This is a genomic window from Flaviaestuariibacter flavus (assembly GCF_004337505.1).
Taxonomy (GTDB): domain Bacteria; phylum Bacteroidota; class Bacteroidia; order Chitinophagales; family Chitinophagaceae; genus Flavisolibacter; species Flavisolibacter flavus.
Map to the genome: position 1 here is coordinate 777,038 of NZ_SJZI01000042.1, position 87,930 is coordinate 864,967.

74 protein-coding genes and 2 tRNA genes (1 of these 76 running past the window's edge) are annotated in these 87,930 nt (G+C 56.4%); 33 read left to right on the forward strand and 43 right to left on the reverse strand.

What is annotated here, in order from left to right; translation table 11 throughout:
• The 10 genes from EPD60_RS11180 to EPD60_RS11225 form a co-directional block, all read right to left on the reverse strand.
• On the reverse strand, window positions 1–811 hold the 5' end (the start) of the coding sequence (locus tag EPD60_RS11180; protein ID WP_131449528.1) for an FG-GAP-like repeat-containing protein. The gene continues 3,239 nt to the left of window position 1, outside the view; only the first 811 of its 4,050 coding nucleotides appear in the window; it begins with the start codon at window positions 809–811; its stop codon lies beyond the left edge, outside the window.
• Window positions 812–1,047: 236 nt separating this feature from the next.
• Window positions 1,048–4,113, reverse strand: coding sequence for an efflux RND transporter permease subunit (locus EPD60_RS11185; RefSeq protein WP_131449529.1), 3,066 nt, complete (start codon window positions 4,111–4,113; stop codon window positions 1,048–1,050).
• Window positions 4,110–5,036 (reverse strand): efflux RND transporter periplasmic adaptor subunit, encoded by a 927-nt coding sequence (locus EPD60_RS11190; RefSeq protein ID WP_131449530.1) that lies wholly within the window; start codon window positions 5,034–5,036, stop codon window positions 4,110–4,112. Before EPD60_RS11190 ends, EPD60_RS11185 begins: the two co-directional genes overlap by 4 nt.
• Window positions 5,037–5,039: 3 nt before the next feature.
• Window positions 5,040–6,335, reverse strand: a complete 1,296-nt coding sequence (locus EPD60_RS11195) for a TolC family protein (RefSeq protein ID WP_165871510.1) — start codon at window positions 6,333–6,335, stop codon at window positions 5,040–5,042.
• Window positions 6,336–6,473: 138 nt separating this feature from the next.
• Window positions 6,474–7,070 (reverse strand): HD domain-containing protein, encoded by a 597-nt coding sequence (locus EPD60_RS11200; protein ID WP_131449532.1) that lies wholly within the window; start codon window positions 7,068–7,070, stop codon window positions 6,474–6,476.
• 72 nt (window positions 7,071–7,142) lie between these two features.
• Complete coding sequence (locus EPD60_RS11205; protein WP_165871511.1) at window positions 7,143–8,411, reverse strand: sensor histidine kinase; 1,269 nt, start codon at window positions 8,409–8,411, stop codon at window positions 7,143–7,145.
• The gene (locus EPD60_RS11210; protein ID WP_131449534.1) at window positions 8,408–9,085 is read right to left on the reverse strand and encodes a response regulator transcription factor; all 678 of its coding nucleotides are present in this window, start codon (window positions 9,083–9,085) and stop codon (window positions 8,408–8,410) included. Before EPD60_RS11210 ends, EPD60_RS11205 begins: the two co-directional genes overlap by 4 nt.
• Window positions 9,085–9,501: an EamA family transporter gene (locus tag EPD60_RS11215; RefSeq protein WP_131449535.1), complete on the reverse strand. Its 417-nt coding sequence runs from the start codon at window positions 9,499–9,501 to the stop codon at window positions 9,085–9,087. The genes EPD60_RS11210 and EPD60_RS11215 overlap by 1 nt, the downstream gene beginning before the upstream one ends.
• A gap of 9 nt (window positions 9,502–9,510) precedes the next feature.
• Complete coding sequence (locus EPD60_RS11220) at window positions 9,511–10,209, reverse strand: phosphatase PAP2 family protein (RefSeq protein ID WP_131449536.1); 699 nt, start codon at window positions 10,207–10,209, stop codon at window positions 9,511–9,513.
• Complete coding sequence (locus EPD60_RS11225) at window positions 10,209–11,177, reverse strand: phosphatase PAP2 family protein (RefSeq protein ID WP_131449537.1); 969 nt, start codon at window positions 11,175–11,177, stop codon at window positions 10,209–10,211. The genes EPD60_RS11220 and EPD60_RS11225 overlap by 1 nt, the downstream gene beginning before the upstream one ends.
• 222 nt (window positions 11,178–11,399) lie before the next feature.
• On the opposite strand from EPD60_RS11225, the gene EPD60_RS11230 reads away from it, so the two are divergent.
• Together EPD60_RS11230 and EPD60_RS11235 are read left to right on the forward strand one after the other, a co-directional pair.
• A complete protein-coding gene (locus tag EPD60_RS11230; protein WP_131449538.1) occupies window positions 11,400–13,862 on the forward strand; it encodes a TonB-dependent receptor in 2,463 nt (820 codons plus the stop codon).
• An 83-nt stretch (window positions 13,863–13,945) separates the two neighbouring features.
• Complete coding sequence (locus EPD60_RS11235; RefSeq protein WP_131449539.1) at window positions 13,946–14,371, forward strand: hypothetical protein; 426 nt, start codon at window positions 13,946–13,948, stop codon at window positions 14,369–14,371.
• A gap of 259 nt (window positions 14,372–14,630) precedes the next feature.
• Here the strand turns inward: EPD60_RS11235 and EPD60_RS11240 are convergent, their stop codons facing one another.
• Window positions 14,631–15,191: a hypothetical protein gene (locus tag EPD60_RS11240; RefSeq protein ID WP_131449540.1), complete on the reverse strand. Its 561-nt coding sequence runs from the start codon at window positions 15,189–15,191 to the stop codon at window positions 14,631–14,633.
• Between the two features lie 138 nt (window positions 15,192–15,329).
• On the opposite strand from EPD60_RS11240, the gene EPD60_RS17310 reads away from it, so the two are divergent.
• Window positions 15,330–15,455, forward strand: coding sequence for a hypothetical protein (locus tag EPD60_RS17310; protein ID WP_262708839.1), 126 nt, complete (start codon window positions 15,330–15,332; stop codon window positions 15,453–15,455).
• A 92-nt stretch (window positions 15,456–15,547) separates the two neighbouring features.
• Here the strand turns inward: EPD60_RS17310 and EPD60_RS17400 are convergent, their stop codons facing one another.
• From EPD60_RS17400 to EPD60_RS11275, 7 genes are all read right to left on the reverse strand, one after another.
• Window positions 15,548–15,979 carry an HNH endonuclease gene (locus EPD60_RS17400; protein ID WP_394346037.1) on the reverse strand — a complete coding sequence of 144 codons (432 nt, stop codon included), beginning with the start codon at window positions 15,977–15,979 and terminating at the stop codon, window positions 15,548–15,550.
• A complete protein-coding gene (locus EPD60_RS11250; protein WP_131449541.1) occupies window positions 15,961–17,787 on the reverse strand; it encodes a chloride channel protein in 1,827 nt (608 codons plus the stop codon). The genes EPD60_RS17400 and EPD60_RS11250 overlap by 19 nt, the downstream gene beginning before the upstream one ends.
• A gap of 12 nt (window positions 17,788–17,799) precedes the next feature.
• Window positions 17,800–18,483: a Crp/Fnr family transcriptional regulator gene (locus EPD60_RS11255; RefSeq protein WP_131449542.1), complete on the reverse strand. Its 684-nt coding sequence runs from the start codon at window positions 18,481–18,483 to the stop codon at window positions 17,800–17,802.
• Between the two features lie 118 nt (window positions 18,484–18,601).
• A complete protein-coding gene (locus EPD60_RS11260) occupies window positions 18,602–19,666 on the reverse strand; it encodes an adenylate/guanylate cyclase domain-containing protein (protein WP_165871512.1) in 1,065 nt (354 codons plus the stop codon).
• Between the two features lie 238 nt (window positions 19,667–19,904).
• Window positions 19,905–22,280 carry a 3-hydroxyacyl-CoA dehydrogenase/enoyl-CoA hydratase family protein gene (locus EPD60_RS11265; RefSeq protein ID WP_131449544.1) on the reverse strand — a complete coding sequence of 792 codons (2,376 nt, stop codon included), beginning with the start codon at window positions 22,278–22,280 and terminating at the stop codon, window positions 19,905–19,907.
• A gap of 283 nt (window positions 22,281–22,563) precedes the next feature.
• Entirely contained in the window at window positions 22,564–24,777 is a 2,214-nt protein-coding gene (gene metG, locus EPD60_RS11270; protein ID WP_131449545.1) for a methionine--tRNA ligase, read from the reverse strand.
• 88 nt (window positions 24,778–24,865) lie between these two features.
• Window positions 24,866–25,630 carry a zinc metalloprotease gene (locus EPD60_RS11275; protein WP_131449546.1) on the reverse strand — a complete coding sequence of 255 codons (765 nt, stop codon included), beginning with the start codon at window positions 25,628–25,630 and terminating at the stop codon, window positions 24,866–24,868.
• Window positions 25,631–25,765: 135 nt separating this feature from the next.
• On the opposite strand from EPD60_RS11275, the gene EPD60_RS11280 reads away from it, so the two are divergent.
• Together EPD60_RS11280 and EPD60_RS11285 are read left to right on the forward strand one after the other, a co-directional pair.
• On the forward strand, window positions 25,766–26,788 hold the full coding sequence (locus tag EPD60_RS11280) for a S66 peptidase family protein (protein WP_131449547.1): 1,023 nt from the start codon (window positions 25,766–25,768) through the stop codon (window positions 26,786–26,788).
• Window positions 26,785–27,696, forward strand: a complete 912-nt coding sequence (locus tag EPD60_RS11285) for a S66 peptidase family protein (protein WP_131449548.1) — start codon at window positions 26,785–26,787, stop codon at window positions 27,694–27,696. The genes EPD60_RS11280 and EPD60_RS11285 overlap by 4 nt, the downstream gene beginning before the upstream one ends.
• 243 nt (window positions 27,697–27,939) lie before the next feature.
• On the opposite strand, the gene EPD60_RS11290 is transcribed toward EPD60_RS11285, so the two are convergent.
• Window positions 27,940–29,946 carry a KUP/HAK/KT family potassium transporter gene (locus tag EPD60_RS11290; protein ID WP_131449549.1) on the reverse strand — a complete coding sequence of 669 codons (2,007 nt, stop codon included), beginning with the start codon at window positions 29,944–29,946 and terminating at the stop codon, window positions 27,940–27,942.
• Window positions 29,947–30,129: 183 nt separating this feature from the next.
• Here EPD60_RS11290 and EPD60_RS11295 point away from each other — a divergent pair, with 183 nt between their 5' ends.
• The 5 genes from EPD60_RS11295 (at window position 30,130) to EPD60_RS11315 (ending at window position 36,011) form a co-directional block, all read left to right on the forward strand.
• Entirely contained in the window at window positions 30,130–31,647 is a 1,518-nt protein-coding gene (locus tag EPD60_RS11295) for a hypothetical protein (RefSeq protein WP_131449550.1), read from the forward strand.
• 3 nt (window positions 31,648–31,650) lie between these two features.
• Complete coding sequence (locus tag EPD60_RS11300; protein ID WP_131449551.1) at window positions 31,651–32,634, forward strand: DUF6427 family protein; 984 nt, start codon at window positions 31,651–31,653, stop codon at window positions 32,632–32,634.
• 129 nt (window positions 32,635–32,763) lie between these two features.
• Window positions 32,764–33,444, forward strand: coding sequence for a phosphoribosylformylglycinamidine synthase subunit PurQ (purQ, locus tag EPD60_RS11305; protein ID WP_131449552.1), 681 nt, complete (start codon window positions 32,764–32,766; stop codon window positions 33,442–33,444).
• A gap of 90 nt (window positions 33,445–33,534) precedes the next feature.
• On the forward strand, window positions 33,535–33,981 hold the full coding sequence (locus EPD60_RS11310; RefSeq protein ID WP_131449553.1) for a protein-disulfide reductase DsbD domain-containing protein: 447 nt from the start codon (window positions 33,535–33,537) through the stop codon (window positions 33,979–33,981).
• Between the two features lie 95 nt (window positions 33,982–34,076).
• Window positions 34,077–36,011 (forward strand): protein-disulfide reductase DsbD family protein, encoded by a 1,935-nt coding sequence (locus EPD60_RS11315; protein WP_131449554.1) that lies wholly within the window; start codon window positions 34,077–34,079, stop codon window positions 36,009–36,011.
• A gap of 56 nt (window positions 36,012–36,067) precedes the next feature.
• On the opposite strand, the gene EPD60_RS11320 is transcribed toward EPD60_RS11315, so the two are convergent.
• Window positions 36,068–36,376, reverse strand: a complete 309-nt coding sequence (locus EPD60_RS11320) for a hypothetical protein (protein WP_131449555.1) — start codon at window positions 36,374–36,376, stop codon at window positions 36,068–36,070.
• Between the two features lie 238 nt (window positions 36,377–36,614).
• Between EPD60_RS11320 and EPD60_RS11325 the strand changes: the two genes are divergently transcribed.
• The 3 genes from EPD60_RS11325 (at window position 36,615) to EPD60_RS11335 (ending at window position 41,605) form a co-directional block, all read left to right on the forward strand.
• The gene (locus EPD60_RS11325; RefSeq protein ID WP_131449556.1) at window positions 36,615–36,977 is read left to right on the forward strand and encodes a BlaI/MecI/CopY family transcriptional regulator; all 363 of its coding nucleotides are present in this window, start codon (window positions 36,615–36,617) and stop codon (window positions 36,975–36,977) included.
• A complete protein-coding gene (locus EPD60_RS11330; RefSeq protein WP_131449557.1) occupies window positions 36,974–39,259 on the forward strand; it encodes a M56 family metallopeptidase in 2,286 nt (761 codons plus the stop codon). Before EPD60_RS11325 ends, EPD60_RS11330 begins: the two co-directional genes overlap by 4 nt.
• A gap of 153 nt (window positions 39,260–39,412) precedes the next feature.
• Entirely contained in the window at window positions 39,413–41,605 is a 2,193-nt protein-coding gene (locus EPD60_RS11335; RefSeq protein ID WP_131449558.1) for a TonB-dependent receptor domain-containing protein, read from the forward strand.
• Window positions 41,606–41,731: 126 nt separating this feature from the next.
• Here the strand turns inward: EPD60_RS11335 and EPD60_RS11340 are convergent, their stop codons facing one another.
• On the reverse strand, window positions 41,732–42,724 hold the full coding sequence (locus EPD60_RS11340) for a sugar phosphate nucleotidyltransferase (RefSeq protein ID WP_131449559.1): 993 nt from the start codon (window positions 42,722–42,724) through the stop codon (window positions 41,732–41,734).
• A gap of 196 nt (window positions 42,725–42,920) precedes the next feature.
• Between EPD60_RS11340 and EPD60_RS11345 the strand changes: the two genes are divergently transcribed.
• The 4 genes from EPD60_RS11345 to EPD60_RS11360 all read left to right on the forward strand — a co-directional run bounded on the left by EPD60_RS11345 (window position 42,921) and on the right by EPD60_RS11360 (window position 46,189).
• Window positions 42,921–44,198, forward strand: a complete 1,278-nt coding sequence (locus tag EPD60_RS11345; protein ID WP_131449560.1) for a serine hydroxymethyltransferase — start codon at window positions 42,921–42,923, stop codon at window positions 44,196–44,198.
• Window positions 44,199–44,254: 56 nt separating this feature from the next.
• Window positions 44,255–44,686 (forward strand): DUF4293 domain-containing protein, encoded by a 432-nt coding sequence (locus EPD60_RS11350; RefSeq protein ID WP_131449561.1) that lies wholly within the window; start codon window positions 44,255–44,257, stop codon window positions 44,684–44,686.
• Window positions 44,687–44,792: 106 nt separating this feature from the next.
• Complete coding sequence (locus tag EPD60_RS11355) at window positions 44,793–45,740, forward strand: NAD(P)H-dependent flavin oxidoreductase (RefSeq protein WP_131449562.1); 948 nt, start codon at window positions 44,793–44,795, stop codon at window positions 45,738–45,740.
• Between the two features lie 38 nt (window positions 45,741–45,778).
• On the forward strand, window positions 45,779–46,189 hold the full coding sequence (locus tag EPD60_RS11360) for a carboxypeptidase-like regulatory domain-containing protein (protein ID WP_131449563.1): 411 nt from the start codon (window positions 45,779–45,781) through the stop codon (window positions 46,187–46,189).
• A gap of 103 nt (window positions 46,190–46,292) precedes the next feature.
• Here EPD60_RS11360 and EPD60_RS11365 read toward each other — a convergent pair whose 3' ends face one another.
• From EPD60_RS11365 to EPD60_RS11380, 4 genes are all read right to left on the reverse strand, one after another.
• Window positions 46,293–46,847, reverse strand: coding sequence for a 2'-5' RNA ligase family protein (locus EPD60_RS11365; protein ID WP_131449564.1), 555 nt, complete (start codon window positions 46,845–46,847; stop codon window positions 46,293–46,295).
• Window positions 46,848–46,913: 66 nt separating this feature from the next.
• Entirely contained in the window at window positions 46,914–47,591 is a 678-nt protein-coding gene (locus tag EPD60_RS11370; protein ID WP_131449565.1) for a hypothetical protein, read from the reverse strand.
• 361 nt (window positions 47,592–47,952) lie between these two features.
• Window positions 47,953–49,269 (reverse strand): ABC transporter permease, encoded by a 1,317-nt coding sequence (locus tag EPD60_RS11375; protein WP_131449566.1) that lies wholly within the window; start codon window positions 49,267–49,269, stop codon window positions 47,953–47,955.
• A gap of 9 nt (window positions 49,270–49,278) precedes the next feature.
• Window positions 49,279–50,214, reverse strand: coding sequence for an ABC transporter ATP-binding protein (locus EPD60_RS11380; RefSeq protein WP_131449567.1), 936 nt, complete (start codon window positions 50,212–50,214; stop codon window positions 49,279–49,281).
• Window positions 50,215–50,364: 150 nt separating this feature from the next.
• Between EPD60_RS11380 and EPD60_RS11385 the strand changes: the two genes are divergently transcribed.
• Complete coding sequence (locus tag EPD60_RS11385; RefSeq protein WP_131449568.1) at window positions 50,365–51,369, forward strand: zinc dependent phospholipase C family protein; 1,005 nt, start codon at window positions 50,365–50,367, stop codon at window positions 51,367–51,369.
• Between the two features lie 270 nt (window positions 51,370–51,639).
• Here EPD60_RS11385 and EPD60_RS11390 read toward each other — a convergent pair whose 3' ends face one another.
• Window positions 51,640–53,199 (reverse strand): NAD(P)/FAD-dependent oxidoreductase, encoded by a 1,560-nt coding sequence (locus EPD60_RS11390; protein ID WP_131449569.1) that lies wholly within the window; start codon window positions 53,197–53,199, stop codon window positions 51,640–51,642.
• A gap of 185 nt (window positions 53,200–53,384) precedes the next feature.
• Between EPD60_RS11390 and EPD60_RS11395 the strand changes: the two genes are divergently transcribed.
• The 3 genes from EPD60_RS11395 (at window position 53,385) to dnaA (ending at window position 56,629) form a co-directional block, all read left to right on the forward strand.
• Complete coding sequence (locus EPD60_RS11395) at window positions 53,385–54,134, forward strand: 5'-nucleotidase C-terminal domain-containing protein (protein ID WP_165871513.1); 750 nt, start codon at window positions 53,385–53,387, stop codon at window positions 54,132–54,134.
• The gene (locus EPD60_RS11400; protein ID WP_131449571.1) at window positions 54,124–55,065 is read left to right on the forward strand and encodes a bifunctional metallophosphatase/5'-nucleotidase; all 942 of its coding nucleotides are present in this window, start codon (window positions 54,124–54,126) and stop codon (window positions 55,063–55,065) included. The genes EPD60_RS11395 and EPD60_RS11400 overlap by 11 nt, the downstream gene beginning before the upstream one ends.
• A gap of 130 nt (window positions 55,066–55,195) precedes the next feature.
• Window positions 55,196–56,629, forward strand: a complete 1,434-nt coding sequence (gene dnaA / locus EPD60_RS11405) for a chromosomal replication initiator protein DnaA (RefSeq protein WP_131449572.1) — start codon at window positions 55,196–55,198, stop codon at window positions 56,627–56,629.
• 93 nt (window positions 56,630–56,722) lie between these two features.
• Here the strand turns inward: dnaA and EPD60_RS11410 are convergent, their stop codons facing one another.
• Window positions 56,723–56,920: a hypothetical protein gene (locus tag EPD60_RS11410; protein WP_131449573.1), complete on the reverse strand. Its 198-nt coding sequence runs from the start codon at window positions 56,918–56,920 to the stop codon at window positions 56,723–56,725.
• 134 nt (window positions 56,921–57,054) lie between these two features.
• Here EPD60_RS11410 and EPD60_RS11415 point away from each other — a divergent pair.
• The 7 genes from EPD60_RS11415 (at window position 57,055) to EPD60_RS11445 (ending at window position 65,954) form a co-directional block, all read left to right on the forward strand.
• Window positions 57,055–57,143, forward strand: a tRNA-Ser gene (locus EPD60_RS11415).
• Window positions 57,144–57,273: 130 nt separating this feature from the next.
• Window positions 57,274–58,194 (forward strand): hypothetical protein, encoded by a 921-nt coding sequence (locus EPD60_RS11420; protein ID WP_131449574.1) that lies wholly within the window; start codon window positions 57,274–57,276, stop codon window positions 58,192–58,194.
• A gap of 76 nt (window positions 58,195–58,270) precedes the next feature.
• Window positions 58,271–58,344, forward strand: a tRNA-Pro gene (locus EPD60_RS11425).
• Window positions 58,345–59,072: 728 nt separating this feature from the next.
• Complete coding sequence (galB, locus tag EPD60_RS11430; protein ID WP_131449575.1) at window positions 59,073–61,517, forward strand: beta-galactosidase GalB; 2,445 nt, start codon at window positions 59,073–59,075, stop codon at window positions 61,515–61,517.
• Between the two features lie 246 nt (window positions 61,518–61,763).
• Entirely contained in the window at window positions 61,764–63,155 is a 1,392-nt protein-coding gene (locus EPD60_RS11435) for an alpha-L-fucosidase (RefSeq protein ID WP_243647816.1), read from the forward strand.
• A gap of 7 nt (window positions 63,156–63,162) precedes the next feature.
• Window positions 63,163–64,653: an alpha-L-fucosidase gene (locus EPD60_RS11440; protein ID WP_131449577.1), complete on the forward strand. Its 1,491-nt coding sequence runs from the start codon at window positions 63,163–63,165 to the stop codon at window positions 64,651–64,653.
• An 80-nt stretch (window positions 64,654–64,733) separates the two neighbouring features.
• Window positions 64,734–65,954, forward strand: coding sequence for a hypothetical protein (locus EPD60_RS11445; RefSeq protein ID WP_131449578.1), 1,221 nt, complete (start codon window positions 64,734–64,736; stop codon window positions 65,952–65,954).
• A gap of 125 nt (window positions 65,955–66,079) precedes the next feature.
• Here EPD60_RS11445 and EPD60_RS11450 read toward each other — a convergent pair whose 3' ends face one another.
• Together EPD60_RS11450 and EPD60_RS11455 are read right to left on the reverse strand one after the other, a co-directional pair.
• On the reverse strand, window positions 66,080–66,703 hold the full coding sequence (locus EPD60_RS11450) for a TMEM175 family protein (RefSeq protein ID WP_131449579.1): 624 nt from the start codon (window positions 66,701–66,703) through the stop codon (window positions 66,080–66,082).
• A gap of 133 nt (window positions 66,704–66,836) precedes the next feature.
• The gene (locus EPD60_RS11455) at window positions 66,837–67,265 is read right to left on the reverse strand and encodes a hypothetical protein (RefSeq protein ID WP_131449580.1); all 429 of its coding nucleotides are present in this window, start codon (window positions 67,263–67,265) and stop codon (window positions 66,837–66,839) included.
• A 493-nt stretch (window positions 67,266–67,758) separates the two neighbouring features.
• On the opposite strand from EPD60_RS11455, the gene EPD60_RS11460 reads away from it, so the two are divergent.
• Window positions 67,759–68,769: a PAS domain-containing sensor histidine kinase gene (locus tag EPD60_RS11460; protein WP_131449581.1), complete on the forward strand. Its 1,011-nt coding sequence runs from the start codon at window positions 67,759–67,761 to the stop codon at window positions 68,767–68,769.
• 115 nt (window positions 68,770–68,884) lie between these two features.
• On the opposite strand, the gene EPD60_RS11465 is transcribed toward EPD60_RS11460, so the two are convergent.
• The 5 genes from EPD60_RS11465 to EPD60_RS11485 form a co-directional block, all read right to left on the reverse strand.
• Window positions 68,885–69,187 carry a chaperone modulator CbpM gene (locus EPD60_RS11465; RefSeq protein ID WP_131449582.1) on the reverse strand — a complete coding sequence of 101 codons (303 nt, stop codon included), beginning with the start codon at window positions 69,185–69,187 and terminating at the stop codon, window positions 68,885–68,887.
• 5 nt (window positions 69,188–69,192) lie between these two features.
• Entirely contained in the window at window positions 69,193–70,089 is an 897-nt protein-coding gene (locus tag EPD60_RS11470; RefSeq protein WP_131449583.1) for a DnaJ C-terminal domain-containing protein, read from the reverse strand.
• A gap of 39 nt (window positions 70,090–70,128) precedes the next feature.
• Window positions 70,129–71,310, reverse strand: coding sequence for a class-III pyridoxal-phosphate-dependent aminotransferase (locus EPD60_RS11475; RefSeq protein WP_131449584.1), 1,182 nt, complete (start codon window positions 71,308–71,310; stop codon window positions 70,129–70,131).
• A gap of 105 nt (window positions 71,311–71,415) precedes the next feature.
• Window positions 71,416–71,961 carry a hypothetical protein gene (locus tag EPD60_RS11480; protein WP_131449585.1) on the reverse strand — a complete coding sequence of 182 codons (546 nt, stop codon included), beginning with the start codon at window positions 71,959–71,961 and terminating at the stop codon, window positions 71,416–71,418.
• Window positions 71,962–71,971: 10 nt separating this feature from the next.
• Window positions 71,972–73,132, reverse strand: a complete 1,161-nt coding sequence (locus EPD60_RS11485; RefSeq protein ID WP_131449586.1) for a zinc-dependent alcohol dehydrogenase — start codon at window positions 73,130–73,132, stop codon at window positions 71,972–71,974.
• A 638-nt stretch (window positions 73,133–73,770) separates the two neighbouring features.
• On the opposite strand from EPD60_RS11485, the gene EPD60_RS11490 reads away from it, so the two are divergent.
• Window positions 73,771–75,969, forward strand: coding sequence for a PAS domain-containing sensor histidine kinase (locus EPD60_RS11490; RefSeq protein ID WP_131449587.1), 2,199 nt, complete (start codon window positions 73,771–73,773; stop codon window positions 75,967–75,969).
• 107 nt (window positions 75,970–76,076) lie between these two features.
• On the opposite strand, the gene EPD60_RS11495 is transcribed toward EPD60_RS11490, so the two are convergent.
• The 6 genes from EPD60_RS11495 to EPD60_RS11520 form a co-directional block, all read right to left on the reverse strand.
• Complete coding sequence (locus EPD60_RS11495) at window positions 76,077–77,063, reverse strand: MlaD family protein (protein ID WP_131449588.1); 987 nt, start codon at window positions 77,061–77,063, stop codon at window positions 76,077–76,079.
• Between the two features lie 2 nt (window positions 77,064–77,065).
• The gene (locus EPD60_RS11500) at window positions 77,066–77,845 is read right to left on the reverse strand and encodes an ABC transporter ATP-binding protein (protein WP_131449589.1); all 780 of its coding nucleotides are present in this window, start codon (window positions 77,843–77,845) and stop codon (window positions 77,066–77,068) included.
• Complete coding sequence (locus tag EPD60_RS11505; protein ID WP_131449590.1) at window positions 77,838–78,626, reverse strand: MlaE family ABC transporter permease; 789 nt, start codon at window positions 78,624–78,626, stop codon at window positions 77,838–77,840. The genes EPD60_RS11500 and EPD60_RS11505 overlap by 8 nt, the downstream gene beginning before the upstream one ends.
• Before the next feature lie 446 nt (window positions 78,627–79,072).
• Entirely contained in the window at window positions 79,073–80,140 is a 1,068-nt protein-coding gene (locus EPD60_RS11510; RefSeq protein WP_131449591.1) for a PAS domain-containing sensor histidine kinase, read from the reverse strand.
• A 242-nt stretch (window positions 80,141–80,382) separates the two neighbouring features.
• Window positions 80,383–81,015: a peptidoglycan recognition protein family protein gene (locus EPD60_RS11515; RefSeq protein ID WP_131449592.1), complete on the reverse strand. Its 633-nt coding sequence runs from the start codon at window positions 81,013–81,015 to the stop codon at window positions 80,383–80,385.
• Window positions 81,016–81,026: 11 nt separating this feature from the next.
• Window positions 81,027–82,556, reverse strand: a complete 1,530-nt coding sequence (locus EPD60_RS11520) for a glycoside hydrolase family 10-like protein (RefSeq protein ID WP_131449593.1) — start codon at window positions 82,554–82,556, stop codon at window positions 81,027–81,029.
• Window positions 82,557–82,800: 244 nt separating this feature from the next.
• On the opposite strand from EPD60_RS11520, the gene EPD60_RS11525 reads away from it, so the two are divergent.
• From EPD60_RS11525 to EPD60_RS11535, 3 genes are all read left to right on the forward strand, one after another.
• Window positions 82,801–83,472: a sigma-70 family RNA polymerase sigma factor gene (locus EPD60_RS11525; RefSeq protein ID WP_131449594.1), complete on the forward strand. Its 672-nt coding sequence runs from the start codon at window positions 82,801–82,803 to the stop codon at window positions 83,470–83,472.
• A gap of 122 nt (window positions 83,473–83,594) precedes the next feature.
• A complete protein-coding gene (gene folE, locus EPD60_RS11530) occupies window positions 83,595–84,254 on the forward strand; it encodes a GTP cyclohydrolase I FolE (protein ID WP_131449595.1) in 660 nt (219 codons plus the stop codon).
• An 11-nt stretch (window positions 84,255–84,265) separates the two neighbouring features.
• Window positions 84,266–84,931: an FAD-binding oxidoreductase gene (locus EPD60_RS11535; protein WP_131449596.1), complete on the forward strand. Its 666-nt coding sequence runs from the start codon at window positions 84,266–84,268 to the stop codon at window positions 84,929–84,931.
• A 7-nt stretch (window positions 84,932–84,938) separates the two neighbouring features.
• Here EPD60_RS11535 and EPD60_RS11540 read toward each other — a convergent pair whose 3' ends face one another.
• The 3 genes from EPD60_RS11540 to EPD60_RS16990 form a co-directional block, all read right to left on the reverse strand.
• Entirely contained in the window at window positions 84,939–85,955 is a 1,017-nt protein-coding gene (locus EPD60_RS11540; RefSeq protein WP_131449597.1) for a PorP/SprF family type IX secretion system membrane protein, read from the reverse strand.
• Between the two features lie 24 nt (window positions 85,956–85,979).
• Window positions 85,980–87,587, reverse strand: a complete 1,608-nt coding sequence (locus EPD60_RS11545; protein WP_131449598.1) for a T9SS type B sorting domain-containing protein — start codon at window positions 87,585–87,587, stop codon at window positions 85,980–85,982.
• A gap of 19 nt (window positions 87,588–87,606) precedes the next feature.
• Window positions 87,607–87,930: hypothetical protein (locus EPD60_RS16990; RefSeq protein ID WP_165871515.1), on the reverse strand; the 324-nt coding region annotated here is incomplete at its 5' end.

Here is an 87,930-nt window from a genome sequence, read left to right on the forward strand (position 1 = left end):
TTTGTAGCGACCAGCTAAGGGCCCCGTTGGAGGTATAGTAGACAAGCCCGTGTCCCGATGCGTCGTAGAGACTAAGCCATCCCTTCTGCCCGCTGATGAAGTGAACGTAGTTAAGCGAGGACTGCGAATTGTAGTTCGGGATGGTCATAGCCGCCCAGGAAGTGCCGCCGTTGGTGCTGCGCATGAGCCGACTCAATCCATACTGCTGGTTGAATGCGAAAATGGTTACCGCATCCGGAGACTCCACGTATGTGTATTTGTAACCCGGCGTTGTAGCGATCACCGACCAGGTCTTTCCGCGGTCAGTAGACCGAAGTATGCGGTCGGCGTCCACCGCAAAGCCGGTAGACCCGTTGTTGGGGAACGTCATGTCCATGATGCCGGTACTCAGCTGCAAACTGTTGTATTGCGAGTGAAATACCAGCTTGAAGGTGCTTCCCCCGTCAGTAGAGTAAAGGATGGCAGGCACCAAGCCATAATCCCCGTAAGCCAGCACCGTATCCTGGCTAAAGGCTTGCACGCCGCTTACCGTAAAGCCAAACGTAAGATTCACCGGGTAGCCATTATAGTTAACATTGCCTGAAGTGATCGGCCGGCGCGTGATGGTGTGACCGCTATCCGACGTATAGCCGATCCAGTCGTCGGGATAGCCCGTTGACGCTACATATCCCTGGCTGGAATTAAAAAACGAAACCTTTTGAATGTCGTTGTCGATGTTGGCAATATCAACATAGACCTTTCGTAACTGGCCTTGTGCATTAAGCGTCATGGTCAGCACAAGGGCCACGAGGAAGGATCGGATCGTAAGCATGCAGAGCTGTTTTGGTCTTCGGTATGAGGTAAATAAAGATAGACGAAAACACTGCAATTCAGTTATGCCAGGAAATACAATACCGCCACACAAATGGCTGCCGTTGCCACCAGTGCACGCGGGAAACCGTCGACGAGGAAGCCGGAGACCGGCTGCACCGAGGGCAGCTTCCCGTGTGCCCCCGGCCGGGCAGGCGGTATTAGGTTCCGGCTGGAATTCGGGCTTGACGTCTTCGGTCAGGCGGCTTCTTGTTCCGGGCTTCTTTTCCCACGCCGCTTCACCCGCATCAGCAGGGTCGGAAGCACTACCAGCAGCAGGGGCAGCGCCGCGAGGAAGCCGCCGATGACGGCGATGGCCAGGGGCTGGTGCAGCTCGGCGCCCGTGCCCAGGCCGAGGGCCAGCGGCAGCAGGGCGATGATGGCGCCCAGCGCCGTCATCAGCTTGGGGCGCAGGCGGGTGGAGATGGAATAAACGATGGCCTCCTCCTTGTCGGCGCTGGCCTTGTAGGCTTCGCGGTATTGGAGTACGGTGAAGATGGCATTCTCGCCAATGATGCCCACGATCATGATGATGCCGGTGTAGCTGCCTACGTTCAGCGCCGTGCCCGTGAGCAACAGGGCCAGGTAAGAGCCCGCCATGCCCATCACGGCGATCAGTAAAATGAGCAGCGCCACCAGGATGTCCTGGAACAGGAACAGGATGACGCCGAAAACGAGCAGGCTTGCGGTGATGAGGATGAGGCGCAGCTCGGCGAAAGAGCGTTGCTGCTCGGCAAATGCCCCGCCGTATTCGATGTGATATCCTTGCGGCAGCCTGACCTGTGCCGCTACTTTTTGCTGAATGTCGCGTATGGTGCTCCCCAGGTCGCGGCCTTCGAGCCGGCCGGTGACCACACCCATCGATTGCAGGTTTTCCCTGTGGATCTCGGCGGAGCCCGGGTTGACTGTAACGGTGGCCAGCGACGTGATCGGCATCAGGCGCCCCGAGGGAAGAAAGACCTGTAGCTGCCGGATCTTTTCCACGCTCTGGCTGCTGCCGCCGGGGTAAACGATCCGGATGGGCGTCAGCTGTTCGCGCTCGGGGATGCTCCCTACTTCGATGCCTTGTAATGCGAGCTGCAGTTGCGCCTGCAGGCCTTGCGGCGTGAGTCCGTATTGTCCCAGCTGCCGGTTGTCGGGCGTTACCGTTACCGTTGGCCCGGAAATGACGATACCATTGAAAACATCCGCGGCGCCTTCCACGCTTTCGGCGATGGTGCCCACCTGCCGGGCCAGGGCCTGGAGGCGCTGGATATCGTCGCCGTAGATCTTGATCTCAATGGGTTGCACCGACTCCATCAGGTCGCCGAGCATGTCGCCGATCACCTGTCCGAAGTCGACCTGGAGCGCGGGCTGGCTTGCCTCGATACGTGCCCGTATGTCGGCGATCACTTCATCGGTGGAGCGGTTGCGTTCCTTCTTCAGCTGGATCAGGTAGTCGCCGTCGTTGGGTTCGGTGATGAAGAAGCCCATTTGCGTGCCGGTGCGCCGGGAATAGGCCTGTACTTCCGGCACTTTGCCGATGAGCGTTTCCACCTGCCGCAGCATCCGGTCGGTTTCTTCAAGCGAGGTGCCGGGAGGGGATTTGTAGTCGAGCACGATGCTGCCTTCATCCATCTCCGGAAGGAAGCCCGTTTCGAGGTGGGGCAGTACGAGCCAGATGGCGGTGGCGAAGCCGGCCAACAGCAGCACGCTGATCCAGGGCTTGTGGATGAACCAGGAAACCCAGGTCTGCTTCTTTACAACCTGCGGCTTTTCGGCAACCTGACGGCGCAGGCGCTCGCGGCGCTCGTTGGTGAGCAGCAGGTAGATCACCGGCAGCGCGATCCAGGTAACGAAGAAAGAGCAGGCCAGGGTGAGGATCATCGTGTGGGTCATCACCTTGAAGTAGGCGCCCGCCACGCCCGACATGAGCTCGAAGGGAATGAAGATGACGATGGTGCTCAGCGAGGAGCCAACCATCGCGGGCAGCAGGTAGTGAATCGCCTTCTGCACCACCACGCGCGCCGGCTCGCCGGGATGCTCTTCGTGGCTCCGGTGGATCTGCTCCATCACCACGATGGCGTCGTCGATGATGAGGCCGATGGCGGCGGCGATGGCGCCGAGGGTCATGATGTTGAGCGTATAGCCAACGGCGTAGATGCCGATAAGGGTAAGGCAGATGGTTACCGGGATCGTGATCAGGATGGTGGCACTGGCCTTCAGCGAGCGGAGAAAGATGATGGCCACGATGATGGCGAGCACAAGGCCGATCCAGAGGCTGTCGGAGACGCTGTGAACGGCGTCGCGCACGAAGTCGGCCTGGACATAATAGGGGCGGATGCTTACGCCGCTGGGCAGTATCTTTTGCAGGGCGGCGACGCGCTCCTTCATGTCGTCGCTCAGGGCCACGAGGTTGGCGTTGGGTTGCTTCACCACCGCCACCAGCACGCCTTCGTGCCCGTTGGCGTTGATCTTGGTGTATTCCACGCCGGGCCGCACCTGCACGGTGGCGATATCGCGCAGCTGCACCGCGCGCCGGCCATTGCTCGACACCACCAGGTTTTGCAGATCATCGAGCGAATGCACGGTGGCGTCGGTCACGGTGAGGTACAGCATCCGGTAGTCGGAGAGGTAGCCGTTGGCCTGCACGAAGTTGGTCTGCGCGAGGGCGTTGGCGAGCGCGTCGGGGGTGATGCCCAGGGTGCTCATCTTCTGTGGGTCTAGCGTGAGCCAGTATTCTTTTTGCTTGCCCCCGCTGATGCGTACTTCGGCCACGCCCGGCACCTGCGAGAGAAAGGGCTTGATGGTATAGAGCGCCAGCTGCTTCAGGTCGATGGGTGTATGCGCGCCGCTGTTGGTTTCTAGGGTGTAGCCGATCACCGGCAGGATGGAAGGGTTCATCTTCTCCACCGTGATCTGGAGGTTGGGCGGCAGCTGGTTGCGGATCTGCGCGATCCGCGATTCGATGCGCTGCTGGGACAGGTCGACGTCGGCGTTCCAGTTCATGAAGGCGGAGATCTCGCAGGAGCCGCGGCTGGTGACGCTGCGCACGTCCTCGAGGTCGGGCACGAGCTTGACGGCGCTTTCGAGCGGCTTGGTAACGGTGACCATCATTTTGTCTACCGGCTGCAGGCCGGCGTCGGCGATGATCTTGATCTTCGGAAAAGTGATCTCGGGGAAAAGTGCCGTCGGCAGTTTTCCGTATACATACAGGCCGCCCATGATCACCAGCGCGATCAGTACGGCCAGGGGATTCTTATAGTGGATGAAGAATGATTTCATTGCGTGCCTTTCTGGATGATCACTTTTGCGGTATCGGGAAGCCCGTAGTTGCCGGTCAATATTATCCTGTCGCCGGCCGCGAATTGCGGGCGGACGATCTCTACGCGGTCGCTCGTTTCCATACCCCGGACCACGGGCACCTTCACAGCAGTAATGGAGTCGATCATTTTCATCACCCAGAAGTTTTCCTGTGCTTCATCCGACAGCACGGCGGCCTTGGGCAGTGACTGCGCACCCTGCTTTTGCGATCGGGTGATGCGGACGCGGCCAATAAGATTTTGCGGCAGCATGCCGGCATTGTCTACCCGCAGCAGCACCTGCTGTGTTTGCGCCACGGAGTCGACGCCCGGCAGCACGCGCGCCACCTTGCCGGGAAGCCGGCGCCCGTCGGGGAGGGTTACGTCGAGTGCCGTTCCGGGCGCGGCGTATGTACGGAGCTCATAGGGAATGTTCAGTATGAACCCGAAGCTGTTGGCATCGGTGAGCACGGCCAGTTGCTCGCCGTCCTGCACGTAATCGCCGGGCTGGTGGTGGAGTTCCTGGATATAGCCGGCCGCCGTCACCCTGATCGGAATGATGCCCGTGAAATGGAAGGAGGGATCGAGGCGGTTGACGGTGTTGCCGAGCGCTTCCGCTTCCTTGGTGCGGATCACGAAAGCCGTCTGGCCGGGCGCTACCCGCTGGCCCAGTTTTACATGCACCTGCTTGATATAGCCATTAGCCGTTGCCTTGATGAAGTTGCTTTGCAGGAAGGCCGATGTGGCGTTCAGATCCACATAGGTTTGCAGCGTCGTCGTCGCCACCTCGGTCACGGTCACCGGCGTCCGCACGTCGTCGGCTGCAGGTGCTTCCGCCTCCGTCTTTTTCGGGTGCTGGCAGGCAACAAGGAAGAAAAGCCCGCCGGAAAGCAAGCATCGCATCATGATTTAAGGTTTTAGATTCCAGTAATTCAGCTGGCTGAGCACTTTCAGGCGGCTGACGGTATTCTGGTTCATCAGGTTTTGCGCATTGAGGTAATTGGTGATGGCGGTCACGTAGTCTTTCATGGTGATGTCGCCCACCTGCAACAGCTTGCCGTTCGCTTCGATCAGGGTGCGGGCGAATTCGATCTGTTGCCGGAGGCGACCCGTGAGTTCGTCGATGGCGCGGAGCTGCCGCCGCAGCGCGCTCGTTTGCATCACGTATTGTCGTGTGTAGAAGTCGCGGTTGTAGGTGCGGTTGCGTTCGCGGATATCGAGTTGCTGCTCGCGGAGGCTGCGCTGGCGCCCGTCGTAAATGGGAATGGTGAGGCTGATGCCGGCGCTGAAGCCGAAGTTGCGTCCCGGCGTCACCTGGAGCGACGATAAGTAGCCCGCGTCGGTATAGGCACCGATCCTGGGCTGGTATTGAAAGCGCAGCAGGCGCCGTTCGTTTGCCAGGCGCAGGCTGTCGGTGATGAAGCGGGTATAGAACACGGAATGGAGAAAGTCGGGAAGACTGTCGGCGAGCGCCGGCGGTGACAGGCGCCCCACGGTAGTGTCGGCGATCCCCGACAGGTAATTCAGGGTGAGGTAGTCGGCGCCGAACTGGATCTGTGCCTGCAGCGCGGTGAGCTCCTGCTGCTGCATGGTGATGTAGAAACCCAGGTAGTCCACCTGCTTGTATACGCCTTTTTCGGTGAGCTTTTTCAGGGCTTCCTCTTCGCGTTGCATCAGCAGGAAAAGGTCGTGGCTGAAGTCGTAGGTGATTTGGTCGGCATAAGCGGTGATGTATTGATCGGTGATGGTGCGCACGAGGTCTTGCCGCGAGAGCATCATGGTGTCGATGAGGGCGCGGCGTTGCAGGGCGATGGTCTGTAGCTGCGCCGCCACGTTGCGCGCGGTGACGAAGTTTTTGTTTGCCTGTACCTGGGCCGATACGTTGGCGATATTAGTGATGGCTTCGTCGTAGCCGACACCGTTGATAACGGGAGCATAGCTGTTGGTGCTGATGAAAGCGACCTGGGGCCGCAGGGAGGCGCGCAGTAGCAGGGAGTCGATGCGGGCCGACAGGAACTGGTTCTGCAGGTCGCGCAGGGCCGGACTGTTGGACGCGGCCTGACTGATAAAATAGGGCAGGTCGCGGGGCTGGGCGCGGACGCGTAGCCCGGCTGCCAGCCCCGCCACCAGGCAAAGAAAGCAAAGCAGCGGGCCGCGGGCGTAGCCGCCCCGGTGTTTCCGTTGCTTTCCTGGTAAGTGTTTCATTTGCATCAAATAAATTGTCCTGTTCCGGCTTTGTGCTGTAAAGTTATTCTTTCATTGAAGGAAGGAAGCCTCTGGACGAATGAATTACGGAGTTTCAATAATCGTTCCCCGGCCGCACAACGCTGCTTGACAGTCAACCTAGCGGCTGATCCGCATACGCGCCTGCACCAGTTCAATGTTTTTTTGCAAACCTGCGGCTAACATCCGCTGGCAGTACTCTGTAAAATACCGGTGGGATTGAAGCAGCCGCAAGGCCTTGTCGTCCCAGTCGGCTATCCGGCCGGTTCGCAACTGCATTTCTTCTTTCAGTGCTGCGTCCGTTTGCTCAAATTCACCCGTGCCCAGGTTAAACGTATCCGCGTCGCAAATGATCGCTTCCGGCAAACTACCGGGGTCATGGGCGCGGCGTGTGGCCATGATGCAATCCCGTACCCGGGCAGCGAAAAAGTCATCAACGTGCTGCTGTGCGCAAAAATTATTGAACTCCGTCACGCTGCGCGCCTCATGTCCTTCGGGCAAACCGGTGAGGTGCCCCACATCATGAAACCAGCAGGCAACGATCAGAGTTGCATCTTCTTCCTTGCCGAGCGCATAGTATGCGGCGATCTCTTTTGCGTGACCGGTCATGCGCTCCGTGTGGGCGAGGTTGTGGTACAACAGGCGCGGGTCAAATTGTGAAGCGTAGAGCCCCCGGACATACTGTGCCGCGAACGTAACCAGGTCAGAATTAATCATGTGGAAACAGTATGGTCTGGGAAATACAATAATTGAACCCAAGCGTCTTCAATTCTGGAGCAAATCTGAAGCTTACAATATTTGGGTTCTTTTTAATTGAATGGTAAACCAATGGTTGTTTTCAGCGTACTGGTAGCCGGCCGTGAATCCGGACACCCGGCAGATTTCCTGTACCAGGGCCAGGCCCAAACCGGTGCTCGCAGCGTCGGACGTGGCGGCATGAAACCGGCGGAACAAGGCACTTTCTTCGAGTGCACCACTATTGGAACCGTTTCCGATTTTTAAAAGGTCGTCGGACAGGAAAATACGGACGGTGCCGCCCGGGATGCCGTGGCGCAGGGCATTACTCAGCAAATTATTGAGCAGCACATGACACAGCGGCAGATTCATGGTTATCCGCACGGGGGCCAGTTCGGTGACGAAGCGCATTTCCTGCTGCGAAAACAACTCCTGGAACTCCGCAAGCTTTTCTTCCAGCAGGAACGTGAGATCGATGACTTCGGTGTCGGCGAACTGCTTGTTTTCAATACGGGCGAGCAGCAACAAAGACTGGTTGAGCCGGTCGAGGCGTTGCAGCGAGTTAAAGGCAGCTTGCAGCGCCTGCACGCCGGGCTCGCTCAGTTGATGTTCCTGTTGCAGCAGGTCTAGCTTTGACCGGATGACGGCGATCGGCGTTTGCAGTTCGTGTGTGGCGTTTTCACTGAAGGTTTTCAGCGACAGGTATTCAAGCCGCGCATGGCTGGCGAATGCCTGCAGGCTCTCGTTCAGCATCCGGAACTCTTCAATCTGTGTTGCGGGCAACTGCAGCGGGGCGCCTTCACTGAGCTTGTGCTCCCTCACCGAACGGATGGCGGTGTAAAATGGTCGCCAAAGCCGCTTTACGGCCCAGCGGTTAATCAGCATGGAAACAAAAAGGATCGCTACGATGGTAACGAGGCCAATGGTAAACATGGAGCCGATAAGGTCATTGGTTTGCTCAATGGACTTTGATACCGTTACCTGGTACCATCCTTTCCGGTCTTTGACAAAGAAAACCAGGCACCGGGAAGGCTCGGGTTCCGACGCTCCCGGCTCTGGAATATCCCGCGTTTCAAAATGGCGTCTTCCCGGTGCGGCGACCGCTGAAAAAGCAATAAGCTGGTCTTCCACCGAAATGGTTTCCGGCAGGCGACCGTGCTTCTCAACATAGATCTGGATTTCCTTCTCCTCGATACGCAGGTCGTCGTCGATTTGCTGCAGCAGTATGAAGTGCAGGCTGATGTACAGTGCAACCGATGCCACCAGGAAAATGCCGATGGTAACACCGACGGTGACCCGGCGCCATTTTTCAAGAAGCTTCATGGCAGGCTGCATTTATAACCGATACCGTATACCGATTTCACATAATCCGGCGCCCCGGCGGCTTCGAGTTTCCGGCGCAGGTTCTTGATGTGGGTGTATATGTAATCATAGGAGCCGACGAGGTCGGCCTGGTCGCCCCAGAGGTGGATCGCCAGGGCGTTCTTGTTGATGACGCGGTTCTTATTGCTGATCAGGTAGAGGAGCAACTCGTACTCTTTCCGCGTGAGGTCCACCTTTTTTTCTCCCACCATTACCAGGTGCGCGTCGAGGTCAATCTGAAGCATCCCAAACTCCAGTTGCTTCTGGCCGTCGTGGGCTTTCCGGCGAATGATCGCTTCCACGCGGGCCGCCATTTCCGCCAGGTGGAACGGTTTTACGAGGTAGTCGTCCGCGCCCAGTTTCAAGCCTTGCAAACGGTCCTGCAGCAGGCCTTTGGCAGAGATCACGAGTACGCCATCGGAGCGCTTTTCGGCCTTCAGGTGCTGCAGCACGGCAAGGCCGCTTCCGCCCGGGAGGGAAACGTCCAGCAAAACGCAATCAAAGGTCCGCTCCTCCAGGCGCTGCAGCGCGGCGGGGTAGTCGTAGGCCTGCACACAGGCAAACCGCTCCTGTGTCAGGTAGTCGCAAATACTGCGGGAGAGCTCCTGCTCATCTTCTACGATCAATACATTCATCAGCGAACAATTAGTACCAAAGTTCCGGCTATTATTAATCCGGCACCAAGGCCCGTTTTCAGGGTAAGCGTCTCCCCGAGAAAAATTACCGAAAGAATAATGGCAAGGGCGACGCTCAATTTATCGATCGGGGCCACCTGCGAAACTTTTCCCAGCTGCAAGGCTTTGAAGTAAAAGATCCAGGAAAGCCCCGTGGCAAGGCCCGACAGGCAAAGAAAAACCAGGTTCTGCCGGTTCAGGGTGAACAGGCCGGGAGCCAGTCCCCGGAAGCCGACGATCAGCCAGGCGATTACGGTGATCACGATCGTGCGTACGGCCGTCGCCAGGTCTGAATCAACTCCCTTGACGCCCATCTTGGCAAATACCGCTGTCAGGGCCGCGAAAAATGCGGACAGCAAAGCAAAGGTCCACCACATACGTATTCTTTAGGTCACCCGAAGTTCTGGTTTTGCCGGACGCAGCTTTTGGTCAATTACCCGCATCATCCGGAACGACAGGATGAGCCAGACGATGCAAAGCAGAAATCCTGCGCAAACGTCGCTGGCGTAATGTACCTGCAGGTATACCCTGCTGAATGCAATAGCGCCCGCAAATAAGAAAAGCAGGATGGAGAGTATCCAGCATACAGGACGCGGGGCTACGATTTTCCAGAGCAGGTAAATGAGCAGGCCGTAAAATGCAAAGGAAGAAAAGGAATGCCCGCTCGGGAAAGAGAAGCCCAGGACATTCTGAATGAGCGGATGCGGCGGGCGCGGCCGGTGGAAAATCGATTTGAGCGAAAACAGGATGACGGTACCGGTGATTCCGACAGCCGCGCTGTCGAGCGACAGCCGCCGGTACTTTTTCGAAAAGAGGAGGACGCCGATCACCACCAGGTAGGCCGGCAACAGAAACTGCGCCGACCCGAAAAAAGTAATGATGGTCAGGGCGTGTGTCAGTGCCGGGGTCTGCAACGGCTGCAAGGCCGCGAACACCGCCTGGTCAAGCTGCGCCTCCTGCTCCACGACCATTTCATTGGCAATCAGAGAAAACAGGAACAGCGATCCGAAAAACAGGGCGGCCACGGCCAGGACCCGGATCGAAAGATGGCGCGCCGTTGTCTTTCGCTGTGTGTCTTTGGTCATTATCGGAATGTATAAACGACACCCGGCATCAGCCTGCCAAAGTTGTATTGAACATTTAATGCAACAGACGCTTTGCGGGTTCCCGGTGTTTTCAGCTGGGCATACCGGTGGTAATTGTTTACCGTCAGCCGGCCGGTGAGGTAACCGAGGGCCGCGCCACAAAGAACGTCGGTTGCCCAGTGCTTGTTTTCGGTGATCCGGCTAAGCCCGATCAGGCCCGCGGCCGAATAGGCAAGGATCGGCACCCAGATGCGGTCCTTGTATTCCAGTGCGTACACCGTTGCCGCGGCAAAAGCCACCGTTGTATGCCCCGAAGGGAAAGCGCTGTTGGTACTGCCTCCGTTCGGATCATTCGGCGTTTTGTAAAAAGGACCGTGAAACCGCGGCACGGCTTCCAGCGTTCCGGCGTCCAGGATATAAGGGCGTTGGCGCCCGGTAAGCAGCTTCAGGGTACTTTCCAGTAAAGCGCCCGTGATATACGACTGGGAAGCCAGCAGGGTAGTGGTCTGCATCTTTTTGTTCCTGAAAACGTATCCCGCCAGGCCAAGGCCGCCCAACACGTACACTTCATAGGTGCCGCCGAAGTTGGTGATGTAGTTGCTGGTCTTTTGCAAACCCGGTGAGCTGTTGCGCCATTTCAGTGCCGCTCTTTGAATGGGTTCGTCCAGAAGCGCCATCCCGCCCGCCGCCAGCGCAAACTCACCGGCCACGCGCCAGTCGCGGCCTTTCATATGGAACGGCTTCGTATAGGCCTGCTTGATGTCGCTCCACAACAGGATAAAGTAACTGCCCGGTGTGATCCGGGTAGCCTGCGTGTAGGCGCTCCGGTCGATGTCGTTGATCTGTTGGTCGGCGCTGTCCGTCTTGTGGCTGAGGCTGTCGAGTTTCCGCACCAGCGTGTCGGTTTGCTGCCCATACGACGGCAGCGTCATCACCACGAGCATCAATCCTGTCAGGTACCTCATCATGAATCGGAAATTTTTATTGCTCCGAATCGAAAACCGTACCTCTTGCCGCCGGTGCCCAAAATCTGCAAGGAAGCAATGTTCCTGACGGACAAAATGTGGTGGAATTCTGTAGTCATTCTGAAGTGAGGCTCTTTTGCTGCACAACTGCAGCAATGTTCCGGCGAATTTGCCACCCTGGTAATTCAGATTTACACCAGAATCGCTCGCTAATTTTACCGCTTTATGAATCCTGCTCCCCGGACACTACTCGTCTTCCTGCTTTCTCTTAGCGCCAGCATCACCTTTGCACAAAACAAAACCATCCGGGGCACCGTGTCCGACGCGGGCACCAAACGACCGCTGGAATATGCCACCCTGTCCTTGTTTCGCAATCCGGATTCGCTTAAAGTGATCGATGGCACCACCAGCGACTCACTGGGCCATTTCCAGTTACAGGTGATCAACCCGGGAGATTACCTGTTGCTGGTAGAGGCCATCGGCTATGAGCGACGCAGAGAGCCGGTCAGCATCAGGCCGGAAGGCCCAAAGGAATTGGCCCTCTCCTGTAGCCTGAAGCCGCGCAGCGGCGAACTGCAGAACGTGGTCATCGCTTCGCGCAGCAGCCTTATTGATAACCGGATCGATAAGCTCGTTTTCAACGCGGAAAAAGACCTCACTTCGCAGAGCGGCTCGGCCACCGACGTTTTGAAGAAAGTGCCCCAGGTGGGCGTGGACGCCGACGGGAACGTATCGCTTGCCGGCAACTCCGGCATCCGCTTCCTGATCGACGGGAAGCCTTCCTCCGCCTTCGGCAGCAACGTTGCCGACGTGCTGGCGGCCTTGCCGGCAAGCCAGATCAAATCCATTGAAGTAATCACCAACCCCGGCGCGCGCTACGACGCGCAGGGCATGGGCGGCATCATCAATATCATCCTCAGGAAATCGAATGTGCGCGGGATGAACGGAACGGTAAATATTTCAGGAGGCACCCGGATGGAAAACGGCTCCCTGAACCTCAACTTCCGGAGTGGCAGCTTCGGCCTCAACGCATTTGCCAGCGGCAACACGAGGCCACGGGTGAACACTCCTTACCGCCTGGCGCGAAGCTCCCGGGACGGGGCCGGCTCGCAACTGCTCCTGCAGGACGGCGATGGCAGCCTCGGGCGCAAGGGCCTGCAGACCGGCCTCGGGTTCGACTGGACGCTGCCTTCCAGATCCGCGCTGAGCGGCAATGTGTCGTTCAACAAATTCGCCTCTGAATCTACCGGGCAATTTCACCAGGAGCAATCCACCTACAACAGGTCCGGCGCCCTGGTGACCAACAGCGGGTCGGATACGCGGAACCGCTCTTCGTTCAGCTTTCAGGATGTGGATGCGAGCCTGCAGTTCACAAAAAAGTACGCACGGGAAGACGAAGAGCTGGAAATTGAAGCCTCCACGAGCCTCGGCAAGCGCAGCGCCGCGAGCAGCAGTGCCGAGTATAACGGCGGAGGCGGGGCCCAAAAGGCAGGAACGGCCGGCAATAATCCGGGCAATGAAAATGAATCGCAGGTGCAGGCCAACTTCACCTACCCGCTGAAGGAGCATACACTGCTGTCGGTTGGCGGGAAAGCCGGCTTTACCGGTATTCACAGCAGCTCATTGGTGTCGGTGTTCCGGACTGCCAGCGCGGAGTACCTGCCGGACGCCGGCCTTTCAACGGAGCTGCGCTTTCGCCAGCAGGTTTATGCTGCCTATTCGGAGCTCTCGTTTCCCGTCGGAAATTATTTCGACGTAAAAGCCGGCGCCCGCTATGAGCGTACGGAGCGCCAGGCTGCATTTTCGGCAACACAGAAGCCGGGCAGCCTGGCGGGCTATAACACCCTGGTGCCCTCCCTGTTCCTGATGCGAAAAACCGGCGAGGGACAGCAGGTCAGGCTTAGCTATGCGCGCCGCATCGAGCGCCCCGATTACCGCGACCTCAATCCTTTCATCAATACCAGCGACCCGAAAAACATCAGCGCCGGCAACCCGATGCTGGTGCCCGAAGTCGGTAACCGGGTTGAGCTGAGCTACAGCCGCGATTTCGCGAAGCTGGGCACCATGGCGGCCACGCTATTTTTTCGTACCAACAACCACGACATCCAGCCCTACGTGGCCGTCTTCGACGAATACCGCGTTGGCGACACCGTTTACCACAATGTATCGGTCAGCACGCGGGAAAATATCGGAACAGAACGCAACATCGGTATGAACCTGTTCCTGGAAACAAAATCCCTTGCCGGGGTCAGCCTGCGCAGCAATCTCTTTCTTTTTTACCGCCATATCCGCAACACGATCGACGCCGCCTACAGCCCGGAGAGCTTCAACTACCGGGTCAACCTGAATGCAAGCTGGCAGATGGCACCTTCGTGGACCAGCGAGTTGTTCGGCAACTTCAACTCGGCCCGCAACGAGGTGCAGGGCCGCTATCCCTCCTTCACGACCTATACGTTTGCGGTACGGAAGCAATTGTGGAATAAAAAAGGCAGCCTCGCCCTGACCGCCACCAACCCCTTTGCCCGGTACACCGCGCAAACCACAGCGCTCGCGGGCACTTCGTTTACCTCGACCAGCACCCGCTTTATTCCCATCCGTTCTTTTGGTTTGAATTTTACCTGGAAGTTTGGAAAGCTCGAGTTTAAGAAAGAAAACACGGAAAACGCCGCTACGGAGATCGCTCCCTGATGGCGGGGAAAAGCAGCTTTTGGGAAAAGGGGCGTTCAGAATGAAGACAGATTCGGGTTTTAGGTTTGTAGTAAATCTTATTTATGAAACGACTACTTGTTTTTGCCGCGCTCGCATTGGGCATCCCCGCTCTGGCCCAGAAAAAAGGAAAGTCAATTCAGCCTCCGGCTGCTGCCGCAACTGCGTTCCGGAAGGCACATCCCGGTATCAAGGGAACCTGGGAGAAAGAAGGCGCGAACTACGAAGTGAATTTCAAGGAGAGGGGACAAACCATGTCCAGCGTCATCGACAGCCACGGAACCATTATTGAAACGGAGACCGAGATCCGCGTGAGCGACTTACCTCAATCGGCCCGGACCTACCTGAAGGAACACTACGCTAATCAGAAGATCAAAGATGCCGCCCGCATTCAAAAGGCAGACGGAACCGTTGCGTATGAAGCCGGTATCGGGAAGAAGGACATTCTGTTTGATGAAAGCGGCAAATTCGTCAAGGAAGTAAAAGACTAAGGGGGCGGCCGCCGCAGTGGCCGCGCTACCGACACGGCTTATCGCCATATCAAGTTTGGCAGCTAGCGCATGCCTTGTGGCGTTATACGTTTGGAAGCCGCTGCAGCCCCTGCTACTCCCGGCTTCCCAGCCACCTCCTGGCCTTGCCGCCCCGCCTGGCCCTTCGCAATGACGGTTTATCCGGGAGGCACAAAAAGGCCGGGATAAAAATCCCGGCCTGTACCATTTTTTATTTATCAGCTAAACCGAAAGGCGAAGATCAGGCGCCCGCTTCGCCGGCCGCGCCGGCGCGTGTGGCCTTGCGATCCGTTTTGCGGCGGGCGATAAAGTAGGTTTCGATGAATTGCTGGTCTTCGATGAGGCCTTCTACTTCGGCGTCGAGCACCACGTAGACGCCACGCACTTTCTTTCCCAGGGCTTCGATCAGGGCGGTGCTGTAAATGCGATGAGCCTGCTTTTCATCGCGGGTGCCGCGGAGGATTTCGAAGGTGGCTATGGCGCGCTTCAGGTCTTCGATGGCGGCGTCGCCCACTTTGTAGGCGGCCAGTTCCCGCTTGTTTTCCTCGGCATGCTTCAGCACCAGCGCGAAGCGGTTGAGAAGGGTTTCTTCGGCGCCGTGGCTCAGCTCGGTTTCGCTGAAGTTGATTGCTTCGGCAATGCTGCTACGGCCGTTTTTCATGGCCCAGGCAAAGGTGCGGCGGCCCATCACGTAGGTCAGATCGCCACACAGTTCGAGGGCCAGGTTCTTGGCATTGGTGTCGGGCGAGGTGCCGTCCGCTTTGCCCGTGGATGCAAACAAATTGCACCTTTCAGAAGGCATTAATTTGTGTTTGATTTTGGCGCTGCCGTTACTATCCATTTGGAATGCAAATGGATAGTAACGCTTTTTGCCGACGCTTTGCCCGGCGCGCATCTTCACGTAAATCCAATGCCCGGATTATTGCGGAAAAGTGTAAAAATGTACCGAATTGAAGCACCGTTCTGCAAGCCATCAATGACGATCGAGGAGCAGTTGGATGTTTTCGCCGAACTGCTGATCGAATTCCTGCTGCAGGATGTCAACGTTGCTGCATCGCCTGCCTAAATGCTGAAGCAAACGTTGGTATTGGCGATGAACCCCGGAGCGCGGTGCCACAACGTTGGCAACAGGCTGGCAACATTTGGCGTAGGTTGCTTTCACCTGAAATACGTTCGGGTGCGCCGTAAGCGCTTGCCACTAACCTGGACAAAGTGATTCCAATATGCGATGTTTTCCAGCTTATGCTCCAATTCGTAGCGGAGAACCGGGTCCTTCGTTGTGGCGAACTGCGCACTCAGTTCCGCGTGCCACTTTTCATAGCTTTTGTTGGCCCGCTCCAGGTTGCACCGTACGCAGCAGGGCTGCTTGTTCTCCGGCCGGTTGCTCCCGCGCCGCGAACGCGGTACGAGGTGTTCCACGTTCGAAGGCAATGGCCGGCTCGCAGAATTCAGCTGCGCACCGCAGTAACAGCAATATTGACGTCGATGATCCAGGAAATAAAGATAGGAAAACCGGTGTCCACGGGCGGAGCTGCCGGGGATGGGCTTGACAAATGCCACTATAGGGTTCTTCAGCGTCTTCCCAGCCACTTCCCGGCCTTGCCCCGCAGCGATATCGTCACCACTTCTTCCTGCTCTTCGAGGCTGTGGCGGTAGGCCGCCAGTACGTCCAGGTAGGAGAGGATGCCGGTTACGCGGCGGGTGTCGGGAGTGACCACCGGCACCACGTCGATGTTTTCGCGGGCCATCGCTTCCACGGCGGTGCGCAGGCTGTCGTCGGCGGTAACGGCCACAGGCCTGCGCTTTACGAGGCTCGCGGTGGTTTGCCCGGGCTGGTGGTGCAGGCTCAGGATGTTGGAGCGGCTCACGATGCCATCGAAATGTCCTTCCTTGCCCACCAGGATATAGTAGTTGTGGTCTTTGCTTTCGCGTTGCAGTTGCGCCCGCGCTTCCTCGAGCGACCAGTCGCTTTGCAGGATGCCGCCGCCGCTTTGCGCCACGGTGGCCACGCTGAGCTTTTCCAGCAGGTCGGGGTGGTACGACTGCGGCGTGCGCACGCCGCGCCGCGCGATCTTTTCGGTCATGATGGTGTTCTTCATCAGGAAGAAGGACACCAGGTAGGCGCCGAGGCAGGCGGCCAGCAGGGGCAGGAGGGCGCCGCCCTGGCCGGTGGTTTCGAGGGCAAAAAGGATGGAGGTGAGCAGGGCGCGCGAGGCGCCGGCAAACATGGCCGACATGCCAATGAGGGCCGCCAGCGGCAGCAGCACGCCGGCCGAAGGAAACAGCGATTGCAGCGCCATGCCGAGCAGCACACCGGTGGCGCCGCCGATCGTCAGCAGGGGTGCCAGCGTGCCGCCGGAGGTGCCGCTGCCCAGCGCCACAGACCAGGAAATGAGTTTCATCACGCACAGGTTGATCACCACCGCCAGCGCCATATGCCCCGAGAGGAGGTTCTGGATATTGTCGTAACCCACGCCCAGGGTGTGCGGCGCAAAATAGCCAACAACACCCACCGCCAGTCCGCCGATGGCGGGCCACAGGGCCCAGTGAACGGGGAGGTGCTCAAAGGCGTCTTCGATAAAATAAACCAGCTTGGTGATGGCGGCCGCCGCCACGCCGATGACCAAGCCGATGGCGCTGTAGGCCGCAATGGCCTCGTTGGAAGGTGCGCTCACCGCCGTCATGGCAAACACGGGACCGGCTTCGAAGAAGAGATGATGCCCGGCGGCGCCGGTGATGCAGGCCAGCGCCACGGGAATGATGGAGCGCGGCGAAAATTCAAAGAGCAACAATTCGATGGCTAGGAAGATGGCGGCCACGGGGCTGCCGAAGATGGCCGACATGCCCGCGGTGGCGCCGGCGGCCAGCAGCGTCTTGCGCTCCAGCGAGCTGATCTTTAAGATCTGCCCGAGGGTGGAGCCCAGCGCGCCGCCCGTGGCGATGATGGGGCCTTCGGCGCCAAAGGGGCCGCCGGTGCCGATGGACACGGCCGACGACAGCGGCTTCAGGTAGGTGATGGACGGACGGATGCGGCTCTTGTTGGTGAGCACCTGCTCCATGGCTTCGGGGATGCCGTGGCCGCGGATGGCCCTGGAGCCGTAGCGCGCCATGAGGCCTACGATGAGTCCGCCGACGACCGGTACCACAACAACCCAGCCGCCATAGTGGTGTTCCGCGGGGCTCGCGGGGTGGAGCGACAGGCGGCCGAAAAAGGCAAGGTTGGTAATGAGGTCAATCAGCAGCACCAGCACCTTGGCAATAAGACTCACGCAGGCGCCGAGGAAGACGGCGAGTGCCGAAACATAGAGCAGGCGCTTTTTGTCGGGCGAAAAGAGAGCGGGGCCGGGCGCATTTTCTTCAAGCGCGGGCGAAAGGGGAATGCTGAGATCGGAGTGCATGGTTGATTGGTGTTACAGGTCGTTTACGATAAAGCGTTGCAGGGCGGCGCGGTCGTCTACACGGAAGCGTTTGCCGGCCGTAGTGATATGGCCCGTGGCGGCCAGCCCGGTGAGGAATTTGAAAACCGTTTCGTAGGTAGTGCCGGCGTAAGAGGCGATGTCCTGCCGGGTGATGTCGATGGGGATGAAGCCGTCTTCGCCCCTGCCGTACACCTCGGCAATCTGGAGCAGGGCGTCGGCTATGCGGCCCTTTACTTCCATATGGGCGAGGTTGCGCATGCGTTTTTCGGCCCGCTGCAGCTCCGACACATAAAACTGCAGCAGCTCGTAGGTAAAGCCGGCGTTGACGCGGAGCGTTGCCTCGAGAAATTCAGCGGGGATAAAACAAAGCACGGTGTCTTCGAGGGCCGTGGCGCTGATGGGGTAGCGGGCGTCGCCGAGGCCGCGGTGGCCCACGATATCGCCCTTGCGGGCAAAGCGGAGGATGAGCTCCTTACCGGCTGTCCACTGCTTGTGGATCTTGACGGAGCCGGAATAAACGAAGAAGATGCCTTGCACGGGATCGCCTTCCCGGAAGATGGTCCTGCCCTTCTTGAAGGCGCGGTTTTCCTTATGAACGGCGAGCGCCGCCTTCCATTCCGGGAGACAGGTACGGCAGAGAAAGCAATCCGACAGATTGCACGGTGTTGCCTGCATCGTGCAAAAGTAGGTGGGGAAGGTGTTAATACGTCCTTAGAATATTGTTTATATCAGGTTTCTGACATATTCTGGTGCGGATTATCTGAAAAAACGTGGCTTCGGCAATAGAGTTCAATTACTCAAACCGCATCGAATACACCTTGACCCATTCCACCTTGCCCTTGAGTTCCACACGGCCAATGGCCTTGATGCGGTAGCCGTGTGGCCGCTCAAACTGGTTCATGAAGTCGCCCGACAGCACGAAGTCCTCGTTTACGTCGTGGCACACTCCGCGGATGCGGGCGGTGGTGTTGACGGTATCGCCGGTGTAGAGGAGCTCTTTTTTCACCACGCCCACGAAGCCGGCCGTCACCTCGCCGGCATGTACCCCGGCCTTGAAGCGCGGCACGTGCCCGAAGCGGCGCTCGTATTCGGCGGCCTTCCGCTCCATCATAAACCAGGCATGGCGTAGAAACTTGAGGGCCCGCAGCTTGTTCTCGGGTGTGTTGGGCCAGCTGAGCACCACCTCGTCGCCCACGTACTGGTAGATCTCGCCCTCCGAGGCGAGCACGGGCATGGTGATGTCGGCAAAGAAGGAGCGGAGCATGCGGAAGTAGCGCTCGTGCCCCAGGGTTTCGGCCATGGAGGTAGCCTCGTTGATGTCGAGGAAGATGAAGATGCGGTTTTCCACCGTCGGCTTCACATACTGCCCGGTGAGCATGCTCCAGAACATGCCGGGGCCGTATTTGTCTTTCACCTCCAGGATGCAGATCGACACCACGGTCATGAGGCCCATATCAATGATGAAGATGCCGAAGGTGCGCGTCTTCATGATCTTGGTGAAAAACGAATGCAGGAAGTGCCCGAAGTGAAAGGCCTTCTTGTAGAGAAACACATAGTAGAGCAGCAGCAGGACGAAAGCGATAATGAAGAAGAGGACGAGCGTAAAGAGGAGTTTATAAACCGAGGCCTTCCACACCGGGTGGTGGCTGAAGGAGGGCTTCAGGTAAAAGATCATGGTGCCGGTGATGATGGCGCCGATAATGCCGAATACCACCGCAAACTGGTAGAGGTTGACCCGTACGCCGAGGTCGTTGCAGGCACGGATGAGGTTTTCGAAAAAAACCACCCCGAAGATCACCCAGATGAGGGAGATCATCACCAGGGAACGGAGATGGAGATACAAGAGGCGACGGGGCATACAGGCCGGGGTATGCAAAAGGTGTGCAAGGGGCGGAGCCGGTGAAATGTGAGGCGGGCAGGAGGAGTTGAAGGAAGAGCAAATGATTACATGATTACATGAATACATGAGTACATGAGCCGGAGAAAGACTTTTTTGATCTCTGATGTCTGATTTAGTTCAGGATCCGGGATCGCCAGCTGTCCTTCTGCCCTCATGTATTCATTTGCTCATGTACTCATGTAATCTTCCCTCTGTATTAATTCCGGACGGGCTTCCCCGTCTTTAAAACTCCTTGTATCCGCTCCAGTGTTTTCCGCTCGCCGCAGAGGCTGAGAAATGCTTCGCGCTCGAGGTCGAGGAGATACTGCTCCGATACGAGGCTCTGTTCGGAGAGGTCGCCGCCGCACATCACGTAGGCGAGCTTGCGGGCCACGGTGGCGTCGTGCTCGGTGGCATAGCGGCCCTGCACCATCCCGTGGATGCCGGCATAGAGCGAGCCAAGGCCGGAGCGTCCCAGCACCCGTACGTCGGTGCGGGGCACGGGCTGCACATAGCCGGCCTCGTAGAGCTCGGTCACCGACTGGCGGGCGGCGGCGATGCGGCGGCCGGGGTTCATCACTACCTCATCGAGTCCTTTGCGGTACACACCGATGTTGAAGCCCTCGAGGGCCGAGGTGGCCACCTTGGCGGTGGCTATGGTAAGAAAGCGGTTTTTGAGGGTGATGGTCTCGGGCTCGTCCTCGTGCATTTCGTCGGAGGCGCGGAGCACGAATTCCTTGGTGCCGCCGCCGCCGGGGATAAGGCCGACGCCGAGCTCCACCAGGCCGGTGTAGGTTTCGGCCGCGGGGCAGCATTTGTCGGCATGGAGGCTCATCTCGCAGGCACCGCCGAGGGCAAGCGCATGGGGCGCCACCACCACGGGCACCGAACTGTAGCGCACGCGCATCATGGTGTTCTGAAAGAAGCGGATGGCGAAGTCGAGCTCGTCCCATTCCTGCTCCACGGCCAGCATGAAGATCATCCCCACGTTGGCGCCCGCCGAGAAGTTGGGGCCTTCGTTGGCGATGACGAGCCCTTTGTAGTCTTTTTCCGCGAGCTCGATGGCTTTATTGATGCCGGCCAGCACGTCGCCGCCGATGGAGTTCATCTTGCTTTGCCATTGCAGGCCCAGCACGCCGTCGCCGATGTCGAATACCTGGGCGGCGCTGTTTTTCCAGACCTCCTTGTTGTGGCGGAGCACGATGAAATCGCCACCACCGGGAATGGGCTTGTAGGTTTTCGTGGCGGGGTCATAGGCGAGGCGCTGGCCGCCTTCCACTTTATAGAAGCTTTTGTTGCCCGCGGCGATCATTTCTTCCACCCAGGGGGCTACGGTGTAACCGGCTTCCTTCATCTTCTTCACCGAGCGCTCCACGCCAAGCACATCCCAGCTTTCAAAGGCGCCGATCTCCCAGCCAAAGCCGGCCATCATGGCGTCGTCGATGCGATAGAGCTCGTCGGAGATTTCGGGGATGCGGTGCGAGATGTAAGAGAAGAGGCCGTAATGGAAGTGGCGGAGAAACTCACCGGCGCGGTCGGGCGCGGCGGTCAGCATCTGGAGGCGCTGCTTGAGGTCTTCCACGGCTTTGGCGGCGTCTACCGAAGCGAACTTCGGCTTTACCCGCGGGCCGTATTCCAATGTCTTCAGGTCGAGGGTAAGAATTTCTTTTTCACCACCCGCGCCTTTCGTTTTCTTGAAGAAACCTTGGCCGCTCTTGTCGCCGAGCCAGTTGTTTTCCGTGACCTTATTCAGCCAGGAAGGGATCTGGAAGGTGTCGCGCTGTTCGTCCTGCGGGCAGTTGTCGTAAACGCCTTTGGCCACTTTCACGAGGGTGTCGATGCCCACCACGTCGGCGGTGCGGAAGGTGGCCGATTTGGGGCGGCCGATAAGCGGACCGGTGAGGGCATCCACCTCGTCGATGGTCATGCCCATTTTATCAATGAGGCCGAAGATGGCCATCATGCCCCATACGCCGATGCGGTTGGCGATGAAGGCGGGTGTGTCTTTGGCCAGCACGGTGGTCTTGCCCAGGTAGCGGTCGCCGTAGTCCATCAGGAAGTCGACGACGGATGCATCCGTATCGGGTGTGGGGATGATCTCGAGGAGGCGCAGGTAGCGCGGCGGGTTGAAGAAGTGGGTGCCGCAGAAATGCTTTTTGAAGTCGGCCGAACGTCCTTGGGAGAGCATGCCGATGGGGATGCCCGAAGTGTTGGAGGTGATGAGCGTGCCGGGCTTCCGGTATTGCTCTACCCGCTCGTAGAGCGACTGCTTGATGTCGAGGCGCTCCACCACCACTTCGATCACCCAATCGCAGGAAGCGATGTCTTTGAGGTTGTCGTCGAAGTTGCCGGTGCTGATCTTCTTCACCACGTCTTTGGTGTAGATGGGCGAGGGGTTACTCTTCACGGCCGTCGCCAGCGCGTCGTTGACGATCTTGTTGCGGGCCGCTTTGTTGTCGCTCTCCTTCGCCTCGTTGGGTACGATGTCGAGCAGGAGCACAGGCAGGCCGATGCCGGCAAAGTGACAGGCGATGCGGGAGCCCATGACCCCCGAGCCGAGTACGGCTACTTTCTTTATGATGCGCTTGGCCATAAATTAGTTAGTTATGCAACTATTAGGCTTAAAAGTAAGGGAAAAACGTTTACGGGCACGTTGCTGCCGGAGGTGCGCGCAAAGGCAGGCCACCGGCCTGCCTTTGCCATGCTGAACGAAGTGAAGCATCTGAAGTTACGACAAGAAGGACTATGCGCAACGTTCGGAGAGCGTGTACCTGGCGAACCTTTCTTTCAGATCCTGAGCTCAGATCCTTCGCTTCGCTCAGGATGACAAAAGCCCCGCGGAGCGGGGCTTTTGTGCAGACGCGTGCGCGCTTTGGCTATCGGACTCCTGAACCGTTATCAACGCTCTCATTCGGCCCCACTAGTATCAGCTTTCCATCGGGCTGTTCCGCCGTCAGGATCATGCCCTGGCTTTCGATGCCGCGCATCTTGCGGGGCGCGAGGTTGGCCACCACCATCACCTGTTTGCCCACCATCGACTCGGGGCTGAAGTGCTGGGCGATGCCCGATACAATAGTGCGTACCTCGTTGCCCATATCCACCGTTAGCTGCAGGAGCTTGTCGGCCTTGGGAACTTTTTCGCAGGCCGTTACCGTGCCGATGCGGAGGTCAAGTTTTGCGAAATCATCGTACTGGATTTCACTTTTGATGTCTGATGTCTGATGTGCGATGTCTGACTTATTTACGCTGCCCGCTGCGTTCACGGCTGACGGTTCACCCGCCAACCCTGTTGAAGGCACCGGGTTCACGTTATTTTCTGCTTCCATAGCTGCCTTTGCTTTTTCGAGTCCTGCTTTTAGTTTTTCCACCTGGTATTGCACTTCCTCGTCCTCGATCTTGCGGAAGAGGAGCTCGGGCGGACGGAGCGAATAGCCCACCGACAGGAGCTTCAGCGAGCCGGCGTTCTTCCATTCCAGCATGCCGTCCACCACCTTCATCAGGTAGCACATCTTCTTCGCCGTGTTGGGCAGGAAGGGGTTGATGAGGATGGCAAGGTTGGCGCACAGTTGCAGGGAAAGGTGGAGCGAGTTGTCGATTAATTTCTGTGCTTCTTCTGCTGCCGAGCCGCCTTCGGCCAGCTTCTTGGCGGCGAGCCAGGGCGCGGTTTCCTGCAGGTATACATTGCCCAGCGAGGAAAGCGCGATGACTTCACCGAGCGCATCGCGGAAGCGGTATTCTTCGAGGAGGTTTTCAATCTTCGCTTTCGCGTTCTGAATCTCCCTGATCAGGTTGTTGTCGCGCTCCGTAACGGTATCGGCATGCCACTTCGGAACTTTTCCGCCCGTGAGCTTGTGCATCAGCACCATCGTGCGGTTTATGAAGTTGCCGAATTTGTTGAGCAGCTCGCCGTTCACCGCATCCTGGAAGCCTTTCCAGGTAAAGTCGCTGTCCTTGGTTTCGGGTGCGATCGAGGTGAGGTAATAACGCAGGCAGTCGGCCAGCGCGGGGCCGCCGTTTTCTTTTTTGATAAAGTCGTCGATATAGTCCTGCATATCGAGCTTCCAGTTGCGGCTGGTGCTCATTTTGTCGCCCTCCAGGTTGAGGAACTCGTTTGCAGGAACATTATCGGGTACGATATAATCATGCAGCTTCAGCATCAGCGGGAAGATGATGCAGTGGAATACGATATTGTCCTTGCCGATAAAGTGCACCAGCTTGGTTTCCTTATCGAGCCAGTACGGACGCCAGTCTTTGCCTTCGCGCTGCGCCCAGGTTTTGGTGGCCGAGATATAACCAATGGGCGCGTCGAACCACACGTAGAGCACCTTGCCGGCCGCGTCGGGTGTGTTGAGCGGCACCTTCACGCCCCAGTCGAGGTCGCGGGTAACGGCGCGGGGCTGCAGGCCGCCGTCGATCCAGCTTTTGCACTGGCCCACCACGTTGGCACGCCAGTCGTCTTTATGACCTTCGAGAATGTATTCGCGCAGCCAGGCTTCGTGCTGGTCGAGCGGAAGGTACCAGTGCTTGGTGGCCCGCTTCACCGGCGGGTTGCCGCTGAGGGTACTTACGGGGTTGATCAGTTCGTCGGGTGAAAGCGCGGTGCCGCATTTCTCGCACTGGTCGCCGAAGGCACCGTTGAAGCCGCAGTTGGGGCAGGTGCCCTTGATGTAGCGGTCGGCGAGGAAGGTGTTGGCCGCCTCGTCGAAATACTGCTCGCTCTCTTTGGTGACAAGAAGGTTGCGGTCATTGAGGTAGGTAAAGAACTCCTGCGCCGTCTCGTGGTGCACGGGCGCAGAGGTGCGGTCGTATACGTCGAAGGACACCGACAGGTCGTCGAAGTTCTCCTTCATGATCGTGTGGTACTTGTCGATGATGGCCTGCGGCGTGGTGCCTTCCTTCATGGCCTGGATGGGGATGGCGGTGCCGTGCTCGTCGGAGCCGCATACGAACACCACGTCGCGGCCCTGCGCGCGCAGGTAGCGCACGTAGATGTCTGCCGGGATGTAAGCGCCCGCCAGGTGGCCAATATGCTTGTGGCCGTTGGCATAGGGGAGGGCCGAGGTAATGAGATAGCGTTTGGGGGTTGTCATCGGGACAAAAATAGGCCGAAGTAATGTGCTAATGGGTTAAACCCGCTTTGGCGGGACAAGTCGTGCTGATGTGCTGGTGGGAGCCTTTCTACTTTCCGCCATGGGCGCGCAGGTCGGCGCGGCAGTCAGCGCAGAGCGTGGGCAGCGGCTTGCGGGCATACACGAGGTTCGGTGACTCCTCGGTGTCGGTAATGTAATACATGAGGCATTTGCGGTTGAGGCAGTGCTTACCGTGGCTGTTGTCCTTATGATCGCTTTGCAACGGAGTGCCCACATTTACCAGTCCCATCAGGTGGGCGATCTCGTGTTCCGCCACTTTTGTCTCCAGGTTGGTGCGCGAAGGGCGGGTGACGGCATTGGAGTTTTCAATCACGTTTTTTCCAAATATGGCGGCCGACGTTGCGCTGTACGCGTGGCCGAGCATTTCGGTCTGAACGAATACCCCGTTGGTATAAAGCAGGTACAGCGCCAGCTGGCTGCCCTCGTTGTAAAATTTACGGTGTTGTTTTTCCAGCGCCATCACCTCCTCAAGGCTGTAGAGCGTGTCGGCGGCGGAAGGGATCACCTGTTGCACAACCCGCACGCCGTCCGGCTTATGGGCAAACCGTTCAATGAAGCGAATCAGGTTGCTCACCGCTTTCGGGTCGGGTTCGAATCTTTCCATATACTGGATTTCCACCAGCACGGAAGTAAAGGGCGAGTCGGTGAGCAGGTGCCGCGCGGCACTGCCGACACGGCCGGTATTGAGGGCCTGGCCGGCAGGCGCGCGCACCGGGAGCGGCGGCCGGGAGCAGCTGTAAGCGAGGCTGGCCAGCACAAGGAGAAGCATCAGGAAGGAACTGCTACGGATCATAGCGCACGGCCGTTAAGGTTAGTGGCCTCCGTATTAAAGATGACACCCGTACACCGAACGGGTGCTTTGCCTTTTGTTAAAGTCCGGTAATGCTTCGTTGTCCCATCGGCCGCATTTCGCCTAAATTGTACCCGCATGCAACGCAAACATTTTCTCGGAACCCTCGGTACCCTTTTCGCCGGCAGCCTGCTGCCGGCGCGGGCCGCCACGGAGCCGGAGCCGGAACGGAAGATCCTGTTCCCGCCCTGGCTGAAGCCCGGCGCCCTCATCGGCATCACCTCACCCGCCGGCACCATCAGGGAAGAAGAGCTGAAGCCCGCCCTGCTGCAGCTCGAGGCCTGGGGCTTCCGGGCGCGCATCGGCAGCAGCATCGGCAAGAAAGATTTTACCCTCGGCGGCACCGACGCGGAGCGCTGCGCCGACCTGCAGGCCATGCTCGACGACCCGGCACTCGGTGCCATCCTCTGCGCCCGCGGCGGCTACGGGTCGGTGCGGATCGTGGACCGGCTCGATTTCAAAGCTTTCCGCAGGCATCCCAAGTGGATAATCGGCTTCAGCGATATCACCGTGCTGCACAGTCATATTCACCGGCAATGCGGGGTGGCCACGATCCACTCCAAGATGTGCAACTCCTTCCCGGACGACTGGGAGAAGGCCGAGCCGATCCAGCGCGACACGATCCTTTCGATCCGCGACGCGCTCACCGGCCAGAAGATGCGGTACACGGCCCCGCCGTCGGCGGCCAACTGCGCCGGCACCGCCGACGGGCAGCTCGTGGGCGGCAACCTCAAGATGCTTGAAACGCTGGCGGGAACGCCGTCGGACATCGAAACAAAGGGCAAGATCCTCTTTGTGGAAGACACCGGCGAGTATGCCTACAGCATCGACCGCGCCTTTGAGAACCTGCGGCGGAGCGGCAAGCTGGAAAAGCTCGCCGGGCTTATCGTGGGCGGCTTCAGGCTGAAGCCCGACGACCCCGGTGAGGAGTTCGGCCGCGGCGTTGCCGACATCGTGCTGGAAAAGACGACGGGCAAAAGCTACCCGGTTTGTTTTGATTTTCCCGTTGGCCACCAGCGGGCTAACTTCGCCCTTCGTTGCGGGCAGCGCCATCGCCTTACGGTGACGGAGAGCGGCAGCACGCTAACAGACCTTTCATGATCAAGATTCCACCTTACCTGCGAAAAGGAGCCACCATCGGCATCACGGCGCCCGCCGGCTTCATGGCCCTTGAAAAGATCAGCGCCTGCATCGACGCCCTGCAGGAGTGGGGCTACGTGGTGAAGCTGGGCGATACCACCCATCATATCTCCGACTCCTATTTTTCGGCGCCCGACGAAGACCGCCGCATCGACCTGCAGCGCCTACTCGACGACCCGGACGTGGATGCCATTCTTTGCGCCCGCGGCGGCTACGGGGTCAGCCGCATCATCGACCGGCTCGACTTCAAGAGCTTCCGCAAGCACCCCAAGTGGATCATCGGCTTCAGCGACATCACGGTGCTGCACAGCCACCTGTATATGCAGTACGATATCGCCTCGCTGCACGGCCCGATGGCCGGCGCCTTCCAGCCCGGCGGCCCCGGCAGCGCCTCGCTCGAAACGCTCCGCGAAGCGCTCGAAGGAAGGAGTGCCGAATATTCGATTGCCACAAACCCGCTCAACCGCACCGGCGTCGCCCGTGGCGAGCTGGTGGGCGGCAACCTCACCCTGCTGGCGCACCTGATCGGCTCGGAGTCGGAGCTCAAGACAAAACGCACCCTCCTGTTTCTCGAAGACCTCGGCGAGACCATCTACAACATCGACCGCATGCTGGTGCAGCTGAAGCGAAGCGGCAAGCTGGCCCGCCTCTCGGGCCTCATCGTAGGCGGCTTTACCGGCATCAGAGACACCGAACGTCCCTTTGGCCGCGATGCTTACGAGCTGATCCGCGAACATGTGTCTGACTACGATTACCCGGTGTGCTACGGCTTCCCGGTGAGCCATGACAAAGAAAACGTGGCCCTGAAGCATGGAATCGAACACGAGCTGAAGGTGGAGCGGGAGGAGGTGGTGCTCCGGGAGCGATGACCCGGCCCCCAGACCTCACCCCCGGCCCCTCTCCGGAACGGAGAGGGGTGCCTCTGTCGGACATTCATTATGGTTTGATGCCTTATGCTGACTGAACTTCAAAACAAAGAGCGGATGCCTTAGGCATCCGCTCTTTCGTTATTAGTGTCACACAGAATACTGATTCAAACAATCGGAACAACTGCGGGGAGTCACCCCTCTCCCCCAGGGAGAGGGGCCGGGGGTGAGGTTTGGGGCAGCGTCTTATTCCACCCGCCTCAGCTTCAAATTCGTTACCGGCGCCACTATGAGCGGGAACTTCTCCACCGTCACGTTGCTCACGTCGAGACCGAAGCCGCGTTCCTCGGAGAGGCTCGCTTCCTTCAGCCAGAAGTGGAACTTCATGATCACGCGCTCGAAGAAGGGCAGCTCGTTGTCCTGGCTCAGGTATTTTTCCATCACGATGAACTGGAAGTCGCCCACCACCTTGTTGCGCTCGAGGCTCTCGTAGCGCGAGGTGATGTTCACTTCGCGGTTTTTTACCAGGTCTTCCACCACCTTGCGGAACATCAGGTTGAGGCGCGGTTCCACACGGAATCCGAGGCGGAACTCTACCCGGATGATGTCGTTGGGAATGATGTGATCGACCTTGTACTCGGTGGTGTACGGGTCGTCAAGCGTATCCACGTGCACGAACCAGTAGATGTCGGCACGCTTGGGTTTGCGGTTGAGGATGGAGTAGATGATTTTGTGCTCGATCTCGCGCGGGTTGTCGGCCGAGGTGAGATACACCAGGTGGGTGGAGAACTTGGGCACCGAACGGTCGTTGCTCAACTCCTGGATCTTGGGGATGTAGTGCTCGAGGCGGACGAATTCCACGTAGCGGTTCTTGATCTTGCGGGCCCGGAACCAGTCGAACATTACAAAGAACAGGAAGCCGGCCACGATCACCGTTACAAAGCCGCCGTGCGGAAACTTGTCGACGTTGCCCAGCAGAAAGGCGCCTTCGATGGTCAGGTAGATGGTGAGGTAGAGGTAGATAAAGACCGGCTTGATGCGCCGCAGCACCAGGAAGTTGGCAAACAGGATCGAGGTGGCGATCATGCAGAGGGTGATGGCCAGGCCATAAGCCGCTTCCATGGAAGACGCCTTTTTGAAATAAAGCACGATACCGACGCAGCCCGTAAAAAGCATCAGGTTCACGCCGCCGATGTACACCTGGCCGCGTTCCTCGGTGGGGTACTTGATCTGGAGCTTGGGCCACAGGTTGAGGCGCATGGCTTCGGAGATGAGCGTATAGGACCCCGAGATAAGGGCCTGCGAGGCGATGATGGCCGCTGCCGTGGCGATGGTGATGCCGAAGTAGAGAAACCACTCGGGCATGACGCCGTAGAAGGGGTTGAAGCCCTTTTCGATCATTTCAGGCGTGACTACAGCGCCCAGGATGCGCTTCATGCTGCCCGTTGCCGGATCCTTGTAGAACCCGCTGAGCAGGTAAGCGCCCTGTCCCAGATAATTCAGGATCAGGCAGGTTTTTACGAAGATCCAGGAGTAGCGGATGTTCCATTTGCCACAGTGGCCGAGGTCGGAGTAAAGGGCTTCGGCACCCGTCGTACAGAGGAACACACCGCCCAGGATATAAAATCCCTTAGGTGTGCTGATCAGCAGCTTGATGCCATACCAGGGATTGAAGGCTTTGAAGATGTGCAGGTAGTCGGACAGGTGGTAAACGCCCAGCACCGCCAGGGTAAGGAACCATACCGTCATGATCGGGCCGAAGAAGCGGCCGATAAAGGCGGAGCCGAACTGCTGCAGGAAGAAAAGTACCCCGAGGATGGCCAGCACGATGTAGATGACCGTCCACTGGTTGATATCGTGCAGCGCCGGAACCTGTTTGAGACCTTCGATGGCCGACGTAACCGAGATGGGCGGGGTGATCATGCCGTCGGCGAGCAGGGCCGCGCCCCCGATCATGGCCGGCACCACCAGCCAGCGCTTGCGCCGCCGCACCAGGGCGAAGAGCGAGAAGATGCCCCCTTCCCCCCGGTTGTCGGCGCGGAGCGTGAGGATGACATATTTAATGGTGGTTTGCAGGGTCAGTGTCCAGATGATGAGGGAGAGCGCCCCCACAATCAGTTCTTCAGTGATGACCCGGCCGCTGGTGATGGCATTGAGTACGTAAAGCGGAGAGGTGCCGATGTCGCCATAAATAATACCGAGAGCAATGAGCAAGCCCCCGAGGGTTGCCCGGCTGTTGTGAGTTGAAGGCATTGTTCCTTACGATTGGATTGAATCGTTTACTGCGGTAAAGGTAGCGGAAAGCAATGTTCAGCGGCTAAAAAGCAGCGCCGCCCGGGCCGCCTCCCGGAAAGGGCTTTGGCGGGCTCAACTTTAACTGCTTTTATCGGGTCCGAAACGCTAATTTTAAAGCGATTAAATTCCTTTTGCATGCGCATGACCCGTCTTCTGCTGCTGTTGCCCCTGTTGTGCTTCCTGGGTGCCGGGGCCCAGAAAATCGTCTACTCCGAGCCCGACCGCGACGAAACCCGCCGCACCACCTTCGAGGTGATCGGTAAGGTCGGCCCTAACGTTCTTGTATATAAGAATATCCGGGCCCAGAGTTTTATTTCGGCCTACGACAACGATATGAAGCCGGTAGGGAAGGAGCGGCAGGATTACCTCCCCGAAGACCGGCTCATCAACGTCGACTTCTTTCCCTACACCGACCACGCCTGGGTGATCTACGAATACCAGAAAAAGAACGTGGTGTATTGCGAGGCGGTGAAGGTGGATGCTCTCGGTAAGAAAGTATCCGATGTGCGCCTTGTGGATACGGCCCATATCTCGATCACCACCAACAACAAGATCTACTCGGTTATTTCTTCGGAAGACAAGAACCGCCTGATGGTGTTCAAGATCAACTCGCGTAACAAGAACCGCTACGTGCTCAGCACGCTGCTGCTCGACCGCGACCTGGGCGAGCTGGGCCGCAGCCGCCACACCATCCCGATGGAAGACCGCGACGATAACCTCGGTGAGTTCCGCCTCGACAACGATGGCGGCCTCGTGTTTGCCCGCTTTACCCGCGTCAACAACGACAATATCAGCCAGGCAAGCCTCCTGTGGAAGCCCGCCGGCTCCGACTCGCTTTACACCACCGAAATCAGGATCGACAAGGACAAGATGTTCCTCGACGAGCTGCACATCAAGGTGGATAACCCCAACAAGCGTTACTTCCTGACCTCTTTCTATTACACGAAGCGCCGCGGCAATATTGAAGGCTTTTACTTCTACGTGTGGGACGGCACCACGCAGAAAGTGGCCCTCGAGCGGGCGGTGGCTTTGGGCGACGAGCTGCGCCGCGATGCGCGCGGCGATGCTTCTCCGAAGATGGCCTTCAACGATTATTTCATCCGCAACATCATCGTGAAGAAGGATGGCGGCTTTATCATCGGCTCGGAAGCCTACTATACCACCTCGCGCCTCAACAACTGGAACCGCTGGGATTACCTCTATGGCCCTCCGTACGGCGGCGGCTATGGTTATTACAGCTATTCGCCCTATAATAACTGGTACTGGCGCAACCGCGCCAACACGGCCGCCGTGCGTTACCACGCCGATAACATCACCATCCTCAGCTTCGACCCCGCCGGCGGGCTGCAGTGGAGCAACGTGATTCACAAGGAGCAGTTTGACGACGATTCGGACGACGCCCTTTCCTACCAGGTGATGAACACCGGCGGCGCCCTGCACTTCCTCTTCAACCAGGACGAAAAGCGGGTGCAGCTGCTCAACGACTATGTGCTTTCGCCCGACGGCGCCATGAACCGCAACCCCACCCTGAAGAACCTTGACCGCAACTTCGACTTCCTGCCGCGGTATGGCAAACAGGTGGCGGCGCGGACATTCATCGTGCCTTGTTACTATCGCAACTATATTTGCTTTGCGAAAGTTGAATACCCCAATCCATAATCCTTGATCGCCCTATTTAAACAAAAAGCGCCCGGAACGATCGCCATCCTGTTCATCGCCGGGCTCCTGCTGAAGCTGCCGCTGTTTACCCAAACGGCCCTGCTGACGGCTCCCACCGATGGCCCGATGTTCCGCCCCCTTGCCGACTGGATCGGGCGTGGCTATGCGGCGGCACCCGGCGCGCTCGCCTTTGTGCTGCTGTTTGCCGGTGCACTGATACTGAATTCCGCGGTGAATCAATACCGCATGACGAGCCGGCAGACCTTTCTGCCCGCGCTGTCGTACCTGCTCATCACCTCGCTGGTGCCGGAGTGGAGCTTCCTGTCGGCGCCGCTTTGCGCTGCGCTGCTCCTGGAGCTCGCCTTTGTGCTCACCCTGCGGCTTTACGGGGCGCAGAACGCGAGCGGGCGCATCTTCAACATCGGGCTGCTCACCGGGCTTGCAGGTTTCTTTTACCCGCCGGCACTGCTATTCGGGGGCATCGCCCTGCTCGGGCTGATGGTGCTGCGCCCGCTGCGCGTTAATGAATTGTTTCTCCTGCTGCTCGGCGTGCTCACACCTACCTATTTCTATGCGATCGTTCTCTTTCTGTACGATCGCCTCCAATGGAAAATGCTGGTTCCGCAACTGCACTTCGAGGTGATCGAGCGGCCTGCATCCTATACGGTGCTTGGCGCCATCGTGCTCCTGGTAATGCCCTTCCTGCTGGGATCGTACTATGTGCAGGCAAGCCTGCGCAAGATGCTCATCCAAGCCCGCAAAAACTGGAGCCTCGTGCTCTTCTGGCTGCTGCTGGCGGTGGGTATTCCCTTTCTTGGCAATAGCGGGCAATACACACCCTGGCTGCTGGTGGCCGCGCCGCTGGCGGCGTTCCACGCCTGCGCCTTTCTTTACCCATCGCGCAACTGGGTGTCGCTGCTGCTGTTCTTCGTGATCCTTATGTATATCCTCGCACTCCAGTATGGGATTGCGATGGTGCGGAAATGAACTTCCGGGTTCTGGGGTTTTAGGGTTCTGAGGTTGGTTCTGTAGCCGCACCTTTAAACCATAGAACTCCAGAACCCTAGAACCTCCGCCCCTTCCTTCGTATCTTTGCGGCTCAAACAACCCTTATCTATGAAATTCGGTGTCGTTGTCTTCCCCGGCTCCAACTGCGATCGCGATATGTATGATGCCCTGGTGCATGACCTTGGCCAGGAGTGCGTTATGCTCTGGCACAAGGACAGCGACCTTTCGGCCTTCGGTCCCGACGATTGCATCGTTCTCCCCGGTGGCTTTTCATACGGCGATTATCTCCGGACCGGTGCCATCGCCCGCTTCAGCCCCATCATGGCCAGCGTGATGGAGCACGCGAAGCGCGGAGGCAAGGTGCTGGGCGTATGCAACGGCTTCCAGATCCTCTGCGAAAGCCACCTGCTGCCCGGCGCCCTGCTGCGCAACAACAACCAGCAATACGTTTGCCGCAACCTTCATATAAAGAATGCCGCCGGCTCGGTGTACCAGATTCCCATCGCGCATGGTGAGGGCCGCTACTATGCCGACGAGGCCACACTCGACGCCCTCGAAGCAAACGGCCAGGTGCTGTTCCGCTATTGCGATGCGGAAGGCAACCTCACCCCGGAGGCCAACCCGAACGGCTCGATGCGCAACATCGCGGGCATCTGCAACGAAGGCCGCAACGTGTTCGGCATGATGCCGCACCCCGAGCGGGCCTGCTCATTTGCGCTGGGCAACACCGATGGACGTAAGATCTTCGGTGAGTTGTTTTCGGCTTTGCAGGAAGCGGTTACCGTCTAAAGCTTTATTGACGGGACCTCGTTCGTGCGCTGCAAGTCTTAACAAATCGAAATTCATTTATCACCGAATTTTGATGTTCAACAACCCGGTATGAAAAATCTTTTACTCGCACTGGCCCTCCTTGTGGGCGTTGCCGCATCGGCGCAAAACCCGGTGAGCTGGACCTTTACCACCAAAAAGCTCAACGACAAAACCTACGAGGTTCATATGACGGCCACGATTCAGAAAGGCTGGCACCTCTACGCACAAGCGCAGCCGAAGGATGCCATTGCGCAACCGACGTCATTCAGTTTCAACAAGAACCCGCTGCTCAACTTCGAAGGCAAAGTGAAGGAAGTGGGCAAACTGGAAAAATTCCGCGATAAGGTGCTGGATGTTTCTGCCAACCAGTTCAGCAACCGCGTCGACTTCGTGCAGGTGGTGAAGCTGAAGGCGAAGGCGAAGACCGCGGTCACGGGCAGCCTCGAGTTCCAGACCTGTAACGACGAGAAGTGCCTGCCGCCGAAAAACGTTCCGTTTACCATCAACCTGAATTAAGCCGGCTAACGGACCAACACGCACGCTAACTGGATTTATACTTGTTTTGCAAACGGATTTCTGATGAAGTCCGTTTGTCTTTTTAACTACCGTGTATGCCGCACCTGCGCCGCCTTCTTTTTGTACTGATAACGCTCTTTTCTGTATCCGTTGCACTGGGCCAGACCGCGCCCTTCAAGTGGGAGGCCAGCGCCCGCCGTACCGCGCCCAATGCCTACGAGCTGCAGTTTAAAACGGCAGGCGCCAACGGCTGGGAGCTGTACCAGCCCGAACAGGCCAACGTGCGGGATGTGGTCTTTGCCGAACTGGTGTTGAACGACAGCTCCATCAAAGCCTCCCCGGTTATCGCGGCGGGGCCGTCCGGCAGCTTTGTGAAAAGCCCGGTTTTCGATGGCGCCCAGGTGGCCGTCAGCCGCGGGCCGGCGCAATGGCGGGCAACCATCCAATTCAGCGGTGCGGTGCCCGCCCGCCTTGCCGGGAAGCTGCTCTATACGTACGGTCGCAACGACGAACTTTACCCGGGCACGGAAGCCGCTTTCTCGGTGGCGCTCGAAGGCGGCGTGTCGGCTGCCAACCGCATCCTGATCCCCTCTATCGACATCAATAAGCCCGTATCGCCCTGCGGCGATGAAAGCACCGCCAATCAAAGCGCCTGGAGCATTTTCTTCATCGGCCTGGGCGCCGGCTTGCTGGCCCTGCTTTTTCCCTGCATCTTCCCGCTGATCCCGCTGACGGTTTCTTTCTTCACCAAGCGGGCGCCCACGCGGCGCAAAGGCGTGCGCAACGCTTTTTTCTACGGCTTCTCCATTTTTATCATCTATACCGCGCTGAGCCTGCCCTTCCATCTTTTCCAGGTCCGGCCCGAGGTGCTCAATAATATCTCCACCAATGTGCCGCTGAACCTGGCGTTTTTCGTGGTGTTCGTCGTGTTTGCCATTTCCTTTTTCGGTGCCTTTGAGATCACCCTGCCCAGCGGGCTTGCCAACCGCGTTGATTCCAAGTCGGGGGCAAGCGATATCTGGGGTATCTTTTTCATGGCGCTCACGCTCACCATCGTTTCATTCTCCTGCACCAGCGGTATCCTGGGCGCGCTCATCGCCGGCTCGCTCAGCGGCTCCAACGCTGCCTGGCAGCTCACCGCAGGAATGGCGGGTTTCGGCCTTGGCCTCGGCCTTCCATTTGTATTGTTCGCGCTCTTCCCGGGCTGGCTGCAATCGATGCCGCGCAGCGGTGGCTGGATGACCGAGCTCAAGGTGGTGTTCGGATTCATCGAGCTCGCCATGGCCATCAAGTTCTTATCGAATGCCGACCTGGTGAAGCACTGGGGCCTGTTGCCGCGCGAGGTGTTCCTCGCCTCCTGGGCACTGATCGGTATCTGCATCGTGGTGTACCTGCTCGGCCTCCTGCGCAAAACCCCGCGGCCGAAAATGGGGCCGGTGCGGCTGGTCTTTGTCACCATCTTCGCGGCCATCACCGTGTATATCATCCCGGGCCTGTTCAACGTGCCAAGCGCCGGGCTGACGCTGATCAGCGGATTTCCGCCGCCGCTTACCTATAGCATCTACAAGCCACACGCGGCGCTGGCCCATGCGGTAAAGCCGCTGCACAACGATTACGAAGGCGCCCTGCGTCGTGCCCGCGCCGAAGGCAAGCCGGTGCTCATCGACTTCACGGGCTGGGCCTGCGTCAACTGCCGGCGCATGGAGGAGCGCGTGTGGACCGACCCCGCCGTTGCCGCATATATGAAGGATAGCTTTGTGGTGGTGTCGCTGTATGTAGACGAGCGCCGCACGCTGCCCGCCGCCGAGCAGCAGGAATATACCGCCCGCCGCGGCGATAAGCGCGATATCACCACCGTCGGCGATAAATGGGCCACCTTCCAGTCGGAGAACTTCTTCGCCGTATCGCAGCCGCAGTACGCCATTATCAGCCCCGACGAGCGTGCGCTTACCCGGCCCAAGACCTACACGCAGGATCCGAAGGACTTCCTCGGGTGGCTTCGCTGCGGCCTGGAAGCGTTCCGTAAATAGCGATACCGTCCTGCATATAAAAAGGCCTCCCCATCGGGAGGCCTTTTTATATGCGGTTATCTGGGTTCTTTTTCTTTCGTAAACCAGGTTTCGGCAAGTGCCGGATCGTTGGTGCGTAACAGGTAGCGGCCGGGTGGGAGGGTGCTGATGGAAAAGCGCAGGAGGCTGCCGGGTGCCGTGGAAATGGTGCGTACCGTAGATCCATCGCCATCGATGATGCGCACGATCGTGACGCGGTGGCTTTCCGGTGCTTCGATGCTGAGGACCTGGCGGGCCGTGTTGACGTGCGCGGCTGTAGTCACCGCCTGGCCCTGCGCTGCCGTTACCAAGAGGAAAGCGAGGAATAAAAGTAGAATCGTTCTCATACGGTTGGATTTACTGGTTAAAACTAGTGAAGGCTGCCGGCTTGCCACAGCGGGAAACTACCCGTTTTTGCCGCGTAGCTTTCCGGCCACCCCCTTCAAATGCAGCAAAAAAGTGACCAATCCGGAGCGCCTGCCGCCCGTCACCGCCATTTGTCCGCTCGTGGAGCCCGGTCGCCGCTACTAATTCATTAGTTGAACTCCTAATCGATTAGTAGTAGGTTTATCAAAACGTTTACTGATGATCAAGCTGGCGAAACGCGAAGAACAGATCATGCAGGCTTTCTGGGAGCTCGGGAAGGCCTTTATCCGCGACATCATCCCGCTGCTGCCGGACCCGAAGCCGCACTACAACAGTGTAGCGACGATGGTGAAGATCCTCGAGGAAAAGGGCTTCCTGCGCCGCGAAGCCGTAGGCAACATGAATGCTTATATACCCGTCGTCGGCCGCGACGCGTATCAGAGCCATGCGCTCAAGGACATCGTGAGCCAGTATTTCGACAACTCCTATCCCCGCATGCTGGCCTTCTTCGCCAAAGAGCAGAACCTGGGCGAGCAGGAGCTGAAGGAAATTCTTGAACTCATCAAAAACCAGAAACCATGATCCCCTACACCCTTCATGTGGCCCTGCTGGTGGCGGGTTGCCTGGCCTTTTACAAAGTGTTTTTGCAGCGCGAGACCTTTTTCCGCCTCAACCGCTGGGTGTTGCTGGCTTGCCTGGTACTGGCCTTCGCCCTGCCGCTGGCCCATGTGCCGGCACAGTGGTCGCTGCGCAAGGCTGCCCCGGCCGAGACGTCGGTCCCGGCAACCGCGCCGCTGATCCCTGATGCGGTGGATAACCTGGCGGGACGCGAAGGCTCGCTCAGCGCCGCGCAGCCTTCGGAAGGGCCGGATGCAAAGGCCGCCAGGCCAGTCGTCGTAAAGCCGGCGGCCGCAACGGTCGACGCGGGCCGCGTGCTGCAATGGGTGGGCTGGCTCTACTGGTTCGGGGTGATCGCCTTCGGGATCAACTTCCTGCTCCAGGTGGGCCTGCTGCTCTACCGCGCTTACACCAACCCGGTGATCCGCGACGGGCGCTACCGCATCGTGGAGCTGAGCGGCGACGTGGCGCCCTGCTCTTTTGCCAACAACATTTTCATCAATCCGGAGAAGTACGACTGGGATACCTACCAGCAGGTGCTCGAGCACGAGAAGGTGCACTGCAGCGGCCGTCACTCCTGGGACATCCTGCTGGCGGAGATCGTACTCGTATTTCAGTGGTTCAATCCCTTTGCCTGGATCTATCGCAAGACCCTGGAGAACAACCTCGAATTTCTTACCGACGAAGAGCTGCTGGAGCGCCGCTCCTTCGACCCGTCGAGCTACCAGATGAGCCTGCTGCGCGTTTCATCGCCGCATCTGCCCCTGGGCCTCACCACCAATTACAATCAATCCCTTCTTAAAAAACGAATTCTCATGATGCAAGCAAAAAAATCCAACTGGCATACAAGCTGGAAGTACCTCTTCCTGCTGCCGCTGATGGCACTGATGATGTGCCTGCTCAACGAGCCTGCCGTGCAGGCGCAGCAGCCCGCGGCTAAAACAAAGACCAAGGCGCGTACGCACAAACCGATCGACACCGAGGGCAACTGGTTTGCCACCATCAAGGGCGATAAGGTCCAGATGCAGTTCCGTGGCGATGATGACGGCGAGCGCTCGATGAACGGCAACTCCTTCGCGCTGTCCGACTTCGGCAACCTGCCGCGCAACGGCTCCGGCACTTTTACCCTGAAGCGCGATGCCGGCACCATGGAATTCACCGGCCGCTTCGACGGCGACCAGGGCATGGGCCGCTACAAGTTTGTACCGGATGAATCCTACGCCGCCTTCCTGAAGCAGCAGGGCCTGGAGCCGGGCGATGCCGGCGACCGCATGGTGCTGTTCTTCGTGGATGCCAGCCGCGCTTATGTCAGCGAGCTCAAGTCGCTTGGCTATAAGGATTTCGATCGCGACGAGCTGATTCCGCTCGCGGCCCTCAGGGTAAACGGCGCCTATATCCGCTCCCTGCGCGAGGCCGGGCTGAACGATGTGCCGCTCAGCGAGCTCATTCCGCTGCGCTCGCTCGGCGTTGACAAAGCCTACGTGGAGGACATCCGCAAAGTATACCCGAACGTAACCGCCAGTCGCCTTATCCCGCTGAAGGCACAGGGTATCGACAGCAAATACATCCAGGCGATGCGCAGCTCAAACAAAAGCTGGCAGCCGCGCGACACCAGTTATCGTAGCCGGCGCGACAACGGTGACGATGATAATAATGTTAATACGAATGTCAATGTGAATACAGACGCAAGCACAAAAGCTGACAAGCGCAAGCGCGACGATATGAACGAGCAGGTGCGTGAGCGTGTGCGCGAGCGCGGCGGTAACGACGAGCTCAACGACATCGTAGGCATGAAAGCCGTTGGTGTAGACGATGCCTATATCCAGTCGATCCGGGATGCCGGCTTCCCGGATATCTCTATCAAAAAGATTACGGGCTTCAAGGCGCTGGGCATTACTCCCGACTATATTAAAAGCCTGCGCTCGCTTGGATTTTCCAGTCTTTCGGAGTCGGACGTTTCGGGCGCGAAGGCGACGGGTGTTGATGCGGCGTTTATCCGCAGCTTCGAGCCGGTTGGCTACAAAGGACTGCGTCTCAACCAATATGTCAGCCTGAAAGCTACCGGCGTTACGCCGCAGCTTGTGAAGGAATACCAGGACTTTGGCTTCACCGACGTGCGTCCCAACGACGTGATCGGTGCCAAGTCGGTTGGTGTTACGCCCGCCTTTCTTCGTGAGATGAAGGCCAAGGGTTATGAATTCAAGAGCCTCAACAAGGCCATCGGCCAGAAGGCTTCGGTAGATTGATACCGCGGGGCGACGGTGCTCCCCGCCGGCGTCCCTTTTTTCCCTTTCGCTTTACCGCTTGTCCGTAATTCTACGGCTCCTTGATGAACGGCGCACAGCGCCGGAGGGAAAGCCGTTTCTTTAAAATACGAAACAATTCGTAAAACTGCACACATGAAGACATTATTGACAACCCTCGTTCTTTTCTGCGCAGCGGTCGTGCAGGCGCAGGATAGCACCCGTGCTTCGTCCGACACCTCGAAGCTTTCCAAAAACAAGGATCTCCAGGAAGTAAGGATCGAGTCCATGCGCCCGGCGATCGAGCAAAAGGCCGATAAGATCGTGGTAAATGTGGAGAATACGGCACTTGCCGCCGGCAATACGGCTTACGCTGTGCTGAGCCGGACGCCGGGTGTGCTGATCGATGCCGAAGGCAATATCCAGCTCAACGGGCGGAGCGGTGTGCTGGTGCAGATCGACGGGCGTCCGACCTTCCTCTCGGCCCGCGACCTCCGCACCCTGCTGGAAGGCATGCCGGCCGAAAACCTGAAGAATATCGAGATCATCACCAACCCCTCGGCGAAGTACGAGGCGGAAGGCACCTCGGGCATTCTCAACATCAACCTGAAAAAACAGGTGAAGCAGGGCGTGAACGGCTCCCTGTACGCGGGTTACAATACCAACTTTCACAACAGCGGCTGGTCAATCGGCGGCTCGCTCAATTACCGCAAGGGTGGCTGGAGCTTTTTCATCAACACCGACCTCATGCGCCGCGTGGGTGGCCGCGACGCCACCTTCACGCGCGTGTTCCAGTCGGGCGGCAAGACCACCTACTTCGACCAGGTGGCCACGGCCAGCCACTACAACGAAGGCCCCCCGACCTTCCGGGTCGGCTCGGAGCTGGAGCTCGGCAAACGCCACAGCATCGGCATCACCACTTATTTCAACCAGAACACCCTGCGGCAGGAGTTTCTCTCCGGCACCAGCATCGGCAGCGCTCCGATGGTTCCGGAACTTCGTGTTGACGCGCGCAATTACATGATGAATGTGTGGCAGGGCTGGACGGGCAACGTGCACTATGTTTACAAGCTCGACTCCGCGGGCAGCACGCTTTCCAGCGATTTTGACTTTGCGCGGATCCGTAACCGCGGCGATGCCGACTTCCTCAACTTCTACGACAGCGTGGGGCGCGGTCCGTATACCGACTTCCTGTACCAGGAGTCGCCCAACGGTTACAACATCATCTCGGGCCGCCTCGATGCCACCGTGATGGCGGGCAACGGCCGCCGCGTGGAGACGGGTCTGCGCGCCTCCGATGTGTTGTCTGACAACGACGCACGTTTTTATTTTCACAATACGCCCGAACTGGTGGTTGATCCGCACCGTACCAACCACTTCCGCTACCGCGAGAACATCTACGCGGCTTATGTCAACGGTGTGATCCCTGTGGGCAAGCGCCTGACGGTGCAGGCCGGGCTGCGCCTGGAGCAGACAATCTCACGCGGCATGCAGCTCACCACCGGGCAGGTGACCAACCGCCAGTACACGAACCTGTTTCCCAGTGTGTTTCTCCAGCAGAAGGTGAGCGAGAACTATAGTGTAACGCTTAATTACAGCCGCCGCCTGCAGCGCCCCAACTACGGCAACCTAAATCCCTTCCGGCTGTACCGCGATCCATACACCTGGTTTGAAGGCAACCCCGGCCTGCAGCCGCAATATGCGCATTCCTTTGCGCTGACGCAGTCGATCAAAAAAACCTATCTCATTACGCTCAGCTATTTATATACGAGCGACATTATGGCCGAATTGCCGCGCCTCGTGCCCGACAGCGCCTATACTATTTACTACCCCGGCAACGTAAGCAGCGAGCGGGAGTGCGGTGTCACGGCGGTTATTCCGGTCAAGATCCGCCGCTGGTGGGATGTGCAGAACACGCTCACCATGCTGGCTGACCGCATTGACGCAAACAGCAAAAGCGGCGGGCAGGTGAACGATAATGTGTTCGTGATGTTCCAGTCGAACCACACTCTGCAGCTGCCGCGCGGCATCCGGCTGGAGCTGAACGGGCGCTACGTGGGAGAGGGGCTCAGCGGCCTTTATGTGATGCAGCCTTATTTCCGGCTCGACGCCGGTCTCCGCAAAAGCTTTCCCATGGCGCACCTCGACCTGAGCGTAAGTGCCAGTGATGTCTTCCAGAGCCACCGCCTGCGCTTCGATACCCGCATCGGCGACAATATCAACAATTTCGACCAGTACCTGCGTTTCCAGGGGCTGAACATCCAGCTGCGTTACAACTTCAGCAAGGGGCAGCGCGTGGATGAGCAGCGGAGAAGGACCGTGGAGGAGATGGGACGGGCGGGCGCGTAGGAAGGCAACAGAAGAACAAGGAACAAGGAACCGCAGAATATTTAAGTAAGTAGAAATAAAGAAGGGAAGTCAGATCCGACTTCCCTTCTTTATTGAACATTCCTTGTTCCTTGTTCTGCGGTTGCCCTAACCCAAATCGATATCCGTATTATCCCCGATGTTCAGCGTCCGGGTTTCGCCGCGGATGCCGGTATCGGAGCCGATGATGGAGTAGTCGAGCACGATGTCGAAGAGGTTGGAGTAGGACCCTATGATGGAATTCTTGATAATGGAGGAGTCGACCGTGGTTTGGTCGCCGATGGTGACATTGGGGCCGATGATGGAGTTGCGGATATCGCAGCCCTTGCCGATGCGTACGGGCTGGATAATGACCGTGTTCTCATAGGCCTGGCTCGACATCATGGAGCCGCCGAATTTTTTAAGCAGGGTGGCATTCGACTCCAGCAGGGTTTCGCGCTTTCCGGCGTCGAACCAGCTGTCTACCTTAAAGGCGCGGAAGGTGGCACCCTTGCGGATCATGCAGTCGATGGCATCGGTGATGCTGTATTCGCCGTGGGTACGGAGATCCTGGGCCATATTGGCGAGGATGCATTCGAACAGCATCCGGGTTTCCCGGATCTTGTAAATGCCCACCAGGGCCATGTTCGACTTGGGGATCTGCGGCTTTTCCACCACGTGGGTCACCTCGCCCTCCGCGTTGATCTCGGCCACGCCGAAGGAGCGCGGGTCGTCTACCTTTTTCACGCCGAGCATGGAGGTTTCGCTCTTGAGCACCGTGTCGATGTCGTATTCGCAAAGCGTATCGCCCAGAACCACCAGCACTTCGTCGCCGCCTACGATCTCGGCGCACAGCTGCAACGCGTGGCCGATGCCCTGGCGGTCGCTCTGGTGCACAAAGTGCGATTTGATATTGAGGTAATTGTAGCGGACATAATCCTGGATCTTGTCGCCCAGGTAGCCCACCACAAAGATGAACTCGTTGATACCGGCATTACGCAACTGGTCAACGATGATGCTCAGAACCGTCTTCCCGGCAAGCGGAATGAGGGCCTTGGGCTGTGTATAAGTATGCGGTCGAAGCTTTGTGCCGGCTCCGGCCACGGGTATGATCGCTTTCATTCAGTACTTTTTAGATGGTCCTTGCGCACCTTCCTTTCACTTCACCATCCGGATACTCAAAACGCCGGGGCGTTGGCTAAATTATGAATGGGCCGGCAAAATTAGTGCTTTTTAAAAAGCGCAGTTTCGTGCGGCAATGGCGCTTATTTTTGCCGGGCCGGGCGCGACTCCTGCCCGCTTACTTATAATACCGCTTATGCAACAAGATTCCGCCGTATTCGACATTATCGCCAAGGAACTCCAGCGCCAGCGCCAGGGCATCGAGCTGATCGCCTCCGAAAACTTCACCTCCCACGCGGTGATGCAGGCCATGGGCTCCGTGCTGACCAACAAGTACGCCGAGGGTTATCCCGGCCGCCGCTATTATGGTGGCTGCGAGTTTGTCGACGAAGTGGAGCAGCTGGCCATCGACCGCATCAAGCAGGTGTTTGGCTGCAACTACGCCAACGTGCAGCCCCACAGCGGCGCGCAGGCTAATGCCGCCGTTATGCTGGCGGTGCTGAAGCCGGGCGACAAGATCCTCGGTCTCGACCTGAGCATGGGCGGTCACCTCACGCACGGCTCGCCGGTCAACTTCAGCGGAAAGCTGTACGAGCCGCATTTCTACACCGTGGTGAAAGAAACCGGTCTTGTCAACTACGAGGAGCTCGAGCAAAAAGCGCGTACCGAGAAGCCGAAGATGATCATCTGCGGCGCGTCGGCCTATAGCCGCGACTGGGATTATGCCCGCATCCGCGCCGTGGCCGACGAGATCGGCGCCTTTGTGATGGCCGATATCGCGCACCCCGCCGGCCTCATCGCCAAGGGGCTGCTGGCTTCGCCCTTCGAGCACTGCCACTTTGTTACTTCTACCACCCACAAGACCCTGCGCGGTCCGCGCGGCGGCGTAATCCTGATGGGTAAGGATTTTGAAAACCCCTTCGGCCTGAAAGACCCGAAAGGCAATATCCGCATGATGAGCCACGTGCTCGACATGGCGGTGTTTCCCGGCTCGCAGGGTGGCCCGCTGGAGCATGTGATCGCCGGCAAGGCCGTTGCCTTCGGCGAGATACTCGACGGCTCCTTTACAGCCTATGCGCAGCAGGTGCAGCGCAATGCCCAGGCAATGGCGGCCGCGCTCGTAGCCCGCGATTACCAGATCATCTCCGGCGGCACCGATAACCACCTGATGCTGATCGACCTGCGCAACAAGAACATCACGGGCAAGAAAGCCCAGGAAACCCTCGACCGCGCCCACATCACCCTGAACAAAAACGCCGTTCCCTACGACGACAAAAGCCCCTTCGTTACCTCCGGCATCCGCATCGGCGTACCCGCCATTACCACGCGCGGACTGAAGGAAGCGCATATGGAAACCGTGGTGGAGCTCATCGACCGCGTGCTGATGAATATCGACGAAGCGGCAACGATCAGCAAGGTTGCCGGCGATGTGAAAGACCTGATGGGCGGCTTCGCGCTTTACCCGCAGATCTGATCCCGGAAGTTTTCATTAGCTAATTAGCACATTATCCATCAGCACATTCCTGAACTATGTTGCAACGAATTCAAAGCGTCTGGCTCCTGCTCGGAGCCGCCTTCGCCGCTACTACATTCCGCTTTCCGTTTTACTCGGGAACCCTGAAGCCCGGCGCCACGACGTTTGCCGATCCTGCCCCAGGTCCCGAACTCAACGCCCTGGCAACGATCTGGCTGACGATCCTCACCGCGGTCATCTGCGGCCTTGCGTTGGTGACCATCTTCCTGTACGGCAACCGGAAGATGCAGCTGCGTTTTTCCATTATCGGGCTTTTTCTTTCGATCGGCCTGCTGGCGCTTTATTTCCTGCAGCTGGGCAACTTCGCCACGGGTGTCATGGCGCTTTCCTGCATCTTCTATTTCGCCATACCGGTATGCTGGTTCCTGGCGATCCGTGGTATTATCCGGGATGATAAACTAATCCGGTCGATGGATCGTCTGCGTTAAATCAGTGAAATCATGGAATTATAAGGGCTCTTCGTTTAAGCGATGAGCCCTTAATTTTTTCTTTGGCCTTCCGTGGTTTCTGCGTTTTCTGCGTGAGATTTGCCGCATGTTTCGCAACCGCATCACTGAACTTTTTGGTATCGACTATCCTCTTGTCCAGGCCGGCATGATCTGGACCTCGGGCTGGAGGCTGGCGGCGGCTGTTTCCAATGCCGGCGGCCTCGGCGTCATCGGCGCCGGCAGCATGTACCCCGATATTCTCCGGGAACATATCCGCAAGTGCCGCGCGGCCACCGGCAGGCCCTTTGCCGTAAACCTGCCGCTGCTTTATCCCGACCTCGACCAGCATATTGCCATCATCATCGAGGAAAAGGTACCGGTCGTTTTTACGTCGGCGGGCAACCCGAAAACCTGGACGGCCCATTTCAAGCAACAGGGCATCAAGGTGGTGCATGTGGTCAGCAGCAGCAAGTTCGCACTCAAATCGCAGGAGGCGGGTTGTGATGCCGTGGTGGCCGAAGGCTTTGAGGCCGGCGGTCATAACGGTCGCGAGGAAACGACCACCATGGTGCTGATCCCCGCGGTAGCGGAGGCCGTGCGCATCCCCGTGATCGCGGCGGGTGGTATCGCTACCGGCCGGCAGATGTTTGCGGCCATGGCCCTTGGTGCCGAGGGCGTACAGATGGGCTCCCGCTTCGTGGCTTCCGAGGAAGCGTCCGCGCACCCGGCTTTTAAAAAGGCCGTGATCGATGCAGCGGAAGGCGATACCCGCTTGTCTTTAAAGGCACTGACCCCGGTGCGCCTCCTGCGCAACCATTTTGCGGAAGCGGTGCGGGCGGCCGAAGACCGTGGTGCCAACAAAGATGAGCTGACCGCATTGCTGGGCCGGGCGCGGGCAAAGAAGGGAATGTTCGATGGCGACCTGGAAGAGGGAGAGCTGGAGATCGGGCAGGTGAGCGCCCTCTTACATGAGGTGCAGCCCGCCGGGGCCATCGTGGAAAGGGTCTGGAAGGATTTTTTGGCGGCATTGGAAAATCCGCTGCAAAAAATATAACTTTACGATAGTATTCGTTGACCAGTAAAAACAAGATTATGAAACTTCGTCTTCTCATGATGGTTGGATTCATTGCCGGTGGCAGCTATGCAGCAAATGCTGCCAACACCACACCGGGTGCCGGTGACGAGAATGCCCGCAAGAGCGATGTCGCCGGCGGCGTATTTCATCATGAGTCGCACAAGCCCTTGTCGAACGTGACGGTCACCGCGTACAGCGCCAACAAAAAAGAAAAGGTAGTCACTACAACAGCTGCCGGCTCATTCTCTTTCGACGACCTGAAGCCCGGTACCTACACTTTTGTATTTGAAAAAGCAGGTTACCGCAAGGTGGTGCGCGAAAAGACCATCCAGCGCGTCGATCAGGCCTCGGAGCTCAACGTACTGCTTGAAGAACATTCTACCTACGACTTTACTCCCGGCCCGGCGCACTTTTTCGAATTCCAGTGAGATCGTTAGCCGTTAGCCGTGAGCCGTCAGCCCGCAATGCGCGGTAAAGAAGAAAGGATGCCATCGGCATCCTTTCTTCGTAATCAGGCATCAGCGCTCACGGCTAACGACGTGCATCGACGCTACCGAACGCTACCCGGTGCCACACATCCCACCCCTGCCCGTTGTGCTTCAGGATGCTGATATCGGTCGCCGTCCAGCACTCGTGGAATGACTGCTGCCCGAAATGTGCCCAGGCTGCGGCGAAGGCCGCTTTGTGCAGGTCGCGGGTGGCGATGGTAATATGCGGGTGAAAAGGGCGGCTCTCGATCTTGATGCCATATTGATCGCGCGGGCGAAACCAATTGTCGCAGGAGCTCTTCAGGGCTTTCAGCGCTTCATCTGCCACTACGTCGATAAACAGCGTGCGGGGCCGGAAAGCCGAAAAGCCCGACGTGCAAATCTCCAGGGACGGCTGCGTGGCAGCAAAGCTGTTCATGTCGGTGCGCAGGTCTTCTTCGAGCGAAGGGTTCATCCAGAAGGGAGGAAGCAGGGTGATGTGCGCGGGCGATTTGAGCCCGACCTTGCAGCCGTGCTGTTCCCGCATCCATTGCTTCATCGGGAGGATGCGGGCATCGAGTTCGGGAGGCAGCACCAGCGCTGCGTAATATATATGCATAAAAAACGTCCCGCACCAAAGGTACGGGACGAGGCTTCCGCCGGAACCGGCTCCATATCGGGATGCTCAGATGCGATCGTCGCCATTCTGGATGTTCAGGCCTTCGTCGGCGCTCTTCCTCCAGTTGAAGCGCTTGTGCTTGTCGAGGAAGTAGCGGTACTTGTTGTAGATTTCATCGGACTGCTTCTTGCCGTTGAGGTACAGCCCGCCGTCGCGGTGCTCGATCCTGTAGTTGTCTTTATCGATCAGTCCGTCTTTGATCAGGGTCTGCTCAAAAGCCTCGTATTCCTTCATCTCCGCGCGGGCCTTGACGATCTCGACCTTTGCCTTGTCGATCTCAACGCGGGCGCGTTTCATTTCTTCCTGCATGCGGGGCAGCTCGCTCTCGCGCACCCGGGCCATTTCGGTGCGTGCGCGGGCCATCTCGCGGCGGGTGGCAGCGAGTTCTTTCCGCGTGATGTGTTCATTGGCCGCCAGTTCCCGCTCAGCCCGGGCCATCTCGCGCTCGGCGCGGTCAATTTCCGCCCGCGGGGCCTCGGGTGCTGCCGGTGGCGTCGGCAGCTCGATATGGTTGAGCGACTTTTCTGCCCGATCCAGCTCGGCTTCAACGTCGTCGAAGTTGCGGACTTTCTTCTCGGTGCGGGGCGCGGCGGGTGCTTTCGGGGCCTTAGGTGCTTTCGGGGCATCCTGTGCAAAACTTCCCGTTGCGATTAATACAGCTAAAGCGAAGGCAAGGGTCTTCATAATAATGGTTTTGTTGACGAAATGTTTCGTACAATATTACGACTGTTTTCGTAATAAGAAAACGCGGAATCCGGATTTGGAATTTTTTAACAGGCACGCGGAAAACGCGGAAACCACGGAAACAGGGAGGAACGCGCGAAGCGCATTCCTCCCTGTCATTGCGAGCGGAGCGAAGCAAACTCCCCGACCTTAAGACTGACCAAAGCTACCAAGAGCTTCAGTCGCAGAGTTTCCTGGCTCCGGACATCCTGCGTAATTGAGGAGTTTGCTTCGCTCCACTCGCAATGACGCCGAAGGCGTCGCGCAAGCGACGCCTTCGTATAGAGGTAACATCTAACATCTAACATCAGACACCTGACATTTACTTCCGGATCCACTTCACCATCTCCTTCCAGGTCGGCTTTTTGCCGTACAGCAGGATGCCGGTGCGGTAGATTCTTCCGGCAAACCAGGTAGTAAGGAGGAAGCCACCGATAAGGAGGAGCATCGAAAGTCCCAGCTGCCAGTAGGGAACCGTGGAGCCGACGCCGAAGGGAATGCGCGACATCATTACGATGGGCGAAGTGAAGGGAATGAGGCTTGCCCAGGTAGCCAGCGGACTGCTGGGGTCGTTTATTGAGTTGACCATGATAATGATACCAACGATGATCGGCATCGTGATGGGAATGGTCAGGCTTTGCACGTCCTGCGGGTCTTCGTTGACGGCGCTGCCGACGGCCGCGAAGAGCGCCGCGTAAAACAGGTAGCCGCCGAGGAAGTAGAAAAGGAAACAACTGATGACCACCCCCCAGTTAATGGTTGCCATATGGGCCGTAATGGCGCGCATCGCTTCCATCGCCTCGCGGTTCTGGCCGCTCATCGGCATCCCACCTCCCTGCTGCATGCCTTCCGCAACTTCGGGCGACACCATCCCGGTCATGACGGTACCGATAACCGTCAGCAGCACGATCCACATCAGGAACTGCGTAAGGCCCACCGCGCCGATGCCCACGATCTTACCAAGCATCAGCTCGAAGGGGCGCACCGAGGAAACGATGACTTCGGCAATGCGGTTCGTTTTTTCTTCCATCACGCCGCGCATCACCATCATGCCATATACAAACAGCATGATATAAATGAGAAAGGCGGTTATGTAGCCGATGCCGCTCTGCACGTTGAAAGAGCCCTGGTTGGCCTGGCCGATGTCTTCGCGCTTCACCTGGTCGACCGTTACTTTTTCAGCTACCTTCTTGATGGAGTCGATGCGGGCCGGGTCTACCTTCAGCTGCTCGGAGATCATATTGTTCTCCATGGTGCGGGTGATGTCGTTTTCGATACGGTCGTTGGCAAAGCGGCTCAGGCTGTTTTCCGAAATCACCTTGAAGTGATCGGTGTTGTTGATACCCACGCGCGGAGCCAGCAGCAGTGCCGTGTAGCCTTTCTTTACATAGTTGCCGGTATCGGCGCCGGGCTCGAAGCCGTAGGTAACCATCTTGCCGGACTCGAGTCCTTTCTTCAGTACGGAGTTCGGGTCGACGACGGCCACTTTTTCATTGCGCACGTTCTTCATGGTGAAGAAGGTCGTGGTGCCGATCAGCAGCACGAAAACGAGGGGCGTGAGCAGTGTAGAGAGAATAAACGATTTCTTGCGTACCCGGGTAAGGTATTCGCGCTTTATGATGATGGCGATCTTGTTCATGGTTTTGGTTTATGCGTTGAAGGCCTGGAACTGACGGGCGGCAGGCGTGCCTTCCACCAGGCGGATAAAGATGTCGTTGAGCGAAGGCAGCAGCTCGTTGAAGGAGCGTATCGTGCAGCCCTGCTGCATGAAGAACTGCAGCACGGTGTTGGGTGATGCGTCTTCATCCATCCGCACGGTGAGGATCGGCTCGCGCGGCACGGCGCCTACAACGGCGAAGCCGGGTCCTTCGAGGATAGAAGGCAGGCTTTCAAAGCCGATCTGGAAGAGATTTTCTTTGAAGTGTTGCTTTACCTCCCTGATACTGCCGTCAAGGATCTTGCGGCCCTGGTTGACCAGGATGATGTTGTTACAGATTTCTTCCACCTGCTCCATACGGTGGGTGCTGAAGATCACCGTGGCGCCGTCCTGTGCCAGGCGGAAGATCTCTTCCTTGATCACGTTGCTGTTTACGGGGTCGAGGCCGCTGAAGGGTTCGTCGAGGATGATGAGGCGCGGCTTGTGGGCGATGGTGGTGACGAACTGCAGCTTCTGCGACATGCCTTTCGACAGGTCTTCCACTTTTTTATTCCACCAGCTTTGCATCTCCAGGCGCTCAAACCACTCGCGGGTGTGCTTGTAAGCCGCGTCGGAGCTGAGGCCGCGGAGGCGCGCCAGGTAGATCGCCTGCTCGCCTACTTTCATCTTTTTATAAAGTCCGCGCTCCTCGGGCATATAGCCGATGCGGGCGATGTCGCGGATGGGATCGAAGGGCTTGCCTTCGAAGATCACCTCGCCGTGGTCGGGAAGGATGATGCCGGTGATCATGCGGATGAGGGTGGTCTTACCGGCACCGTTGGGGCCAAGCAGTCCGAAGATGCTGCCCGCTTCCACGGAGAAGGAGATGTCGTCGACCGCCTTCTGGGTGGCATAGTGCTTTACGAGGTGACGCAATTCGAGGATCATAGCAGGTTGAAGTTTTAGAGGATGTGAAACTACCCTTAAGTTAAGGCCTCGTGTAAAAATTTTGACAAAAGCCGGGTTCGGGAGGACGAAATGGGCCCGCCCGCTTGGGCATCCCGCCGGAATGGAAGAACTTCGCGCCAAACTTTCTTCATGAAATCTACCCGCCTTTTCGGCTTACTCGCGCTGGCAGTTGTCGCCCTCAGCAGCTGGGGCTTCCTGGTGCACCGCACCACCACGCAGCTTGCCGTTTACCAGCTTCCCGAAAACCTGCAATACTTTTTCCACGAAAACCTCGATTACCTGGTGCGTTATTCGGTGCGTCCCGATCAGCGCCGCAACAGCGATCCGACGGAGGGCCCCAAGCACTTTATCGATATCGAGCGTTTTGGAGCCGATGCGATCAACACGATGCCGCACGACTGGAAGGGCGCCGTGGCGAAGTACGGCGAAGACAGTCTGAAGAAGAACGGCATTGTGCCCTATTGGGTCATCGACCAGAAGAACAAGCTTACGGAGGCTTTCCGTAACGGCAACCGCGACAGCATTCTTTACTATGCGGCCGACCTGGCGCACTATATCGAAGACGCCCATGTTCCCCTTCATACCACCGAGAACCACGACGGGCAGCTGAGCGGACAGAAAGGCATGCATTCGCTCTGGGAAAGCACCATCCCGGAGATCGAGCTCGCCAACTATAACCTTTACGAAGAGCACAAGGCGACCTATATCAAAAAGCCGGAAGAAGCGATCTGGAAAGCGGTGCGTGAATCAAATGCCCTGCTTCCGCAGATGTTCTCACTGGAGAAGGAAGTGACGAAAGAGTTCACCGACTCCACGAAGTACCGCGTACAGATGCGGAACGGCCGCGAGTCGCGCAGCTATTCTTCTGCATTTGCAAAGGCGTATGCCGCACGACTGGGCAACAGCATCAACACCCAGTTGCTGAAAAGCGCGCACCTCGTTTCCGATTTCTGGTACACGGCGTGGGTGGATGCCGGCAAGCCTTCACTGGAAGGTTTGATGAAGGCGCCCCATTCGGCAGAGCAGCGTGCTGCCTGGGCAAAGGAGCTGATCTCTTACAAAACCGGCCAGCTGCTGAAGGATGGACTGTTGCGCGCACGGCAGAACCAGAAAGAAGGCGGAAGTGGTGACTGATTGATTTTAGTTTTAGCTTGATACGACAAAAGCCTCGCAGAGCGAGGCTTTTGTCGTCATTGCGAGCGCAGCGAAGCAACCTCCTAAGTTACGCAGGGTGTTCGAAAAGGAAAGCGTTTACAAGGCGAGTCTCTTACTGCTGCGTTCCGTCTTCAGGTGGGGAGTTTGCTTCGCTGCGCTCGCAATGACAGCTACGCTGTCGCTTCGCTACTTACCAGCGGCTTCACAAACCAACCCCAGAACCTTAGAACCCCAAAACCTCAGAACCTTCTACGCCAAAACCGCCGCTATCTGCGTCGCCACCCGCTCTCCGTCCATCGCGGCGCTAACGATGCCGCCCGCATAGCCGGCGCCCTCGGCGCAGGGGTAGAGGTTGCTTGCCTGGGGATGGGCCAGCGTGTCGTTGTCGCGCGGGATGCGCACCGGTGAAGAGGTGCGCGATTCGGTAGCGACCACCACGGCGTCGTTGGTGAGATAGCCGCGGATCTTGCGACCGAACTCTTTAAAGGCCTGCTGCAGCGAGGCATGAACGAAGCCCGGAAGCACCGAGCGCAGGTCAACGGAATGAATGCCGGGCAGGTAACTGCAGTCGGGCAGGGCAGGGGAGTGGATGCCCTTGGTGAAATCCACCAGGCGCTGCGCCGGCGCTACGAGCTTTCCGCCTCCGGCTGCAAAAGCCTTTTGTTCCACCTCGCTCTGAAAGCCGACGCCGGCCAGCGGTCCCATCTTGCTGTAGGCCTGGATATCGGCTTCGGTGATGTTTACTACGATCCCGCTGTTGGCGTAGGGGTTGTTTCGTTTAGACGGCGACCAGCCGTTAACCACCACCTCGCCGGGCGCCGTGGCGGCGGGGGCGATGATGCCGCCCGGGCACATGCAAAACGAGAAAACCCCACGGCCTTCCACTTGCTGCACGAGGCTGTAAGCCGCCGGCGGCAGCCATTCAGGACGGATATCGCAGTGGTACTGTCCCTGGTCGATGAGTGATTGCGGGTGCTCGATGCGCACGCCGAGGGCAAATGGTTTGAATTCGATTTGCAGCCCTTTTTGCTGCAGCAGCGAAAAGATATCGCGCGCGGAGTGGCCCGTTGCCAGCAGCACCGCGTCGGCAGGCAGCGTGTCGCCGTCGGCGGTGTGCACTTCGGTAACGCGGTCTTTTTCTATTTTGAAACCGGTGAGTTTTTTTTCAAACAGCACCTGTCCGCCGCGGGCGATGATGGCATCGCGGATGGCGGTGATGATGTGCGGCAGCTTGTTGGTGCCGATATGCGGGTGCGCCTCGTAGCGGATGCGGTCGTCGGCGCCGTACTGCACCAGCAGGTCGAGGATGCGCTGCACGTCGCCGCGCTTGGTGCTGCGGGTGTAGAGCTTGCCGTCGCTATAGGTGCCGGCGCCGCCTTCGCCGAAGCAATAGTTGCTTTCGGGGTTCACGACGCCTTCCTTGTTCATCGCCGCCAGGTCGCGGCGGCGGGCGCGTACGTCCTTGCCCCGCTCGAGCACGATGGGACGGATGCCGAGCTCCATAAGACGCAGGGCGGCGAAAAGGCCGGCCGGGCCCGCGCCCACTACGATCACCTGCTTCGGTGCTTTCGAAACGTCGGGAAGTTCCAGTTGAAAGGGTGTCAGCGGAACAAAGGGTTCATCGATAAATACCAGCGCCCTGATCTGGAGCCAGGCCTGGCGGCCGCGGGCGTCGAGCGACTGGCGGAGGCGCTGTACGCCGCTTACCTGGTCGGGTTTGAGTGCAAGTGCTTCCGCAGCATGGCGGCGCACCGACGTTTCATCGGCCGCCTCGGAAGGGCGGATGCGGAGGAGGATCTCTTTGGGCATAGGTCAGGTTTTTATCCTGAAAAATTGTTGCTGCAAAGTTGCGGTTTTCCGGCCAGCCGGAGCTACCAGGCCCTGTTAAAACCGCCGGCAGCAGCAATGGTGCCGGAAGCAGCGAAAACAACACTTTATTATGTTGAAAACTTGTGTACTTTGACCCCGCAAGTTTCCCTTTTTACCCCATGAGTATGTTGACAAAAAGATATCGCGGAGCGCTCTTCCCGGCCCTCCTGCTTTTCGCCTTTTCCTGCCGCTCCGTACAGAAGCCGGTGCGTACGGAATGGGACGGCTACCGCATCACCACGCAGCGGCCGGTCGACAGCGGCCTTGTGCGCCTGCTGCAGCCTTACCGCGACAGCGTAGACCGGAGCATGAATGAAGTGGTGGGCACTGCTGAAAAAGCACTCGATAAAAAACAACCCGAGGGAGCGCTCGGCAATTTCATGGTCGACGCCTTTTTTTATGGTGCTGAAAAATCTTTCGGTATAAAGCCCGACGCTGGTATCCTCAATTATGGTGGCATCCGCCTCACCCAGCTTGCCGCCGGCCCGGTAACGCGCGGCAAGATCTTCGAGCTGATGCCTTTCGACAACCTGCTGGTGCTGCAAAAGGTGCCCGGCTCGGTGTTGCAGGAGTTGCTTGACCTTACCGCGAAAGGCAAGGGCTGGCCGGTGCACGGGATTACCATGGAGATCCGCGACGGCAAGGCTGTCAACGTGATGATCAACGGTGCCCCGCTGGACCCGAACCGCACCTATACCCTGGTAAACTCCGACTATGTAGCCAACGGCGGCGACCAGGCGGCCATGCTCAAGTCGATCCCGCAGCAAAGCGTCGGCTACCTGCAGCGCGATGCGCTGTTCGATTACATCAAATACCTGAAGAGCCAGGGAAAGAATATTACTGCCAACGAAGAAAAACGTGTGTATGTACCCTAGAAGAAAATTCCTGAAGCAGTCTGCACTTGCCGCCGGCGCCTTGTTGCTCGGTCCTTCGATCGCCCGTGCGGCCGAAGAAGCGGATGCGGCCCCGAAGCGCCTCACCATTTTGCATACGAACGATACGCATAGCCGCATCGACCCCTTCCCGATGGATGGCGGCAAGAACCAGGGCCTCGGCGGTGTGGCCGCGCGCAGCGAGCTGATCAAAAAGATCCGCGCCGAGGAGGCAAACGTGCTGCTGCTCGATGCCGGCGATATCTTCCAGGGAACGCCTTACTTCAATATATATAAAGGCGAGCCGGAGATCCGCGCAATGAGCTCCATGGGCTATGATGCCACCACCATCGGTAACCACGACTTCGACGCCGGGCTGGAAGACCTGGCCACGCAGCTTTCCAACCATGCATCTTTCCCGATGATCGTTTCGAACTACGACTTTACGGGAACGCCCATGGAAAACCGCTATGTGCCCTACAGGATCTTCCGCAAGGGCGGCCTCAGGATCGGTGTGCTCGGCGTGGGCATCAACGGCGATGGGCTGATACCGGCAAATCTCTGGGCCAATACAAAGTACCTCGACCCGGTAGAAAAGGCCAACGAAACCGCCGCGAAACTGAAGGCCGAAGGCTGCGACCTGGTGATCTGCCTGTCGCACCTCGGTTATAAATACGATAGCGACAACCGCATCTCCGACCGCAGACTGGCACCGGCAACCGAAAACATCGATCTTATCATCGGCGGGCACACGCACACGTTCATGGAGCAGCCCGAGGTGATGAAAAATAAAAGGGGTGATGATATCCTGATCAACCAGGTAGGCTGGGCGGGCATCCAGCTCGGTCGGCTTGACTTTGTTTTTGAAAAAAAGAAAGGGAAAAATTTGGCAGGTTCGCAGTCGATTTTAGTTACGAAAAAAACAGGATCATAAAAATTTTTTTCTGACTTTCTTTTGGGTCAATTTCGTTCTCCCGACTAAAAAAAATTTAGTTATCCACGGGTTGTGAATTGTGGGCATTGCGTTGATAAAGTCCTAACTCAATATAAACTGCTTGAACTGCATGGAGAAGAATGCTGAACTTGTTTGGAACAATTGCTTGACGATCATCAAAGACATCGTGGAGTGGCAGCATTTCAAAACCTGGTTCGAACCCATCAAGCCGGTTGCGCTGAAGGAGAATGTATTGATCATCCAGGTTCCGAGCCAGTTCTTTTTCGAATACCTCGAGGAGCACTACGTGAACCTGCTGGCCAAGACGCTGAAGCGTGAGCTGGGCAAGGATGCGCAGCTCGAGTACCGCATCATGGTCGATGGCGGCAACAACTACAACAAGCCGGTAACGGTTGATATGGCTGGCCAGGGCTTCAAGTCTTTTGCTGGCAACGAAATGGATTTTCCCCTCGTGATCAACACGCCGGTGAAAAACCCGTTTGTGATTCCCGGTCTGAAGAAGATGCAGATCGACCCGCAGCTCAACCCGAATTACACATTCGATGCTTATATCGAGGGCGACTGCAACCGCGTGGCGCGCCGCGCCGGCAAGACCGTTGCGGAAAAGCCCGGTGCCAACTCCTTCAACCCGCTGGTGATCTATGGTAATGTTGGTCTTGGTAAGACGCACCTCGCACAGGCCATCGGCAACGAGGTAAAGCGCAACCAGCCCAACAAGGTGGTGCTGTATGTTTCTTCCGAGAAATTCATCAACCAGTTCATCGATCACAGCCGCAACCAGGCCATCAACGATTTCATTCACTTCTACCAGATGATCGACGTACTGATCATCGACGACGTGCAGTTCTTCAATAAGGCCGAGAAGTCGCAGGATGCGTTCTTCTCCATCTTCAACCACCTGCACCAGAGCGGCAAGCAGCTCGTGCTCACCTCCGACAAGGCACCCAAAGACCTGGAAGGTGTGCAGGAGCGACTTCTGAGCCGTTTCCGCTGGGGCCTCAGCGCCGACATCCAGGTGCCGGATTACGAGACCCGCATCGAGATCCTCGAACGTAAGATGAAGAACGACGGGCTCGAGATGCCACCGGAAGTGGTGAAATACATCGCTTATAATATCAACAACAACGTGCGTGAGCTCGAAGGCGCGCTCATTTCGCTGCTGGCGCAGAGTTCGCTCAACCGCAAGGAGATCGACCTCGAACTGGCCAAGAAGGTGTTGCGCAACTTCGTGAAGTCGTCGAGCAAGGAGATCACGATCGATACCATCCAGAAGATGGTGTGCGACTACTTCGAGGTGCCCTACGAAAAGCTGCTTCAGAAGACGCGCAAGCGCGAGATCGTACAGGCGCGCCAGATCACGATGTACCTGGCCAAGGCCTTTACGAAAAACTCGCTCAAGAGCATCGGCGAGCACTTCGGCGGCCGCGACCACACTACGGTGATCCACTCCTGCCAGACAGTAAAAGACCTGATGGATACTGATTCGGGTTTCCGGGAACACGTGGTGGAGCTGCAGCAAAAAGTACAGCTGGCCGCACTCTAAAATGCTTTTAAACGGCTTTAATACAAAATGCCTCGCTTACGCGGGGCATTTTTATCGCCGGGTGTGTCCCGGCACTCCTAAGACAGGTATTGCTTAGCCGGTTACTTCCGACTCATCGATCCCGAGTCCGGAAGAAAGGATGACATAGTCCTTGCCTTCAACGCCTCTTACCTTACCGTTGCTCGATTCGCGGCCGTCATCAGTCAGGTGGCGCTCCTGCCTTTTGTTCTTCTTTTCGCCGCGGCCCTCGTTGCTGACGGGGACCTTCGGCTCTTGCTGCTTGTTCTTCATAGTCATGCCGTTTCCTAAAGAGCTACAACAATGGTACCGACCGGCCGAAAAAGAGGCGCATCGTACTTTTTTTAAAGGATTTTTTATTGCGTGTTTTCCTGAAATCCCTATTTTTGCCACCCTGCAAACGGATTGGTGAGGTGGATGAGTGGCTGAAATCAGTAGTTTGCTAAACTGCCGTACGGGTTAAACTGTACCGCGGGTTCGAATCCCGCCCTCACCGCAGTTGAAGAACTGGCCCCGACAACCGTCGGGGCTTTTTCGTGTCCGCAACCGCGCATTGACGCACCCATTGCCGCCGTTTCCGCGCATCTCGCCCGAGTTCCTTAATTTTAGGGTCTATCTACATGCTTATGAGAAGCTTCCTTTTGGCGGCCCTGGTGCTGCTGGCCGCGGTCTCCTGCCGCCGTCTGACCGATTCCACCTCGCCCGCCGTTTATGCAGCACCACAACTGGCTTACGTATATACGGTTGACTCCACCAGTGGCCGTTCCGATACCGTTAACCGGCAATCCATCACTTACGACGCCCAGGGGCGTACCCTTGAGATTGTTGACCTGGGCCTGAACCGTGCCGGCGACACCGCTCATTTTGTTCGCCGCCATTTCGAATACGGCACCGATACGCTCGCGGCCCGCAGCATCGTCTACTGGCACTATTACGGAAGCGGCGGCTACCAGCGTTTCGATACGATCACCTATCGCCACGAGAACGGTGTGCTGGTTTATGACTCGTCGCGCCTGCACCGGGATAACGGCGACGTGGAAACCCGCGTTCGCCGCCGTACCTACCATAGCAGCTATATTGCCGATACCGTCCTGCTGGTTGCGGAAAGCGGGGGCGTGGCGGATACGACGCACCAGGAGTCGCGCAGCTGGCTGACCCGTGTGGGTCTTTATACCCTGCGCCAGCTCGATTCCGTACAGGAATGGCACAATACACCCGATCTTTTCTATCACCGCTACGACCTGAACATTACCCCGAGCGTGGTCCCGAACCCCTTCTATGGCGTGTACAAAATGGTGGGCGACGAGCTGGCAGATCATTACCTGTCGGTCTATTCTTCTGTCGAGTTTTCAGGACCAACGCTTCCGGCACAGACCAGCTCCGATTACCATTATTGGGCAGCCGGTCAGGTTCCCGTGAGCGGGGGAACAGAAACCGTGCAGTACCGGCCCTATGTGCGTGCCGACGGCTTCCCGGTGCGGATAACCGAGATCCGTGGCGGCGGCGGTGTGTCGCAAACGGTGCACCACCTGCTCGTTTACAATTAAGTGCCGAAACACTTTTGATTTATCCTCGCGAAAGGACTAGCTTTGCAGCCCCTTGCCGCTGTTGCGATAGTGGTTTCGGGAAGTAGCGCAGCCCGGTAGCGCACCTGGTTTGGGACCAGGGGGTCGCAGGTTCGAATCCTGTCTTCCCGACAAAAAGAGCGTCTTTGTGACGCTCTTTTTTTATGCCCACTAGCGCATCCCGCCTTGGGCGGGAGGGTCGCAGGTTCGAATCCTGTCTTCCCGACAAAAAGAGCGTCTTTGTGAGGCTCTTTTTTTATGCCCACTAGCGCATCCCGCCTTGGGCGGGAGGGTCGCAGGTTCGAATCCTGTCTTCCAGACAAAAAGAGAGTCATTACGGCTCTCTTTTTTTGCGCCCTGTAGCGCATCCCGCCTTGGGCGGGAGGGTCGCAGGTTCGAATCCTGTCTTCCCGACAATTAAGAACGAAGGAGCTGCAGAAATGTAGCTCCTTTAAATTTTTTACCCGGGCATCATATCGGACAGGGATCATCAATAGGAATCGATTTGCTGCGAAATAACTGGTGTTGAGCGACCCGGCACGGGCGGATCAGGGGCCTCGGCTCCCGCGTAGACGGGCGGGCAGGCGGCAGCTTTGATCCGTTGCGGTAAAAGTCCTGTATCCATATTTAAAGGAGACCATGATGGCGCCATTTTCTTTTAATTCACCCGGTGTAAGATGCCAGAAAAGCTGAACAGAATGATAAACCGGCCATAAGTTGCTACCCGTGTGGGCGTGTATTTTGAGAAAGGTATGCGTTCAGTGCGGCTGTAGGAAAATCTACGACTCATACAACCGACTGGATGGGCTGCGTTAGACGTTGCCGAATGTCGTTGGTGCTTGCGCCACTAAATCAGAATAATGAGAAGAAAAGTTTGTTGCCTGTTGTCATTCCTCGTGATAATCAGTTTTGCATCCAAGGCACAACGTGAAGTTGTTTTACTGGATAAAGACTGGAGATTTATTAAAGCCGATGTGCCTAAGGCAGCAGCCGTCGGATTTGACGATGCACAAGGGGAAAGGGTTTCGGTTCCGCACGACTGGGCCATCAAAGGTCCTTTTGATAAAAACAACGACGCGCAGATTGTAACTGTTACCGAAGACGGTGAAAAGAAGCCTGCCCTGAGAACCGGCAGGACAGGAGGATTACCCTGGACAGGTGTTGGCTGGTACCGGAAAGTATTACCCATACCGGCAAAACAAAAAGGCAGAAGATGTTTTATAGAATTCGACGGCGCCATGAGCCATGCGGTTGTTTACCTGAACGGCGATAGCATTGCTACATGGCCCTATGGTTATGCCTCGTTCTCTTTTGAGTTGACCGATAAAATAAAGCCCGGTCAGAAAAATGTTTTAGCCGTCCGGCTGGAAAACCAGGAAGAGTCCTCGCGCTGGTATCCCGGTGCGGGCATCTACCGCAACGTGCGCCTGGTGTTTACCAACCCGGTGCATGTGCAGCATTGGGGAACTTATATTACCACTCCGGAGGTCAATAATAAACAGGCAACTGTTCATATCAGGACCGGGATACAAAATCAATCGGGCATTGAAAAGCCGGTGACAGTGGTAACAACAATCTTCAATTCCTCCGGAAAACAGGTTGCAGCCAATAAAGTAACGCTTGCTGTCGGCAAGGAAGGAGTGGCGGAACAAAATCTCGCTGTTGGCAATCCTTCACTATGGGATATAGAAACACCTTATTTATACAGAGCTGCCTGCACCTTGGTGGTCGATAATAAGCCGGTTGATGTATTCGAAACTTCGTTTGGCATCCGGACCATTGCGTTCGATAGCAACAATGGATTTTTTTTGAATGGCAGGCAAACAAAAATTAACGGTGTTTGTAATCACCACGACCTTGGGCCTTTGGGTGCAGCCGTTAATTACCGTGCCATTGAAAGGCAATTGCAGTTGCTGAAAGAGATGGGTTGCAATGGCATCCGTACCAGCCACAACCCACCGGCGCCTGAACTGTTGGAGCTATGCGATAAAATGGGTTTTGTGGTGATGGACGAGGCTTTTGACGAATGGAAAATGGCCAAATGCAAAAACGGGTACAACAAGCTTTTCGACCAATGGGCGGAGAAAGACCTGCGGGCGATGATAAAACGCGATCGCAATCATCCGTCTGTCATTCTGTGGAGCATCGGCAATGAAATTGCCGAGCAGAAAAGTCCAAACGGTGCAGCAACCGCAAAGTTCCTGGTTGATATCGCACACGACGAAGACCCGACGCGGCTAACCACGGCAGCTTTCAATAGTTTGGACAACGCTATCAAAAACGGTTTGGCTGATGGGGTGGATGTGGTGGGTTTGAATTACTGGAATTATCGCTTTGCCGAAATTCATAAAGCACATCCCCGGTGGAAATTAATCGGAAGTGAAACGCAGTCAACGGTGAGCAGCCGTGGCGAATACATGTTCCCGGCGGTTGAAAGAAAGAGCGCCAAATACACGAACAGGCAAAGCAGTTCGTACGGCATGGAGGCGCCGGGCTGGGGCAATTCGCCGGATGTTGAATTTGCATGGCTGGACGCGAATGAATATGTGCCCGGCGAATTTGTGTGGACCGGCTTTGATTATTTAGGCGAACCCACCCCTTATAACAACAATTGGCCGTCACATAGCTCTTACTTTGGCATCATTGATCTGGCAGGAATTCCCAAAGACCTTTATTATTTGTATCAAAGTCATTGGGCCGGAGGAAAAGTGTTGCACGTACTTCCACACTGGAACTGGAAGGGTAGGGAAGGAGCGCTTACCCCTGTGCATTGTTATACTTCCTTTCCTTCAGTAGAATTGTTTGTGAATGGCAAAAGCCAGGGAATGCAACGGAAGGATACCACCCGGTATGGCCGTTATCGATTGCGGTGGGATAGTGTTCGGTATGAGCCCGGGGAAATCAAGGTGGTGGCCTACGATGACAATGGAAAGATCGCAGCGACAGAGACCAGAAAGACCGCCGGTGCGCCTTATCAAATCAAGCTCATAGCCGACAGGGCCACTATTCATGCAGGCCAAAAAGACCTTTCTTTTGTTACGGTGAAGCTTTTGGACAAAGAAGGAAATCTATGCCCGGTTGCTTCAAATAACATATCGTTTCAGCTATCCGGGGCCGGCACGATCCGCGGTGTTGCCAACGGCGACGCGACCAATACGCGAGTCCTGTCGGGCACGGAAATACAGCTTTTCAACGGACAATGCATTGTGGTTATTCAATCCGCCGAAAGGGCAGGAAGCGTTCATCTGGTGGCTTCTTCACCGGGATTAGCCCATGCAAAGCTCGATTTAAAAGTAGTACCATAATTGACTGCCATTACTTTTTGCCTCCTGGGTTAAAATGGTTGAATAACCGGCTAATCTGTTGCATCCCGAATTTTCAATTAGTTGCACCTTCAATGTCTTCTGTTCTAATAAAAATAATTATCCTACCCACCACCCATCATTAGTTAAATGAAATATTGCGCGCGAATACTATTCAGCTGTTTTCTTTTGAATGCTTCGGTTACCCATGCACAGAGCGCAGATAACCAGGCTAAAGACGAGCATTCCATGATCAATGTGAAAGAGGAAAAGAATGCAGGGCATTCTACCCATCCCGATGCACAATGGTATCCGAATGCAGGCCTTGGATTGTTCATTCACTGGGGCTTGTCGTCTGTCAAAGATCTGGATGCTTCCTGGCCGATGATACCCGGTCGTGCACTGGCCAATAAAGTATTGGATACAATGGAACTGCTCCGGGTAATCCGGGAAAAGGATTATAACCTTAAAGGCAAGCAGCCGGACATTACACCCAACGAATACTGGGCGATGGCCAAAGAATTCAATCCCGGGAGTTACGATCCCGATAAATGGATCAAGGCAGCTAAAGACGCGGGTTTTACCTATGCCGTTCTCACGACCAAGCATCACGAAGGCTTTGCCATGTGGCCGAGTAATTTTGGAAATTTCAGTACAAAGAACTTCATGGGTGGCCGTGACCTGGTCAAGCCCTTCATTGATGCCTGCCGCAAGTATGGATTAAAAGTCGGCTTGTATTATTCGCCACCCGATTGGTATTTCGATAAAGATTACATGAATTTTTTGTACTACCGCGGACCTCAAAAAAATCCCGGTCTGCCGGTTGTTGATGCGGATTTGAATCCAAGAACCACAAAAAAAACAGCGGAAGAAATTCAACAGCACCAGGCTGAGTTTGCTACCTATGTACGCGGGCAGATAGAAGAAATATTAACCCGCTGGGGCAAGATCGATTTGCTTTGGTTTGATGGAAAAGCACCTATTCCTGACGGCGGCAACCTGATCACACAGGATGAGATCCGCAGGCTGCAGCCTGGCATAGTGATCAACCCTCGTATGCATGGTAAGGGCGATTTTATTACGTTTGAAAGAAATCCTCCCAAAGAAGATCCGGGTGAAGTCTGGGCGGAATTCTGCAATCCGTGGACGGGCAGCTGGGCCAACAGCAATACACGTCCTTTCCGTTCCAATGGCTTTATTCTGGGACAGTTGGTGGCGTGCAAAGCCTGGGGCGTAAATTATCTTTTAGGTGTTGGTCCGAAAGCCGATGGATCTATGCCGGATGCAGTTTACAAAAACATGAAAGTGGTGGAGGAGTGGATGAAGGTAAATGGTGCCGCCTTGCAAAACGCCAAGCAGTTGCCGGTTGGGGAATCGGCTTCCGTTCCCGCTACTGCAAAGGGAAACATCCGATACTTATTTGCCATTCCACAATTCAGGGAGAAAGGCACAAGTGATGAAGATATGTTGCCCGCGACTGATACAACACTGGTTTTAAAAACTACCATGAAGCCGAAAGCGGTGAAATTGTTAGGCGCTGCCAAGGCCCTGAATTTCGCTTTCAATAATAACGAGATCTCGATTGAGTTGCCTGCTTCCCTTCGTACCAGGCTGGTAGATGTTGTGCAGGTAGAATTATGATTAAGCCATGAAGTTTAATAACTATATCCTGACGTCTTCTTTGTCAATTCTTGCCTTCGCTGCCCATGCACAGGTGAAAGAAAATGCTGCTGCCCGGGTTGAACACAGCATGATAAGTGTGGATGAGCAGAAATCAGGTGTTTCGCATACCACGCATCCGGATGCGCAGTGGTATCCCACTGCGGGCCTGGGTTTGTTCATTCATTGGGGATTGTCGTCGGTGAAAGATCTTGATGCATCGTGGCCGATGATTACAGGCTGGGGACTTGCATCCATTAAACTGGATAGTGCAGAGATGGCACGGGTTATCCGGGAGCGTCAGTACAACATCAACGATTCGCGCCCGGTGCTGACGCCCAATGAATACTGGGCGATGGCGAAAGAGTTCAATCCCGGGAATTATGATCCTGATAAATGGATGAAAGCGGCTAAAGCAGCAGGCTTTACGTATGCTGTATTGACCACCAAACACCACGAAGGCTTTGCGATGTGGCCCAGCAAGTTTGGAAACTTTAATACCAAAAACTTCATGGGCGGGCGTGACCTTGTAAAACCCTTTATTGAAGCTTGTCGCAAATACCGTATCAAAGTCGGTTTGTATTTTTCACCACCCGATTGGTATTTTGAAAAGGAGTACAAGAGCTTTCGCCGGCCATCACCCAACAATCCTGATTTCCCCGAACTGGATGCCGACCTGAATCCCCGCACCGCAAAACCCGATCCTGAAAAGTTAATGAGACACAAAGCGGCCTATGCGGCCATGGTGCGGGGGCAGATCCTGGAATTGCTGACCAACTATGGCAAGATCGATTTACTGTGGTTTGATGGCAAGGCTCCAATTGATGATCCCACCACCGTTGTGACCCTGGAAGAGATCAGGAAACTGCAGCCCGGGATTGTCATCAATCCCCGCATGCACGGAACGGGCGATTTCAAAACATTTGAGAGAACACCGCCGTCAAAGGATCCGGGTGATATCTGGGCGGAGTTCTGCAATCCGTGGACAGGTAGCTGGGCCAACAGCAACACGCTTCCTTTTCGTTCCAATGCATTTATGCTCGGGCAGTTTGTTACCATGCGTTCGTGGGGCGTGAACTACCTGCCAAGTGTTGGTCCCAAAGCCGATGGCTCCTTGCCGGAGGCTGTTTACCAGAACATGAAGGTGGTAGCGGATTGGATGAAGACAAATGGCAAAGCGGTGAAGCATGTTACCCAGTTGCCTGCTGATGAATGGTCTTCCGTTCCTGCCACGGCAAGTGACAATCTTCGTTTTTTGTTTGCCATTCCCGCGTTTAAAGACAAGGGCATGTATGAGAAAGACCGGCTTGCGGCTGCGGATACTTCACTCGTTTTCAAAACATCCAGCAAACCGCGATCCGTTTTGCTGTTAGGCAGCGGAAAGAAATTAAAATACACTTACGCCGGTAACCAGATGGTGATTGATTTACCTGCAGCGTTACGGAGCAATTTGGTAGATGTGGTACAGGTAACGTTTTAATCCTGTTCAGGCAGAACGAAGAAAAAAATTTTGTGATGGTCTGATGCTGCGCTTAGTTGAAAAATGATTACTGAATGAATATGAAAAGAATCTTCATCATGCTGTCTTGTTGCTGGATGGGAACAAATCTTTCCGCACAGAATATGTTGGTTGAAGAACTTCATGGTCCTGTCAGCAGCAATGAAGTTGCTTCTTTCAAAGCATTTGTCGGGCATACGCAACCTTCCCTGGATAATATTGGTAACGATTGGGTGTATGGCGGCAGCGGAAGCACAATGGAAGCGTTGGGGATGATGTATGAGACAACGAACGATACTTCCATTCTGAATAAAATGATCCGGTTTGCGGATGTTGCCTTGCACATTCGCAACGACGCCGATACCGGCCGGGTTTTATGGACAGGCAAAAGGGAGTTGTGCTGGCCGAACAAAGCTGTTAACGCAGAAGATGCGGGCTATTCCGGCTCTGAAAACGGTGATGTCATCGCTCACATCGCGTATTGTGCACAGCTGGTTATCCGGAATAAAAAGCTATGGAATCACCCGGTCTCAATCGGCGACGCCTACCAATTCGGCGGTACCTATTTAGCGAGAGCTAAAAAATACATCGCGGAATTAAACAGGACGATCGACCGTTACATTCTCCCCAACTTTATTCAAAAAAACAGTTATCGTTTTTATTGGCCGCAGAATGAAAAATGGCAGGCATTGGGAGCACGCTATAAAAAGGATGCCGGCAAGCCCATCCCGTGGAATCAGCAGGCAATGCTGGCGGGCGGGTTTCAGCGCCTGGCTGAATGTCATGAACTTTTAAAGGAACAGGTTCAACGGGTAGCTTTATACGACAGGATCGTGAAAGCTTATTCGGATTGGTTTATCAGTCAGCTGGTGCCCTATGAAGCAGGAGGCCATACCTGTTATAAATGGAGTTATGCGGTGAATGATACAGCCTTGAAATACATGGAGGATCAGGGTCATGGTGGTTATGATGTTTGGGGTATCTGCCGGGCTTATTACAGGAAAGCCTACGGTGTCGGGAATGATGTGATGCAGCGATTGGCCAACACCGTGCACTATGTTATGTACCAGGGCAACGGTCTTTTTTCGAAAAGGGTGGATGGGAAGAACGGTACGCAAAAGTATTTGGGTGCTTCGTATTTGTGTCTTGCCGGGTTTCAACCGGAACTCTACGACATCCTTGCTTCAGCCGATCTGGAACAAGCAAAGACAAAAGCAAACTACTTCGCACAGATAATTTTCAGCAGACAGCAACTGGCTTTAAATGCAAAGCTGGAAAAATAACATAGACGCGTCTGAGGCAGGTGGCTGGTGTTGTCTGAAAACACCCCTTTCCATTCGCTACTGCCCGCATTCACGAAGGGCAGGCAAAGTGCTTGGATTAAACAGGCTTCTTTCCGTGGCTATTCTTAGCCGGAAGATCCCGCTCCTTTAGCTTTTTTTTCGCTCACCCGGGGTAAGGCAAAATAGATATATAACAATATGATGGGTATGATGCTGAAAGGAACGCTCCACAGGCAAATGATCAGGGCCGCCAGGTGCAGCGCCGGGGCAATTGCATACTCCTTAGTAAGCGAGCGAAGGAGTCGCCTATCTGCATCGTCTTCTATCAGTTCTTCATGCCTGTTTGCGTACCACCAGGTCAGATTGTAAAACAGGGTCATCAGCACCAGGGTTGCATGGTAGATCAAGGCGGCCGTTCGCTCGTCGGGCTTGCCCACATGACGTGCCAATAACCCGGTGGTAAACGACTGCAGGGTGACAAACATCAGAAAAAAAGTGTTCAGGATCAGCAGGTACTGGTCGGTTTGCCTGATATAGATAAACATGTTGTGATGGTTGGACCACGCGATGCATATAAACAGGAAGGATGCGGCGAAGGCAGCATAATGCGGCCATTGGTCGGCGATGGCCTTCAGCAGGCTTGTTTCGGTTTCTGGCTTGGGCAACTCGGTAGCCAGCAATGTTGCCGCGATGGCCAGAACGGCGTCGCTGAAATACTCGAGCCGGTCTGTTGGCCGATGATTGTGCATAGGAACCGTTTAAGATTCAACAATTGTATTACCATAACAGATTCGCAACTCCACCTGCATTTTGACAGGCCTGTTTCAAAACTGCCTCGCTATTGCTCCTTGCAGCGAAATGACATTTAGCCACCACTTCAGTTCACCTTCTGTTGGTATCAGGTGGTGGGATTTTATGTTCTAAGGTTTTAAGCAACTTTTGCTTAAGCTGCCTGAAGGCCCCGATAAAAGCATAAATATTATCCTCCAGCACATTGTGCTCTTCCCTGAAAAGGCCGTCATCTTTGTTATCGGCATTCCGGACCATTTTTCCTACATGGTCCAGGTGTGTATCGGCCTGGTCCCTGAGCGTGCGTATTTGCTGGCGGGTATCGTTCAGCATTTGTCTCAACGCTTCACCTTGCTGATCCCTGCCTTCGTACCGTGTGATCAGGTTGTCAAAGAACCGTAGCTCTTCTTCATAGAAAGCCAGTTCCTCTTTCCAGTATTCGGTTAGTGAGTACAACTCCTGCCAGGGCGCTCCCGTCAGGTAGTCTCGATTAGGGCGTAGCCGGTATTCAAGTAATTTCATTATTGCTCCAATTTTAAGTGAAAGGATGTTGTTTGCGTTTGGGATTATACTGTAGACAAGCCAGGAGTCAATTGGCGATGATAATCGGTCATACTCCAGCTCATAACCTGCCATTCCTGTAAATGGCCGAAAATTCAGTGCCAGACAATCATTTGCCGTAAAAAATCATTTTGTTTTACTGGAAAGGTTGCGCCCTTTTCGGGCAAAGGGCTAAACGATTATTCAGCAGGATACCTGTTTGTGGGAGGATGAGTTATATTGAATCAGGCGATCGAAAGACAAAGAGTCTGAGCAAGGGGTGTGAGGTGTAGAACATTAAAGAGGGGTGAAAACCTCGAACAGATGGGCCGCGATAATCATGGAAACATTTAAAAAGCAATATCCAGGTGCTGTGGATTTCTTTTTGAGTGCATGAAGAAACACAGCTAACTTCATTAACCCTTCTCGTTTAGAATGGGATGCAATTTTCTGCTTTAGTTTTTGATCAGCTAATATGGAAGATAAAGTACCGTCAACTCAGGATCAAAATCTCTCTGAGGTTCTTGACCGGATTACCGATGGCTTCTACGCGATCGACCCGGATGGAACGGTGCTTTACTGGAACAAAGCTGCCGAAGAAATGCTTGGAAAAAAGAAGGATGAGGTGATTGGTAGATCGCTTTGGAACTGTTTTCCGGAGGCCCAGGCGCTTAACTTTTACACGCTTTATCATCAGGCATTCCAGGAACAAAGAACCATTCACTTTGAAGGCTACTACCCCCCACGGGACATTTGGGCGGAAGTAAGCGTGTATCCTTCTGCAAACGGGCTTTCCGTATATTTTAAAAACATCAATGAACGCAAGCGGCTCGAAAGGGAGTTGCTCGAGCACCAGCACGGACTGACCGCTGCGATTATTGCGGCGCAGGAACAAGAGCGCTCGCTCATCAGTCAGGAACTACACGACAACGTCAACCAGTTGCTTACCTCGGCAAAACTTTATGCCGGTTTAGCCCGTGACGGCGTTGGCGCTGCTGTAGAAATGATCGCAAAGTCCGTCGCCTTGATCCAGGCGGCCATCGATGAAATCCGCAAACTTTCCGGTCAGCTCTCCGCCTCGTTTGTCAGCTCGGAAGAATTGGAAGATACCCTGGCAGAATTGATAGATACCGTGGCGACCGGCAACCAGCTGGAAATCACATTCCATTCAGAGCTTTCCAATCCATTTCCTGAAAATGAAAATATTAAGCTTGCCGTGTACCGTATTTTACAGGAACAGCTGACCAACGTGGTCAAACATGCAGATGCGAAGCATGTGGAGGTCACCTTGCGTCAAAGTCAGGACAAGCTGACCCTTGTAGTTGCGGATGACGGCAAAGGGTTCGATACCGCACAAAAGTCAGCGGGAATCGGGCTCCGGAACATGCGCACGCGGGCGGAGAGTTTAATGGGCCTTTTCTCCATTGCCAGTCAGCCCGGTAAAGGAAGCACCTTGTTTGTGCAGTTGCCATTACAAGCTCTATAGCGCAAGGGCTCTATAGGCCGGCGGAAGAACTATAATAGTTGGTCTCCGCCTGCTTCGATAAAGAATCCCTGTTTCCCCGGGGCGCCTCATCTCCAATGCATTTCTGTCCGCTACTTTATTCATCTGTATCGCCGTAAAACCGGAGCCTGTTTTTTAATCGGTATATTCTTTCCTGTGCCTCCTCGAGCCTTTTTAGTATATGCCGGATGACATCTATCCCTTCTATATTTACATTAAGGTCATAATGTAAACGGATCATTTGTTCCACTTCAACAAGTTGCGAAAGGGGAAGCAATATATCCTCTTCAACAGTGGTCAGTTCGATCAAACCCTGGTCATAAAGCGAGCGGATGAAAGCCTTCTCAATATTGAGATGCGTACAAAACTCCTCCACCGAAATGTAATGCTCGTCCTGCATATGCCTTATCTTAAATTAGACAGTTCTGTAAATAGTTCTGTTTCTCTTTCACTTAGGTTTGTCGGGATCTTTACCTTGTACGTCACATACAGGTCTCCAAATTTGTCCTCCTGCTTGTATAGCGGAAACCCTTTTCCTTTAATTCTGACCTTTGTGTCGTTCTGCGTACCGGCAGGGACTTTGAGCTTTATCTTGCCGCTCATCGTGTCTACTGTTGTTTCACCACCCAGCACGGCGGTATATAAATCAATTTCTGCTGTCGTATACAAGTCGTTGCCGTGGCGCTTGAACCGCGGGTCTTCATCGATATGAAAAGTGATGTAGAGGTCGCCGTTTGGCCCGCCATTCGCGCCCGGTCCGCCATGTCCTTTTAATTTTATCTTTTGGCCGTCCTCAATGCCGGCCGGAATGGTGATGCGGATATTTCTGCCATCTACGGTTAAGGTCTGCTGGTGTGTGGTATAGGCTTCCCGAAGTGGCACGTGCAGTTCCGCCTGGTAGTCGGCGCCTCTGAATTTTTGTTCCTGCCTCCTGCTTCCGCCCATTCCTCCAAAAAGCGATTCAAAGAACTCGGAAAAATCTCCCTCCGCAAATTGCCCACCAAAGTGGCCAGCCCTGCCTTCAGAGTTGTGCTGGCTGTACGGTCGCTGCTGCCTGGCTTTTTCAAACCCTTCGGCATGCTTCCAGTCCTTACCATACTGGTCGTATTTTTTTCGCTTTTCAGGATCGCTGAGCACTTCATTGGCTTCATTGATCTGCTGGAACTTCCGCTTTGCTTCGGTATTGTCGGGATTCACATCCGGATGGTACTGCCGGGCCAGCTTGCGATAGGCTTTCCGGATGTCGCCGGGAGAGGCGTTTTTGTTGACTCCCAATGCCTGGTAATAATCTATAAAGTCCATGGTCTCGTTTAATAGCTGATCACGGGAACCCCTGTTCACTTATAAGCAACCTGCCAGTATTTCCAATCCTTCTTCCGCTATCGCCTGCTTCATGGTCAGGGGAGGAAAGAGCGTGAGCGTCTTTTCCTGGGTAGCAAACAACAGTCCCTTTTTCAGGCATTTCTGCTGGATGCGTTCGGCATATTTCGCATCGCTGACCTCGATGCCGATCGCGAGCCCCAGGATGCGCAGGGTAGCACCCTTCCTGAATTTCATTTGACTGAGCCTGTCTGTAAAGAGCTGGCTCAGGGCCGTAACGTTGCCGAGTATTTTTTTCTCATTTTCTTTCCAGTAGCGGATGTTGGCCATCGCGGCTTCCACGGCCAGGGGATGCCAGCCATACGTAGAGTAAAACCGGAAGCCGTTCTTCAGCACTTTGTTGGCGATCTTTGCCGTAGTCATACAGGCGCCCATCGGAACGGCGCCCGCCGTAATGGCTTTGGCGAGGCAAAGGATATCCGGCTCTATTCCAAAATGCTCGCAGGCAAACAGCTTTCCCGTTCTTCCGAAGCCACAGGCTACTTCGTCCATCACCAGCAGCGTTCCATAGCGCCGGCACAAGGCGCTGACCTTTTTCATAAAGGCATGCTCCGGTATCATCACCCCCAGGTTGCAGATGATCGGCTCCATGATCAGGGCGGCAATATTCCTGTTCTTCAAACGGGCTTCTACCTTGCCGGCAGCTTCATCGTCCAGCGGGGTCCTGATCTTGATGCAGTTCGGCAAAAGGTTTTTGAACTGCTCCCTGTTTTCCGAACTGCCGATACTTAAGGTGCCGATGGAGTTGCCGTGGTAACTTCCTTCCACCGAAAGAAATTTTGCCCTCCCCGTATACAACATGGCTATCTGCATCGCTGCTTCCACCGCTTCGGTACCGCCCGTGGCACGGACACTTTTCTGCAGCCCGGCCGGGGCAATGGAGGCCAGCAATTCTGCAAGGTCCACCCAGCCCTTGTAGTGGTAGCCCGGCGCGATATAGTCGGGTATTTTCGCAGGGTTGACTCGGGATTGTATTTCTTTTCTTTTCCAGCCCAGGTTTCCCACGCACCAGCCCGCATTAAAATCAATGTAGCGCTTGCCGTGCTGATCGTAAATGAGATCGCCTGTTGAGCGCGCTACCTGGATATCCTCTGGCTCCTCGGTGGAGACAAAGAACTGCTCTTCTCTTGATTGCCGCTTCATGATCGATTGTAAAAAGGGAGATGACGAAAAAGGGTATCAACCCGAAAGCGCTCTTCCGCAGAACGCTTTCGGGTTGATCCCTGTATGCTGGCTTTTTCCCAACGATTACCCGACCCTGCCTTTTCTTTTCAGCAGCAGGATGCCGGCTGTGATCAGCAGGGCGGTAGTCGCCATCCTTGTGACAAAAGCCGTGCGGTTGTGTTTCCATTCGGCCCGCCAGCCCCTTTCGATCCAGGGGTTGGGAAGAATGCCGTGCCTTAGGTCATTGATCTTTTCCTGGATGACGTCTATGCGGTCGGCAAGTAGGAGCGTCATCCAGTGCGTGGCCGTTGCCTCGCTGTACTTGTAGGCATAGCGGCGAACGGCGCCGCTGAGGCCCGCCGGCGGCGTGGAGGTGCCGAAGACGCGGGTCACACCGGGGCGCTCAATCGAATGTAGGACCTCCATGTCAATAGGCTGCTGGGGCGCCTTTTCATAATTGAAGCGGTCGTGGTCCGCGCCGTTCGTATGCTTCATCGGGTACTGCGGGTCGTTTTCCGGATCCGCATCGATGCCCCAGCCAGGGATGTCTTTGGAGCGGCCGTCCATATTCCGGGCTGCTATTTTCCGGTCCTGGAACTCATGTATTGTTTTTTCTAATGCATCTTTCATAACAAAGGGTTTAAGCCGCGTTGGCGCGGGGAGGGATTAATAAGGGTTTGATGATGTTGTCCAGCTTTTTGGAGAACATGCGGTAGGCGTCGGGTATTTCTTCCAGGGGGAAGCGGTGTGTGATAATTTCCTTGGGATTGATCCGGCCGCTCATGACGTGATCGATCAGCCGGGGCAGCAGCCGTTTTACCGAGGCCTGGTTGGCCCGTATGGTCAACCCTTTGTTCATGATACTGCCGAGGGGGGCGAGGTTCCACGGCGGGCCGTATACACCAATGATCGATACGATACCGCCTTTTTTAACGGAATTAACAGCCCAATGGAAGGCAGTGGCGGTGCCGGCCTGCATCAGGAGCGATTTGCCGGAAATAGTTTGCCATGGATGGCCGGTAGCCTCGCAGCCCACCGCATCAATACACACGTCGGCACCATAGTAATCGGTGGCTTTTTTCAGGAATACCACGGGGTCTTTCATCTCCCTGAAGTTGTACGCCTCCGCAAAGGCCCACTTGCGGGCAAACTCCAGGCGGTAGTCCAATTCATCAATGACAATAACGCGTCCGGCACCAAAGAACCAGGCAAAGCGGGCCGTCATCAGCCCGATCGGGCCGGCTCCGAACACCACAACGGTATCGCCTTTCTGGATGCCGCCCTGCTCGGCAGCCTGGTAGCCGGTGGGCACCACGTCGGTCAGCAGCACCGCGTTTTCCTCGTCCATACCATCCGGGATCTTGGTGGGACTCACATCGGCATACGGAACCCGAACATACTCGGCCTGTCCTCCATCGTAGCCGCCCCCAGTATGGGCATAGCCGAAAAAGCCGCCGACGGCGGTGGCTTCGGAGTTTGCCTCGTGGCAGTTACCAAAGAGTTCCTGTTTGCAAAAAGGACAGCTGCCGCAGGCAATGTTAAACGGTACCAGTACGCGGTCGCCCACTTTCAGTTTTTGTACACCCGGGCCTACGTCTACCACCACACCGGTAAACTCATGGCCAAAGGTCATGCCTACTCGCGTATCGGGCACCATCCCATGATACAGGTGCAGGTCGGAGCCGCAAATAAGGGACCGGGTAACCCGGACAATGGCATCATTGGGATGCTTGATCTCCGGCATTGGCCGGTTACGGTCGGCCCTTATCTGGAAGGGCCCGCGAAAGTTCATCGCTAACATAAACCTGTTGATTTAAGAATGAAACAAAAAGGAGAACGGAATCAAGCGCTGTGGGGGGTCGATCGAACCGGTGGAATGTCACAATAGGCGTACCCGTTTTGTTTGATGAGCCTGGATTTTTTGAACAGAAAAATCAAACATAACAGTGATGTATAGTGGCTTTTTACTGTGCATATCGACGACCCGGGTTCCACCGGGTTGGTTTTCAAAGTGTCGCCGCTCAGCAAGCGTCGTCACCGAATTGCTGACGTCAGGCGCCCCTCCCCAAAATGCCTGTTGCCGCGAATGCCGGACGAAAGCTGTGCATCGGACAATTATTCCGCACGGATGCAACCCAGGTTGCCCGGTAATATGTTCCCCGGCCAGCCATTGCAGGAATTTGCAGCCCTGCGGTTTTTATCCCATCGGCGGCACGGGCGGCAGCGCGTTCCGAAAGGAAGGATGCGCCGATTTTGCTGGACCGACGGAAAAAATTCAATTGCCGCCTCGATGAGGAATGCGGGTTCTTTTTGCTAAGAATATCTACCTAGGTTGTTGAAAAAATCCAGGCTTTTCCGCCGCAATATTCAAACAGATGCTAATTTGACCGGACGTTCAATCGCTTGTAAAGACTACAAGCCAAAACTATCTCCCGTCCTATGAGAAAACCGGTATTACCTGACGCCGAATGTCAAGGTCCTGTGTCCTGTAGTTGCGCATCTGACCAGCCTTTATTCGAAGCACTTCTCGACACTTCCCTGGATATCATCTGTTCGGTTGACCGGAACGGGAGGTTTACTTATGTTTCAGCCGCTGCCAGGCGGGTATGGGGCTATGAACCCGAAGAACTGGTGGGGAGGGCATACATGGAGCTGGTGGTTCCATCAGACCATAAACTGACCACCGCCGTCGCCGCTTCACTTACATCGGGAACAGAGGTGACCGGCTTTGAAAACAACTACATCCGGAAAGACGGAAGCCTTGTTCCCATCCTCTGGTCTGCCCGATGGAGTGAAGCAGAAAAAACGTTGTATTGCGTGGGCAGGGACAACTCGGAAAAAAAGCAGGCCGGGCAAACCGACCAGCTTCGCCTGGCCGCCATTTACGACGCTATCCAGGACGGTTTTTTTTCAGTGGACCGGAATTTTACCATCCTGCACTTCAACCGGAAATCAGAACAGATCCTTTTAAAAAGAAAGGCCGACATCATTGGTAAATGCCTTTGGGATGAGTATCACGAGGCGATCGCCCTGAAGTTTTATACGGAAACCAACCGGGCGTTCCGGGAAAACACATCCGTTCATTTCGAAGAATACCTTCCTTCACTGGGCAAATGGTTTGAGGTGAGTGCCTATCCATCCGCGGAAGGGCTTTCGGTATACTTCCAGGATATCAACCCGCGAAAGCAGCTGCAGCAGAAACTGCAGCTGGCCAATAACCGTTTTGAGCTGGCCACTAAGGCAACCTCCGACGTCATCTGGGACTGGGAAATAGAAAGCGGCAATTGTTTTTTCAATGAGCAGTTCACCCTGTTGTACGGCTACGAAAACAAAGAGGATTCGGTCTTTAAGAACTGGATGGATAACATTCACATCGATGACAAAGCCAGCGTCGTGGCATCGGTTAACAGCGCATTGAAAAACGCTGGTGTGCGTCAGTGGGAGCGTGAATACCGGTTTTGCCGCAAAGACGGCTCTACGGCCCACGTGCTCGACCGGGGCTTTATCATCCGGGATGCCCACGGCGAGGCCGTACGCATGGTGGGCTCGATGCAGGATATCACCCGCTTAAAGCAAGAAGCCACGGAGCTGAAGAAACTCTCGTTGGTAGCCGAAAAAACCGTGAACGCTGTGGTGATGACCGATAGCGGGCAACGAATCACCTGGGTCAACCAGGCCTTTACAGATATTACCGGGTATAGCCTGGAAGAAGCGCTGGGAAAAAGACCGGACAAGCTCCTGCATGGCCCCAGGACCAGCCCGAAGACAAAGGCCTATCTGCGCGACCAGATCCGGAAAGGCCTGCCCTTTCAGTGCGATATCCTCAAATATTCAAAATCCGGCAAAGAGTTCTGGGTCGAAGTTAAAGGGCAGCCGATCCTGAATGAAAGGGGTGAAGTGGAGCAGTTTTTTGCTATCCAGACCGACATAACCGAGCGCATCGAATTGCAGCAGTTGGTGGTGGAGGAAAAGATCGAAGCACAACGGGAGATCACCAAGGCGATGATCCAGGCGCAGGAAAAGGAGCGCTCGGAGATCGGAAAGGAACTGCACGACAACGTTAACCAGATCCTGACAACCATCAAGCTGTACCTGGAAAATATCCGGCACTTCCCCGGGCAAAGAGACCTGTTTATTGATAAAGGCCTTGCGCTCACCCAAAAAGCAATGGAAGAGTCAAGGAGCCTGGCCCACCGGCTGGTAGCACCGGCATTGGGAGACGGTAGTTTCAGGCTGACCATTGAAGAACTCCTGGGCCATTACCAGTTGTTGAATCTGTTCACGGTAGATTTCGCGTTCACGGTTTGTGAGGAAAAGTTAGGTACCTCCTTTCGCCTGGCGATTTACCGGATTATCCAGGAGTGCCTCACAAACGTGGTCAAGCATGCCAAAGCGACCCGGGTAACGGTGAGCATCCTTTACGAAGATCAGCTCGTAAAATTAATTATCAGTGATAACGGACTGGGCTTTGACGCGTCAGCAAAGTCAGGAGGGATCGGGTTCGTCAATATGCGGAACCGGGCTTCCCTGTTCAAAGGCGAAGTGCAGGTGAACGCTACACCCGAAACAGGTTGCACGATCAACGTATTCTTCCCCACCATCAACGGACAGGTAATACCCATGGGCAGGGAGGCTTGATGTGTCGTGCCCGCCAGCGACGGCGTTTTGCGGGCGAACCGCAGGCCGGATGCCGTTGCGGAGGGTTGCCCCGTCGTTCTTATTACAGGGGCCTGTATGTGACCATCCTATTCTTTAGGAACTGCCGCCTGCTCCGATTTTGCTTTGCGCCTGAAAAAGCCGCGCAGCAGGAAGTTGTGCTGTAAGGCCTCCATATTTTCATCCAGCTTTTTGCTTGCGGCCTGGAGGTTTAGCAAGGTGGTTTTGATGCTTTCGGCGGCCGCTTTGTCGTGGAGCAGCAGGCCGGCCGTGCCGGCACTATCGTTCAGCGATCCGCTGGTTGTAACCAGATTTGAAGCAATTGCATCCGCTTTTGCGGCAACGCCCTGCAATTGCAGGATGGTGGCCCGCAGCCGCGAGAAGACCAGGGTATCGGAAACCAGTTCGTTGGCAAAGTTTCCGCTTGTGCTGAAACGGGACGAATAGCGTTCCAGGTTGGCCGTGAGTTGCCGGGTGTTGAGCGAGGATTGCTGTAAGGCCGCAGCGATGGTTTGGAGGTTGCGGTACAGGTCTTCGTCTTTCAGCAGGCGGCCGAGCGTGCCTTTGCCGGCCGCCATTTCGCGGCTCACTGTTTTGAGATCGGCGGTTATTGCCAGCAGGTTGACGCTGTTGGTTTGCAGGGTGGCCAGCAGGTCGTCGGGCGACAGCGCCTTTTCCACCTGCAGCACATCGTCCTGCTGAATGACCGGCGCTGCCGCGGTTCCGCCGCTGATCACCACGAGCTTGTTGCCGATCAGCCCGTCGGCCCCGAGCTTCACTTTCGCATCGCGGTGAATGAAGCGCTGCGCCTTCGTTTCGATATTCAGTACCACGCGCACGGTAAAGTTGTCCTGGAACGCCACCGACTTCACCGTGCCGACATTCACGCCTTCGTACCAGATATTATTGCCCGCCCGCAACCCGTTGGCGTCCGGGAAGAAAGCCTGCACCTGGAAGGAGGAGGCAAACAACTTCTTCTGCCCGCCGAGCTTGAAAATGGCTGCCAGGATTATGGCAATGCCGACGACGAAAAAGAGGCCGACAATGATCGCTTTCCTGTTTCGCCGGGTCTCCATGGTTATTCGATGAAGTTGTATTCATAAAACGAATGAACCACCGCGTCGGCATTGTTGAAGACCGCATCGAAGCTTCCCTCGCGTATGAACCGGCCCTGTTCGAGGACGAGGATGCGATCGCCGGTGGTTTTTGCACAGGTGAGGTCGTGCGTGATGATGATTGAAGTGGTCTTGTATTTCTGCTGCACCTCATTGATCAGGTCGTTGATCTCGCGGCTTGTCATCGGGTCGAGGCCGGCGGTGGGTTCGTCGTACAACATGATCTCCGGGTGCAGGATCAGGGTGCGGGCAATGGCAACCCGCTTCTTCTGTCCGCCGGAAAGTTCGGAAGGCAACTTCTCTTCGGTGTGATCCAGCTCGAGGCTTTGCAGCATGCTTTTGATTTCCTGGCTGCTCTCGGCGTAGGATTGATGCTTCGCATAGCGCAGCAAGGCAAACTCCAGGTTTTCCCGGACGGTCATGCTGTCGTACAGGGCGCTGCCCTGGAACAGGAACCCGATCTTCAGGCGCAGCTGTCGCAGTTCATCCTTGTGCATCCGGCCAACGTCCTTGCCCATCACTTCGATCGTACCCGCGTCGGGCTTCAGCAGGCCGACAATGATGCGGATCAGCACCGACTTGCCGGAGCCGGAGCGGCCCAGGATCACCACGTTCTCGCTTTTCCGCACGTCGAGGTTGATGCCTTCGAGTACCCGGTTGCCGTCGAAGGACTTGTACAGGGCGCGTATGGCGATCACCACCTCGTTTTTGCTGAAATCCGTATCCCGTGCCTTTTCATGCATAGCGGATCAGGTTGAAAACTTGAACGATCAGCACCTCCTCGATAAAAATGAAGAACATCGATACGACGACCGATGCATTGGCGGCACGGCCGACGCCTTCGGTTCCATTGGTGGCGGTGTAGCCCTTGAAGCAGCTGACCAGCCCGATGGTAAAACCAAAGAGAATGGATTTGGTAAGCGAAGCTTCAAGGTCGAGGAAGCTCAGGTTGGCAAAGGCGTTTGTGATGAACACGGTGAAGCTGGTCTGCTCGTTTTGATGGATGTTCAGGTAGGAGCCGAATATGGCCACTACCGCCATGTAAGCCGCCAGGATGGGCATCATCACCGTTGTGGCCACCACCCGGGTGACCACCAGGAATTTGAAGGGATCTACCGGCGAGAGTTCCATGGCGTCGATCTGCTCGCTCACCCGCATGGAGCCGATTTCGGCGCCGATGTTGGAGCCTACCTTGCCGGCGGAGATCAGCGAGGTGATGAGCGGCGCCAGGGCCCGCATGATCGCAACACCCATCAGCGCCGGCAGCCAGGAAGTGGCCCCGAAGTCGGAGAGCGACGGGCGCGATTGCTTTGTAAACACGATGCCGGTGACAAAGCCGGTCAGCGAGATCAGGCCCAGGGAACGATAGCCTACTTCGTAGCATTGCCGGACCGTTTCGCGGACCTCAAATGGCGGCTGGAACAGGACTTTCCAGAAGCGGCCGGTAAATTTCAGGAGCTCGAATGTTTCCAGGAAAAAGGAGTCGCTGGCCTTACCGATAAAATATTTCGTGTCCTTGCTCATCCGGCATCTACTTTATTTTTTCGGTTAGGCGCTTCCCGCGTTGCCGGCCCGGAGCGGGCGGTTTCCGTCGGTTAGGTGTACCTGTAGTTTGCAGCAAAAACCCCACCGGAGATGTATGCGGCTGTCCCCCGATCCTGGCGCGCAAGCGCTCACTTTTTTACCGGAAGAGCTTACCCTGGTCCGAATGGGGCTTCCAGCCGAATGCGGTTTTCCTTTTTGAAACAGGAGGCGGTAAAGCCGGTGACTTTTTTAAATTGTTTTGAGAGGTGGGCAGCATTGCAATAGTACCCTACGCAAAACGCGCTGACCTGATCTATGTTTTTTTAGCAGGAAATCAAAAGGTCTCCGGTAAACTGGTAAATATCCGGTAATTGACATTGTCATAAAACCAGCTTTTCAAGGATGCTCTTCGGAACATCCTTTTTATTTACAGCAACAGGAAGGGCCTAACCGACAAACGCCGGACGGCACATTCCGTCGGAAACCTTAACCGGGAAGATGACTTCGACTTCGGTGCCCTTGCCGGGGCTGCTGCTGACAGCGAAAGTGCCGTGCAGCAATTGCGCGCGGCTGCGCATATTGATCAGCCCGATGCCCTTCGATTTTTTTTGCGTGTCGAATCCCTGCCCGTCGTCTTTGATATCCAATGTCAATTCGTTCGGGTCGATCATCAGGCGCACGAGCACGTGCGTCGCATTGGCATATCTCTGAATATTGGTGAGCTGCTCCTGCAGGATCCGGTAGATCGTCAGGTGCAGCTCGGCATCCATTTCCTGGCAGTCTTCCAATTCCGTTTCCAGCTTGATTTCAATGCCGGCCGCCAGCTTCATCGACTCAAGCAGCTCGGAGATCGACTCCAGGTAATTGAGATGGCCCACCGAAGGTGCGGATAACTGCTTTGAGAGGGAACGTATCTCGTCGATGGCCTTGTCGAGCAGGTCGATGCATTTGGGGAGCATCGTTTTATGATCCACATTGTCGTCGAGTGAAAGCTCCGAATAAAGCTTCACCGTAGTGAGCACCTGGTTTACATTGTCGTGCAACTCGCGGCTGACGCGGCTTCGCTCGAGCTCCTGCCCCTTGATGGCGGCAGCCGTTATCTGCCGGTGCTTCCGGTCGCGCTCGCTGATCAACGCATCCTGCAGCAGTGTTTTGTCGGTGATATCATGCGCGATGCCCAGGAGTTGAACGACCTTTCCGGACGGATCTGCAATAGGAACCACCCGTATCTGCCCGTACCTGACTCCCGCGGGGTGCACCGATTCCTCGATATAGTCGATGGTCTTTCCCGTATTGATGGCCTCATTGTACTTCTCGCGTACCAGCTTGTGCGACGACTCGGGGATGATATTTTCCATGGGCTGGCCTACAACCTGCTCCTTCTTCCACCCGGTGACCGTGGTGAACGTTTCGTTGGTGTCTGCAAACCGAAACCTGTTGTGGCCCTCGATATCGATAAGCCACATCGGATCAATAGCGGCATAAAAGGCCGGATGGCTGATCTCGTTTTCCATTGGTATTCGTGTTTTCGGGTCTTTTCCTATTTGCCGGAAGGGAGGGTCGGCGCCGTTGCCGGGATGGTGCCGGGAGCGCCAGATGACCAGGAGGTCATTTCCTTTCGGGCAATACGAAACTTGGTGACCCGCCTGCGGCTTAACTCCCTTCACTGCAGGCTATTAAGCCGCTGCGCTTCGGGATGTGCCCCGGACGGTTCCGGATCAAGATAGGGCTTTTCCCTTATGTTTTTTGCGCAATATCAGCGACTGGTTGATTCTGCCCGGGCTGCCGCACGGGTACCGACGGCTTTCCGCACCGCGGCCTGCACATAGCCTTCCTGGAAGTAGCGGTAGAGGTTCTTTCCGGGGCAGGTAGTCTGCTTCGAATGATCGCGGTGCGTTGCCAGCGAGTCGGGCGGAATGCCGTATTTACGGTTGCAATAGGCGATCAGCTGCACCAGCGACGCCAGCTGCGCCTGCGGCACTTCCTGCTCTTCGAGGTTGCCCAGGCAGGTAATGAGCAGGTGCCCGGTTGGATCGTATTCGGTAGCGGTTTCGCCCACTGTATACACATCGCGGCCTTCGAAGATGCGCCCGTCGGGTGCGATGAGGAAGTGGTAGGGAATATCGGCCCATTTGCGGTCGGGACCCATGCCCCAGCGCTGGATGGCCGCGATCTTTTTCGCGGGATCGGCCGCCGGGTCGAGGTGTGTGCCTTCGTGGTGCACCGTGATGCGCACCGGTGTTTGCTTCCGGTAAGGCTTTGGCTCCAGCGCATTCCAGCCGGAGCGCGGGATGATCGTTACCGGGGTTGCAACAGGTGTGTTGCGGAGCGAGCCACAATGCAGGAAAAAGGCCGCGAGGAGGATCGGAACAAAAACATGCGGGCGCATCGTTTGCACATTTATCGGTTCAGAAGAATTGTCTTACGCGCGCTTTCATTGCCGGTCCGGCCGACTGCGCTCACGCTGACGGCGGAAAGCTTCAGCTCCTGGTTGTTGGCGCCCTTTGTAGTAACGGCAACAGGAAGCGCGCGTTCCTGCGCATCGAGTATGCGGTAGCTCCAGGTGTTGCCGTGCTTCATGTAAACGATCCAGCGGAACACGTCTCCGGCCTCGGGGTGCGTCCAGCCAACGGTCACTGTTTCGCCCTTGGCTACCGTGGTCACCTCGGGCGGTGCCGGATTGTGGCTGTCGAGCCAGGGCGATGCCGGCACCAGTGCTTCCCGCTTGTATGGCCCGCTGAGCAAGGCATTGGCCATGTTGGGATTGTTGAAGACCTGCCCGATGCTCCAGTGGATGACGCCTTTGCTTTCGGGAAGCATCCCGCGGGAGATCATCACCTGGTTCATTACTTCGGTAACATTTTTTGCGCTGGTATCGGTGCCTACGTTGATACCGGGCCACAGGTGGCGGCTTTTGGTGTTCTCGCCTTTCCACCAGCCCAGCAGCACCGGGAAGCTTTGCTGCGGCCGCGTGATGGGCCAGTATAATTGCGGGCAGAAATAGTCGATCCATCCTTTGTTGAGCCACAGTTTCGCATCGGCATACAGGATGTCGTACTGGTCGAAGCAGCAGGCGGTCTCGGGCTGGCCGGGGCGATAGATGCCAAAAGGACTCAGCCCGAATTTGACGCTTTTCTTTTCTTTTTTGATCTCGTGGTACAGGTTGGCGATAAATGAATTCACCGCTTCGCGGCGCCAGTCGCCGCGCGCGAGCTTGCCGCCACCGGCTACATATGCCGCAAAGGAGGCGCTGTCGGGAAAGTCCTCGCCCTTGTTGTATTCGCGGTAGGGGTAGAAGTAATCGTCGAAGTGCACGCCGTCGATATCATAGCGGCGGACGATATCCAGCACCACGGCGGTTGAATGCTTTTTGGTTTCGGGCAGTGCCGGGTCAAACCAGTAGTAGCCGGGAGATTTTAGCGGCAGCACCAGTTCCGGTTTGCGCCGCACCAGCGAGGAGTCGGTTACCGGTCCGCCGGAGGGGTGATGCACGCGGTAGGGGTTGAGCCATACGTGCAGCTCAAGGCCGCGCTTGTGGGCTTCATCCACCCAGAAGCGCAGCGGGTCGTAATAGGGCGCCGGCGCCTTGCCCTGCATGCCGGTAAGGTAATAGCTCCAGGGCTCCAGCGCGCTCTGGTAAAGCGCGTCGGCCTGCGGCCGCACCTGGAAGATGACGGCATTGAAATGATGCGCTTTGAGAAAATCAAGCAGGGCGATGGCTTCGTGTTGCTGGCTGTCGGTGGGCAGGCCCGGTTTGGAAGGCCAGTTGATATTGGCGACCGTTGCCACCCAGGCGGCGCGGAACTCGCGTTCTGCCGGCGGCGGAACATCGCCCGCGGGTGCGGCAGCAGTGGTGGCAACAGACTTGGGGGCACGGCAGGCGGCAAGCAGCAGCAGTGCAAACGCGGGCAGCAGGGTGGTGATACGCATATGCAATCGATGGTGGTTTCGGTTTCAAACTTAGCGGTAATCCGCGACTCGGCGCGGCACAACGAATGTGGCCTTCTAAAGCAGGGCCTTGTAACCTTTTGCTACACCGGCTGCTCTATGAAAGTACGCCCCGCGTGTTGGCGGAACGTCGCCCATGAAAATCGCGGTAAAAAGCGGAAATTGTGGAAGGCGGGAAGCCGCTGGAGCGGGACGATAGGAAGATCATTCTTTAAACTGCATCTGTATGAAAGAGGTATTGAGCGAGATCGCTGCATTAACGGATAACGAGGTGCTGCAACGGGTGCTGCAGGGCGAGCTGGCCCTGTTCGAGATCCTGATCCGGCGTTATAACCCGGTTCTGTATAAAATTGCCCGGAGCTATGATTTTAATCACCAGGACGCGGAAGACCTGATGCAGGAAACGCATGTGGCGGCGTACCAGCACCTGGGATCTTTTGAAGGCCGTTCTTCCTACAAGACCTGGGTGTCGCGGATCATGATCAATAAATGCCTGTACAAGCTTCGCTACGGAGCGCACCGGCGCGAGACTTTCGTCGAGCAGTTCCCTGAAACCCTTCAACCGATCCCCATGAAGCCCGCACCCGGCCAGCCTGAACAACGCGTCGTCAACAAAGAACTTTCGGTTATCCTGGAGAAGAGCCTGCAGCAGGTGCCGGTGATCTACCGCACCGTATTCGTGCTGCGGGAGATCGAGGGGCTTTCGGTGGCGGAGACGGCCGACATCCTTGGCGTTACGGCCGGCAACGTAAAAGTTCGGCTAAGCCGCGCCAAGGTGTTGCTGCAGCAGCAGATCGGGCAGGTGTACAGCCGTGCGGAGATCTATTCGTTTAACCTGGTTTATTGCGATGCCATCGTTGAAAAGGTATTCGACCGCATCCGGAAGGCGGCGGAATAGATTTTCCCGGTTTCCCGATTTCATCCCGCCTAAATTTTTTTCCGGTTCTGTAACCTTTTGCTGCCGTGGCTGTTCTATCTCAGCGGCGTTGATAATCCATCGCGTCATTCAAAATACGAAGTATGAAAAGTAACGGTGAAGCCCTGGTCCTGAACGGCGTTGGCAAATCGATTTTACCCGAACGGCTGCAGGCCATTGCCGGTCTCGACGAGGAGGCCCGCATCCGGCTGATCGGCGATCATTTCCGGCAGATCATGCTGCTGCTGGGGCTCGACCTGGACGACGACAGCCTGCGCGGCACGCCGAATCGCGTGGCGAAGATGTATGTGCGGGAGACCTTTTCCGGGTTGAACCCGCTCAACAAGCCGGCGGTGACCCTGTTTGACAACAGCTACCAGTATTCGGAGATGCTGGTGGAAAAGAACATCACGGTGTATTCCACCTGCGAGCATCACTTTGTGCCGATCATCGGGAAGGCGCATGTGGCCTACTATTCGGGCGGCAGGGTGATCGGACTTTCGAAGATCAACCGGCTGGTGCAGTATTATTCGAAACGGCCGCAGGTGCAGGAGCGGCTTACCGAGCAGGTGGCCGCGGCGCTGAAGGAGGCCCTGCATACCGAAGACGTGGCGGTGCTGATCGATGCGGCGCACCTGTGCGTGGCGGCGCGCGGCGTGGGCGATGTCAACAGCAGCACCCTCACGGCGCATTACTCGGGGCGCTTTGCCAACGAGGCCACCCGGAAGGAATTCCTTGCCTGCCTGAACCTTGGCGGCAGATAAATCAAAACGATATGGAACACATTGTCCGGATCACTTCGATTGAAAATGTAACACACGATGTAAAGCGTTTTCGTTGCGAACGACCTGCCGGCTATGAATTTCACGCCGGCCAGGCAACGGAGGTTTCGATCAACCGCGAAGGCTGGAAAGAGGAGCGGCGTCCTTTCAGCTTTACCTGCCTGAATGAGGCGCCTTACCTCGAGTTTACGATCAAAATCTATCCGGACCATGGGGGCGTGACGGCCCAGCTCGACAAGCTGCAGCCCGGCGACGAGCTAATTGTGCGCGACGTGTGGGGCGCGATCGAATATAAGGGGCCGGGTTATTTCATTGCCGGCGGGGCGGGCGTGACGCCCTTTATCGCGATCCTGCGCCAGCTGCAGCGGGAAGGCCGGCTTGCGGGCAATACACTTTTCTTTTCCAACAAGACCGATCGCGATATCATTCTTGAATCGGAGCTCAATACACTCCTGGGTGACCAGGTAGTTCATATCATTACCGACGATACAAAAACCCGGCATCATGCAGGGTATATCGATGAAGCGTTTCTGCGCAAACATGTAACCGACTTCAGCCGGAACTTCTACCTGTGCGGTCCTCCGAAAATGGTGGCTGCCCTGCAGGATACGGTGCGCCGGCTGCATGCGGCACCCGATTCGGTAGTATTTGAAAAATGAAGCAGCCTTATTTCCATGGGCAATAAATAAGTTTCGACGGTGTGCGGATGCCCCGGAAAATGATGCAGACCTCCCAGGTGTTGGGGCGCGGCGAAGCCGTTTTGAGTTTCGAAAGGGTCATGTCGTACGAAATGCCGAGCTGGTAATTGCCGATTGCAAACCCGGCATAGGGAACGAGCGCGTTATTGGACCAGTACCAGAGTCCTGCATTGATGGCCGTGATATCGTTGAGAAAATAGGCCGCCGCGCCGCCGAAGGAAAAATAGCTCGCATCTCCCTGGAACTGGTAAATGGCGTTGGTGCTGAGCAGCACCTGGTCGCCGAGCAGGCGCTCGAAGTTGACATGCGCCACCTTCCGGATCGGGATCACCTGTTTGTCGGCCTTGATAAAGGTCTGCTCGGGGCGGTTCAGGTGGTATCCTGCCACGCCGATATCAAGGTTGCTCGTTTCACTCTTGATGCTGTAGGTGATGCCTGCGCTCAGCGAGACGTAGGGCTTCATGTTGGATAGATAGGCCTCGCCGGTGGGCAGGTTCGTGTCGAAGCCGAAGCCGGTAAACTGCTCTTCAAAGTCCAGCTTGCTGAAATCCACGTAGCGCCGGCCATAGGTGGCGCCGAAGCCGATATTGACGCGGTGTTTGTATATGTCGCCATCCACAACGCGGACGCTGTAAGAACCGGTGACGGTGCCATAGGTGCTTTTGACGGCTCCGCCCATCGTCTGGTCGTACATCAGCAGGACGCCGATGCCCGGAATATTGCTCGCTTCGGGTGTGTTGGCCATGCGCTGCTGTTGCACTTTGGTGTCGAAAGAAAGGGTTCCGGAGATATAGGGGTGAACGGGGCCGCTCCATTGGTCGCGGAAGTGCATGATGGCGCGCCAGTCGGAGTTAATGTTGGCGGTAAGAGCCGGGTTGATGTTCAGCGGCGACGCGAAAAACTGCGAGAAGCTTGGATCTTGCCCGCGTACTGCGGTGAGCGATACAAGGAGCAATGCGATGGTGATTGTTTTGCGACTGTTCATGATCGGTTGTTTTTAGGTTAGCACTTATCGTAACAATACGGAGTTGCCGGCGCGTTTGTAATATTTGCCGTCCTCGCCCCGGGCTTCGAGGGTCCAGGTGTAGGTATCGCTTACCTGCGGTTGTCCTTTGTATATACCATCCCAGCCGAAGCCGATGGTGCTGGTTTCGAACATCAGCTGACCCCAGCGGTTGAAGATGCGGAAGTAGTACAGCTCCTCGATGTGGACTGTCAGCGGGTACAGCCGGTCGTTGTGCCCGTCGTTGTTGGGGGTCCATGCCTTGGGTACGAAGATGTCGGAGTAGATGCTTTGGGTCGTTGTGGTTCGCATCTGCACCAGCACGGTATCCACGGTAACGCAGCCGCTTCCGTTGGTGATCCGGATCAGGAATTCCTGTTGCTGGTTGTGGCGGAATACCGGGTTGTAGATCGTCGAGATATCGAGGCCGGTGGGCGGCGTCCACAGGTACTGGCAGCCCGGGCCCAGGTTGCGCGCCAGGAGTTGCTTGGGCGTATTGGGGGCTGCAGCCTCGGTGGGATAGCGCATGCCCGACACCGCCGGTGCGATGGTGACGAGCGCCGAGCTGACCAGGTTGCTGTTGGTGCACTTGATATCCGAAACGCTGACAAGCGTGTATTGGGTCGTGCTTACCGGGGATACCACCAGGAGGTAGGGTGTTGCGGTGATGCCGGAGATCGTGCGCAGTATACTGCCCTCACGGTAGGTGATGCTCCAGGGCGCAATGCCGGTAAAGTGTATACGGAGGGTGTCGGTGCCACCGCTGCAGCGCGTGCTGCCGCCTTCGATGCGGGCGTTCGGTGTGGCCTCGATCGTAACGGCCACCTGGGTGGTGCAGCCTCCGCCGTCCTGGACGAATACGGTGTATTGCCCGGGGGGCAGGTTGCTGAAGGTGCGCGACGCCTGGTAGGTGCCGCCGCCAAGACTATAACGGTAGGGCGGGATGCCGTTGTCGGCATTGACGGTGATGGAGCCACCATTGTCGCTGCAGTTGACGTTCTGGGTGGACGCCGTTACCAACATATTGGAGATGCGGACGCGCACCGGCGACACACGGTGGCAGCCACCGGCACCGGCGCCTTTGATAAAGCAGGTGCTGCTGGAACTGACCGCTCTCGGGTTGGGATGCGGCTGTGTTGCCTGCGGGTTGGTCCAGTATGTGTACGTGAGGCCCGGTGTGCTGCCCGCGGTGATAGCCGGGTCGGTAAGGTCAACCGTCGGCTGGTTGCAGGTAAGTGCGGGGTCTGTGATGCGCAGGGTCGGGCCGGTGATCGTCAGGTGCAGCGTCACCGTGTCGGGGCAGCCCGTGGCGCTGGTGATGTGGTTATAGTCGCCGCTTGTAGTATAGGTTTGTCCATACCAGGTAATGTCACTGCAACTTGCTACAGTTGTATCCCGGCGGCTGCCGAAATTGTTAACAGTCAGGTGCAGGACAGCCGTATCGGTGCAGGCACCGTTTACAGTAGTCACTGTATAGTTACCGGAAGCCGTGTAGGTAGTTCCTCTCCAGCTATAGGTACCGCAGGCGGTGGCGGTGGTGTCGCTGCGCACACCCTGATTGATGGTGAGGTGCAGGACAGCCGTGTCGGTGCAGGCACCGTTTACAGTAGTCACTGTATAGTCTCCACTCTGGCTATAGCTCTCCCCTCCAGCTATAGGTACCGCAGGCAGTAGCAGTAGTGTCACTGCGCACGCCCTGGGCAATGGTCAGGTGCAGGACAGCTGTGTCGGTGCAGGCACCGTTTACAGTAGTCACTGTGTAGTTACCGGAAGCCGTGTAAGTAGTGCCTCTCCAGCTATAGGATCCGCAGGCAGTGGCGGTAGTGTCGCTGCGTACGCCCTGGGCGATGGTGAGGTGCAGGACAGCCGTATCGGTGCAGGCACCGTTTACAGTAGTCACTGTGTAGTTACCGGAAGCAGTGTAAGTGGTTCCCCTCCAGCTGTAGGATCCGCAGGC

Excerpts from the sequence above, each read along its gene's own strand:
- EPD60_RS11185 (WP_131449529.1), bottom strand. The coding sequence starts at position 4,113 with ATGAAATCATTCTTCATCCACTATAAGAATCCCCTGGCCGTACTGATC.
- EPD60_RS11190 (WP_131449530.1), bottom strand. The coding sequence starts at position 5,036 with ATGATGCGATGCTTGCTTTCCGGCGGGCTTTTCTTCCTTGTTGCCTGC.
- EPD60_RS11195 (WP_165871510.1), bottom strand. The coding sequence starts at position 6,335 with ATGAAACACTTACCAGGAAAGCAACGGAAACACCGGGGCGGCTACGCC.
- EPD60_RS11200 (WP_131449532.1), bottom strand. The coding sequence starts at position 7,070 with ATGATTAATTCTGACCTGGTTACGTTCGCGGCACAGTATGTCCGGGGG.
- EPD60_RS11205 (WP_165871511.1), bottom strand. The coding sequence starts at position 8,411 with ATGAAGCTTCTTGAAAAATGGCGCCGGGTCACCGTCGGTGTTACCATC.
- EPD60_RS11210 (WP_131449534.1), bottom strand. The coding sequence starts at position 9,085 with ATGAATGTATTGATCGTAGAAGATGAGCAGGAGCTCTCCCGCAGTATT.
- EPD60_RS11215 (WP_131449535.1), bottom strand. The coding sequence starts at position 9,501 with ATGTGGTGGACCTTTGCTTTGCTGTCCGCATTTTTCGCGGCCCTGACA.
- EPD60_RS11220 (WP_131449536.1), bottom strand. The coding sequence starts at position 10,209 with ATGACCAAAGACACACAGCGAAAGACAACGGCGCGCCATCTTTCGATC.
- EPD60_RS11225 (WP_131449537.1), bottom strand. The coding sequence starts at position 11,177 with ATGATGAGGTACCTGACAGGATTGATGCTCGTGGTGATGACGCTGCCG.
- EPD60_RS11230 (WP_131449538.1), top strand. The coding sequence starts at position 11,400 with ATGAATCCTGCTCCCCGGACACTACTCGTCTTCCTGCTTTCTCTTAGC.
- EPD60_RS11235 (WP_131449539.1), top strand. The coding sequence starts at position 13,946 with ATGAAACGACTACTTGTTTTTGCCGCGCTCGCATTGGGCATCCCCGCT.
- EPD60_RS11240 (WP_131449540.1), bottom strand. The coding sequence starts at position 15,191 with ATGCCTTCTGAAAGGTGCAATTTGTTTGCATCCACGGGCAAAGCGGAC.
- EPD60_RS17310 (WP_262708839.1), top strand. The coding sequence starts at position 15,330 with ATGTACCGAATTGAAGCACCGTTCTGCAAGCCATCAATGACGATCGAG.
- EPD60_RS11250 (WP_131449541.1), bottom strand. The coding sequence starts at position 17,787 with ATGCACTCCGATCTCAGCATTCCCCTTTCGCCCGCGCTTGAAGAAAAT.
- EPD60_RS11255 (WP_131449542.1), bottom strand. The coding sequence starts at position 18,483 with ATGCAGGCAACACCGTGCAATCTGTCGGATTGCTTTCTCTGCCGTACC.
- EPD60_RS11260 (WP_165871512.1), bottom strand. The coding sequence starts at position 19,666 with ATGCCCCGTCGCCTCTTGTATCTCCATCTCCGTTCCCTGGTGATGATC.
- EPD60_RS11265 (WP_131449544.1), bottom strand. The coding sequence starts at position 22,280 with ATGGCCAAGCGCATCATAAAGAAAGTAGCCGTACTCGGCTCGGGGGTC.
- metG (WP_131449545.1), bottom strand. The coding sequence starts at position 24,777 with ATGACAACCCCCAAACGCTATCTCATTACCTCGGCCCTCCCCTATGCC.
- EPD60_RS11275 (WP_131449546.1), bottom strand. The coding sequence starts at position 25,630 with ATGATCCGTAGCAGTTCCTTCCTGATGCTTCTCCTTGTGCTGGCCAGC.
- EPD60_RS11280 (WP_131449547.1), top strand. The coding sequence starts at position 25,766 with ATGCAACGCAAACATTTTCTCGGAACCCTCGGTACCCTTTTCGCCGGC.
- EPD60_RS11285 (WP_131449548.1), top strand. The coding sequence starts at position 26,785 with ATGATCAAGATTCCACCTTACCTGCGAAAAGGAGCCACCATCGGCATC.
- EPD60_RS11290 (WP_131449549.1), bottom strand. The coding sequence starts at position 29,946 with ATGCCTTCAACTCACAACAGCCGGGCAACCCTCGGGGGCTTGCTCATT.
- EPD60_RS11295 (WP_131449550.1), top strand. The coding sequence starts at position 30,130 with ATGACCCGTCTTCTGCTGCTGTTGCCCCTGTTGTGCTTCCTGGGTGCC.
- purQ (WP_131449552.1), top strand. The coding sequence starts at position 32,764 with ATGAAATTCGGTGTCGTTGTCTTCCCCGGCTCCAACTGCGATCGCGAT.
- EPD60_RS11310 (WP_131449553.1), top strand. The coding sequence starts at position 33,535 with ATGAAAAATCTTTTACTCGCACTGGCCCTCCTTGTGGGCGTTGCCGCA.
- EPD60_RS11315 (WP_131449554.1), top strand. The coding sequence starts at position 34,077 with ATGCCGCACCTGCGCCGCCTTCTTTTTGTACTGATAACGCTCTTTTCT.
- EPD60_RS11320 (WP_131449555.1), bottom strand. The coding sequence starts at position 36,376 with ATGAGAACGATTCTACTTTTATTCCTCGCTTTCCTCTTGGTAACGGCA.
- EPD60_RS11325 (WP_131449556.1), top strand. The coding sequence starts at position 36,615 with ATGATCAAGCTGGCGAAACGCGAAGAACAGATCATGCAGGCTTTCTGG.
- EPD60_RS11330 (WP_131449557.1), top strand. The coding sequence starts at position 36,974 with ATGATCCCCTACACCCTTCATGTGGCCCTGCTGGTGGCGGGTTGCCTG.
- EPD60_RS11335 (WP_131449558.1), top strand. The coding sequence starts at position 39,413 with ATGAAGACATTATTGACAACCCTCGTTCTTTTCTGCGCAGCGGTCGTG.
- EPD60_RS11340 (WP_131449559.1), bottom strand. The coding sequence starts at position 42,724 with ATGAAAGCGATCATACCCGTGGCCGGAGCCGGCACAAAGCTTCGACCG.
- EPD60_RS11345 (WP_131449560.1), top strand. The coding sequence starts at position 42,921 with ATGCAACAAGATTCCGCCGTATTCGACATTATCGCCAAGGAACTCCAG.
- EPD60_RS11350 (WP_131449561.1), top strand. The coding sequence starts at position 44,255 with ATGTTGCAACGAATTCAAAGCGTCTGGCTCCTGCTCGGAGCCGCCTTC.
- EPD60_RS11355 (WP_131449562.1), top strand. The coding sequence starts at position 44,793 with ATGTTTCGCAACCGCATCACTGAACTTTTTGGTATCGACTATCCTCTT.
- EPD60_RS11360 (WP_131449563.1), top strand. The coding sequence starts at position 45,779 with ATGAAACTTCGTCTTCTCATGATGGTTGGATTCATTGCCGGTGGCAGC.
- EPD60_RS11365 (WP_131449564.1), bottom strand. The coding sequence starts at position 46,847 with ATGCATATATATTACGCAGCGCTGGTGCTGCCTCCCGAACTCGATGCC.
- EPD60_RS11370 (WP_131449565.1), bottom strand. The coding sequence starts at position 47,591 with ATGAAGACCCTTGCCTTCGCTTTAGCTGTATTAATCGCAACGGGAAGT.
- EPD60_RS11375 (WP_131449566.1), bottom strand. The coding sequence starts at position 49,269 with ATGAACAAGATCGCCATCATCATAAAGCGCGAATACCTTACCCGGGTA.
- EPD60_RS11380 (WP_131449567.1), bottom strand. The coding sequence starts at position 50,214 with ATGATCCTCGAATTGCGTCACCTCGTAAAGCACTATGCCACCCAGAAG.
- EPD60_RS11385 (WP_131449568.1), top strand. The coding sequence starts at position 50,365 with ATGAAATCTACCCGCCTTTTCGGCTTACTCGCGCTGGCAGTTGTCGCC.
- EPD60_RS11390 (WP_131449569.1), bottom strand. The coding sequence starts at position 53,199 with ATGCCCAAAGAGATCCTCCTCCGCATCCGCCCTTCCGAGGCGGCCGAT.
- EPD60_RS11395 (WP_165871513.1), top strand. The coding sequence starts at position 53,385 with ATGTTGACAAAAAGATATCGCGGAGCGCTCTTCCCGGCCCTCCTGCTT.
- EPD60_RS11400 (WP_131449571.1), top strand. The coding sequence starts at position 54,124 with ATGTACCCTAGAAGAAAATTCCTGAAGCAGTCTGCACTTGCCGCCGGC.
- dnaA (WP_131449572.1), top strand. The coding sequence starts at position 55,196 with ATGGAGAAGAATGCTGAACTTGTTTGGAACAATTGCTTGACGATCATC.
- EPD60_RS11410 (WP_131449573.1), bottom strand. The coding sequence starts at position 56,920 with ATGAAGAACAAGCAGCAAGAGCCGAAGGTCCCCGTCAGCAACGAGGGC.
- EPD60_RS11420 (WP_131449574.1), top strand. The coding sequence starts at position 57,274 with ATGAGAAGCTTCCTTTTGGCGGCCCTGGTGCTGCTGGCCGCGGTCTCC.
- galB (WP_131449575.1), top strand. The coding sequence starts at position 59,073 with ATGAGAAGAAAAGTTTGTTGCCTGTTGTCATTCCTCGTGATAATCAGT.
- EPD60_RS11435 (WP_243647816.1), top strand. The coding sequence starts at position 61,764 with ATGATCAATGTGAAAGAGGAAAAGAATGCAGGGCATTCTACCCATCCC.
- EPD60_RS11440 (WP_131449577.1), top strand. The coding sequence starts at position 63,163 with ATGAAGTTTAATAACTATATCCTGACGTCTTCTTTGTCAATTCTTGCC.
- EPD60_RS11445 (WP_131449578.1), top strand. The coding sequence starts at position 64,734 with ATGAAAAGAATCTTCATCATGCTGTCTTGTTGCTGGATGGGAACAAAT.
- EPD60_RS11450 (WP_131449579.1), bottom strand. The coding sequence starts at position 66,703 with ATGCACAATCATCGGCCAACAGACCGGCTCGAGTATTTCAGCGACGCC.
- EPD60_RS11455 (WP_131449580.1), bottom strand. The coding sequence starts at position 67,265 with ATGAAATTACTTGAATACCGGCTACGCCCTAATCGAGACTACCTGACG.
- EPD60_RS11460 (WP_131449581.1), top strand. The coding sequence starts at position 67,759 with ATGGAAGATAAAGTACCGTCAACTCAGGATCAAAATCTCTCTGAGGTT.
- EPD60_RS11465 (WP_131449582.1), bottom strand. The coding sequence starts at position 69,187 with ATGCAGGACGAGCATTACATTTCGGTGGAGGAGTTTTGTACGCATCTC.
- EPD60_RS11470 (WP_131449583.1), bottom strand. The coding sequence starts at position 70,089 with ATGGACTTTATAGATTATTACCAGGCATTGGGAGTCAACAAAAACGCC.
- EPD60_RS11475 (WP_131449584.1), bottom strand. The coding sequence starts at position 71,310 with ATGAAGCGGCAATCAAGAGAAGAGCAGTTCTTTGTCTCCACCGAGGAG.
- EPD60_RS11480 (WP_131449585.1), bottom strand. The coding sequence starts at position 71,961 with ATGAAAGATGCATTAGAAAAAACAATACATGAGTTCCAGGACCGGAAA.
- EPD60_RS11485 (WP_131449586.1), bottom strand. The coding sequence starts at position 73,132 with ATGTTAGCGATGAACTTTCGCGGGCCCTTCCAGATAAGGGCCGACCGT.
- EPD60_RS11490 (WP_131449587.1), top strand. The coding sequence starts at position 73,771 with ATGAGAAAACCGGTATTACCTGACGCCGAATGTCAAGGTCCTGTGTCC.
- EPD60_RS11495 (WP_131449588.1), bottom strand. The coding sequence starts at position 77,063 with ATGGAGACCCGGCGAAACAGGAAAGCGATCATTGTCGGCCTCTTTTTC.
- EPD60_RS11500 (WP_131449589.1), bottom strand. The coding sequence starts at position 77,845 with ATGCATGAAAAGGCACGGGATACGGATTTCAGCAAAAACGAGGTGGTG.
- EPD60_RS11505 (WP_131449590.1), bottom strand. The coding sequence starts at position 78,626 with ATGAGCAAGGACACGAAATATTTTATCGGTAAGGCCAGCGACTCCTTT.
- EPD60_RS11510 (WP_131449591.1), bottom strand. The coding sequence starts at position 80,140 with ATGGAAAACGAGATCAGCCATCCGGCCTTTTATGCCGCTATTGATCCG.
- EPD60_RS11515 (WP_131449592.1), bottom strand. The coding sequence starts at position 81,015 with ATGCGCCCGCATGTTTTTGTTCCGATCCTCCTCGCGGCCTTTTTCCTG.
- EPD60_RS11520 (WP_131449593.1), bottom strand. The coding sequence starts at position 82,556 with ATGCGTATCACCACCCTGCTGCCCGCGTTTGCACTGCTGCTGCTTGCC.
- EPD60_RS11525 (WP_131449594.1), top strand. The coding sequence starts at position 82,801 with ATGAAAGAGGTATTGAGCGAGATCGCTGCATTAACGGATAACGAGGTG.
- folE (WP_131449595.1), top strand. The coding sequence starts at position 83,595 with ATGAAAAGTAACGGTGAAGCCCTGGTCCTGAACGGCGTTGGCAAATCG.
- EPD60_RS11535 (WP_131449596.1), top strand. The coding sequence starts at position 84,266 with ATGGAACACATTGTCCGGATCACTTCGATTGAAAATGTAACACACGAT.
- EPD60_RS11540 (WP_131449597.1), bottom strand. The coding sequence starts at position 85,955 with ATGAACAGTCGCAAAACAATCACCATCGCATTGCTCCTTGTATCGCTC.